This is a genomic window from Kitasatospora sp. NBC_01246, assembly GCF_036226505.1.
GTDB lineage: Bacteria > Actinomycetota > Actinomycetes > Streptomycetales > Streptomycetaceae > Kitasatospora.
Genome location: NZ_CP108484.1, coordinates 8093668 through 8209010 on the forward strand (window position 1 = coordinate 8093668; position 115343 = coordinate 8209010).

Sequence of the window (115343 nt, forward strand, 5' to 3'; positions counted from 1 at the left end):
TCGGCGTGCCGCCAGTGGGTGGCGGCGGCCCGGCCGTCGAGCAGACCGGCCGCGGCGAGCACGAAGGTGGCGATGCAGATCCCGGCGATCCGTGCGTCGGGGCGCAGCAGCGCCAGTGCCTCGGCGACGCGCGGCGGCAGGGAGTCCCGGTCGACGATGCCGGCGAACTCCTCGGAGGCCGGGATCACCAGCGTGTCGGCGCCGGCGAGCGCGCTGCGGTCGTGTTCGACGCTGATGGAGAAGTCGGCGGAGGTACGGACGGGCCGGCCGTCGAGCGAGCAGGTGACCACCTCGTAGAGGGGCCGGCCCTCGGTGTCCGTGGCGGCTCCGAAGAGCCGGGAGGCGAGGCTCAGCTCGAACGGGATGACTCCGTCCAGGGCCAGGACGACGATGCGGTGCATGGCCCAATTCTTGCACAGCATGACCTTCGGGCCGCTATCCGCGCTGGTCGGGGCCGGAGCATCCTGGATGCATGAGCACCATGAAAGCCATCACCCAGTACACCTACGGCGGCAGTGACGTCCTGCGCGAGGTCGAGACCGAGCGCCCGGAGCCCGGTCCGTCGGAGGTCCTCGTCCGCGTCCGGGCCGCGGGCATGAACCCCACCGACTGGAAGCACCGCCAGAACCCCGGTTTCCTCGACCGCCTCCCGCTGGTCCTCGGCTGGGACGTCTCCGGCGTCGTCGAGGCGGTCGGCCCGGGCGTGACGATCCACCGCCCCGGCGACGAGGTCTTCGGGATGCTGCCCTACCCCTACGGCGTCGGCGCGTTCGCCGAGTACGCGGTGGCCCCGGCCCGCGCGCTGGTCCGCAAGCCGGCCGGGGTCGACCACGTCCAGGCGGGCGCGATCCCGCTGGCGGCGCTGACCGCCTGGCAGGTGCTGGTCGACGCGGCGGGCGTCCGGCCCGGCGAGCGCGTCCTGATCCACGCGGCGGCGGGCGGTGTCGGCCACCTCGCCGTGCAGATCGCCAAGACCCGCGGCGCGTACGTGATCGGCACGGCCAGCGCCCCCAAGCACGCGCTGCTGCGCGAACTGGGCGCCGACGAGCTGATCGACTACCGCACGGAGGACTTCACCCGGATCGCCCCGGTCGACCTCGTCCTGGACACCATCGGCGGCGACACCGCGATCCGCTCGCTGGACACCCTGAAGCCGGGCGGCCGGCTGATCAGCATCGCGCTCGGAGCGCTGCCCGCCGACCTCGCCGAGCAGGCCGCGGCCCGGGGCGTCGAGGCCGTCCCGCTGCTGGTCGAGGCCGACCAGGCCGGTATGCGGGCGATCGCCGGGCTGGTCGAGGCGGGTGAGCTGCGGGCCGTCGTGGAGGCCGTCTTCCCGCTCGCCGACGCCGCCAAGGGGCACGACCTGGGTGACACCGGCCGGGTCACCGGGAAGGTCGTGCTGACCGTCGGCGAGTAGCGCCCGTACGCACCGCCGGCCGTACGCACCGCCGCCCGGCCCGCCCCGACGTGTCGGGGCGGGCCGGGCCGGGCCATCGCGCCGCCTCGCCGCCGGTGAGGCGCCCCTGTGAGAGGCTCGCCCCATGGAACAGCGTGTACTCGGCCGCACCGGCCGACCCGTCTCCGTCGTGGGGCTCGGTACCTGGCAGCTCGGCGCGGACTGGGGTGACGTCCGCGAGGAGGACGCGCTCGACGTCCTGAACACCTCCGTCGAGGCCGGCGTCACCCTCTTCGACACCGCCGACGTCTACGGCGACGGCCGCAGCGAGCAGCTGATCGGCCACTACCTGAAGGGCCGCCCGGACGCCGGGGTCTTCGTCGCCACCAAGTTCGGCCGCCGGGCCGAGCAGCGCCCGGAGCACTACAACCTCGCCAACTTCCGTGCCTGGTCCGACCGTTCCCGCTCCAACCTGGGCGTGGACCGGCTCGACCTGGTGCAGCTGCACTGCCCGCCGACGCCGGTCTACTCCGACGACGAGGTGTACGACGCCCTGGACACCCTGGTCGCCGAGGAGCGGATCGCCGCCTACGGCGTCAGCGTGGAGACCTGCGCGCAGGCCCTGACCGCGATCGCCCGGCCCGGTGTCGCGAGCGTCCAGATCATCCTGAACGCCTTCCGGCTGAAGCCGCTGGAGCTGGTCCTTCCCGCCGCCGCGGCCGCCGGGGTGGGCATCCTGGCCCGCGTGCCGCTCGCCTCGGGGCTGCTCTCCGGCCGCTACACCGCGCGGACCGCGTTCGCCGCGGACGACCACCGCACCTACAACCGGCACGGCGAGGCCTTCGACCAGGGAGAGACCTTCTCCGGCGTGGACTTCACGACCGGCGTCGAGGCGGCGGCGGAGTTCGCCGCACTCGCGCCCGGGGAGGCGAGCCCGGCGCAGACCGCACTGCGCTGGATCATCCAGCAGCCGGGCGTCACGGCGGTGATCCCCGGTGCGCGCAACCCCGAGCAGGCCCGGGCGAACGCCGCCGCGGCCGCCCTCCCGCCGCTGCCCGGGGCGACCCTCGCCGCCGTCCGGGACCTCTACGACCGCCGGATCCGCGCCCAGGTCCACGAGCGCTGGTGACCTCCCGCCGATGAGGCGTGTGCCACCCGACCGGGCGGCACACGCCTGCGCGGGAGCCGCGCCTCAGCGGGCCTCCAGGCCCTCCAGCATCGCCGGCAGCTCCCGGCTGTGCACGACCCCGAGGCTCTTCGTCGCGCGGGTGAGGGCGACATAGAGGTCGTTCCCGCCGCGGGAGTGCGCCGCGAGGATCTCGTCGGGCTCCACGACGAGGACGGCGTCGAACTCCAGCCCCTTGGACTGCGCCGCCGTCATCAGGACGACCGGCGAGTCCAGCGACGCCGGGCCGTCGGCACGCGCCACACCGGCCAGCCCGGCCAGCTCGTCGACCAGCTCGACCGGGAAGCCGGGGGCGTGCAGGATCGCCATCCGGCGGCCGTCCAGCTCCGCGATCTGCCGCTCGACGACGGCGCGCAGGGCCGCGCCCCGGTTCTCCTCGGGGATCCGCAGGCTCCACGGAACGGTCCCGCCCCCGCGCACCGCGGTCGGGGCGGTGAGCGCCGGGTCGACCGCCCGCAGGACGCCCTCGGTGACCCGCATGATCTCGGCCGGGGTCCGGTAGTTGATGGTGAGTTCCACCGTGCGCCAGCGCCCGGCGGTGTACTCGTCGAGCGCCTCGCCCCAGGAGTTCAGCCCGGCCGGGGCGCCGGTCTGGGCCAGGTCGCCCACGATCGTCATGGACCGGCCGGGGCAGCGGCGGGTCAGCAGCCGCCAGGCCATCGGGGAGAGCTCCTGCGCCTCGTCCACGATGATGTGCCCGAAGCCCCAGGTCCGGTCCTCGGCCGCGCGCTCGGAGAGCGGCCGGAACTCGCCCTCGCCCTGGTACTGGCGCGTCAGCAGCTCCGCGTCGATCTCGGCCAGCCCCGCGCCGAAGTCCTCCAGGACGACCTTGGCGAACTCCAGCCGCTCGGCCTCGGCGGCGGCGTCGGCCCGGCGGGTGACGGCGCTGCCCGGCAGCGGGCCGAGGAGTTCGGCGGCCTCGTCGAGCAGCGGCACGTCGTCGGTGGTCCAGGGAGCGGCCAGCTCGTCCGGACCGGGCCGCTCGCGCAGCAGGGCGGCGCGCTCGGCCTCGGAGAAGTCCGGCATGGCGTCCGCGAGCAGCTGCGGGGAGGCGAACAGCGCGGTGAGCAGTTGCTCCGGACCGAGCAGCGGCCACAGCTTCTCGGCCAGGGCCTGGAAGTCGCGCTCGACGACGAGCGCGTCGGCGAGGTCCACCACGTCGTCCAGCGCCATCTCACCGCCCCGGTCCCTGGCGATCCGCAGGGCCAGCTCGGAGGAGAGCCGCTCCACCAGGGCGGCCCGGGCCGCGTTGTGGGGCTCGCCGGTCCGGTGCGCGGCGGCGTGCGCCCGCTCGCAGAGCGCCCGGCCGATCACGAGCTCCTCCTGGTGCGGCGAGCTGCGGCCGACGGTGATGGTCCAGGGCTCCTCTTCCTCCGGGAGCTGCCGCAGGCCCTCCAGCGCGGTGGCGAGCACCCGCGCCATCCGGGCGTCGCCCTTCACGGCGGCGGCCTCCGGCGTCTCGGTGTCCGTCCCGGTCACGCCCGGGTAGAGGGCGCCGATGCTGCTCAGCACGACCTCGCTCTCGCCGAGCGCGGGGAGCACCTGGTCGATGTAGCGCAGGAACGTCCTGTTCGGCCCGATGACCAGCACACCGCGCTTGGCCAGGCGGTCGCGGTGGGTGTAGAGGAGGTACGCGGCGCGGTGCAGGGCGACCACGGTCTTGCCGGTGCCCGGGCCGCCCTGGACGACCAGCACGCCGCTCAGCTCGGAGCGGATCACCCGGTCCTGCTCGGCCTGGATGGTCGAGACGATGTCCCCCATCCGGCCGGTCCGGGCCGCGGTCAGCGAGGCGAGCAGGGCGCTCTCCCCGCTGAGGCCGGAGCCGTCCCGGCTCTCCAGGTCACCCATGGCGAAGGCGTCGTCGTCGAAGTCGACGACGGTCCGCCCCTTGGTCCGCAGGTGCCGTCGCCCCGTCACCCCGCCGGGCGCGGCCGGCGTCGCGCGGTAGAACGGCTCCGCGGCCGACGCCCGCCAGTCGGTGAGCAGCGGCTCGTGGTCGTCGTCCGCGAGGGCGATCCGGCCGATGTACTGCCGCTCGCCGTCGGCGGTGTCGAGCCGGCCGAAGCAGAGCCCGTACTCCGCGGCGTACAGCTCCGCCAGCCGGCGGGTGTGGTGGAGCTCCATGGTGTCGCGCTCCAGGCGGGACTGGAGCGTGCCGCCCTGCTCCTGGCGGTGGACCGCGCGCAGCCGGGCCGTCGCGAGTTCGCGCCGGCTCTCCAGCCGGTCGTAGAGCCGGCCGACGTAGGCGTTCTCCGCCCGCAGCTCCCGGGCCCGCCAGTCGTCGGAGGGCAGGGCGGCGCCCGGTCCCGCCCCGGTCCCGGCTCCGGCATCGACACCGGCGGGACGTTCGGACGAGGACGACGACGTGGGGACCATGGCCAGCTCCATTGACTCAGGGGTCCTCGACCGACCGGGCGACCGAGGGTGGCGGTGCGAGGACCGCCGTGTGCGACACGGGAAGGCCCGGGGCCGGGGCCTGCGCTCGGCCGGCGGCCCGGGACGGGGACACTCAGGATAATGATCTTGGGAAACGGCGGACCCGGAAGCCGGCGCCGCCGAGCGCCGCGGGGGCGCGAATCCGGGCCGCTGCGCCTCCATATCCGCAGGTCCCGGCCTCGGCGGACAATTCTGCGGTACGACGGGGGCCTTGCCGCAAGCCCCCCGGTGCGCTATAAGTTGGGAGTGGAAAGGAGTGGGTCGACCTCCTTCCCGTTCATCGTCCGCAGTGGTCGGACACCCCCGTACGAAGCCCGGTGAGCCCGCGTCCCGCCGTGCCCTCCGTTGCCGCCGCGCCGGTGCCGCGGCCATTCGGACGGGTCGGTCGGGGGCATGCCGGAGTCCCCGGAGCCTCTCACACTCCGCGGCGCGGGTGGGTGGCCCCGGCCTGCCGCCGGGCATCGCGGGCGGCCCCGGGCAGCGGCCGGTGCGGCGGAGCCCGGTACCAGAGACCTCCGCGCCCCGCCCATAGGTTGGCTCTATGAGGTCATAGCTCCGGGCCCCCTACAGCAGTGCAGACTGCAGAGGTTTGCTACGAACGTCCGTCTGCCGCTCGCCCGTCCGGAGGAACGCCCGCCATGTCCCGCCCGATCCGCATCGCGATCGTCGGAGCCGGCCCCGCCGGCATCTACGCCGCAGACGCCCTGCTCAAGTCCGACGCCGCCCAGGCCCCGGGTGTCTCCATCGACCTGTTCGAGCGGATGCCCGCGCCGTTCGGCCTGATCCGCTACGGCGTCGCCCCCGACCACCCCCGGATCAAGGGCATCGTCACCGCGCTGCACCAGGTCCTGGAGAAGCCCGGCATACGCCTGTTCGGCAACGTCGACTACCCGAACGACCTCACCCTGGACGACCTGCACCGCTTCTACGACGCGGCGGTCTTCGCCACCGGTGCGACGGCCGACCGGGCACTCGACATCCCCGGTGTCGGCCTGGACGGCTCCTACGGCGCCGCCGACTTCGTCTCCTGGTACGACGGGCACCCCGACGTCCCCCGGACGTGGCCGCTGGAGGCCCGCAAGGTCGCCGTGCTCGGCGCGGGCAACGTGGCGCTCGACGTGGCCCGCATCCTCGCCAAGACCGCCGACGAACTGCTCTCCACCGAGATCCCGCCGAACGTCCACGCCGGCCTGACGGCCAACCAGGCGCTGGAGGTGCACGTCTTCGGCCGACGCGGCCCGGCCCAGGCCAAGTTCAGCCCCATGGAGCTGCGGGAGCTCGACCACTCCCCGACCATCGAGGTCGTCGTGGACCCCGAGGACATCGAGTACGACGACGGCTCGATCGCCGAGCGCCGCGCCAGCAAGCACGCCGACATGGTCGCCTCCACCATCGAGAACTGGGCCATCCGCGATGTCGGCGACCGCCCGCACCGCGTCCACCTGCACTTCTTCGAGTCGCCCGTCGAGGTGATCGGCGAGGACGGCCGGGTGAGCGGCCTGCGCACCGAGCGCACCGAACTCGACGGCACCGGCAACGTCCGGGGCACCGGCCGGTTCACCGACTGGGACGTCCAGGCCGTCTACCGCGCCATCGGCTACTACTCCGACGAACTGCCGAAGGTGCCCTTCGACCCGATCAGCGGCACCGTCCCCAACGAGGCCGGCCGCGTCCTGACCGCCGACGGCTCCCACCTCGCCGCCACCTACGTGACCGGCTGGATCAAGCGCGGCCCCGTCGGTCTGATCGGCCACACCAAGGGCGACGCCAACGAGACCGTCGCCTGCCTGCTGGCCGACCACGCCGCCGGTCGCCTCCCCGGCGCCGTCGCGCCCGAGCCCGACGCGGTGGTGGCCCACCTGCGCGGCCAGGGCGTCCGCTTCACCACCTGGGACGGCTGGAAGGAACTCGACGCGCACGAGCGCGCCCTCGGCGCGGCCGAGGGCCGCGACCGCGTCAAGGTCGTCGACCGTGAGGAGATGCTCCGCCACAGCGGCGCCTGACGCCCCGCCCGGGGCCGGCATGCCTCGGCGTGCCGGCCCCGGCGCACGTTCCTGCCCCCGGCGGACCGCCGGACCGCTGGACTCGACGGCGGCGGGACCGCGGGCGGCTGCGGCGCCGCGCAAGCGTCGGCCTTCGGGCCGGGCGGCGGGACCCGGCACCCGGGTCAGCCGGTCGGGGTGGAGAGCGCGGCCGTGAAATGGGCGGGCAGGCTGCCGGCGGTGAGGGCGGCGGCCAGGTCCTTGGCCTCGTCCTCGGTGAAGGTGCCGCTGATCACGGCCGATCCGCCGGTGATCGCCTCGGCGACGTAGGGGGCAGAGAGGACCGTGCCGTCCACCGTGACGGCCATCTGGTTGGTGGGCTCCGGCTGCGGGGCGATCCTGCCGGTGAGGGCGGCGAAGGCGGTGCCGCCCTGTGGGGTGAAGTCCACCTGGACCTGCCAGCGGCCCACGGTCTGGCTGTCGAGCACTGCCGAGGCCTTCGTGACGTCGGTGCCCTGGAGGGCGGCCGGGGCCAGCGCGTACTTCATCACCACCGGGGCCGCCTTGGTGGCGGTGCCGCAGATCGCCACGGGAGAGCCCGGATCGACGGCGGCGGGGAGGGCGGCGGCCGGTGCGCCGCAGCTCAGCGCGGCGAACCCGGCGGCGAGTTCGGGCGGCACCGTGCCGGTCGGGGCGACCTCCGCCGCGCCGGGGGACGGGGTACCGGCTACCGCCACGGCCAGGACCGGGCGGAAGTCCAGCGCGGCCCGGCGGCCGAGCGCCGCGAGGCGGTCCCCGGCGACCTGTCCGGCGACCGAGAGCCGCAGCGCGGCGGCCGCCGGCTCGACCCGGGCGTCCGGCAGGCCGCGCGCCTCGGCGCGCTTGCGCAGCAGTTCGGCCGCCTGCTTCAGCTGCCCCTCGTCCAACGGGTGGTCGGGGGTGTAGACGGCGACGGTCCGGCCGGTGGGTGTGGCGGTCGACGGGGCGGGCGGCGGACCGGGCCGGGAGTCGCCGCCGGAGGAGCACGCGGTGACGGCCGCCCCGGCGAGCAGGAGCGCGGCCGCCGAGAGGAACGCGCGGGGGCGGTGCCGGACCGTCGCGGAGGTGGTTGCCATGGCGTCAGTCTGCCAGCACGGCCGGCGCGCTGGGGGCGAACGGCCGGGCGGGCAAAGGGCGTTCCGCTCCGCCGTGCCCGACCGCCGGTCGCGCCGGACCTCCGGGACCCCTGTCGGCCCCGGTCAGCCCGTGCGGTAGGAGAGCACGAAGTCGTCGAAGGCGTGCCGGCCGGGGCGGGCGGCCGCCTCATCCAGGGCGCGCCGGATGTCGTGGAGCTGGGCGACCGTCATCTGCAGCGGGGGCTCGTCGGGTTGGTAGGTGTACCGGATCGGGTAGTCCACCCCCGGCCGGTCGGTCATCTCGATGTGGCAGCCGAGCACGTGGCTGACCGGGTGGTCGGCGGCGAAGGCGATCAGCCGGTCGATCGTCGCGACGTAGGCGTCCCAGTCGGCGATGTAGAGCCGCCCCGGGTAGACGGTGTCGCCGGTGAGCAGGAAGCCGGTGAACGGGTCGTAGTAGGTGATGGCGGCCTCGTGGTGGCCGGGACTGGTCAGACAGGTCAGCGTCCGCCCGCCGAGGTCGAGCCGGGCCGGGAGGCCGGGATCGTCGCCCAGCCCGAGGAACGCCCGGACGGTGTCGGCGGCCGCGTCCACCACGACGGTGTCGGGCCGGTCGGCGAACTGCGCGTCCCCCGCCACGTGGTCGCCGTGGCCGTGACTGTGCAGGACGAGCAGCCGGTAGCCGGTGCGGGGGTGGCGGGCGAGCCACCGCGCGACCAGCTCGTCGACCACGCGGCGGAGCGGGAAGAGCTCGGGGGACGCGGTGGCGCCGGTGTCGATCAGTACCGCCCGCTCGCTGCCGAAGAGCAGGAAGAGGAACGGCGCCTCGTAGTTCACGGCCATGTTCTGCCGGAGGATCACGGTGTGCTCGTCGTAGTGGTGGACCTGGAGCTCCGGGTCGGTGTTGTGCTTCGCCGACTCCGAGCCGTGGATCCAGCGCACGTCCAGGGAGCGCCCGGCGGCGTGCTCGGCCACGTTTGAGAAGTCGATCGGGGCCGAGAAGTCGATCGGGGCCGGAGAGCCGACCGGGGCCGGGGGGCCGGCCGGGTCCGTGCAGGCGGTCGGGTGCGGGCCGGAGGTCATGCGGTCTCCCGTCGGTGTCGTTCGCATCGGCCGGGTGCGTCACCCGCCCCCGTCCGGCGTCGGCTCGACCGGGAGCCGCCCTCGCGAACCTAGCAGCCGCCCCCGGCCCCGGGAGCCGGGCGGGCCCGGTCAGAAATCGTCGGCGCCGTTGCGCAGCTCGTACGTCCAGTAGCCGGTGGCCCAGGCCGCCGGGTCGACGGCGATGCCGCCGTTGCCGGGGGCCTTGACGGTGGCCGGGCCGCTGCCGCCGTCGAGGGCGACGGAGAAGGCGGTCACCGGCTCGTTGTTCTCGTGCACGCCGCCGTCGGACAGCTTCACGAGGGCGTAGGCCGGGGCGCCGGCGGTGAGGACGACGGGCGCGGCGGGCCTGCTCTTGGCCACGGCGGGCACGTTCTCGCGGTGGCTCTCCAGGAACCGGATCCGGGGGTACTCGCTGAGTCGGCAGCTGTGGCCGGAGGTGTTCTTCGCGGTCAGGACGAGGTGCGTGTAGGGCGGGCCGTCCTGGAGGGCGGCGCTGATGGCGACATCCTTGACGGCGCAGAGCGGCGCGGACGCCGCCGCCGGATCGGCGGGCGCCTGCGTGGCACCGGTCGGCCGCGCGGAGGGGGTGCTCGTCCCGGCACCGGCGCCGGCGCCGGTCTTGGCGCCGGAGGGGGCGGCGGTGTTCGGCGCGGTGCCGGCGGAGGTGGTGGCCCCGGTGGCGGCGGGCGTGGACTGCGCGGCCGTCGTGGGAGCCGGTGCGGCGGCGGAGGCGGTCCCGCTGTCCGCGGGGTTCCCGCCGCAGGCGGTGAGGACGAGGGCGAGCGCGGCGGTGCCCGTCGCGGCCAGGGCGGTGGTGCGTCGGCGGTGAGTGGTGCGCATGGGAGGCCCCCGGTGTCTGTGGTGCGGTGCGGAACCCGGTTTGCCGGGTCTGGGCTCGACCTTGGCCTGGGGGTCGTTCCGGCCGCCAGGGCCTGCCGCTGATTCGGGACGCTGGAACGTTCTTCGGCCTCTGACCTGCGCGAACGCGGCGGCCTGGAACGGCCGCGCGGAACGGCCGGGTCGGGCGGAGCGGCTCGGGCGGGGTGGGGGGAGGATCGGCGCCGGCCGGGAGAAATACCCCCTCGGGTATATTCGGGAGGGCGGCCGGTCCGGCCGCCCCGAAGAAGAAGGAGGGCGTCATGTGTCGACGCGTCGTCTGTCGGTCCTGCGGAAAGCCGGGCTACGCCGGGTGCGGCATGCACGTGGACCAGGTGCTGGCCGGGGTACCCCGGGCCGACCGCTGCGCATGCGGGAAGGACGGCGGCCGGGCCGCCGGAGGTTGGCTGGGCAAGCTGTTCGGCCGCCGCTGACCGGCCCGGCGGGGCGCGGCCGAAGGGGCGAGGCTCGGCCGCGACCGGTGGGGCCGTGGGGTGCGGTGGGGAGTCGCGGTCAGGGGGTGCGGAGCGGGAGGGTGCGGAGGTGGCCGCCGAGGGTCCCGTCGTCGGTGCCGAGCACGGTGTCGGTGGTGTCGGGCAGGCACTCCACGCCCCGACCTTGCGCCCCGGGAAGGCCGCCAGGACGGTCGGCGAGGTGCACCGGCGCGGCGGGCGTCGCCGCGCTCCTCGCCGGGTAGGGGAGTCCGGGGGTGAGTCCATGCGGGGTGCGGCGGGGGCGTCGTTCGTGGTGGTGTCGGGGGTCTGCTGGCTGGTGCCCGCGGTGCTGAGCGCCTGGGGGATCCTCGAACTGCGGGACCACGGCCCGGCGCTGGTGGCCGCGGGCTGCTTCGCGGCGGTCGTGCTGGGCTGCGTGGCCGCCGTGGTCCGGTTGGCCACGGGGAACGCGGAGCGGACGGCGGCCGCCCTGTTCGGCCTGCTGGCCTCCTGGATCGGCCTCCTCGTCTGCGGGTTCGGCATGCAGGAGCAGCAGCTGCTGCACGACCGGGGGGTCACCTCCGAGGCCGAAGTGGTCCGGACGGTCGCCGGCTCGGACCCGATGGCCGGTCAGGGGCCGTCCGTGACCGGGGCCGACGTGCGGCTGGCCGACGGGACCGAGGTCACCGGCATCGGGACCGGGGGCAGGCGCGTCGCGCTCGGTGACCGGCTCCAGGTGACCGTGGACCCGCGAGGCGCCGTCGACCCCCGCCTCGGCCCGCGCCCCGATCCGGCGGACCGCACGGTGGCCGTCGTCCTGCTGGTCGTGATGGCCGGGCTCGCCCTCTTCGGGGGTGCCTCGATGGCCGACGAGCTCTGAGCCGACGCGCTCTGGGCCGACGCGCTCTGGGCCGACGAGCTCTGAGCCGACCGGGTCGGCCCGGGGGGATCGGCGGAATCAGCGGGGGGCCGGCCCGATCTCGGTCGACCCGCCGGCGCACGGGGGAGCGGCGCGCCGGCACTCCCGGGGCGGGCAGTCCGCGACGGGTGCGGCGGCCGGCTCGTGGCGGGTGAGCAGGGACCAGAGCACCCAGCCGGTGACCCCGGTGCGGGTGACCGCGACCTGGCCCCAGCGGGTGCCGAGCGGGGAGGTCCAGGTGTCCAGGACCTCGACCCGGTCGCCGCAGTGCGTCAGGCCGAGCACCGTGTCGTTGACCGAGTGGTCGCGGCGGACGTTGGCGGCGCCCGCCGCGACCTCCCAGCCGGTGCGGCCGTTCTCGGGCGGCCGGGGCACGGGGTCCGGGTCGGCCGGCCGGTCGCCGCCGGCGGCCACCGCCGGGAGGACCAGGATCGTCAGGGACAGGACCGCCGAAGCGGTCCGTCCGATCAGGCGCACCGGGACCTCGGTGGATCGGTCTGTGTGGGCATGTACGGCAGAACGAGCGGGCGATGCGTGTGCGGACCGTTTCCGCCGCGCGCCACCCGGACGGCGGCTGCCGACTCGGTCGATCGGGTGGCGTCCGGTGTCCCGGCCCGGCGGGGGTCCGGGGGCGCGCAGCAGGCCTGGTGGGCCGGGGTGCCGGGGGCCGGTCAGCCCCGCGGTCGCCGGCCGACCCGCAGGGCCCACAGGATCAGCGGCACCTGGAGCGGCAGCCGGGCCACGGCGAGGGCCGGCAGCGGGGCCGGCCGGTGCCGCCAGTCGTAGGCCATCTTCACGTTGGCCGGGAACACGGCGGCGAAGAGGCCCGCCGCGGCCAGGGCGCCGACCCGCCGGGTGCGCGGTACGGCGACCGCCGCGCCGATGGCGAGTTCGGCGACGCCGCTCGCGTACGTCCAGCCCCGCCGGCTGCCCGGGAGCCGCTCGGGCACGGTCGCCTCGAACGGGCGGGGCGCGGCGAAGTGCAGCACCCCGGCGCCGAGCAGCAGACCGCTCAGGAGCCGGGTGGAGAGTCTCGATCGCTTCACGGTCACTCCTCGGACGATGTGGTGCCCCGGACGCGGTCGGCGGGGCGTGCCGGGGGCCGCGCCCGGCCATGGTTACCGAACAGTAGCGTCCCGTCGTCCGGGCGGGAAGGCGTCCCCGGGACCGCCGGTGTGCCACGCGCCGTCCGGGAGGAGGGTCATTGACAGGCGGTGCCGTGGCTCGGTGTAATCCGGAGCGCAGGATGACGGGCGGTGCTGGTTCGGCCACCTGCCGGGCCCTCGGGGAAGGCGGGACGTCGTGGACGCGGACACCGGAGCGGCCCCGGCCGGGGAGTCGGCGATCGACGCGCTGTACGCCCGGGACCGGGCCTGCCACGCGCTGGGCATCGTCCTCGACGAGGTGTCCGCCGGACGGGCGCTGATGCGCATGCGGGTCGGCCCGGACATGGTGAACGGCCACGGGACGGCGCACGGCGGCTTCCTGTTCCTGTTCGCCGACGCGGCGTTCTCCTACGCGTGCAACAGCCACGGCCCGGTGACCGTGGCCCAGGCCGCGCAGGTGACCTTCCTGGCCCCGGCCGAGGCCGGCGACGAACTGGTCGCGGAGGCGGTGGAGCGGGCCCGCGCCGGGCGGCAGGGGATCTACGACGTGACCGTCCGGCAGGCGACGGGCAAGGTCGTCGCGGAGTTCCGCGGGCAGAGCGTCGTCATCGCCGGCCGGCCGCCGGCGGGCTGACCGGCCCGTCCGGCGGCCCACCAGCGACAGACCGGCGGCCCCGCCCGCGGCGCTCAGTCCCGCGGCCGCCCGTGCTGCTCAGTCCCGGGGCCGCTCGTCCACCACCTGACGGAGCTTGCCCGTCCGGGGGTTGGTCGCCAGCTCGGCGCGGGGCACCCACTCGACGGCGAGGTGGTGGATCGCGCCGGACGCCACCTCGGCCGGGTAGAGCGGCACGGCCGCGTACACGGCCGCGACCAGCCGTTCGCCGAGCCCGCCCGGCGCCGCCGGCGGCGGCCCGGTGTACCCGAGGCGCAGCACGAGGCCGTCCCGGCCGTCCCAGCGGCGCTGCACCAGCTGCAGGCCCGAGATGACCCGGTCGGGGTCGGCGGCGAGCAGCACCGCGCGGATCTCCTCGGTCGGCAGGGCCACCGTGCCCACCCGGGCGCCCTCGTTGGACCGGCCGACCAGCCGGAACGTCCCGCGCTCCGGGTCGACCCACTCGGCGCGGTCCCCGGTCGGGTACCGGAGGATCGGCATCAGGGTGCGGAACAGATTGGTGACCACGACCCGGCCGGGCACGCCCGCGGCCGTGACCGGCTCGCCGGTCACCTCGTCGACCAGCTCCACCACCGTGCGGTCCGGGAAGGCCTCGTGGACGCGGACGTCGTCGCCCGGCACCGGCGCGCCGACCAGGCCGGCGTCGTTCGAGGCGTAGCCGACCGAGGAGACGGCCGCCTTCGGGAAGGCCTGGGACAGGATCGGCCGCAGGTCGGCGAAGAGCAGGTCGCCGCCGAAGAGCAGCAGTTCCACGGAGTCGGCGCTGCGCCCGCGCCGGACCAGGCACTCGGCCACCGCGCTGAGCTTCATCGGCTCGCCCGCGAGGACGTGCACGCCGAAGCCGGTGATCAGGTCGACCACGTAGTCGTCCGGCGCGGCGCAGCCGACCGGCAGGCGGACGTTCTCCACCGGCGCGTGGTGCAGCGCGTTCTCGATGTAGAGGAAGCCGCCGTAGAGTTCGCCCGCGCAGAAGAGGTTGGCCACCCGGTGGCCGGGTTTCAGACCGGCCCGGACCATGCCCGCGCCGAAGGCGGTGACGGAGTCGGCGTGCTCGGTGCGCGACCAGGGGGAGAACTTCGGGACGCCGGTGGTGCCCCCGGTCTTGTAGACGCCGGCGTCGGTGAGCGGGCCGGTCAGCAGCCGGTTGTCCGGCCAGGTGTTGGCGGCCCAGAACGCGGTCTGGTCGATGAGGGGAAGTTCGGTGAGGTGCGAGATCATCCGGGGGACGTCGCGGTACGCCTCCGCGTAGAACGGCGAGTGGCCGCGGGCGAAGTCGACCAGCTCCTGAAGCGGTTTCGCGGGCACTGCTCCTCCTGTCGATCGGTGGGCCGGAAATGTGCTGATGGGCCGTCAATTTGGTATCAGGCCGGGAGGTGCGGGTGCCCGATCCAGCTGTGGGCGAGGCGCTGCACGGTCGAGCCGTCCCGGTCGGCGAGCTTGTGGTCCAGGTGGGCGGCGGACCACGCGTTGGTGGGGACGCGGAAGGCCGGACGCTCGGCGAGCAGGGTCCGGACGACCACCTCGGCCACCTCCCGGGCGGGCTGGCCGGCGGCGTCCCAGCCCTGGGCGCCGAGCCGGTCGAGGTAGTCGGCGAAGGTGCCCGCGTACGGGCCGGAGGCGGCCAGCAGGGTCGAGCGGTCGATGTCCGGGAACACGCCGAACGCGGTGTCCGGGACGAAGCCCGGTACGACCACCGACACCCGCACACCGTGCGCCGCGGCGACCGGGGCCAGGCTCTCCATGAACCCCTCGACGGCGAACTTCGCCGCGCAGTAGGCCTCGTTGAACGGCTGGCCGACGACGCCGTGCACGCTGCCGATCGTGACCAGGCGTCCGCGGGCGGCCCGCAGCAGCGGCATCGCGGCCCGGCTGACCGCGACGACGCCGAAGAAGTTCACCTCCAGGTTGGCCCGCAGCGCGGCAGTGGTCGACATCTCCAGGGTGGGATCGGAGTTGGAGACACCGGCGTTGTTGACCACCGCGTCCAGCCGGCCGTACGCCCCCCGCACCTCGTCGAGGCAGGTGGTCACGGAGTCGGCGTCGGTCACGTCGAGGCGGCGGACGTCCACCGCGACGCCGGCGCGGTCGGCGGCCGTGCGCAGGGCGTCGGCCCGGCCGGGCTCGCGTACGGTCGCGACCGTGCGGAATCCGGCCCCGGCCGCGGTGACGGCGGTGGCCAGCCCGATGCCCGAGGATGCCCCGGTGACCAGCAGGACACCCCGGTCCGGCGTCATGAGGTCTGCTCCGCCGGGGCGGGCGGGGTGGCGGTGGCCGGTCCGGCGTCGGCGGGCGGCTCCTGCGCCCCTTCCCGCTCGGTCGCGTCGAGCAGCGGCTGGATGCCGAGTGCCGGCAGGAAGGAGAGCGCCGCCAGCAGGGTGCCGCCGGCCATCACCGTCCGGGCCGCGTCCAGGATCCCCAGCGGACCGGTCAGCAGCGAGACGGCCAGCCCGCCGGCCAGGGCGGCGAGCGGGATCACCCCCCAGGTGACGGTCCGGAAGGCGGCGTGCATCACCCCCTGGTGCCGCGCCGACATCCGGGACTGCCGGGTGGGGGCGCTGCAGACGTTGATGCAGGACATGAAGAAGCCGTAGCAGCCCATCGTCACGGCGATCACCGGTCCGGCCGGCAGCGCGGGCGCGGCGAGCACCCCGAGGCCGACCAGGCAGTGCAGCAGCAGCGACCAGGCCAGCGTGCGCCCCAGGCCGAGGCGTTCACTGATCCTCGGGGCGACCACCGCGCCGGCCAGCGCGCCCACCGCGGCGACCGACATGGCCGCGCCGAAGACGCCGACCGAGACGTCGAGGCCCCGGTAGGCGAGCACGGGCAGCACCGTGACGAAGATCGGCCCGCCGCAGTTGAGGGTCACCGCGGCCGCCACCACCCGGCGCAGCACCGGGTCGGCCCGGTTGAGCCGGAAGCCCGCCGTCAGCCGTTCCCGCACGGAGCCGGTGGCGACCGTCCGTTCGCCCCAGGCCGGCATCCGGCGGAAGCAGGCGGCGGAGACCAGGTAGCTGGCCGCATCGACGAGCAGGGCGGCGACGCCCAGCGCGCTGTAGAGGCCGGCCGCGATCGAGGGCCCGGCCACCTCCGACACCGAGCCGCTGCCCTCCAGCCTGGAGTAGGCGCGGACGAGTTGGTCCTTCGGCGCGACGGCGGGGACGGCGACGAGGTAGCCGACGTTGAAGAAGATCGTCGCGCCGCTGATCACCGCCACGCAGCCCACCAGCAGTGGTGTGGAGAGCGCGTCCAGCCAGTACGCCAGCGGGACGGCCGCGACGGCGACCAGTCGGACGAGGTCGCAGACCAGCATCGTCCGGCGTTTGTCCCAGCGGTCGACCAGCACGCCGGCGACCGGGCCGAGCAGCGGGATGCCCAGGTACTGGGCCATCGCCACGACGCCGACCTGGAGGGCGCTCGCGTGCAGCACGAAGATCATCAGGGTCGGGACGACGAACACGGTGACCCGGTCGCCGACCGTGCTGACCGTCTGGCCGGCCCAGAACAGGTTGAACCCGCGCCCGAGCGAGACGGGCCTGCGCCGCTTCACGGGCCCTTCCGGCTTCACGGACCCTCCCGGTTTCACGAGCCCTTCCGGCTTCACGGGCTTCCGCGGCTTCACGAGCCCTCCCGGACGACGAGGCCGGCCGTCTTGCCCGTCCGGCCGTTGCTGACCAGCTCGTCCACCCGGCGCACCCGGAAGGACTCCGGATCGTGCTGGAAGGCGGTGCTGAGCGTGAAGGTCGCGGACAGCACGGCCCTGCGCAGCCGCTCGGTGTCGGGCGGTCCGCCCGGGCCGGCGAGCAGCAGCAGCTCGACCGTGGCGGCCCGGCCGTGCTCCTCGGTGATCACCACCTGGGCCCGGGACACCCCCGGCTCCCGCTCCGCCCGTGCGATGACCTCGTCCACGTGCAGTCCCAGCCCGCGGACCTGCACCACGCTGTCCCGGCGGCCCAGGACCCGCATCGCGGAGCCCGGCCGGCCGCACGGACAGGCCAGCAGCGTCCCCGCGTCGCCGGTGCGGTAGCGCAGCACCGGGTTGAGCACCGTCGGGTCGAGCGTGGTGAAGTCCAGCAGCTCCGCCGCGCCGACGTGCACCAGCTGCTCGGGCAGCGGGTGGAAGGTGTCGGCCGGACAGTCCGGGGTGTTGGTCCCGACCACCCAGGTCTCCGTACTGCCGAACATGCCCCACCGGCGCGCCCGCGGGGCGACCGCGGCCAGGTCCGCCTCCAGCTGCGGCTGCCACGCCTCGCCGAGCCAGAGCACCTTGCGCAGCGCCGGCAACTCCAGCCCGGCGTCCCGCGCGCGGGCGAACCAGAGCCGGAGCACGCTGGGTGTCCCGCCGATCGCGGTGACCCGGGCGGTCGCGAAGAACCGCAGCCAGTCGGCGTACTCGTCGGTGGCGACCGAGCCCACCGCGAGGATCCGGCACCCGGCGAGGTCGGCCAGCGCGGCGGCGAGGAAGTGCGCGCCCCACATCCGGCCGGCGCCCCAGGCGTTGACGAAGACGTCGTCGCGCTCCAGCGGCCGCCACCGCGCGTGCACCCCGGCCATGTAGAAGCCGGTGGGGGCGTGGCCGACCTTGGGCGCTCCGGTGCTGCCGCCGCTCTGGAAGAGCCAGGTCGCCCCGGCGCCCGGGGCGGCCCGGGGTTCGAGGTGCGCGAGGGCGGCGTTCAGGCCGTCCTTGTCCAGCGGCGGCAGCGCGGCGAGCCCGTCGAGCGTGCGCGGGGCCGCGCAGTCCGCGTAGCGTTGCGTCAACTCCGGTACACCGCACAGACGTTCGAGGGTGCGCCGGGCGACGTGCAGCCGCGGCTCGGCCGCGTCCGGGGGGAGTGAGAACAGCTCGCTCATCGCGTCCGGGTCTCCGTTTCCGAGGTGGGCGTGGCCGGTTCGCCGCCGCGGCGGGACAGCCAGGCGGCGTGGGCGTTCCGGTAGGCGGTGAACCGGGCGCGGGTGATGTCCCGTTGCAGGGTGCGCTGCGGGTCGTCCAGGTCCGGGGCGATCACCCCGTCCGGTTCGAGCTCGGAGAACCAGTACCGTTCCCCGTCGAAGAGGAAGTCGACGCAGAAGAACGGCATCGGCAGCCGCTCGGCGAAGTAGGCGGTGGCTGCGGCGAGTTCGGCCGGGACGGGCGGGAACTCCATGGCGCCGCCCCGGCTGGCGTTGGCCACCGGCGAGCCCGGCTCCGGGATCCGCTTCATCACGGCGTACGGCTCGCCGTCGACCACGTACACCCGGTAGTCGACCGTCCCGTCGCCGAGGTAGGGCTGGACCACGAGCGTGGTGTCCCCGCCCTGCGCCAGGCTGGCCAGGCCCCGGAGGTCCTCGGCGCTGCGGGCCAGGTTGATCCCGCCACCACCGCACCAGCCGGCCGGCTTCACGATGGCCGGGTAGGTCATACCGCCCAGCGCCACCTCGTACTGGTGCTTGGCGATGTCGCGGCCGGTGCCGATCCGCACGGTCGGGACCGGGGGGACGGGGGAATCGGCGAGGTGCAGCAGGGTGGCCAGCTTGTCGTTGCCGATGAGCGACATCAGCGGGGGGAACGGCAGGTAGAACCCGGCCTGTTCGAGCACGGCGTAGAGCGCGTACTGGTTGAAGACGTCCATCGACTGGTACGGCAGCGAGTAGAGGGCGGTGACGAAGAGGGTGTCCTGTGGTGAGACCGCCTCGTCGTCCACGTAGACCACCGGCCGCCCGCGTACGGTGCCGTCGACGGTGACCGCGTCGGGGGCGTGCCTGGTCCAGCTCATCCCCAGGCTCTCGGCGACCTCCGCGTAGAGGTCCCAGAAGAAGGGGTGCCAGGTCGCCGCCATCCTGGTCGACTCCCGGTCGGGGAAGATCCAGCACATCCGGCGCAGCTGCCCGGCGCCGGGCGCGGTCGGGGGTGGGGTCACGGCGTGTCCTTCCGAGGGGGTGCGGACGAGGGGGCGCCGGGCTGCTCGGACCACCAGCGGCGGCCCGGCTCCGGGAGGGTGTCCACCGGGTCGTAGTACAGGTGGCGCCGGTCGAGCACGGCGTCGAGGTCGGTGCTCTCGCGGGCCTCCGGCGCGGTGCGGTAGTCCTTCGTCCAGGAGGAGATGCCGCGTTCGCGGTCGTAGGCGACCGCCTGGTGCACCCAGCGCTTGCCGAGCTGGGGGACGTCGCAGACGATCCGCGGGGTGGCGTAGCCGGGCAGGTAGCCCATGATCGCCTCCTGGAGCCGCTGGGCCCGGTGCACCGGAGTGCGCCAGTGCTCGGCGCCCGGGATCATGTCGCAGAGGTAGAAGTAGTAGGGGAGGATGTTCGCCTCGCCCTGGAGGGCGAAGCAGAGGTCCAGCAGGTCCTCGGGGGTGGCGTTGACCCCGCGCATCAGCACGCCCTGGTTGCGCACGTCCCGCACGCCCGCGTCCAGCAGCGCCCGGGCCGCCTCGGCGACCAGCGGCGTCACCGACTGCACGTGGTTGGCGTGGGTGTGCACGGCGAGGCTGACCGACCGGCGGGCCGCGACGGCGGCCACCCGGCCCAGCCCCTCGACGATCCGCGGCTGGAGCCAGTGCTGCGGCAGGCCGACCACCGCCTTGCTGGCCAGCCGGATGTCGCGCACCGACTCCAGCTCCAGCAGCCGCAGCAGGAACGTCTCCAACTGCGGCCAGGGCACGTTGGCGAGGTCCCCGCCGGAGACCACCACGTCGCGCACCGACGGGGTGCGCTTGAGGTGGTCGAGGATCTGCTCCTGACGGTCCACCGGCCGCAGCGCCAGCCTGGTCTTGGTGACCTGGGGGGTGGAGTTGCCGACCAGGTCCATCCGGGTGCAGTGCCCGCAGTACTGCGGGCAGGTGGCGGTCAGTTCGGCCAGCACCTTGGTGGGGTAGCGGTGGGTGAGCCCCTCCACCACCCACATCTCGGCCTCGTGCAGGGAGTCGCGTTCGGCCTTGGGGTGGCTCGGCCAGCGCGGGTGGCGGTCCGCCCGGACGGGCAGCATGTAGCGGCGGACCGGATCGGCCAGGAAGGCCTCGGTGAACGCCTGCGGCACGGTCGGTGCGTGCGGCGCCATGGTGTTCAGCATCTGCGGCGGCAGCAGCATCGACATGGTGGCGAACCCGGCCTGGTCGGCGGCGAGTTCGTCGTAGAAGCGGTCGGTGAGCAGCGCTCCGACGACGCCCCGCAGCTGCCGGGCGCTGCGCACGCAGTGCGCCCGCTGCCACTGGGCGTCCCGCCACTGCGCCGCGGTGACGTGGCGCCAGCCCGGCAGCCGGCGCCAGTCCGGCTCGGCCAGCGCGGTCCGGACGTACTGGTAGGGCTGCCGGGTGGGTTGGCGGTCCATCGGGCGCTACTGGCCGGTGAAGCGGGTGGCGAAGCGGGTCCGCAGTTCGCGCTTGAGCACCTTGCCGGTCGGCCCGAGCGGGAAGTCCTCCGGTGTCCGGGCGATGCTCACCGCGGCGAGCGTGGCCAGTCCGGCGCCGGCGAGCGCCTTGTTGGCGGCCTCCTGGACCTCCTCGGCGGTCGCCGCTGCGGCCTCGGTCTGCAACCGGACGACGCCGAGCGGCCGTTGCCCCTCGCCCGGCGCCCCGGGCACGCCGATCACCGAGCAGTCCTGGACGAGCTCGCCGCAGTCGGCCAGCAGCACCTCCTCGATCGGCAGGCTGTAGACCGGGCCGGCCGCGGTGTCGATGACGTCCACCGTCCGGTCGAGGTGGTAGAAGTTGCCCTCGGCGTCGCGGCGCGCCACGTCGCCGGTGAGCCAGTGGCCGGCCAGCTCGAAGCTCGCGGTGAGCCGGGGGTCGTTCCAGTACCCCGGGGTCCGCGAGGGGGAGACGACACCGAGCAACCCGACCGTGCCGTCCGGGAGTTCCTCGCCGTCCTCGCTGAGGATCGAGGCCCGCTGGACGACCTCCAGCGGCTTGCCGACGCAGCGGTCGTCGCGGGCGCTCTCCGGTGTGGTCACCTGGCCGAACAGCGCCATGCCCATCTCGGACGAGCCCAGGCCGTCGATGAACTGCGAACCGGGCAGGTCGGGTTGTTCGGCCCGCTGCCGGGGCAGCAGCCACGGCCGGATCAGCCCGGCCGGCCGCCGCCCGAGCCGCACCAGCCGCCGGATGTGCCCGTAGTGCGCGCTGTCCCCGGTGTTGAACCAGGAGTGCACCTCGGCCGCGCCCCTGGTGGGCGGTTCGCCGGTGGCCAGCTCGACGAAGGTGCGCGGGAAGGAGGCGACCATGGTGGGCCGGAAGGCCTCCATCACCGGCTCCACGACCGCCCGCCGCCAGTCGGACATCACCACGGTCGGCAGACCGAGCAGGGTGGCGGTGAGGAAGTAGCTGAGGCCGCCCGCGTGGGTGTGCGGCATCATCGACATCAGCCGGTCGTACGGCTCCGCGGGGAAGCGCACCATCCGCGGCTGCTTGCCGTCCCAGAACTGACGGTGTGCCAGCATCGTGGACTTCGGCGTGCCGGTGGTGCCCGAGGAGTGGATCAGGGCGACCACGTCGGCGTCGGCGTGCCGGTACGGGTAGACCTCGGGGAGCCGGGCCGCGCCGGCGTCGAAGGCCCGGATCTCGGCGGCCGGCACGATGAACCGGGGGCGGCGGCTCGGGGCCTCGCGGTAGGCCGAGGCGAGGCGGGTGGGATCGTCCGCCACGATGCCGACCACGCCCACGTGGTCGAGGTAGCGGACCATGACGTCGTGCCGCATGGCGTCGTTGACCAGCGCGGGGACGGCGCCGAGGGCGGTCAGCGCGAGGAAGTGCAGCAGTGGTTCCAGGCCCTCGCCGACGACGATGCCGACCGGCTCGCCGGGGCGCACGCCGTTGGCCCAGTACCAGCTGGCGTAGCAGTCGCGCAGGGCGGCGAGGTCGAGCAGGCTGTGGCCGCGCAGGACGACCGCGCCGCGGTGGTCGGTGTGGTGGCTGTAGGCGAACGGGACCGCGCGGTTCGGGTTGACCGCGAGGGCGTGGTCCAGGAAGTTGCCCGCGCCGAGGGCGGGTTCGGTCATCAGCCGTTCCCGGGCGGCGAGGGGCGCGAGGGGACTCCGGTCGCTCATGGCGGTCTCCTGGGGGGAGTGGCCCGGCGGGGTCCTTGTGGAACCGGGCCGGGCGACGGTGGGGGGCCGGCCCGCGCTGCGGCGTGGACCGGTTGGTGCGGGCGTGCGGGTACGACGGGGCGCCGGGTGGCGGTGCCCCGGGGCGGGGACGGCTGCCGGTGCGCCTTCGTGAACGGCCCGGCCGGGGCGGGGCCGCGGTGGGTGCCGGGCTGGGCACCCGGCTGGGTGCCGGGGTCAGTCCCGGGCGAGGATCTCGGCGACGACCCGGTGGCCGGAGCGGACGGCGCCCTCCATCAGCCCGAAGTACTCGGTGCTGGTCTCGGTGCCGGCCCAGTGCACCCGCCCGTGCGGTGCGGTCAGCGTCGGCCCGTACCGGAGCCAGTCGCCGGGCCCCCGCAGCGCCGCGTAGCAGCCCTGGCTGTACGGCTCGTCGACCCAGTCGGTGATGTGCAGGCCGGTCGGCGGCGGGAGCATCGGGAAGATCCGGGCGGCCTGCTCCACCACGGCCGCGCGCTGTCGCCGCGGGCTCAGCGCGCCGAACCGCCGGGCCTCGGCCCCGGTGACGAAGCCGGTCAGGACGCCGACCCCGCCGTCGGCCGGTGAGTCGTCCACCGTCGACAGCAGCGGGCCCTCGGCGTTGACCGACCAGCCGGAGAGGCCGTGCGCGCGCCAGAGCGGCGCGGGGTAGACCAGGGTCGCCTTCACGGCGCAGCCCCGCGCCGTCCGGTCGCCCGCCCGGGGCACCGCCGGCGCCGGCCGGTGCTCGACGGCGTCGGCGAGCAGCGGCGGCAGCGCCAGCACCGCGACATCCGCCCGGTGGGCGCCGGCCGTCGCGTGGACGGTGACCCCGGCGTCGTCCTGGTGGACCGCGCGGACGGCCTCGCCGAGCCGGACCCGGCTGCCCAGCCGGCCGGCCAGCCGCTCGCACACCTGGTGGGCGCCGCCGGTGATCCGGTCCTGCTGGGCGCCGCCCTCGAAGGCGTTGAGGTAGCGGACGCCACCGCCCGAGCGGAGGTAGAACGCCATGTGCAGCACGGAGACGTCGGCCGGGTCGGCGGCCATCATCTCGCCGAGGAACAGCGGGAAGAAGAGCCGGGCGTCCGGGTGGGTCAGCCGCCGGTCGGCCCATTCGGCGGCGGTGAGGGTGTCCAGCCGCTCGGCGTCCGGAGTGAGCCACGGCGCGTCGGGGCGGACGGCCGCGGTGAGTTCGTCCAGCAGGTCGAAGAGCTCGCCGAGTGCCACGGCGTTGAGCGGCGGGAACCGGCCGTCCCGGGTGGTGCCCTCGGGGCCGAGGACGAACCGGCTGGCGCCCCGCATCGTGGTCGGCGTGGTGTCCAGGCCCAGTTCCTTGACCAGGGCGAGGAGTTCGGTGTGCCGCTCGCCCAGGTAGGCGGCTCCGGCGTCGACCTGGCAGCCGGGCGCGACCGGCAGGCCGCGGGTGCGCCCGCCGACCCGGGTGCGGGCCTCCAGCACGGTGACGTCGATGCCCCGGGCCGCCAGCCCGGTGGCGGCGGTGAGGCCGGCGAGCCCGGCGCCGACCACGACGGCGGTCCTGACCCGGCCGGGCTCCCGAGGTGTGGGTGCCGCCGCGGCGTCGTCGGGGTCGGTCATCTGCCGGCCGCGATCTTCTCGGCGAGCGCCCGGGGCGTCGGCGCGAGCAGGAAGTCGTCGAAGGACAGCTCCACGCCGTGGTCGCGGGCGATCGCGCTGAGCACCCGGGTGGCGATCAGCGAGTCGCCGCCGAGCTGGAAGAAGTCGGAGTCGGCCGCGACCTCGGGTGTCTCCAGCACCCGGCGGAAGAGGGCCACCAGGCCGTCGACCCCGGCGGCGGAACGCTCCGCGGCGGCTGCCGGTATGCCGTGGACGGCGGTGGAGAGGGTGGTGTCAACGTTCATCGAAGGTCTCCTTTGACCTGTTCGGGGGCCGCGTACCGCCGGTGCGAGCCGGCCCGGTCGACCTTTCCGCTCGTGGTGCGCACCAGTTCGGGCACCACGGTGATCCGGCTGGGCACGAGATGGCCGGGGACCTCCGCGCGCAGGTACGCCAGGACGTCGGCGTGCAGCGTTCCTCCCGTCGCGTCCGCCCGCGCCACCACATAGGCGACCAGGGCGGACCGGCCGGCGAGCGTCGCCGCGGCCACCGCCACCGCGTGCACCCCGGGGTGGCCCGCGATGTGCGCCTCCACCTCCGCCGGGTCCACCCGGATGCCCCGGACCTTGACCTCGCCGTCCAGCCGGCCGCGGTGGGTGAGGAGGCCGTCCGGGGACCCGCTCACGAGATCGCCGGTGCGGAAGCAGCGGACGCCGTCGACGACGGTGAACCTGGCGCCGGTGGCCTCGGGCAGGCCGTGGTAGCCCAACGCCACGGACGGCCCCCCGATCAGCAACTCGCCCTGTTCGCTGATCAGTTGAACGACATGGCGGAGCGGGCGGCCGATCGGCGCCCGGGCGCCGCCGGGCCAGTCCCAGCCGCTCGGGGGCGCCTGCGGGCCGTGCAGGTCGACGGCGTGGGTGATCAGCGTCGTCTCGGTGCAGCCGTAGGTGTTGACCAGGCGGATCCGCCCGGTGTCCAGCGCGGTCCAGTCGGCCAGCCGGGCGGGGCTCGCCGGCTCGCCCCCGATCACCAGCACCCGTACGCAGCCGGGCAGGGGTGCGCCCTCCTGGGCCAGGTGGAGCACCAGCTCGTGCCAGAAGGCGGTCGGCAGGTCGAGGACGGTGATCCGCTCGCGCTCGACCATCCGCAGGAACCGCGGGAAGGACCCGCGGTGCGCCTCGTCGTCGAACACCAGGGTGGCGCCCGCGGTGAGCGTCGGCAGGATCTCCTCGAAGCAGGTGTCCCAGTTGAGGGAGGCGAACTGCAGCACGCGGTCGTCGGGGGTGAGGCCGAAGAGCTCGCGCAGTGAGGGCACCACGGCGGCGAGGGCCCGGCGGGGGGTGAGGACGGGTTTCGGCTGTCCGGTGGAGCCGGAGGTGAAGAGGAGGTAGGCCGGTTCCCCGCCGGTGGTCCCGCTCCGGCTCCCGGCGCCGTCGCGGGCGTCGCTGTGGCCGGTGTCCGCGTTCCGGCCGGCGTCCGCGCTCCGGCCCGGCTCCGCCGGAGGCGGGCGAAGGGTGTCCGGTGCGGTGCCGGGAACGGCGTCCGGCGCGGTGCCGGGCGAATTCGGAACGCCCGCCCGGGCCGTTCTCCCCGGGTTTGCGGAGAATTCCGGCAGGGGGGCCGGGGCGATCCAATCGAGGCCGAGTCGGTGTGCCGATCCGGGATCGGCCGCGACCATTGTGCGACAGCCGACCGCCGAGAGCATCGTCTGCGACCGGTGGGCCGGGAATGCCGGATCGGTGGGGCAGTAGACCCCACCCGCGGCGAGGATGCCGAGCAGCCCGACAACCGTTTCCGGAATGTGGTGCGCCTGCACGGCGACCACCCCCGGGTCGGGCCCGAGGCGCCTGGCCAGGTCGCTCACCGCCGCGTGCAGACGGGCGTAACCGATGGCCCGGCCGTGCCGGACAATCGCCGGGCGCTCCGGAAAGCGGCCAACGGTTTCCGTGAACGCGTCAAGTAAGTCGGAAGGAACTCCAGTGGTGCTGTTGTCATGTGACATGCCCGCCCCAAAGAATTGCCCGCAAGCGCTCATCGCGCTCGGCGGACCGGGACTCTACCTTCGAACATGCGGTGTCACAATGGCTGTTGAGGATATTGCGGCGCCGTGGTGTGGCCGAATGGTGAACGAAGCCGCGCTGCCGAAGAATGTCCGCCGTCGCCGGATTGACGTCGGTGGCGGTGGGAAAGAATGGCGCCGAGCCATGTCCCGGTGAACGTCCGCCGGCCGTTCGTGCCGGGTCCGACGGAGCCTCATGAGTGGGGTCCGCCGCCGGCGCGGCCGGGCGCGGGCGCACCGCCGGCCCGGGCGGCGGCGCCGCCCAGGAGGTCGCGGTGAGGCGCGGGTGAGACCGCTGCGGTGTTCGGGGCTATGCCGCCGGTCGCGGGCCTCTCCCGGGCGGTGACGGCGCGATCGCGACCGGTGCCGTCGCCCTGCCCGGTCCCGGTCGGCCGCCGCCACCGTGCGTCGGCCGGGATCCTCTGGGGTCGGCCCGTTCCGGCCGTGGCGCGGGGTGCCGCCGCCTGGCCGGCGGTCGCGCCGCGCCCTGACCGGCCGGTGGTGACCGGTTCCTGCCACGGTGGGCCGGCGCAGGCCTGGCTGCGCGCCGACGGGGCAGACGGGCCCGCGGAGTTGCCCCGGGCACCCGGGTCGGGCCCGGTTGCCGATCACCAAGGAGGAGTCGCCGTGAGTGATGCCGTACCGCCCTCGCCCTCGCTGTCCGTTGCCGAACTGTCCTCGGAGGCGGCCGAGTTGCTCAGCGCCGCGGTGCGCAGCGGTGCACCCGGGGGAGCGCCCGGCCTGGTGCTCCCGGGGGACGCGGTCGAGGCCGTCGCCGCGCTGGCCGGGGTGACCGCCCGGCTGCCCGAACTCCTGGACCAGCTCGCCTCGTTCCTCAGCAGTGAGCAGGCGGCCGGGCGCGTCGGTCCGGCCCGCGGCGAGGGGCTCGACGGGGAGCGGGCCCACGAGGCCCTGCGGGCCGCGCGCGACGCCCGCGAGCACCTCTACGAGGCGGCCCGCACCGCGGCGCTGGTCGCCGAGGCGGTGACGGCGGCCGCGACCGTGCTGGCTCCGCTCGGCACGGCCCATCCGGCGGGTCGACCGGTCGAGCCGCACGCCTGAGGGTCACGGCCGGGCCGACGCGCCACTGCGTTCCGTGCACTCCGGGGGCGCCCGCCCAGTCGGCTCGGCCGGCGGAGTCCGGAGACCGGCCCTACGGGAGGATCGGACCGATCGAGACCTGGGTGGTGTAGACCCGGCTGTTGCCGCAGTTGGCGGTCGCGGTGCCGTCGCCGAGCCGCAGGCCGCTGGTGACGGTGAGGCCGGACATGCACTTGGCCGAGACGGACCAGGCCCGGCGGGGTTCGAGGCCGGAACAGACGCCGACGCCGAACGGGCCCGAGGGGTAGGCGACGCACGAGCCGGTGGTCGGGTTGTCGGCGCCGGCCCGCGCCTCGGCGGCGGTCGGGGCGGCCAGCGCGGCGGCGGAGGCGAGCAGGGAGGTCAGCAGCAGGGCGGTGGTGCGGCGCATGGGGAGTCCTTCCGGGAGTGGCGGCGGCGCGCGAGGGCTGCACGGGCCCGATGGGGTCCGACGGTTTCCGCTCGGCTCCGACGGGTCGGTGAGGTGCCGTCAGTTGTGTGGGGCGGGTGAAATCCTGAGGGGGATGTGTGATGACTGTCAACGGCGTGTGACATGAGCAGGCGACTTCGCGCCACCGGGTGAGACTGCTCGACGGTCCGCCCCGGGGCGCCCCCGACTCTCGTGGGCCACGTGTCGGTCAGGCGGCCGACCTGCTGGAAATGACGGGTGACAGACACCCGGGGCTGGTCCGGGCTCTACCGCGCGCTCGCGGACCCGACCGGGCGCCAGATCCTGGAGGCCCTCCGCGCCGACGGCCTCGCGAGCAGCTGAGGCCGGAGCGCCGCCCGGCCCCGGGGCCCCTTTCGGGGCCGCCCCGGCCGAGGGGCGCGTGGCGGATTCCCGCGCCCCTTCGCGCCACCGCGCGCCGCAGGGCGGTCGGTTCCGGCTCTGGGCGGCGGCGGACGGCTCTGGGACCGTGGCGGGACACACCGCACACGAGGTCAGGGGGGCCGTCATGGCACGACGTTGGCTGGTCACGGGTTGTTCGTCCGGGCTCGGACTGGCACTGGCGAGAGCGGTGGCGGCCGCCGGGGACACCGTGGTGGCGACCGCCCGCAAGCCGGTGGCGCTGGACGGCCTGGTCGGCGAGCACCGGGGCCGGGTCGTCCCGGTCGCCCTGGACGTCCGCGACCCCGGGCAGTGCGCGGAGGCCGTCGCGGTGGCGGTCGACCGCCTCGGCGGCCTGGACGTCCTGGTCAACAACGCGGGCTGCGGGCTCTTCGGAGCGGTCGAGGAGGTGGGCGACGACGAACTCCGGGACCAGCTGGAGATCCTGGTGGTGGGCCCGTGGCGGCTGGCCCGCCTGGCGCTGCCCGTGATGCGCGCGCAGCGCGGCGGACACATCCTCAACGTCTCCTCGCTGGCCGGCCGGACGGCCTTCCCCGGCCTGGCCGCGTACGTCACCGGCAAGCACGCCCTGGAGGGCATGACCCAGGCGCTGGCGGCCGAGGCGGCCCCGTTCGGCATCCGGGTCGCCGCGCTGGAGCCCGGCGGCTACGCCACCCGGTACGGCTCCTCGCTCGCCGACGCGGCCGGCCGCTCGCCGGACTACGCGGAGTTCACCGGCCCGATGCGCAGTGCGCTCGGTGCGCTGGCCGAGGTGCCCGGGGTCGGCCGGCCCGAGGACTTCGCCCGGCAGGTGCTCCGGATCGTCGAAGCCTCCGGACCGCTCCCGGTGCGGATACCGGTCGGGCCCGGCAGCGCCGAGCACCTGACGGCGGTCGAGGAGGCGGCCCGCGCCGAGATCGCCGCCGCCCGGGCCCTGTTGGCGCCGCCGCGGACCTGAGCCGGCGACCGGCCCGGCCGCGCCGGACACCGCAACCGCCCTCCCGGGCGGCCCCCTCCGTCGTAGCCTGGCCCGCGGGGACCCCGCTACGGCGACCGGCCGGCGGGGTGGCGGGCAACGGTGCGAGCCGGGGGGCGGCATGCGGACGGGCCCTGGAGTGGTTCCGGGACGCCGCCAACGCCCAGGACGCGCTGGGCGAGGTGATGGTTCCTGGACCACCTCGCCGAGGCGCTGGAGCGGGCCGGGCACCCGGCGGAGGCCGTCCGGGCACGGCGGGCCGCACTCGACGCCGCCCGCCGTACGGGCCGGCCGGTCCGCTGGCCCTTCCTGCGGCTCGCCGTGACGCTCAGGGCGGCAGGCCGCGCCGACGAGGCGGTCGACGTCCTCGACGAGGCTGCCGCGGTCTTCGCGGACTCGGGGGACCCGAAGGGCCAGGCCGCGGAGCTGACCGCGCGCGCCGCGGTGCTCGGTGAGCTCGGGCGGCTCGACGAGGCCGTCGCGGCCGGCACCCGGGCCGCCGAGCTGCAGCGGGCCTGCGGCGAGGGCGAGGGCGAGGCCTCGGCGCTCTACAACCTGGGCACCATGCTGGTGCGGGCGGAGCGGCTCCGGCCGGCCGAGGACGCGCTCGGCCGGGCCGCCGAGGTCTTCCGGGCCATCGACGACGACCACGGGCGCGGGGAGTCGCTGAACAACCTGGCCTACGTGCTGATGCTGCTGGGCCGCTTCGGCCGGGCCGCCGCCGCGCAGGCCGAGGCGGCGGAGCTGTTCCACCGCAGCGACGACCATGCCTCGGAGGCGATCGCGGTCGAGGGCCTGGCCGCCCTGCGGGCCGTCCGCCCGGGCGCTGGCCTCGACCCGCCGGTTCACCGCACCGCCGTGCGCGCGCTGACGCCGCGTGCTGCTGCCTGCCTGCCGCCGCCTGCGTGCCGACCGACGGGCTGTCGCGCCGCGCCGGGCGCTGGGCCGTTCGCCGGGGCGGCTCACCCGACCGGGGCACGTCTGTCACCCGTTCGTACCGCTCGGGTGGCGAAAAGGGCGACTTGCCCGCGTTCGTGTGCAAACGTTTCGCGGGTGCCCCTCACCGGGCGCCTCTGGGGCCCGTTCCGGGCCCGGCCCGTTCGTGAGGGCGGGTGGCAGAGCAGTGATGACCTTGGAAGGCGTGAGATGTCCGTGCGTGGAAACCTTGGCAAGTTCGTCGTCACCGCGGTTCTGGCGGCCGCGGCCGTAGTGGCCGTGCCGACCGCGGCGCTGGCGCACAGCGAGCCCCAGCCGTCGTCGTCGTCCGGTCTGGCGGCGGGCGCGGCCTCGGTCGGCCTCTTCGGCCCGAAGCTCAGCTGGCTGGAGGCGTTCAGCAAGAGCAACGGCTGACCGACGGCTTCCCGACACCCGGGCGCCCCGGCCGCATCGAGCGGCCGGGGCGCCCGGCGTCGTGCCGGTGCCTACGGGTGCGCGCCGTCCGGCTGGGCGGGGGCGGTCTGCTCGCCGGGGTCGGACTGCTCGCCCGGGCCGAGCTCCTCGGCGAGGGGCTCACCGGCGCTCCCGGTCGGCAGGACGAGGGAGGCGACGGCGCCGCCGTCCGGGTGGTTGGCGAAGGTCAGTTCCGCGCCGATCACCCGGGCGTGGCCCTGGGCGATGGTCAGGCCGAGACCGTGTCCGCGCCCGCGCTCGCGCACGCTGGTGCGGAAGCGCTGCGGTCCGTGCCGCAGCAGGTCGTCGGGGTAGCCGGGGCCGTGGTCGCGGACGGTGATCCGCAGCCCGTCGACGCTCAGCAGCACCGGGCCCCGGCCGTGCCGGTCCGCGTTCACCAGCAGGTTGGCCAGGATCCGGTCCAGCCGGCGCAGGTCGGTGCGCACCACCGGTCCGTCGGCACCGGGTGCCGGGTCGGTCGGGGTGTCGCCCTCCGCCCGCACGGACAGGCCGACGGTCAGGCCGGTGATCGTGACCGTCCGCCGGACGGCCCGGCCGAGCGGCACGGGGGACAGGTACGGCGTCTCCGCGTCCGCGTCCAGCCGGGATACCTCCAGCAGGTCCTCCACCAGGGAGCGCAGCGCCTGGACGCGGTTGCGGACCAGCTGGGTGGGTCGCCCCGGCGGGAGCAGTTCGGCGGCGGTGACCAGACCGGTGAGCGGGGTGCGCAGCTCGTGCGCGACGTCCGCGGTGAACCGCTGCTCGTCCTCCAGCCGGCGGTGCAGCGCCTGGGACATCGAGTCGACGGCGGCGGCGAGGTCGGCGACCTCGTCCCGGCCGTCGCCCAGTTCGCCCATCCGGGTGTCCGTCCGCCCGGCGGCGATCTCGCGGGCGGCCGTCGCGGCGGTGCGCAGCCGGCGGCTGATCCGGTCGGCGACGAGCACGCCCGCCAGGACGGTGGTGAAGACCGAGGCGGTGACGGTGATCAGGATGATCCGGTCGAGGTCGCCGATGGCGCCGCGGTCCGCGGTGAAGTCCACCCGGACGGACAGCACCGCGCCGTCGACGGGCGCGGCCGCCCACATCGCCTCGCCCTGCGGGCCGGTGGCCAGGACGGAGCCCTGGCGGCCGTCCGCCGCGAGCGCGCGCAGCCGGGGCGGCAGCGCCGGATCGTCCAGCGTGACGCCCGGGCGGGCGGGTTCGCCGTTGCGGCCGTAGGCGGTGAGGGCGGAGTCCAGTGCGCCGAGCGCGGACCGGCGGGCCTGGTCGACGTGCTGACGCACCATCGCCTGGTGGACCAGCAGACCGACGCTCAGCGCGACCAGGACGGAGATCGTGGCGACGGCGGTGGCGATCTGACGGCGCAGGGTCATGCCGGGCGCCGCAGCTTGTAGCCGAAGCCGCGGACGGTCTCGATCCGACCCGAGCCGATCTTGGCTCGCAGCCGCTGGACATGGACGTCGACCACCCTGGTGTCGGCCCCCCAGTCGTAGTCCCAGACCCGTTCGAGCAGACCGGAGCGTTCCAGCACGGTGCCCGGCGCGGCGGTGAACTCCAGCAGCAGCCGCAGTTCGGTGGGGGTGAGCGGGACGAGGCGGCCGTCCACCCGCACCTCCATGCTGTCGGTGTCCACCTCCAGTCCGTCGATGGCGCGCACCGTGCGGGCCGCCGGTGCCGGTTCGGCGTCGGCGGGCGCGGAGGCGGGTGTCGCGGTGGGCGTGGCGGTGGGCGTGGCGGGTCCGGCGGGTGTCCCGGCCGGCGCTCCGGTGCCGGCCGCCGGTTCGGGCGCGGGTGCCGCTCCGGCCGGCGCCACCGGGACCCGGCGCAGCACCGTGCGGATCCGGGCCACCAGCACCGCGCTCTCGAACGGCTTGACGACGTAGTCGTCCGCCCCGGCCTCCAGCCCCGACACCACGTCGACGGGGTCGGTGCGCGCCGACATCATCAGGATCGGCAGCTGGCTCTCCTCGCGGATGCGCCGGCAGAGGCCGACCCCGTCGAGGAGCGGCAGCATCACGTCGAGCAGGATCAGGTCGGGGCGGGCGGTGTGGAACGCCTCCAGCCCCTCCAGCCCGTCGGCGGCCGTGCTGACGGGGAATCCGTAGCGTTCCAGGGCCATCCGGGTGGCCTCGCGAATCACCTCGTCGTCCTCGACGATCAGGATGTGCGGGTGGACGGGGGCGGGAGTCATCGCTTCGCTTCCGGGGCGGCCGGGGTCGGGGGAGCCGGGGTCGGCACTGCCGTGCCCGGGCGGGGGGCGGGGACCGGGACCGCCTGGTCGGGGCGGCGGGGCTGGCTCACCCCGCTGGAGGGCGAGACCGCGGGCTTGGCGGAGAACGGCGCGGCACTCGGCTGGGCGGCTCCGGCCGGCTCGGAGGGCCGGTCGGCGGGGGTGGGGCCGTGGCCGGGCGCCGTGACCGGACCGATCGCCTCGACCCGCTGCTCCAGCAGGACGAGCCGGGTGCCGTTCCAGCCGTAGTGGCTGATGGTGCGGGAGGAGGGGGTGGTCGCCTCGTTCAGCCAGAGGTCGGCGGCAAGGGTCTCGGCGCTGAACGCCCGGAGCACCGCCACCCGGAGGACGGGCACGACCCCGCCGCCGCCCAGGGTGTAGACGTGCAGGACGACCGAGCCGCCGGTGGCGACCGCGGCGATCAGCTCGGGGCGGCCGTCACCGGTGAGATCGCGGAACTCGGGGTCGCGGACCGCGCAGTCCGGACAGCCGGTCAGGGCGCGCCGCTCCTCCGCGGACAGGGCCGGGTCCTTGGACAGCAGGGCGCCCAGGTCCACCGAGGTGAGGTCCGGGCCGGGCACGGCGACACCCGGCACCGGTACCGGTGGTGGCTCGGCGGGGCCCGTCTCGGACGCGGCGGGGGAGGTCGGCGACGGCGCCGCGGCCAGCGTCGGCCAGAGCGGCTGCGGCTTGGGGGACGGCGTCACGGGCCGGGCGGCCCCCGCGTCCCGCAGTTCCCCGGGGGTCGCGCACCCGGCCAGCGCCACGAGCAGGCCGAGGACGGCGACGGCGGATCCGCGCGCCGCCGCCCGGGGCCCTCGGCGGGGTGGCTGTGCTGCTGCCACGGTGGTCGTCCTCTTCCTGGTCTGCGGTGAGGCGTCGGTTCGCCCACGGTGATAGGTCGCCCGAACGCTACCGGGTGGTTCCGCCCGCCCGGGCACCGCCCACCTGCGGGGAGACCCCGGCGGCCGGGTGCCGCGGCCGTCACGCGGGCGCGACGGCCTCGGCACCCGGCCGGGGCCGGTCGGTTCGCCCGGTCCCTTGGTCGGGTCGGGCCGGTCGGCCGGCCGGTTCGCCCGGTCAGCTCGCCGGGGCGCCCGGGGGGACCAGGTCGGCCAGGACGATGATGTTGTCCGTCCAGTGGCCGTCCGAACCGATCCGCCCCCCGCAGGTGATCAGCCGGAGCTCCGGCGCGCTGGTGTTGCCGTAGACCGTCTCGGTCGGGAACCGGTCCTTGTCGGCCTGGAGCAGGGAGCGGACCCTGAACTCCACGGTGCTGCCGTCGGCGCGCCGCACCTGGACGAGGTCGCCCGCGCGGAGCTTCGGCAGACCGGCGAAGACCGCCGGGCCGTGCACGGTGTCGTAGTGGCCGATCAGGACGGCCGGGCCGGTCTCCCCGGGGGTCGGTCCGTTGCGGTACCAGCCGACCTCGTCGGCCCGGTCGGCGGACGGGACTTCGACCGTGCCGTCCGGGTTCAGACCCAGCCCGGAGACCGGCGCGTCCACCCCGGCCGAGGGGACGACCAGCCGGGTCGGAGCCGACGCGGCGAAGGGCCGCGGCGCCGGGGTGGCCGCCCCGCTCGCCGCGGCCGGTCCGTCGGCCGGCCCGCCCGCCCGGTCGGCGGCCGGGACGGCGGGGTCCGCCCGGTTCACGGAGGGCTGGATGCGCACCACCGGGGTCTGCGTGCCCGACAGCGCGACGGAGGCGCCGAGGACGAGGCAGAGCACGCCGCCCGCGCCGAGCGCGGCCCGGCGAACGCCGACCGACCCGGAACAGCCGGTCCGCCGGGGCCGCCGGCCGCCGGACCACCGGGTCGCGTTGCGCCGGGCCCGGCGGGTGGTCGGCCCGGTGTCCGAGCCGTTGCCCGGGCCGTTGCCCGGGCCGCTGCCCGGCGCCCGCTCCCGGCCCGGGTCGGGGGCCGGCTGCGCCTGGTGATCGGTTCCGGGCCCGGCTCCGGCCCGGCCGGGACCGTCGCCCGGCCCGCGTACGTCGCCGTACGCGGGCCGGGCGACGGGGGACCCGTCGGGAGCGGCTGCCGCCGCGGAGCCGTCGGAGTGCCCGGAACCGTCGTCAGCCGCGCGCACCGGACCGGCGGCGCAGCAGCGCGAAGCCCAGCGCGCCCGCACCGACGGCGGCCGCGGCGCTGCCGCCGACCAGCTTGGTGCCGGCGTCGTCGAGGGCCCCGCTGCCGTCGCCGGCCTGGGCGGCGCCCTGGGGCACCGACCTGACCTGCGGCTGGTCGGTGCGGGAGTTGTCCTGCGGGACGGGGCCGCGGCTGGGCTGCGCCGCGCCGCTGGGGGTGACGGTCGGCGCGGCGGGGGCGGCCGGGGCGGGCTGGGCGCCCTTGGCGGACGGCGCGGCCGGGGCGGGCTGGGCGGCACCGTTGGCGGCCGCCGGCTGGGAGACGGCCGGGGCGGGACGCGCGGGCTGGCTGGGCTTGGCGGCGGGTGCCGAGGGCGCCGCGGCGGGCTGGTCGGGGTGGTCGACGGCCGGGGCGGTGGGGGACGGGGTCCGGACCCCGTCGGCCCAGGCCTGGCCGCCGGAGACGGTGGCGAACAGGGCCGCCCCCGCGATGGTGCAGCCCGCCAGGGCCCGACGGGCGGTCGAGTTGGTGGTGCGGGTGGAGCGGTGCTTCGACATACGGGCGTCTCTCCTTGTCGCGTTGCGCCGACCGTGCGGTCGGCGCGTCCCGACCGACAGTAGGAGGGCCTTGTCGCGGTCCCCGGGAGGTCGTGTCACGGCTGTCCATCGGCTGGGTAACAGCCGGCCGTGACTGTTGCACGGCGTGGTGCGCGCAAGGGTCGCGGACGGCGGGCGGAGCTCCGGCGGGGTGGGTACGGGTCCTACCGAGGAGGTTCCGGGGTGCCCCGGCGGGCCGGTGGCGCCGCTGGCGCCCAGTGTCGCTCCCGGTCCGGCCCGGTAACGACCCAGGCCCTGTCGCCCCTGCGGCGCCCGGGAGTTCAGGGCTGGAGCAGCATGCCGAGCCGGGGGCCGCCCCGGCGGTGGAGCCGGCGCAGGAAGGAGAGCACACCGCTGGTGCCGACCGCCCAGGCGGCGGACTCGACGGTGGGATCGGTGGCCGGGAACACCGGTCGGCCCGCGCGGCCGCCGCTGCGGGCCAGGACCAGCCCGGCGATCTCCTCGGCGGCCTCCCAGTGCCGCTCGTCCCCGGTGGCCAGCGCCAGGTCGATCAGCAACTCCCCGGCGCCCGCGAGCCCGCAGCACTGGACGACGGGTGCCGTCCTCGGGGCCGACTCGCGACAGGCTCGCGCGGCGTCGGCGGCCCGGGTGAGGAACTCGTCCGCGCAGTAGTACCGGCCCGCCTGGACGAGCGTCGTGCCGATGCCGGCCAGACCCCGGCACCAGGACCCGTACCGGCGGGTGGCCCCGGGCCGGCCGGCGGCCACCACGAGCCGGGGGACGTCCTCGGCGAGCGCGTCCACCAGACGGCGCGCCGCCGCCGCGGCCGCCTCGGTGTCTTCGGCGCTGTGGGCGAGGCCGCCGCGGCCGGCCGGAGCCGCGGTTGTGGCAGCGGTGGCGGACGCGGCGGACAGGCCGAGCAGGAAGTGGGCGACTCCGGCGCGCCCGTGCGCGAAGCCCTCCTCGAGTGCGGCGGTACCCGGGTTCGGCGTCTCCCGGGGCCCGTCGGCCCGGCCGTCGGTGAGCAGCCGGGCGCAGGCCCGGGCCGTCGCGAGGTGCTGCTCGGCCTCGGCTTCGCGACCCGCGGCGCGTGCTCGCCCGGCCAGCAGCAGCCGGCCGGTTCCGAGGCCGGCCGCGCCGGAGATCTGGTCCGTGGAGCGGACGTCACCCGGACCGGGATCGGCGCCGAGCGGCTCCTCGGTGCCCAGCACGTCGGCCGCCCGGGCGAGGAAGAGGTCGACCCCGGTGCGGCCCTCGTACAGGCCGGGGCCGAGCCGGTCGATCGCGGGGTGTGCCGCCGTCCACCGGGCCAGCGCGGTGGCGGCCGCCCGGGCGTCGGGGCGGTCGGCGTGCTGCAGCAGTTCGAGACCGAGCCCGGCGCTGCCGTCGTAGAAGGAGAGCAGGGCGCGCGGCTCCCTGCTCCGCGCATCGGCGGTGACCAGCTCGCCGGCCAGCCGCACGCAGGTGGTGACGGTGTGGTCGACGACCTCGCCGAGCAGTTCGGCGGTCACCCGGGGCGGACGCGGCGGCGCGGGAACGCGCCGAGCGCGGTCGCTGCGCTCGCCCACGGTGCCCGCAAGGCCCGTGCCGGGCGGCGCGGCGTGGTGGCGCAGGGCGTCCGCGGCCGCCGCTCGCTCCGCCGGGTCGAAGCCGAGCAGGCCCGCGACCAGCGCGACCGCCGGGTGCTGCGGGTCGGGCAGCGCACCGGCCAGGCAGGCCAGCGTGCGGTCGCGGTTGGTGGCCCGGCCCGGGTCGATCACCACCGGGTCGAGACCGGTGGCCGCGTAGTGCAGCGTCGTCCCCAACGCGTAGTAGTCGTCGCTGGGGTGGGCGGTCGTGGTCGCCGGGCCGGGCAGTCCGTACCCCCGGGTCGTCCCGGGCGGCCGTTCGCCGTCGAGGGCGCTGATGCCGAAGTCGACCAGCGCGCACCCGCCCGCCGCGTCGAGCACCACGTTGGCCGGCTTCAGATCGCACATCACCACGCCGCGCGCGTGCACCGCGTCCAGTGCCCGGAGCAGTCCGCGCGCCAGCGACCACCAGTCGCGGCCCGGCCCGTGCGTGCCGCCGGGCCCGGCGGCACGGGCCTCGTAGGGGCCGCCTTCGAGCACGTCGCGACGCAGGTCGCGCCGGCCGCAGGCGCTGCTCACCAGGTACTCGTCCTCGCCGTGCCGGACGTAGTCGACCAGGCGCGGTACTCCGCCCACGCCCGCCAGTGCGGTCAGGACCCGTCGCTCGTGCCGGAGCCTGCCCCGCGCGTCGATGCCGGCGGCGTCCTCGGCGACGAAGGCGCGGGCCTGCTTCACCACCACCTCGCGGCCGGTGACCACGTCGACCGCCCGGTACACATGGCCGCCCGGTGCGCGGGTGATGCCGGCGGTGATCCGGTAGCGGCCGCCGTCGCCGATCCGGTTGCTCGTCGGTCGCGGGGCGGTGCGCGGTGCGAACGGGTCGCTCACCCAGGGTGGTTGGCGATAGTGGGGGGCGGCCGGGGCGGGAAAGGTCTCGCCGGCCGGGCCGGTCATGAGGAGCGTCGAGTCCTCGGCGGCGACCCGGAACAGGCCGTACCGGTAGTAGACCGGGGCGTCGGCCCGCAGCTGTCGGTCACTGGGCACCCGGGGGCCGGTCCAGCCCGTCAGCGCGTTCGCCAACTCGTCCGCGAGGGCGGCCTCTTCGCCCGGGCACGGGTAGACCGTGACGGCCTTGCCCACGGCGGCCGGGTCGCGCAGTCCGGTGTTCAGCTCGCGCAGCACGGCGGTGCTGGCGGCGAACTTGGCGTCGCAGGTGCGCCGCAGCAGGATCGGGACCACCACGTCCAGCAGGTGCGGGAACCGGTCGGGGCGGGCCGACACATGGAGCTTCCAGCCGTGCGGGAGCGCCGGCATGTCGGGGTCGTGCAGATACAACCAGTCGTCAGCGAAGTGCAGTTGGCGGCGCGAGCCCGGGGCGGCCGCGACCAGGGCGGCGATCCGGGCCCGCAGAGCCCCGGCGGCGCCGGGGTCCGGCCGCGCGCCGGTGGGTGCTGCTGCTGACGGCACGAGTCCACCACGTCCCGGGGTCCGGTCGCACGGGTACCCCGCCGGGTGTCGGCGGGCAGGTGCGAGAAGGTACGGCGTGCGAGCCGGTGCGGTGGCCTGCGGGCTTGCGGCGCACGGCGGTTCGGGCGGCGCCCGCCCGCAGGCCGGGTGTCCGGCGAGGGTCAGGCGTCCACCGCGCAGTCGAAGCGGGTGGGGACGTAGGTGACGAACGGGTCGGCGAGACAGGCCGCCGGGGCGAGGTCGGCGTCGAACTCGTCCTCGAACGCGATCACCTCGTCGTCGATGTCCAGTAGGCCGGCGTCGCGGATGTCCAGTACCAGTGCACTCACGGGTGGTTCCTCCCATTCACCTTGGCTGATTCCCGTGCGGGCCGCCCATGCTAGCCATTCGTTCGGGCCCGCCATAGAGGTGCGACAGCGCAGATGTTCGACCCTTTCGGACCGTCGGGCCGCGCTGCTTCGCACCCGTCCCAGTGGCACCACCGGCACCCCGGGTACCCGCCGGTTCGGCACGGCGGGGGCGAGGTCGGGGGCGGTTCGCGCACACGGTCCCGGCCCGTCGCCCCGCCCCGGGGCGCCCGCCCCGGTGTACTCCGCCGTGCGACGGAGTGCACCGGGCCGGGTCTCGGACAGCTGTGCCGGGCAGGGGGCCGACGGGCGTCGGTGCGGCACTGGCGTCAGGTCAGAACTTGACGTCGGTGCAGGAGTAGAACGAGTTGTTGGTGTCGGCGATCTCCCAGACCGCCACGACGACCTGGTGGCCGGTGCGGCCGCTGGGAAGGGTCCCGGTGTGGGTGGTCGTGGCGGCGGGCTGGCGCCCGTTGTAGTTGACGGTCAGGAACGGGGTCAGGTCCAGGTTGGCCCGGGTGATCTTCTGGGTCGCGTCGTAACCGGGCTTGGTGAGGTAGTACTTGAACGTGGTGGTGGCGTGCCGGGCCTCGATGTTCCAGGTGAAGGTGAGCTGCTGGCCCGCCGTCACGTTGGTGGTCGGCCAGTTGCCGTTGCGCGGGGCGTCGAGCGGCGCCCAGCGCGGGTCGGCGCCGGCGCAGATGGTGCCGTCGGCCGGTCCGCGGCTGGGGAAGCCCTTCGGGCCCTCGACGCTCTGCGGCTCCCACTGGATGTCGCCGCAGTTGGTGACGACGCCCGCGCCGCACAGGGCCGCCCGGCTGGGCGGCAGGTTGATGAAGCCGTGCGACTGCGCCGGCAGGGCCAGCGTGAGCGGCAGCGCGACCGCGGCCGCGGCCACGACGGCGAGATGACGTTTGCGCATGGTGCTCCTCCGTGGGGGTGGATGGAGTGTGCGCCCGACGCAGGGCGCGCGCGTGGGGGTGCGGCGGCCGTCGATCTCTTGGCATGCCTGCGCCAGGTCGGTGTGGTCCCCACCGTAGGAGTTGTGGCCCCGGGCCGTCAATGGTCTGAACCATTCGCCGTCATGAACGCCCTTTCCCCAGAGGGACGTTCGTCATTCCTGCGCGGCGACAGGGTGGCCGGCCGGTATGTTCGGGAGCGGTCCGGCGGGAGCGCAGTGTGGTCCTCAGCCGTCGCCGGCGGTCTCCGCCAGGGCCCGGCGGAGGGCGGTGGGGGTCCACTGCGCGTCGGCCCCCGGGCGGGTGCCGAGGTACTCGGCGATCCGTCCGAGGTCCCAGCCGTGGGCCTGGACCAGTCCGGCGGCGATGGTGCGCAGATAGGCGGCGCGGGGTGCCCGCAGGTCGGCGTCGGCCAGGCCGCCGGAGGCGGTGAGGGTCAGCACGGGGGTGTGGTCGAGGGAGCCGGGGCACACCAGCGTCCCGTAGCGGCCCGGCCAGAGCCGGTCCCGCCCGGTGCGCAGGGCGGTGGCCGGCGAGAGGTCGGCCCCCGGCTGCCGGTGCCTCTCCTGGGCGGCGATGTCGCTGAACTGCCCGGTGGTCAGCAGATAGGCGCGCGCGGGCACCATACCGGTCCGGTCCGGGTCGTAGAAGGCCGTGCCACCGCCCCAGACCGTCGACTGCAGCGCGAAGTACAGCTGCCCGGGGAGCGTCACCGGCACGGCCCGCTCCGGCGGCCGCCCGTCGCGGCAGCCGGGGTACGTCCGGGCGGCACCCGCCGGCCGGCCGCCGCGAAGGTAGCAGGCCAGCCGCTCGGCGCACATGTTCGAGCCGTAGGCGGCGTACCAGACGCGATCGGGTTCGGCGCCAGCCGCTGCGGCGCCCGCCGGGCGGAGCCGCCACCGTGCCACGATGTCGCGGATCCCGGCCGCGCGCCCGGCGGCGACCGGCCGGAAACCGGGCTGGGGCAGGCCCGGGGTGGCGCTGTCGGGTCGGCCTACTCGGTCCGCCACTTGAGCTCGACCTCAAGCTCGATCTGCCCGTCCTCGACCTCGACCTCGATCTCGATCTGGAGTTCGTCGGGGACGCGCACGGTCAGTGTGCCGGGGCCGAGGTCCAGCTCGGCGCTGGCGCCGTGCCGCAGCGCGTCGGCGAGCGCGGTGAGCCGGTCGGCCGCTTCGAGCCGCGTCAGCGAGGCCTTCTGCTCGAACTTGAGTTCACTCACGGAGGCCTCCAAACCCGGGGGACGGCGGATACGTCCAGTGTGACCCCGCCGCCCGGCCGCCGCCCGGGCAGTCCGGTCACGGCCGGTCACGGCCGGTCGCCACCGGTCGCTCTCCGCGGTCCCGTGCCTCCCGGCCGTGACCCCGGACCGCCCGCGATCGGCCCGCCCGGACCGGCCACCCGGGCCGCTCACACCCCGGCGGGTCCGGGTTGCGGCGGGGGCGCCGGATCCGGGTCGGGGAACGGTGGGACGGGCGGCGGCACGGGGACGGGTTCCTCGCCGGGGTGGCGCGGCCCGGGGGCCGGGTGCGGGAACGGCTCGGTGTCCGGGTTCGGGGGTGTCGGTCTGGTCATCACGGCCACCTCTCGCTTCGGGGGTGCGGCGGGGTGCGGCGGGTCTCGTTCCGGGTGTGCGGCGGGTGGCGTCAGCGGTCGAGCGCGTGCTCCAGCTCCCGCTTGTTCATCTTCGAACGGCCCTTGATGTTGCGGTGCTTGGCCTCGTTGTACAGCTGGTCGTAGGTGCGGCCCCCGGCGCCCTCGTGGGACCGCAGTCCGCCCCGCCGGCCGGAGGAGATGTCGTGGGTGGAACTCCGGCTGGCGGTCCGCGCCTCGCCGTGTCTGGCCCGCTCCTTGTTGACCGTCCGGGCGGCGATCTCCTCCGCCAGGTCCTCGCTCTCACCGCGCTCCAGCACGCTCTCCTTGATGTGCTCGTACTGGCGCTCCCGCTTGGGGCTCGATCCTCGGGGCATCGCAGTTCTCCTCTCCTCTCGGCGCGCGCCTACCCGGTCGCCGCTCGGCGAATCGGCGGAAGCCGCAGGAGTTCCCGCCGGCCCGTACCGCGCGTCGGGCGGGGCTACTCCTGCGGGTCGGCCAGCAGGCCCTCCGGCAGGTAGCCGGAGCGGGTCTCCAGCTGCCAGCCGTGCGCCCGGACGGCGAGGGCGGCCAGGGCGACGGTCTCGGCCGGCAGCAGGGTCCTCGGCTCCGGGTCCGGTCCTACGCCGTCCCGGTGGAGGCGGAGACGCTCGGTCAGGGCGTGCTCGAAGGCGGCCCGGTCGTCGTCCAGGAGCACGCGAAGCAGCCGCTGGTCCGGGGTGAGGGCGCCGGCCGCGTCCAGCCGCCGGGCGGCCTCGGCGCGGGCCTGCGCGTCGGGCTTGGTGATCGGCTCCGGGGCGACCCGCGTCGCGGGCCAGGTGCCGACCATGTCGGCGAGGTACCCGCACAGCGCGTCCATCGCGGCGAGGTCGCCGGGGTCCGACACCGACTCCAGCGGCGAGTACGGCACCCCGTCGCGGATCGCGGCCGCGTAGTCCTTGAGCAGGGGGCCGACCACCCGCTCCGGCCGGTGGAGCAGGTCCGTGGTCACGCAGAGCGCGAAGGTGTCGAGCCAGGTGCGCGCCGTGGACACGTCGTCCACCGCGTCGCCGAAGGCGAAGTCCCCGCTGTCGAGGGTCTGGTCGTTGAGCGGGAAGTAGACCTCGAAGTCGCCGTTCGGGAAGCTGCCCAGCGCCAGTACCCCGAGTGCGCACTCGGCGGCCGCCCGCAGGACGTCGCGGCCGGACGGACCGGTCAGCGCGGGGTCGCTCAGGGTGCGGGCGCCGACGTGGTCGAGGAGTTCGCCCTGCAGCCGCACCAGGCCCCCGATGGACAAGGAGCCGTAGCGAAGCGAGTGCCAGCGGTTGAACGACTGTCCACCGATGTCGTCGAGGGCCCGGGCGATGCGGTCCTCGTCGACCTTGTGGCACGTCACTTCCTGCACGGCTACTGCCTTTCCTGTGATCATTTTGGCTGGCCGCCCGACGCTACCAGGGCGGTTGCCGCCCGGCCGACCCGCCCCGGACGGCCCGGACCCACCGGGGCGGGGAGCGTCACCGCCCCCGCCGCGGGGCCGGTTCACCGCCGGATCCGCCCGCGCCGCACCCCGTCGCGGGACGGTCGCGCGGGGCCGCCCCGGCCGTCGGTGGGCGGGCGGGCACCGGGCGGGCCCCGGGACTGGCAGACTGGTGATCGTGACCGCCGACTTGCGCCCTTTGTGGCAGCCCTTCTCCGAGCCTTCCGCGACCGTTCCCGTCCAGACGGACCGCCACCACCTGCAGCCCGTGGAGCGCGCGCCGTTCCTGGAACCCGCCGGGGTGGCCGACCACGAGGAGCAGTTCCCCGAGGCCTGAGGCCGCCCGCACGACTCCCGGCGGCCGAACCCCGCTCCCACCCTCACCGCGACCGCGATTCCTGCCGTCGCTCCATCCGTCGTCGCTCCATCCGTCGTCGCTCCGCCCCGTGGCGCTTCGCCCCGGTGCGGGTCGACTCATACGGCGGGCCACCGTCGCACGCCACCGCCCTGCGGATCCTGCCGGGCGGCCGGCGCCGGTGCGCGGCCACCCGCCGTCGCACCGGCGCCCTGCGCGGGCGTCGCGGGGACGCCGGCCCTGAGATGGATGATGCCGCCGTCCTCCAGCGCGCGCAGCGCGGCGGTCAGCCGCGCGGCCAGGTGCCGGGGCAGCTGCCGCACCGCCTCCCCCGGATCGAGCCAGGAGGCGGCGCGGACCTCCCCGTCGGCGAACCGCAGCGCGCCCGCCTGCGCGGCCGTGAGCGGCGCCGCGTCGTACAGGAAGCAGGTGACGGCCCGGCCGTGCCCGGTGGCCGTCGCGGGCGCGGTGTCCACCACCAGGAGCCGCCCGACCGGGAGGTCCAGCGCCAGCTCCTCCCGCAGTTCGCGGGCGGCGGCCTGCTCGGGGGACTCGCAGGCCTCGACCATGCCGCCCGGCAGCTCGGCCTCCGGCTTGTAGGACGGATCGAGCACCAGCACCCGGCCGGCGGTGTCGCGCACCAGTACGGTGGCCGCCGCCATCGGCGCCGGCAGCTGGGCGAAGTGGTCGCGCGGCGGCATCGGCGGGCGGTGCCCGTCGCGCAGCAGCGCCGTGTGCGCGCCGCGTTCGGCGGCCGCCGCGGCGGCGAACCGCCGGGCCACCGTCGGCGCGAGCAGCGTCAGCGCCTCCCGCTCCGGTACGAACTTCGCGGCGCGGATCTCGCCGGGCTGCAGCACCAGCGCGGCCGCTTCCACCGCCGCCCTCGGGCGGGCGGCGTAGACGAGGGAGATGATCGCCCGGCCCCACAGTTCGGCCGGGGCGGTGTCGACGGCGAGCAGGCGGCCGATCTCGGCGTCGAGGCCGAGCTCCTCCTGGAGCTCGCGCACCAGGGCGGGTTCGGGCTCCTCGTCCTCCAGCATGCCGCCGGGCAGGTCCCAGCCCGGCTTGTAGTCGGGGTCCACGATGAGCACCCGGCCGAGGTGGTCGCGGATCAGGGCGTCGGCGCAGGCGGCCGGTGCGGGGTGCGCGACGAGGTAGCGGGCCAGCTCGGGGTCGGGCATGGGGGTTGGGTTCACGGCTCTCCTGACGGGGCCCTGCCGGCGAACGGTCCGGACGCGGCGGTGCGCCGACAGGGCGGACGGGGGGTGGACGCGGGCCGCGCCGGTGGTGGGCGGCTCCGGGACCGGTCGGACCGGCGGTCGTCACCGGAGCGGCGTGCCGGGGACCGGCGGGGCAGCGGGCCGTCAGGCCTGCCCGGGGATCGCGGTGACGCGCCCGGCGCCGTCCCGGGCGCGGACCCCGGGGCGGCGAAGTCGGCCGACCGGCAGCCCGGTTCGGGCCGTGCTCGGGCGGGACGCGCCGGAGCACGACGGCAGCGGGGCGGCAGGGGGACTGGCGGTGGTGCGGACGCGCACGGTGCTCTCCCGGTCACATCGGAGTTCGTCGGTCCACCGATGATGGCCGCGCGGCCCGCCGGGCCGGTGGCGTTTCCGGACCGCGCCACTCGAAGGTGTGGTCCCGGCCCGGCCGCCGCCCGGCCGGACCTCCCGACGGGCGCGACGGGCCGAGCGCGCCGGGCCCGCACCGCCTCCTCGACAGGGGTGTGGGCCGGCCCGGAGGCCGGCCCACACCCGAGCGGGGCGGAGAGGAGCTAGTCGGCCTGCCAGTCGGAGGACCAGCAGCTGATGATCGGGCAGATCCAGTCCGGCGAGACCCTGGCAGGGCCGGTGACGCCGGGTCGACCCGGTCGTCGGTGGCGACGGCGTCCCGCAGCCGCGGCGACGGCCGGCCGGGAGGCGGGTGGTGGCCGGAGGGTCGACGTCCACCATCCCGACAGCGAGGTTAGCCTTCCCTAACGCTTGCCCGAGCTGGAGGCTGTCGCGGGCCACGGCCACGGCTGGTGGGGCGTCGTCCTCAAGCCGAGGCGGGGCAGGGACTTCGCGTTGACGGTTACCGGCGTCGAGGACGTCACCGAGAACTGCCGCCGGGTGCGCTTCGCGGACGGCGGGCTGCTCGCGGCTGCCGGTGTCCGTCCGACCATGGGGGTGCGGGTCTGGTTGCCCGGCGCCGGCCCAGTTCGCCCGCCGGGAACTCGCCGTCGCAAAGGGGCGGTTGCCCGCGCTCGGCTACTGGCGCCCGTGACCGCGCCGCCGCGGTGGAGCGTCCGGGCGGACCGTGCTCCGGGCGCCCCGGTTTCGCACGGGCGGGCGACGTTCGTACGGGATGGTGACGGGAAGGGTGAAGAAATGTAAGGTTACCCTTGCCTAAGTGGTTCTGGAGCGACCGAACCGCACTCCCTCCGGCACTCGCGAAGCCGGGTGGCGGGGTGGAGGGGAGCGAACGCCGCACATCCCGGTGCGGGCATCCTGAGTGCAGGGGGATCGGTGGAGAACGGCCTGGCCGGGCGCGCACGTCGCGCCGGGGTTGCTGGAACTTCGCGCACGGGTGGCCCCCTCGCGGCGCTGCCGTGGCTGGAGCGGTTCCGCGGCAAGATCGTCGTGATCAAGTTCGGCGGGAACGCGATGGTGGACGAGGGCCTCAAGGCGGCCTTCGCCCAGGACGTCGTGCTGCTCCGCTACGCGGGTGTCCGGCCGGTGGTGGTGCACGGCGGCGGTCCGCAGATCAGCGCCCAGCTGGGGCGCCTCGGGATCAAGTCGCACTTCACCAACGGCCTGCGGGTCACCACGCCGGAGGCGATGGACGTCGTCCGGATGGTGCTGGCCGGTCAGGTGCAGCGCGAGCTGGTCGGCCTGGTGAACCGCCACGGCCCCTTCGCGGTCGGCATGACCGGCGAGGACGCCCACACCATGACGGCCGTCCGGCGGCACGCCGTCGTGGACGGCGAGCGGGTGGACATCGGGCAGGTGGGTGACATCGCGTCCGTCGACCCCTCGATGGTGCGCACGCTGCTGGCGGACGGCAGGGTCCCGGTCATCTCCCCGGTCGCGCGCGGCGTGGGCGGTGACGTCTACAACGTCAACGCGGACACCGCCGCCGCCGCGGTGGCCGCCGCGCTGGGCGCGGAGCTGCTGGTGATGCTCACCGACGTGGCGGGGCTCTATCGCGACTGGCCGCGCTCGCAGGAGGTGGTCCCCTCGCTGACCGCCACCCAACTCGCCGAACTGCTGCCGAACTTGGCGAGTGGCATGGTCCCGAAGATGGAGGGCTGCCTGCGGGCCGTCCGGGCCGGCGTCGGCAGTGCGCGGGTGCTGGACGGGCGGGTCCGCCACGGGGTGCTGGCGGCCTTCGGTGGTCCGCCGGTGGGTACCGAGGTGGTGCCCGACGCGCCGCTGGTGCGCCGAGGCGAGGCGCCCGGCGCGGAAGGTCGGCAGGTCGCGATGGTCGGTTCGGGCACGATCCGAATTTGACTCACCCGATCAAGTGGTAGAACTTAGGTAAGCCTTACCTATGGCGAGTGGGCGAGTGACGGACGGCCGCCGCGGCGGTCGACCGGACACCGGCGGGGCCGAGAAGCAAGAAGCAACGGAAGGATCGATCATGTCGAGCGAGAACGGCGCAATCGACCGAGGCGAGGGCGCCGACGACCTGGTCGGCATAGGCTTCGGTCCTGCCAACCTGGCCCTGGCCATCGCCGTCGACGAGCACAACCGCCGGGACCCTCAGCAGGCCCTCAAGGTCGGCTTCCTGGAGAAGCAGGCGACGTTCGGCTGGCACCGCGGGATGCTGCTGGAGGGGGCGACCATGCAGGTCTCCTTCCTCAAGGACCTCGTGACGATGCGGGACCCCCGCAGCCGCTTCACCTTCCTGACCTACCTCCAGGAGCGCGGCCGGCTCGCGGACTTCATCAACCAGAAGTCCTTCTACCCGACCCGCCTGGAGTTCCACGACTACTTCGAGTGGTGCGCCGCCGAGTTCGCCGGTCGGACGGCCTACGGCCGCGAGGTCACCGCGGTCCGCCCGGTGACCACCCCGGACGGCCGGGTCGAGGTCGTCGAGGTGGAGTCCCGGTCGGTCACCGACCCGGCCGACCGCGAGGTCCGGCTGGCCCGCAACATCGCGGTGGGCACCGGCCTGAAGCCGCGGATGCCCCAGGGCGTCACCGCCGGGGACCGCGTCATCCACACCCGCGACCTGCTGTTCCGCGCCCCCGACCTGATCGAGCGGCGCGCGGAGCTGCGCCACCGCCGCTTCACGGTGGTCGGCGCCGGCCAGTCGGCCGCCGAGGCCGTCGAGTTCCTGCACCGGACCTTCCCCGAGGCGGAGATCTGCGCCGTCCTCACCCGTTACGGCTACAGCCCGGCCGACGACAGCCCGTTCGCCAACCGGATCTTCGACCCGTCCGCCGTGGACGAGTTCTACGCCGCGCCGGACGAGGCCAAGCGGACCCTGCTCGACTACCACGCGAACACCAACTACTCGGTGGTCGACGGGGATCTGATCGAGCAGCTCTACCGGACGGTCTACCAGGAGAAGGTGGCCGGCCGGGAGCGGCTGCGGATCCTCAACGCCACCCGGCTCACCGGCGTCGGGCAGCTGGCCGACGGCGCCGTCGCCGAGGTCCGCTCGCTGACCACCGGCGAGACGACGGCCCTGGAGTCGGACGCGGTGGTGCTCGCCACCGGCTACGAGCACGTCGACCCCCGGGACCTCCTCGGCGACCTCGGCGCGACCTGCCGCACCGACCAGCTCGGCCGCCTCCGGGTCGACCGCGACCACCGGGTGCTGACCGACGACCACATCGAGGTGGGGATCTACCTCCAGGGCGGCACCGAGCACACCCACGGAATCACCTCGTCGCTGCTCTCCACCCTGGCGGTGCGCTCCGGCGAGATCTGCGACTCGCTGCTGCTGCGCCACACCGGCCGCCAGCTGCGGGCCGAGGACGGCCGCCTCGGCGTCACCGGCTGACGGTCCGCCGGCCTGCCGGGCCGCACCGGCGAACTCCCCCTCGACCTGGAAGCGAAGAACCACGCCATGACCGACACCAGCCCGTCCGGGTCCGCCCCCGTCCTGGACATCGAGAGCGTCCGCGCCGACATCGCCGAACTCCTCGGCGAGGAGCCGGCGGCGGTCGGTGACGACGACGACCTCCGGGACCTCGGGCTCGACTCGATGCGCCTGATGCACCTGGTGGAGAAGTGGCGCGCCCGGGGCGCCCGGGTGGACTTCGCCGACCTGGCCGACCTCGGCGCCCCGACCGTCCGGGTGTGGTCCGCCCACCTCTCGGCAAGCTGACCCCGCGGGCGGCCGCGCAGCTCACCCTCCCCGCCCGCCCGCCGCATGCCCAGCGCCCCCGCGCACGCCACGCAGTACCCCCAAGGAGAACGATGAACACCCGTGCCCTGCCGTCCCGTGGTCTGAGAATCGCCGCCGTCGCCGGTGTCGCCGCCCTCGGCCTCACCGCCTGCGGCTCGAACGGCGACAGCAGGAGCGAGGCGGCCTCCGGTGCGTCCGGCGGCGCCAAGGCCGCCCAGGTGATCGAGGCGACCAACGGCAAGGTCACCGTCCCGGCCGGGGTCAAGCGGATCGTCTCCGTCTCCTATGCCACCGGCGCGCTGCTCGACCTCGGCGTCCAGCCGGTCGGCACCAGCACCATCGACGACAACAACCCGATGGAGCTGCTGCCCTCGCAGACCGAGGCCGCCAAGAAGATCGAGGCCATCGGCTCGGGCATCGAGATCAACGTCGAGAAGGTCGCCTCCCTCAAGCCCGACCTGATCGTGGTCGAGGGCGCCACCGCCTTCGACTGGGGCGTCAGCAAGCTCGAAGGCATCGCGCCGACCCTCTACTTCGGCATCGACAAGCCGGTCGACCTGTTCACCGCCCAGGAGAAGATCGCCACGGCCGTGGGCAAGGAGGCCGAGTTCAAGAAGCTGAAGTCGGACTACGACACCAAGGCCGCCAAGATCAAGGCTGACTACGCCGGCAAGCTCAACACCGTCAAGTGGACCATCGCGTCCTCCTACGGCGGCGGCGAGTTCCTCGTCGACACCAGCAGCTCCTGGGTCGGCCGGGTGCTGAGCGACGTGGGCGCCACCTTCTCCCAGGCGTCCGGCGACACCAAGGAGCACGAGGTCACCTACTCGACCGAGAAGCTCGACGTGCTCGCCGACGCCGACATCATCCTGGTCCCTCGGACGGCCGCCACCGGCGAGGTCCCGCAGGACACCAAGGACCTCGACAAGCAGCCGTCCTGGAAGAACCTCAAGGCCGTCCAGGCGAACAAGGTCATCCCGGTCACCTACGCGACCAGCGACCGGTACGGCACCTCGATCGACGTGCTCGGCCAGATCGAGACCATCCTCAAGGGCCTCTAGGCCCCGGCCGGCCGGCCCGCCGGGCACCTCCCCGGCGGGCCGCCCCGCGCCCCAGCACCGCGCACACCAGAGCGCACCACCACGCACCAGCACGCACCACCACGCACCACAGCGCACCAGCGAGCGCCCCGGGCTTGCATCGTCGGCGGGGCCGCACCGAACCGGGAAGGGCCGACCATGCCTCAGGCGGGCACCAACACCACGCAGGTCGAGCCGGCCGCAGTCCTCCAGGAGCTGACGGCGGCACAGGCAGGGGTACTCGCCGCACAGCGGATCGACCCGGACAACCCGGCCTACAACGTCGGCCAGTACGTCGAGATCACCGGGCCGTTCGACCCCGCGCTGCTGGAGCGGGCGCTGCGCCGGACCCTCGCCGAGGCCGACGGCCTGCACGTCCGGCTCGCCGAGCACGAGGGCCGCACCGTCCAGCTGCCCACCGCCTTCGACGCCGAGGCCTGGCAGCTGCCCCGGCTCGACACCAGCTCCGCCGCCGACCCGGTGGCCGCCGCCACCGCGCTCGTCCGGGCCCAACTCGCCGTCCCGACCCCGCTGGAGGGCCTCGAGGCCGGCCCGCTGCACGGCGCGCTGCTGGTCCGGGTCGGCGAGCAGCGCCACCTCTGGTTCCAGTGGTTCCACCACCTGGTCGTCGACGGCTACAGCGTCGCGCTCCTCACCCGCCGGGTCGCCGAGGTGTACACCGCCCTCGCCGCCGGCACCGACGTGCCCGACAGCCCGCTGCGCCCGCTCGCCGTCCTGCTGGTGGCCGAGCGCGAGTACCTCGCCGGCCCCGCCGCCGCCGAGGGCCGGGAGTACTGGAACACCCGATTCGCGGACCGCCCCGCCGTCGTCGGCCTCACCGAGGCGACCGCCCAGGCCGCGCCCGCCGCCCGGTACCACCGCGCCGAACTGACCGCCGAGGACTCGGCCGCCGTGCTCGCCTCGGCCCGGGCGGCCCGCGCGACCTGGGCCGAGGCGGCCGCCGCCGCCCTCGCCGGCTACCTGCACCTGATGACCGGGACGCCGGACGTCGTGCTCGGCATGCACTTCATGGCCCGCACCGCCCCCGGCACCCTGCGGGTGCCCGGCATGGCCGTCAACATCCTGCCCGTACGGATCGCCGTCGCCGGGACGGACAGCCACACCGGGCTGATGCGCCGCGCCGCCGCCGAGCTCACCGCGACCCGCCGCCACCAGCGCCACCGGGGCGAGGAGATCCGCCGCGACCTCGGCCTGGTCGGCACCGACCACCGGCTCCACGGGCCGCTGCTCAACATCAAGCCCTTCGACCTCGCGCTGGACTTCGCGGGCAGCCCCGGACAGACCGTCACCCTGGCCTCCGGCCCGGTCGACGACCTCTCGCTGTCCGTCACCAAGACCCCGGACGACCGGCTGGTGCTGGAGTTCGGGGCCAACCCGGAGCTCTACACCCAGGCCGCGCTGGAACTGCACGCCGACCGCTGCGCCGGCCTGCTCGCCCGGCTCGCCGCCGATCCGGAGCGGCCGATCGGCGACCAGCCGCTGCTCGCCGACGCCGAGCGGGCCGCCGTGCTGCACGACTGGAACGCCACCGCCCGGGAGGTCCGCGAGGGCACCCTGGTCAGCCGGATCGCCGAGCGCGCCGCCGCCACGCCGCAGGCCCCCGCCGTCGTCTTCGAGGGCGAGACGCTCAGCTACGCCACGCTCGCCGAGCGCTCCGACGCGCTGGCCCGCTCGCTGGCCGCCGCCGGCGCCGGCCCGGAGACCGTCGTCGCCGTGGCCGTGCCGCGCTCCGCCGACCTGATGGTCGCCCTGCTCGCCGTCCTCAGGTCCGGCGCCGCCTACCTGCCGCTGGACGCCGGCTACCCGGCCGACAGGCTCGCCCACATGATCGAGGACGCCCGCCCGGTCCGCGTCGTCACCGTCCCCGAGGTGCTGGACCGGCTGCCGGAGAGCGCCCGCGCCGCCGCCGTCCTGATCGGCCCCGGCCACACCCCCGCCGGCGCCACCACGACCGCCCTGCCCGCCGTGGACCCCGACTCCGCGGCCTACGTCATCTACACCTCCGGCTCCACCGGCCGCCCCAAGGGCGTCGTGGTCCCGCACCGCGCCATCGTCAACCGGCTGGCCTGGATGCAGCACGCCTACCGCCTCACCCCCGAGGACCGCGTCCTGCAGAAGACCCCCGCCAGCTTCGACGTCTCGGTCTGGGAGTTCTTCTGGGCGCTCTGCGAGGGCGCCGCCGTCGTCCTGGCCCGCCCCGAGGGCCACAAGGACCCGGCCTACCTCGCCGCCCTGATCGCCGACACGGGCGTCACCACCCTGCACTTCGTGCCGTCCATGCTCCGCGCCTTCCTGGAGGAGCCGACCGCCGCAGCCGGCTGCGGCGGATTGCGGCGCGCCTTCTGCTCCGGTGAGGCCCTGCCCGGCGACGTCGTCGAGCGCTGGTACGCCGCGCTGCCCGACGTCCCGCTGCACAACCTCTACGGGCCCACCGAAGCGGCCGTCGACGTCACCCACCACCCCACCGAGCCCGGCGCCGGCGTCGTCCCGATCGGACGCCCCGTCTGGAACACCCGCCTGTACGTGCTGGACGCCCGGCTGCGCCCCGCCCCGGTCGGCGCGCCCGGTGAGCTGTACCTGGCCGGCGTCCAGCTGGCCCGCGGCTACCTGGGCCGCCCCGGCCTGACGGCCGAGCGGTTCGTCGCCTCCCCGTTCGCCGACGGCGAGCGCCTCTACCGCACCGGCGACCTCGTCCGCTGGGCCCCCGACGGCACCGTCGAGTACCTCGGCCGCACCGACGACCAGGTCAAGGTCCGCGGCTTCCGGATCGAACTCGGCGAGATCGAGGCCGCCCTGGAGGCGCTGCCCGGGGTCGCCCAGGCCGCCGTCACCGCCCGCGAGCTCACCCCCGGCGGCGCCCGCCAACTGGTCGGCTACGTCGCCCCGGCCCCCGCCGACCCGGACGACCTGCTGGCCGCCCTGGCCGCCACCCTGCCCGAGCACATGGTCCCGGCCGTCCTGCTCGGCCTCGACGCGCTCCCGCTGAGCCTCAACGGCAAGCTCGACCGCAAGGCGCTGCCGGCCCCCCGGCAGGCCGCTGACGGCGCCGTCCGCGCCCCGCGCACCGAGACCGAGCGGATCCTCACCGACCTCGTCGCCGAGGTCCTCGGCCTGGACACGGTCGGCGTCGACGACAACTTCTTCTCCCTCGGCGGCGACAGCATCTCCGCCATCCAGCTCGGCAGCCGGGCCCGCCGGGCCGGCCTCGCCCTCACCCCCCGGGTGGTCTTCGAACGGCGCACCGTCGCCCGGATCGCCGCCGTCGCCGAGCAGACCGCCCCGGCGGTCCGCCGGGCCGGCGTCGAGGGCACCGGCCCGCTGCCCGCCACCGCGATCAGCTCCTGGCTGCGCGAGCGCGGCGGCCCGGTCACCCGGTTCAGCCAGCACACCGTGGTCACCGTCCCGGCCGGCCTCGACCGCGCCCGGCTCACCGCCGCCCTGGACACCCTGACCGACCACCACGACGCCCTGCGGCTGCGCCTGGACATCGCCGCCGACGGCACCTGGACCCAGCAGATCCGGCCCGCCGGCAGCGCCCCCGCCGCCGAGCGGCTGCGCCACCTCACCGTCGCCCCGGCCGAGCTGTCCGCCGCCGCCGCGATCGAGCGCGAGGCCGCCGTCGACCGGCTCGACCCCGAACAGGGCGTCGTGCTGCAGGCCGTCCACCTGGACGCCGGCCCGGACACCGACGGCCTGCTCGTCCTCGCCGCCCACCACCTGGCCGTGGACGGCGTCTCCTGGCGCATCCTGCTCCCCGACCTGCACGCCGCCTACGAGGGCCGCCCGCTCGACCCGGTCGCCACCTCGCCGCGCGGCTGGGCCCTCGGCCTCGCCGAGGCGGCCACCGGTGACCGGATCCGCGCCGAACTGCCCGGCTGGCAGGCCGTGCTGGCCGACGGCGCCGGCCCGCTCCTCGGCGACCGCCCGCTCGACCCGGCCCGCGACACCGCCGCCACCACCCGCCGGCTGCGCCTCACGCTGCCCGCCGCCCGCACCGCCCCGCTGCTCACCGCGGTACCCGCCACCCACCGGGCCGGCGTGGACCACACCCTGCTCGCCGGTCTCGCGCTCGCCCTGCTCGGCCGGCGCCGCGACCGGCACGGCGCCGGCGCCCGCGCCGACCTGCTGCTGCGGCTGGAGGGCCACGGCCGCGAGGACCAGCTCGTCCCCGGCGCCGACACCACCCGCACCGTGGGCTGGCTGACCACCGAGTTCCCGGCCCGCCTCGACCTGGCCGGCCTGGACCTCGACGAGGCGCTGACCGGTGGCGCCGCCGCCGGCCGCGCCCTGGCCCTGGTCAAGGAGCAGCTACGGGCCCTGCCCAACGCCGGCGCCGGCTACGGCCTGCTCCGCCACCTGGACCCGGTCTCCGGCCCCGCCCTGGCCGACGCCGACCAGCCGCAGCTGCTCTTCAACTACCTCGGCCGCTTCACCGCGGACGGCGCGCACTGGACCGTCGCCCGCGAGGCCGGCGACGCCGTCGCGGCCGGCGCCGACCCCGCGCTGCCCACCGCCCACGCCCTGGAGGTCGGCGCCTTCGTCCACGACGGCCCCGACGGCGCCGAACTCGCCGTCACCCTCTCCTGGCCGCACGGCGTCCTGACCGAGGAGGCCGTCCGCGACATCGCCGAGCGCTGGTTCGCCGCGCTGGACGCCCTCGCCGCGTACGCCGCCCGGCCGGACGCCGGCGGGCTCACCCCCAGCGACGTCCCGCTGGCCGCCGTCAGCCAGCCGCTGCTGGACCGGATCGCGGCCGAACACCCCGGCACCGTCGACGTCCTGCCGCTCTCCCCGCTCCAGGAGGGCCTGCTCTTCCACGCCCTCTACCAGCGCGAGGAGGGCACCGACGACCTCTACACCTCGCTCACCTCGCTGGACCTGCGCGGCCCGCTGGAGCGGCCGGCCCTGCGCCGCGCCGTGGACGCCGTGGTCAACCGGCACTCCGCGCTGCGCTCCGGCTTCACCGCGATCGGCGAGCACCCGCTCCAGCTGGTGGCGGACACCGTCACGGTGCCCTGGACCGAGCACGACCTCACCGCCCTGCCCGCCGACCGGCGCGACGCCGCGGTCGCCGGGATCGAGGACGAGGAGGCCTCCCGCCGGTTCGACCTCGCCCGGCCGCCGCTGGTGCGCTGCGCGCTCGTCACCCTCGGCGCGGACCACCACCGCCTGGTGCTGACCCGCCACCACATCGTGATGGACGGCTGGTCCACCCCGGTCCTGCTGCGCGAGCTGGTCACCGCCTACGGCGACGGCGGCGCGAGCGCCGCGCTGCCCGCCACCACCCCGTACGCCGACCACCTCGGCTGGCTGGCCGCCCGGGACGCCGGCGCCGACACGCTCGCCTGGCGCGAGGCGCTGGCCGGCCTGGAGGCGCCGACCCTGCTCGCCGACACCCTGGGCCGCCCGGCCGACGGCCCGGCCGCCGCCGGCGCCGAGATCCACCTGCCGCTGTCCGCCGAGCTCGCGGCGGCGCTCACCGGCACCGCCCGGGCGCACGGACTCACCCTCAACACCCTGGTCCAGGGCGCCTGGGCGATCCTGCTCGGCCGTCTCACCGGCCGCGCGGACGTGGTCTTCGGCGCCACCGTCTCCGGCCGTCCCGGCGACCTGCCCGGCGTGGAGTCCATGGTCGGCCTGTTCAGCAACACCGTGCCGGTCCGCTTCCGCCCCGAGGAGGACGAGCCCGCCGTCGAGGCGCTCACCCGGCTGCAGGCCCAGCAGTCCGCGCTGCTCGACCACCAGTACCTCGGCCTGGCCGACATCCAGGCGCTCGCCGGGCACGGCACCCTCTTCGACACCCTGCTGGTCTTCGAGAACTACCCGGTCGACCCCGACCGGCTGACCGCCCGCGGCCTGCGGGTCGCCGGCATCGGCAACCGGGGCGCCACCCACTACCCGCTGACCGTGCTCACCCTCCCCGGCGAGGCGCCGCGGCTCACCGTCGAGTACCGCGCCGACGTGTTCACCGCCGAGCAGGCCGCCGCCGTCGGCGCCCGCCTGCTGCGGGTGCTGGAGACCGTCGCCACCCGGCCCGGGACGCCCGTCGGCGAGCTGGAGGTCCTGGACGGGCGGGAGCGCGACACGCTGCTGCGCGGCTGGAACGCCACCGGCCGCGAGGTCCCCGCCGGGACGGTCGTCGACGCCTTCGAGGCCCGCGCCGCCGCCACCCCCGACGACACCGCCGTGGTCTTCGGCGACCGGCGCCTCAGCTACGCCGAGCTGGCCGGGCGGGTCGAGCTGACCGCCCGCCACCTCGCCGCGCTCGGCGCCCGCCCCGGCCGGGTGGTCGCGCTGGCGCTGCCCCGCTCGGCCGAGCTGGTGGCCGCCCTGCTCGGGGTGCTGAAGTCGGGCGCCGCGTACCTGCCGGTCGACCTCGACCACCCGGACGAGCGGATCGCGCTGATGCTCGCCGACGCCGAACCGCTGGTCACCCTGACCACCGACGAGGTCGCCCGCACCCGCCCGGTCCTCGCCGGGCACGGCCTGGGCACCCTGACCACCGGCCGGCTCGGCGCGCTGGACGCCGACCCCGTCCGCCCCGACCCCGACGACCTCGCCTACGTCATCCACACCTCCGGCTCCACCGGCCGCCCCAAGGGCGTCCAGGTGCCGCACCGCGGCCTGGCCAACATGCTGGAGCACCACGGCGGGACGGTCTTCGCCCGGGCCGAGCGGGCCGCCGGCGGCCGCCGGCTGCGGGCCGCGCACACCGCGTCGTTCTCCTTCGACTCCTCCTGGGAGCAGCTGCTCTGGCTGATCCGCGGCCACGAGCTGCACGTCTACGGCGAGGACCTGCGCCGCGACCCGCAGGCCCTGGTCGCCCGGCTGCTCGCCGACCGGATCGACACCCTGGACGTCACCCCGTCGTTCGGCCGGCAGCTGGTCGAATGGGGCCTGCTCGACTCGGCGGAGCACCGCCCGCTGCTCTTCCTGGTCGGCGGCGAGGCCGTCGGCGACGCCCTGTGGAGCCGGATCCGCGACACCGAGGGCGTGCTCGGCCACAACTTCTACGGCCCGACCGAGTACACCGTCGACACCCTGGGCGCGGCCCTGGACGAGAGCCCCACCCCGTGCGTCGGCCGGCCGATCGGCAACACCCGGGTCTACGTGCTGGACGCCCGGCTGCGGCCCGTCCCGGCCGGGGTCCCCGGCGAGCTGTACATCGCCGGCGAGGGCCTGGCCCGCGGCTACGGCAACCGCCCCGGCCTGACCGCCGGCCGCTTCGTCGCCTGCCCGTTCGGCGACGGCGAGCGGATGTACCGCACCGGCGACGTGGTCCGCTGGCGCGGCGACGGCACGCTGGACTACCTGGGCCGCGACGACGACCAGGTGAAGATCCGCGGGTTCCGGATCGAGCCCGGCGAGGTCGAGGCCGCGCTGGCCGCCCTGCCCGGCGTGGCCCAGGCCGCCGTGCTGGCCCGCGCCACCGCCACCGGCGTCAAGCGGCTGATCGGCTACGTCGTGCCCGCCCCCGGCGGCGAGGCCGACCCGGCCGCCCTGCGCCGGACGCTGGCCGGGTCGCTGCCCGAGTACATGGTCCCGGCCGCGATCGTGCCGCTGCCGGCGCTGCCGCTGAACGTCAACGGCAAGCTGGACCGGCACGCCCTGCCCGAGCCGGAGGCGAGCGCCTTCGCGGCGCCCGCCGGCCGCGCCCCGCGCGACGAGCGCGAGGCCGTGGTCTGCGGCGTCTTCGCCGAGGTGCTCGGCCTGCCGCAGGCCGGGGTCGAGGACGACTTCTTCGACCTCGGCGGCCACTCCCTGCTCGCCACCCGCGTGGTCGGCCGGCTCCGCGCCGCGCTGCGGGTCGAGGTCGCCGTGCGGGACCTCTTCGAGAGCCGCACCGCCGCGGCCCTGGCCGCCCGGCTGGCCACCGCCGCCACCGGCCGCCCCGCCCCGGCCGCGCGGCCCCGCCCCGAGCCGCTGCCGCTCTCCGCCGCGCAGGCCCGGCTCTGGTTCCTGTACCGGCTGGAGGGCCCCAGCACCGCGTACACCATCCCGTGCGCGCTGCGGATCGACGGCGCCGTCGACACCGACGCGCTGCGCGCCGCCTTCGCGGACGTCCTGGCCCGGCACGAGGCGCTGCGGACGGTCTTCCCCGACCGGGACGGCCGGCCCCACCAGCGGATCCTGACCCCCGAGCAGGCCGGCGTGCCCTTCACCGTGGAGGAGGTCGCGGCGGGCCGGCTCGACCGGGCGGTCGCCGCCGCCGGCGCCTACGCCTTCGAGCTCGCCGAGGAGGTCCCGGTCCGCGCCACCCTGCTCCGCGCCGGGCCGCAGCGGTCGGTGCTGAGCGTCGCGCTGCACCACATCGCGGGCGACGAGTGGTCCGAGGGGGTGCTGCTGCGCGACCTCGACCACGCCTACGCCGCCCGCCTGGCCGGCACGGCGCCGGTCTTCGAGCCGCTGCCGCTCCAGTACGCGGACCACGCGCTCTGGCAGGCCGACCTGCTCGCCGACCAGGACGGCAGCGCCGCCACCCAGGCCCGCTACTGGACGCGGCGGCTGGCCGACCTGCCGGCCGAACTCGCCCTGCCGACCGACCGGCCGAGGCCCGCCGAGGCCACCGGCCGGGGCGGCGCGGTACGGCTGCGGCTGCCCGATGCCCTCCACCGGGCGCTGCGCGGCTACGCCCAGCGCAGCGGCGCGACCCCGTTCATGGTCACCCAGGCGGCCGCCGCGCTGCTGCTCGGCGGGCTCGCCGGCACCACCGACGTGGCGCTCGGCACCCCGGTCGCCGGGCGCGCCGACGAGGTGCTGGAGCCGGTCGTCGGCTTCTTCGTCAACACGCTCGTGCTGCGTCACGACCTCTCCGGCGAGCCGACCTTCGACGACCTGGTGGCCCGCGCCCGGGAGACCGTGCTGGGCGCGCTCGCCCACCAGGACCTGCCGTTCGACCGGCTGGTCGAGATCGTCAACCCGGAGCGCTCGCTCGGCCGCCACCCGCTGTTCCAGGTGATGGTCCAGCACCGCAAGGAGGCCGGCGGCCTGGACCGCCTGCTGGGCGCCCGCACCGCGCTGCTGCCCGACCCGGTGCACGCGGCCCGCTTCGACCTGGCCTTCACCTTCGTGGAGTCCGCCGACGGCGACCACACCGACCTGACCGTCATCTACGCCGACGACCTCTTCCACCGCTCCACCGGCCGGCTCTTCGGCGCCCGCCTGCTGCGGGTGCTGGAGCAGGCGCTGGCCGCGCCGGACCGCCCGGCCGCCCGGGTCGAGCTGACCGGCGCCCAGGAGCGGCGCGGCCTCGCGGGGGAGTGGAACGCCACCGACCGCGAGGTGGCGCCGGGCACCCTGGTGACCCGGATCGCCGAGCGGGTCGCCGCCACGCCCGACGCGGTCGCGGTGTCCTTCGAGGGCGCGGAGGTGACCTACCGCGGCCTGGACGAGCGGGCCGGCCGGCTGGCCCGCGTCCTCGCCGCGCACGGCGCCGGACCGGACCGGATCGTCGCGGTCGCCGTGCCGCGCTCGGTCGAGCTGATGGTCGCCCTGCTCGCGGTGCTCAAGTCCGGCGCCGCCTACCTGCCGCTGGACACCGAGTACCCGGCGGACCGGCTGGCCGCGATGGTCGAGGACGCCGCCCCGGTCTGCGTGCTCACCCTGCCCGGCACGGCCGGCGCGCTGCCGGTCGTCCCCGGCGTGCCGGTGCTCGGCGTCGACGCCGAGGGGCCGCAGGCCGAGCCGGTCGCCCCGGAGCCGGAACACCCCGCCTACGTGATCTTCACCTCCGGCTCGACCGGCCGCCCCAAGGGCGTCGTCGTCCCGCACCGGGCGATCGTCAACCGGCTCGACTGGATGCGCGAGGTCTACAGCGTCACCCCGCAGGACCGGATCCTGCAGAAGACCCCGGCCGGCTTCGACGTCTCGGTCTGGGAGTTCTTCCTGCCGCTGGTCAGCGGCGCCCGGGCGGTCCTGGCCAGGCCCGGCGGCCACCGGGAGCCGGAGTACCTGGCCGCGCTCGCCGCCGGCGCGGGCATCTCCACCGCGCACTTCGTGCCCTCGATGCTCACCGCCTTCACCGCGGTGGCCGAGGCCGACCGCACCGTCCGGGACCGCTTCGCCGGGGTGCGCCGGGTGTTCTGCTCCGGCGAGGCGCTGCCGCCCGCGGCGGTCGAGCGCTTCGCGGCCCTCTGGCCGCAGATCGAGCTGCACAACCTCTACGGGCCCACCGAGGCCGCCGTGGACGTCACCTACCACCGCGCCTGGGCCGGCTCCGGCGTCGTCCCGATCGGACGCCCCGTCTGGAACACCCGCCTGTACGTGCTGGACGCCCGGCTGCGGCCGGTCCCGGTCGGCGTGCCCGGCGAGCTGTACCTGGGCGGGGTCCAGCTGGCCCGCGGCTACCTGGGCCGCCCCGGCCTGAGCGCCGGCCGGTTCGTCGCCGACCCGTTCGCCCGGGGCGAGCGCATGTACCGCACCGGCGACCTGGTCCGGCGGCTGGTCGACGGCGAGGTCGAGTACCTCGGCCGCACCGACGACCAGGTGAAGATCCGCGGCTTCCGGATCGAACTCGGCGAGGTGGAGGCCGCGCTGGCCGCCGCACCGGGCGTGGCCCAGGCGGCCGTCGCCGCCCGCGCCGTCACCGAGGGCGGCGCCCGCCAGCTGTTCGGCTACGTCGTCCCGCAGCCGGGCGCCTCGGTCGGCGGCGACGCCGTCCGCGCCGCGGTGGCCGCGGTGCTGCCCGAGCACATGGTCCCGGCCGCCGTCACCGTGCTGGACACGCTGCCGCTGAGCGTCAACGGCAAGCTCGACCGCAAGGCGCTGCCCGACCCGGCCCGCCGCCCGGCCGCCGCCCCCGCGGCGGCCGGGCAGACCCCGGGCCGCTCGCTGGCCAGGGTCTTCGCCGAGGTGCTGGGCCTGCCCGAGGTCGGCGAGGAGGAGAACTTCTTCGCCCTCGGCGGCGACAGCATCGTCTCCATCCAACTGGTCAGCCGGGCCCGCGCGGCCGGCTTCCCGATCGCCGCCAAGGACGTCTTCCAGCACCCGACCCCGGCCGCGCTCGCCGCCGCCAAGGGCCTGGGCACGCCCGCCGCACCCGCCCCCGCCGGCCCGTCGGCCGTCGCGCCGCCCGCCGACGGCGAGCTGCCCGCCCTGCCGGTGGTGCACTGGCTGCGCGAACGCGGCGGCCCGATCGACCGGTTCAACCAGTCCGTCCTGCTGACCGTCCCGGCCGGGCTGCGGGAGCAGCCCCTGCGGGACGCGCTGGCGGCCCTCGCCACCCGCCACCCGGCGCTGCGGCTGCGGTTGGACCGCACCGACGGCCTCTGGACCCAGGAGGTCCTGGCCGCCGACGCGGCCCCCGCCCTGACCGACCCGCGCACCCTGCGCCCGGTCGACGCCCGGGGCGCGCGGGAGGCGGGACCCGCCGGGTGGACCGCCCTGCTGACCCGCGAGGCGGACGCGGCCGCGGCGGCGCTCGACCCCGGCACCGGCCGGGTCCTTGGCGCCGTCTGGTTCGACGCCGGCCCGGACACCGACGGCCGGCTGCTGCTGACCGTCCACCACCTCGCCGTGGACGGGGTCTCCTGGCGCACCCTGCTGCCCGGCCTGCGCACCGCCTACGAGGCACTGGCGGCCGGCGGCCGCCCGGCCCTCGAACCGGAGGCCCACAGCCTGCGGGCCTGGTCCGAGCAGCTGCTCGCGCACGCCCACGAGCGCGGCCGGATCGCCGAGGCCCGGCAGTGGCGGGAGGTCCTCGACGGTCCGGCCGGGCCACTCGGCGGCCTCACCGCCGACCCGGCCCGGGACACCGTCGCCACCCTGCGCACGCTGCGCCGCACCCTGCCCGCCGACCGCACCGAGCCGCTGCTGACCGCCCTGCCGCAGTCCTTCGGCGCCGGCGTGGACGACGTGCTGCTGGCCGGCCTCGCCCTCGGCGTGGCCGCCGCCCGCCCGGGCGCCGCACCGGCCGTCCGGGTCGACCTGGAGGGCCACGGCCGGGGCGGCAGCGAGGCGGCCGGACTCACCCCGGACCTCGCCCGCACCGTCGGCTGGTTCACCACCGTGCACCCCGTCCGGCTCGACCTGACCGGCCTGGACCCGGCCGAGGCGATGACCGGCGGCGCGCTCACCGGCCAGGCGCTCAAGCAGGTCAAGGAGCAGCTGCGGGCCGCCCCCGACCGGGGCCTGGGCTTCGGCCTGCTGCGCCACCTCAACGCGCAGACCGCGCCGCTGCTGGCCGCGGTGCCCCGCTCCGAGGTGCTGTTCAACTACCGCGGCCGGACGGACACCGGCGCCGGACCGCAGGGCGGCTGGGCGTTCGCCCCGCAGGACGAGCGCACCGCCGTCGCCGCCGCGGCCGGCCCCGACCGGCTGATGCCGGCCGGCTACCCGCTGGAGATCGACGCGGTCGTCGCCGCCGGCCCCGACGGCCGCCCGGAGCTGACGGTCGAGTGGAGCTGGCCGGGCGCGCTGTTCGGCGAGGACGAGGTGGCGGCGCTGGCCGACTCCTGGTTCGCCGCGCTCGACGCGCTCGCCCGGCACGCCGCCGGCGGCGACGCGGGCGGGGTGACGCCGTCCGACCTCGACCTCGTCCGGCTCAAGCAGACCCAGATCGACCGGCTGGAGTCGCGGCTGCGCAGGCGCCGCCGATGAGCCGCGAACCGGGCGGCGCCGCCGCCCCCGACCCCACCGACCGCCACCCCACCCCCAGGACCGAGAACCCCGTGACGAACGACTCCACCGCACCGATCGACGACTCGCAGGCCCAGGCCCCGGCCGCGTCGGCCCTGGAGGACGTCTACCCGCTCTCCTCCCTGCAGGAGGGGCTGCTCTTCCACGCGCTCTACGACGACGAGGCGCGCGACGTCTACGTCGTGCAGTCGCACCTCGACCTGGCCGGCCCGGTCGACGGCGCCCGGCTGGCCGCCGCCGTCGACGCGCTGCTGGTGCGGCACGCCAACCTGCGCGCCGGGTTCTGGTACGAGGACCCGGAGGCGGTCGTCCAGTTCGTCCAGCGCGAGGTGGAGACCCCGCTGCGGGTGGTCGACCTGACCGCCCCGGCCGGGGCGGAGCAGGACGCCGCGGTACTGGCCGCGATGGACGAGGACTGGCACCACCGGTTCGAGCTGGACGCCCCGCCGCTGCTGCGGCTGGCCCTGCTCCGGCTGGGGCCGGACCGCTCCCGGCTCGTCATCACCTGCCACCACCTGCTGCTCGACGGCTGGTCGATGCCGATCCTGGTGCGCGAGCTGCTGGCGCTCTACGGGTCGGCCGGCGACCTCGCCGCGCTGCCCGCCGTCCGCCCCTACAAGGACCACCTGGCGCTGCTCGCCACCCGCGACACCGCCGCCGCCGAGGCCGCCTGGGGCGCCGCGCTGGCCGGTTTCGCCCAGACCCACCCGGTCGCGCCGGGCGCCGGCGTCGCCACCGCCGTCGAACCGGCCGTGGTCACCCTGCACGCCGAGCGCGAGCTCTCCGCCGCCGTCGCCGAGGCCGCCCGAGGCCGGGGCCTGACCCTCGGCAACCTCGCCCACACCCTCTGGGGCGTCCTGCTCGGCTCGCTCACCGGCACCGCCGACGTGGTCTTCGGCACCACCGTCTCCGGCCGCCCCGACGACCTGCCCGGCGCCGACACCATGGTCGGCCTCTTCATCAACACCGTGCCGGTGCGCGTGCGGCTCGCCCCCGGCGCCACCCTGGCCGGCGCCGCCGCCGCCGTCCAGCGCGAGCAGGCCGAGCTGATCGCCCACCAGCACCTCGGCCTCGGCACCATCCAGCGGCTCGCCGACGTCGAGGGCGCGCTGTTCGACACCCTGCTCGTGGTCGAGAACTACCAGGGCGGCGGCGACGCGCTCCGCACGAGCCTGGGCACCGTCGAGGGCCTGGCCGTCACCGCGCTCGGCGCCCGCGACGCCACCCACTACCCGCTGGGCCTGACCGTGCTGCCCGGCGAGCGGCTGCGCCTGGAGCTGGAGTACCGGCCCGAGCTGTTCACCGAGGCCGAGGCCGGCCGGATCGCCGACCGCTTCCTGCGCCTGCTCGCCGCGTTCGCCGCCGACCCGGACACCCCGCTCGCCCGGCTGGACCTGCTCGACGCCGCCGAGCGCGCCGCGCTGCCCGCCACCGTCTCCGGCGGCGAGCACCGCGTCCCGGACGCCACCGCCGCCGACCTGTTCGCCGACCGGGCCGCCCGCACCCCGGACGTCCGGGCCCTGGTCGGCCCCGGCCTGACCGGCGGCCCGGCCCCCGTCCAGCTCTCCTTCGCCGAACTGGACGCCGCCGCCGACCGGCTGGCCCGACTGCTGCGCGCCCACGGCCTGCGCGCCGACGACATCGCCGCCCTCGCGCTGCCGCGCTCCGCCGAGTCGGTCACCGCGCTGCTCGCCGTCCTGCGGGCCGGCGCCGCCTACCTGCCGATCGACCTCGACCACCCGGACGAGCGGCTCGCCCTGCTCCTGGCGGACGCCCGCCCCGCCGTCGTCCTGACCACCGCCCAGGTCGCCGCCCGGCTGCCCGAGGTGCCCGGCGCCGCCGTCCTGCTGCTGGACGACCCGCGGACCGCCGCCGACCTCGCCGCGCTGCCCGCCGGCCCGCTCACCGACGCCGAGCGCGGCGGTCCCGTCCACCCCGACGCCGCCGCGTACGTCATCCACACCTCCGGCTCCACCGGCCGGCCCAAGGGCGTGGTGATCCCGCACCGCGGCCTCGGCAACCTGATCCACGACCACCTGGCCACCACCTTCGCCGACGCGCTGCGCGCCACCGGCCGGGCCCGGCTGCGCGCCCTGCACACCGCGTCGTTCTCCTTCGACTCCTCCTGGGAGCAGCTGATCTGGCTGATCGGCGGCCACGAGCTGCACGTCCTCGGCGAGGACGACCGCCGGGACGCCGAGGCGGTGGTCGGCTACACCCGCGCCCACCGCGTCGACGCCCTCGACGTCACCCCCTCGTACGCCCAGCAGCTGCTCGACAGCGGCCTGCTGGCCGGCGAGCACCGCCCGGCGGTGCTGCTGCTCGGCGGCGAGGCGCTGCCCGAGCCGCTCTGGACCAGGCTGCGCGGCGAGGCGGGCGTCACCGCCGTCAACTACTACGGCCCGACCGAGTTCACCGTCGACGCCCTGGTCGCCGACCTCGCGGACAGCGCCGCCCCGGTCATCGGCCGCCCGCTGCGCGGGACCCGCGCCCACGTGCTGGACGGCCTGCTGCGGCCGGTCCCGGCCGGGGTGCCCGGTGAGCTGTACCTGGCCGGTCCGCAGCTGGCCCGCGGCTACCTGGACCGGCCCGGCCTGACCGCCGGCCGGTTCGTCGCCGACCCGTTCGCCCCGGGTGAGCGCATGTACCGCACCGGCGACCTGGTCCGCCGGCGGGCCGACGGCGAGGTCGAGTACCTCGGCCGCACCGACGACCAGGTGAAGATCCGCGGCTACCGGATCGAACTCGGCGAGATCGAGGCCGCGCTGGCCGGGCAGCCGGGCGTGGCCCAGGCCGCCGTGCTGGTCCGGCCCGGCGCCGTCCGGCGCATCGTCGCCTACGTCGTCCCCGCCCGGGACGCCCTGCTCGACACCGAGGAACTCCACCGGGCGCTCGCCGCCCGGCTGCCGGAGTACATGGTGCCGTCCGCCTTCGCCGTGCTGGACGCGCTGCCGCTGACCGTCAACGGCAAGCTCGACCGGGCCGCACTGCCCGACGAGGCGCTCGCCTACACCGGCCTGGCGGCCGGCCGGGACGCCGGCTCCGAGACCGAGCAGTTGCTCTGCGACCTGTACGCGGAGGTCCTCGGCCTGCCGCGGGCCGGCGTCGAGGACGACTTCTTCCGCCTCGGCGGCGACAGCATCTCCTCGATCCGGCTGATCGGCGCCGCCCGCGCCGAGGGGCTCTCGCTCAGCCCGCGCGACGTGTTCGAGCGCCGCACCCCGGCCGCCCTCGCCGAGCTGGCCGACCGCCGCGACGCGGCCGGCGCCGCCCCGGAGCTGCCCGAGCTGCCCCCGGCGACCGAGGCCGAACTGGCCCTCGTCCGCGCCGCCGTGCCCAAGCTGGAGATCGAGGACGTCTGGCCGGTCTCCCCGCTCCAGGAGGGCCTGCTCTTCGAGGCCGGGTACGACGAGCAGGCGCTGGACGTCCACACCTCGCGCGACGTGCTCTCGCTGACCGCCCGGATCCCGCTGGAGGTGCTGCGCGCCGCCGTGGCCGCCGTGCTGGACGGCCATCCCAACCTGCGGGCCGGCTTCCTCCAGGACGGCCTGGAGCGACCGGTTCAGTTCCTGCCGCGCGCCGTCGACGTCCCGCTCACCGAGGTCGACCTGTCGGCGCTCGGCACGGACGACTTCGAGGCCGAACTGCGCCTCCTCAAGGAGCGCGAGGCGTTCACCCGCTTCGACCTCGCCGCGCCGCCGCTGCTGCGGCTGGTCTCGGTGCTCACCCCCGACGGCGGCCAGCGCGTCCTGATCACCAACCACGCGCTGCTCTGGGACGGCTGGTCCTCCGGGCTCTTCCTCCAGGAGGTGCTGACCCGCTGCGCCGGCGAGCGCCCGCCGGCCGCCGGTCTGCCCTACCGGGACTTCCTGCGCTGGCTGGCCGGCCAGGACCAGGAGGCCGGCCGGGCCGCCTGGCGCTCCGCGCTGGAGGGCCTGGCCGAGCCGACGCTGCTCGCCCCGCAGGCCCGCGAGCGGGCCGCGCTGCTGCCGGAGGAGGTCGTCGTCGAGGCCCCCGCCGGGCTCGGCGAGCGGCTGGCCGCCTTCGGCCGGGAGCACGGCCTGACCCTCAACACCGTGCTCTCCGGCGCCTGGGGCCTGCTGCTGGCCGGTCTGACGGCCCGCGAGGACGTGGTGTTCGGCGCCACCGTCTCCGGCCGCCCGGCCGAGCTGCCCGGCATCGACGCCACCATCGGCATGTTCCTCAACACGGTGCCGGTCCGGGCCCGGCTGGACGGCGAGGAGGGCGTCGCCGCCTTCCTCACCCGATTCCAGGACGAGCAGAGCGCCCTGCTGGCGCACCACCAGACCGGGCTGGGCGAGATCCAGCGCGGCACCGGCTTCGGCCGGCTGTTCGACACCCTCCAGGTGCTCCGCAACACCCCGGCCGACGAGGGCCTGCGGGACCGCCTGCGCGAGCGCCTCGGCCTGCGCCAGGTGACGGACGTCGACGCGACGCACTTCCCGCTGATCTTCATCACCAACCCCGGCGAGCACCTCACCTTCGAGTGGAAGTACCGCCCGGACGTCTTCGAGCGGGCCGTCGTCGAGGAGCACGCCGAGCGGCTGCTGGCCCTGCTGGAGCAGATCCTGGAGCGCCCCGACCGCCCGGTCCGCACCCTGGATGTGTTGACGGTGCGTGAGCGGGGTCTGGTGTTGGGGGAGTGGGTGGCGACGGGTCGTGGGTTGCCGGGGGCGACGGTGGCGGATCTGTTGGCGGAGCGTGCGGTGGCGGTGCCGGGTGAGACGGCGCTGGTGTTCGGTGGGGTGTCGTGGTCGTATGCGGAGTTGGATGCCCGGGTGAACCGGTTGGCGCGGTTGTTCGTGGCGCGGGGGGCGGGGCCGGAGAGGGTGGTGGCGCTGGGGTTGCCGCGTTCGTTGGAGATGGTGGCGGCGTTGTTCGCGGTGCTGCGGACGGGTGCGGCGTATCTGCCGTTGGAGCTGGACTACCCGGTGGACCGGTTGGCGTTCATGGTGGAGGACACCGCTCCGGTCTGTCTGGTGACGGACTCGGCGGCCGCGGATCGGATGCCGGCTTTCGAGGGTGTGCTGCTGTTGGACTCGCCGGAGGTGATGGCCGAGTTGGCGGCGTTGCCGGAGGGTCCGTTGGGTGTGGTGGTGGATCAGGACAGTCCGGCGTATGTGATCTTCACCTCGGGGTCGACGGGTCGGCCGAAGGGTGTGGTGACGCCGTACCGGGGTCTGACGAACATGCAGTTGAACCATCGTGAGGCGATCTTCGATCCGGTGGTCGAGTCCGCGGGCGGTCGCCGGCTGCGGATCGCGCACACCGTCTCGTTCTCCTTCGACATGTCCTGGGAGGAACTGCTCTGGCTGGTCGAGGGCCACGAGGTCCACGTCCTGGACGAGGCCCTGCGCCGCGACGCCCAGGGTCTGGCCGACTACCTGGACGTCCACGGGATCGATGTCATCAACGTGACGCCCTCGTACGCGCAGGCGCTGGTGGAGGCCGGTCTGCTGGACGAGGACCGGCACCGTCCGGTGCTGGTGCTGCTGGGTGGTGAGGCGGTGGCGGAGACGCTCTGGACCAGGCTGCGCGAGACGCCGGGCGTCATGGGCTACAACCTGTACGGGCCGACCGAGTACACCATCAACACCCTCGGTGGCGGGACGCGGGACTCGGCGACCGCGACGGTGGGCCGGCCGATCTGGAACACCCGGGCGTACGTCCTGGACGCCTGTCTGCGGCCGGTTCCGGTGGGTGTGGCGGGCGAGCTGTACGTGTCGGGTGTGGGTCTGGCGCGGGGTTACCTCAACCGGGCGGGGCTGACGGCGGAGCGTTTCGTCGCGGACCCGTTCGGCGAGCCGGGGGCCCGGATGTACCGCACCGGTGATGTGGTGCGCTGGCGTCAGGACGGTCTGCTGGACTTCCTCGGCCGTGCCGACGACCAGGTGAAGATCCGCGGTTACCGGGTCGAGCCCGGCGAGATCGAGGACGCCATCGCCCTGGACCCGGCCGTGGCCCAGGCCGCCGTGCTGGTCCGCGAGGACACCCCCGGCGTCAAGCGCCTGGCCGCCTACCTCGTCCCCGCCGCGACGGCCGTGGACCTCGCCGCCGTCCGCAACGAACTCGCCGCCCGGCTCCCCGAGTACATGGTGCCGTCGGCGTTCGTGGTGCTCGACGAGCTGCCGCTGACCGTCAACGGCAAGCTCGACCGCAAGGCCCTCCCCGCGCCGGCCGGCACCGGGACCGGCCCCGGCCGCGCCCCGCGCGACGCCCGGGAGGAGATCCTCTGCGGCGCCTTCGCCGAGGTGCTCGGCCTCGCCGAGGTCGGCCCCGAGGACCACTTCTTCGACCTCGGCGGCCACTCCCTGCTGGCCACCCGGCTGATCGGCCGGGTCCGCGCGCTGCCCGGCGGCGCCGGGCTCACCGTCCGCGACCTCTTCGAGGCACCCACCCCGGCCGGCCTCGCCCACCGGGCCGGCGCCGGCGACGACCCGCGCCCCGCCCTGGGCCGCCGCGAGCGCCCGGCCGACCTGCCGCTCTCGCACGCCCAGCGCCGGATGTGGTTCCTGCAGAACCTCGACGACTCGGGCGCCACCTACAACGTGCCCCTGGTGGTACGGGTCACCGGCCCGCTGGACCGGGCCGCCCTCGGCGCCGCCGTCCGCTCGGTGACGCAGCGGCACGAGAGCCTGCGCACCGTCTTCACCGAGCGCGACGGCGACGTCCACCAGCGGATCCTGGAGGCCCCGGCGGCCGAGGCGGCCGTGCACCTGGTCCGCTCCTCCGAGTCGACGCTGGACGCCGACCTCCGGAGCGCCGTCCGGTACGGCTTCGACCTCTCCGCCGAACTGCCGCTGCGCGTCAGCCTGCTGGAGCTCGGCCCGGAGGACCACGTGGTGGTGGTGCTCTTCCACCACATCGCGGGCGACGAGTGGTCGATGCTCCCCTTCATCGAGGACCTCACCGGCGCCTACGCGGCGCACACCGACGGCCGCACCCCCGACTGGGCGCCGCTGCCGGTCCAGTACGCCGACTACACGCTCTGGCAGCAGGAGCTGCTCGGCTCGCCCGAGGACGAGCGGAGCCTGCACGCCCGTCAGGCCGGGTACTGGAAGCAGGCACTCGCCGGGCTGCCGGAGGAGCTGCCGCTGCCGACCGACCACCCGCGCCGTCCGGTGGCCGGCTACCGCGGCGACACCGTGCGCGGCCAGGTCCCCCCGGCCGTCTACCGCGGTCTGCGCGAAGCCGCCCGGGCGACCGGCACCACCACCTTCATGGTGCTCCAGGCGGCGGTGGCCACCCTGCTGCACCGCCTGGGCGCCGGCACGGACATCCCCCTCGGGGCGCCCGTCGCCGGGCGTTCCGACAGCGCGCTGGACGGGCTGGTCGGCTTCTTCGTCAACACGCTGGTCCTGCGCAACGACCTGTCCGGCGACCCGACCTTCGCCGAGCTGCTGACCCGCACCCGGGACACCGACCTGGCGGCCTTCGCCCACCAGGACCTGCCGTTCGACCGGCTGGTCGAGGCGGTCAACCCGCCGCGCGTGCCCGGCCGGCACCCGCTGTTCCAGGTGATGCTCGGCTACCAGCACAACGACGGCCAGGCCGGGCGCCTGCTCGGCCTGGAGAGCCGGATCCTGCCCTTCGAGCTGGGCGCCGCGAAGTTCGAACTCGACTTCAACTTCGAGGAGACCTCCGCCACGGAGGAGATCGACATCGCCCTCGAGTACGCGGCCGACCTCTACGACCGCACCACCGCCGAGGCCCTGGTCGGGCGGCTGCTGGCTCTGCTGGAGCAGGTCGCGGCCGACCCGCGGCGCCGGATCGGCGCCCTGGATGTGTTGACGGGGCGTGAGCGGGGTCTGGTGTTGGGGGAGTGGGTGGCGACGGGTCGTGGGTTGCCGGGGGCGACGGTGGCGGATCTGTTGGCGGAGCGTGCGGTGGCGGTGCCGGGTGAGACGGCGCTGGTGTTCGGTGGGGTGTCGTGGTCGTATGCGGAGTTGGATGCCCGGGTGAACCGGTTGGCGCGGTTGTTCGTGGCGCGGGGGGCGGGGCCGGAGAGGGTGGTGGCGCTGGGGTTGCCGCGTTCGTTGGAGATGGTGGCGGCGTTGTTCGCGGTGCTGCGGACGGGTGCGGCGTATCTGCCGTTGGAGCTGGACTACCCGGTGGACCGGTTGGCGTTCATGGTGGAGGACACCGCTCCGGTCTGTCTGGTGACGGACTCGGCGGCCGCGGATCGGATGCCGGCTTTCGAGGGTGTGCTGTTGCTGGACTCGCCGGAGGTGGTGGCCGAGTTGGCGGCGTTGCCGGAGGGTCCGTTGGGTGTGGTGGTGGATCAGGACAGTCCGGCGTATGTGATCTTCACCTCGGGGTCGACGGGTCGGCCGAAGGGTGTGGTGACGCCGTACCGGGGTCTGACGAACATGCAGTTGAACCATCGTGAGGCGATCTTCGATCCGGTGGTCGAGTCCGCGGGTGGCCGCCGGCTGCGGATCGCGCACACCGTCTCGTTCTCCTTCGACATGTCCTGGGAGGAACTGCTCTGGCTGGTCGAGGGCCACGAGGTCCACGTCCTGGACGAGGCCCTGCGCCGCGACGCCCAGGGTCTGGCCGACTACCTGGACGTCCACGGGATCGATGTCATCAACGTGACGCCCTCGTACGCGCAGGCGCTGGTGGAGGCCGGTCTGCTGGACGAGGACCGGCACCGTCCGGTGCTGGTGCTGCTGGGTGGTGAGGCGGTGGCGGAGACGCTCTGGACCAGGCTGCGCGAGACGCCGGGCGTCATGGGCTACAACCTGTACGGGCCGACCGAGTACACCATCAACACCCTCGGTGGCGGGACGCGGGACTCGGCGACCGCGACGGTGGGCCGGCCGATCTGGAACACCCGGGCGTACGTCCTGGACGCCTGTCTGCGGCCGGTTCCGGTGGGTGTGGCGGGCGAGCTGTATGTGTCGGGTGTGGGTCTGGCGCGGGGTTACCTCAACCGGGCGGGGCTGACGGCGGAGCGTTTCGTGGCGGACCCGTTCGGCGAGCCGGGGGCCCGGATGTACCGCACCGGTGATGTGGTGCGCTGGCGTCAGGACGGTCTGCTGGACTTCCTCGGCCGTGCCGACGACCAGGTGAAGATCCGCGGTTACCGGGTCGAGCCCGGCGAGATCGAGGACGCCATCGCCCTGGACCCGGCCGTGGCCCAGGCCGCCGTGCTGGTCCGTGAGGACACCCCCGGCGTCAAGCGCCTGGTCGCCTACCTGGTGCCGGGTGAGGGTACCCTTATCGAGGCCGCCGCGGTCCGGCGTATGCTGGCCGCCCGGCTGCCCGAGTACATGGTGCCGTCGGCGTTCGTGGTGCTCGACGAGCTGCCGCTGACCGTCAACGGCAAGCTCGACCGCAAGGCCCTCCCCGCGCCCAGCGCCACCGACTTCACCGCGTCGGGACCGCTGCGCGGACCGAGGTACCCGACCGAGAAGGCCGTGCACGCGGCGTTCACCGACGTGCTGGGCCTGCCCGCACTCGGGATCGACGAGAACTTCTTCGACCTCGGCGGCCACTCGCTGCTCGCGATGTCGCTGCTCCAGCGGATCCGGGCGGAGTTCGCCGGTGACTTCGGCCTCGCCGACCTGCTGGCCCGGCCGACCGTGGCGGCGCTCGCCGAGTTCCTCGTCGACCGTCTCGTCACGGCCTCGCTCGGCGAGGAGCCTGAGAGCACGCCGGCTTGTTCCGGCTGACCGCCCGTCCACCGACCACTACCCCCCAAGGAGACGACATGAGCGCCACCAACCCGTTCGAGGACGACGACGCCCGTTACTTCGTGCTCGTCAACGCGGAGAACCAGCACTCCCTCTGGCCCGCCTTCGCCGAGATCCCGGCCGGCTGGACGGTCGTGCACGGCGAGGACAGCCGTGAGGCGTGCACCGCCTACGTGGACGCCAACTGGACGGACATGCGCCCGGCCGGCCTGGTCGCCCGTACGGCCGCCGCCGGCGTCTGACCCACCACAGGGGGGACGGCCCGACCGGCCGTCCCCCCGCCCCGTATTCGAATCAGTGACCAGACGGGCGAGCGATCGAGTGAGCGATGTGAGCAACCGACAGACGGAACCCGCCGCGGGGCCCCAGGACGGCCTGACGGCCGAGGAACTCGCGGACGAGGACCTGGCGCCCGGAGCACTCTCCCCGGAGCGCCGCCGTCGGGCCCGCGCCCTGCTGCGAAGCTCCCTGCGGCCCCACCGGGCCACGGTGGCCGCGGCGATGGTGGCGGCGGCGATCCGCCAGATCGCCCTCCTGGCCGTGCCGTGGTGCGTCAGCCAGGCCCTGGACGAGGGCATCAAGCCCGGCGACGGCGGGGCCCTGCTGCTCTGGTCCGGCGCCGCCGCCGGCGCCGCCGCGGTCCAGTTCGTCGGCCTCTACGGCTGGCAGTACTGGGCCGGCTACGCCGATGCCAAGGTGGGCGCCGACCTGAGGGGCCGACTGCTGCGCCACCTCTCCGGCCTGGACCGGGCCGCGCTCGCCTCGCGCGGGCACGGCGACCTCGCCATGCGCGCGACCCGCGACACCGACCTGGTCCGCGAGTGGGTGCACGGCCTGGCCGTCTGGGTGGTGCTGGCCACCACCTTCGTGGTCCTGCTGCCCGCCCTCGCCGCCCTCGACCTGACCCTGCTGCTGGTCACCCTGGCGACCCTGCCGTTCCTGGTCTGGGTCAACCTCCACTTCCCCAAGCGGTTCGCCGCCGCCAGCGGTGAGCTCTCCCGGGCCCACAGCGAACGCGCCGACGCCGTCGCCGACCTGCTCCAGGTGGGCACCGGCCTGCGCGGCACCGGCGGCCACCGGCCCCTGGTCGACCGCCACCACACCGCCAGCGCCGACGTCACCGATCGGACCGTCGTCGCCGCCCGGGTGGAGGCCGGCTGGGCGGCCGTGGCGCCGTTCGTCCCCCGGCTCGCCGTCGCGGCCGGCGTCGGCATCGGCGGCCTGGCCGTCCTCGACGAGCGGCTCTCCATCGGCGACCTGGTCGCCTACACCTCCTGGATGGCGATCATCACCCTCGCCACCCGGGTCCTGGTGGACCGTCTGCTGGAGCGCGGTCAGGCCGACGTCGCGGCCGCCCGGATCGACGAGGCCCTGTGCATCCGCCCGGTGGTCGCCGAACCCGCCTCCGACCGGGCGGTGGACCTGCCCGCCTCCGGCACCCTGGTGCTGGCCGGCGCCACCGCCGTCCGGGACGGCCGGACCGTGCTCGGCCCGGTCGACCTGGCGGTCGGGGACGGCGAGTTCGTCGCCCTGGAAGGCGCCACCGGCTCCGGCAAGAGCACCCTGCTGCGCCTCGCCGTCCGCCTCGACGACCCGGACGCCGGAACCGTCTCCTACGGCGGCGTCGACCTGCGCGACGTCCGGCTGGACGAGGTCCGCTCGCGGATCGCCTACGTGTCCCAGCGGCCGGTCCTGCTCTCCGGCACCGTCGCCGACAACCTCCGGCTCGGCCGCGAGTTCGACGACGCGGCGCTGCACGAGGCCTGCCGGACCGCCGGCATCCACGACCAGCTCACCGCGATGCCCGACGGCTACCTGACCGAGCTGGGCGAGGGCGGAACCGCCCTCTCCGGCGGCCAGGTCCAGCGGCTGGCCATCGCCCGCGCCCTGCTCGGCGACCCCCGGGTGCTGCTGCTGGACGACTCGACCTCCGCGCTGGACACCACGACCGAGAAGCTCGTGCTGGAACGGCTGCGCGGCTGGTCCGCCGGCCGCACGGTCGTCTTCGCCTCGCACCGCGGCGCCGTCCTGGAGGCCGCCGACCGGGTGGTCCGGCTGCGCTCCCAGGCGTCCGACGACACCGCCACGACGACCCCCGGCACCCCCGGAGCCGACCCGACCGGAAGGCCCGAGAGCGCCATGACTGCGACCACCGCGGAGGCGGCCCATGGCTGAGCAGCCCCTGCTCCAGGACGAGGCGGACCACCGGGGGGTGCTGCGCCGGGCGGCGCCGTACCTGCGCCCGCACCGGGCCCGGCTCGTCGTCGCGCTGCTGGTCGGCCTCGCCGACTCCGCCGCGCTGGTCGCCGTCGCCCCGCTGGTCGGCGTGGCCGCCTACGCGCTCGACCACGAGGACCGCGGCGGCCTCGGCCTGGCCGTCCTGCTGCTCGCCGTGTTCGCGGTCGGCCAGCTGGTGCTGGCCCGGGTCGGCGAACTGCTGCTGATCCAGGGCGGCGAGCAGGTCGTCCGCACCCTGCGCGAGCAGTGCGTGGAGAACCTGGCGACCGCGCCGCTGCGCTTCCTGGAGACCCACCGCAGCGGCGAGCTGCTGCGGCGCTCGACCGGTGAGGTCGCCGCGCTGGCCGCGTTCGTCCGGCTGCACCTGCGCAGCCTGGTCGCCTCGGTGGCGACCCTGGTCTTCACCCTGGTGATGCTGGCCTGGTACTCCTGGGTGCTGCTCCTCGTCCAGCTGGTCGTCTTCGTCCCGCTGACCCTGCTGGTCACCCGCTGGTTCCAGCGCGACGCCGGCGCGGCCTTCGGCGCCAAGGCCGGCGCGGAGGCCACCGTCGCGGCCACCTTCTCCGAGACCCTGACCGCCCGTGAGGCCCTCCAGACCTCGCGCGGCCTGGCCGGGTGGACGCGCCGCTTCGACGGCGAGAACACCCGGGCGGTGCACGCCGCCCGCCGGGCGCTGCGGGTGGAGAACCGGATCGACCTGGTGAGCCTGATCGAGGGTCTGGCCCTCGTGGTGCTGCTGCTGGTCGGCGGCTGGCTGGTCGTGCGGGGCACCCTGACCATCGACGCCGTGGTCGTCTTCGTGCTCGCCAGCCGCAACCTCTTCGACTCCTTCGCCGACCTCTCGCAGCTGGTCGGCGAGGTGCAGACGGCGCGCACCGGCCTGGCCCGGCTGCTGGACCTGCTGGCGGCGACCGCCCCCGCGGACCGCCCGAAGACGGCCGCCACCGCCCTGCCGGCCCGGGGCGACCTGCGCTGTGAGGGCGTCGAGTACGCCTACCGGGCGGACGGCCGCACCCTGCACGGGATCAGCCTGGACTTCCCCGAGGGGAGCCGCACCGGGGTCGTCGGCGAGACCGGCTCCGGGAAGACCACGCTGTCCAAGCTGCTCTGCGGCCTCTACCACCCGGACTCCGGCACCGTCAGCTTCGCCGGCACCGACCTCGCGGCCGTGCCCGAGGCGGAGCTGCGCCGCCGGATCGTGCTGGTGCCGCAGGAGGTGCGGATGGTCACCGGCACGGTGGCCGAGAACCTGGCCCTGGTCCAGGGAGCACCGGACCGCGCGGCCATCGAGCGGACGGTCGACCAGCTGGGCCTGCGGGCCTGGCTCGCCGAACTGCCGGGCGGTCTGGACGCGGAGGTCGGGCTGCGCGGCGGCAACCTGTCGGCGGGGGAGCGGCAGATCCTCGGCCTGGTCCGCGCGGTGCTGGCCGACCCGGCCGTCCTGGTCCTCGACGAGGCGACGGCCGACATCGACCCGGCCACCGCGGCCCGGCTGGAGCACGCCCTGGACGAGCTGCGGGCGGACTGCACGCTGATCGTGATCGCGCACCGGCCGGCCACCATCGCGCGGCTGCCCCGCGTCGTCCGGCTGGACGGCGGCCACCTGGTCGGTGACGAACCGGCAGGTGGGCGGTCGATCGGGGCGACGCGACTGGTCTGACAATACGAGGTTAGGCTAACCTAATCGGAAGTGGGTGCTGGTGCCGCTCCCCGTTCACCGGGGGGCGGCTCCCGCGCCTCCCGGCCTGCGCACACCTCCCACCGGATTGGGCTGACCGATGACCACCGAAACCGCGCCGCCGCGCATGCGGATCGTTCGCCACCCGCTGAAGTACCGCCTGCTGGAAGTCCGGCGGGTCACCCGGGTCACGCCCGGCACGGTGCGGGTCACCTTCGGCGGTCCCGACCTCGAAGGTTTCTGCGAGCAGGCCCCGACCGACCACGTGAAGCTCTGCTTCGCCGAGGACGGGGCCGCCCTGCCGGTCGCGCCGGTGGTCGAGAACGACACCTGGATGGACGCCCCGGTCGAGCCGATCACCCGCGACTACACCGTGCGCCACTACCGGCGGGCCGAGCAGGAGCTCGACATCGACATGGTGCTGCACGGCAGCGGCGTCGGCTCCAGCTGGGCCGAGGCCGCCGAACCCGGCATGCGGCTGGGCGTCCTGGGCCCGCGCGGGTCGGAGGAGATCCCCTTCGTCCACGACTGGTACCTGCTCGCGGCCGAGGAGACCGCCATCCCGGCGCTCGGCCGCTGGCTGGAGATGCTCCCCGCCGGCGTCAAGGTGATCGCCTTCGCCGAGGTGCCCGGGCCCGAGCACGAGCAGGTCTTCGAGACCGCCGCCGACGCGACCGTCACCTGGCTGCACCGCGGCGACGCCCCGGCCGGCAGCACCGACCTGCTGGAGCGGGCCGTCCGCGCGGCCCAGCTGCCGCCCGGCCTGGGCTTCGCCTGGGTCGCGGGTGAGGCCAACGCCCTCAAGCCGATCCGCCGTCACCTGCGGGCGGAGCGCGGCCTGGACCGCCACCAGGTCGACGTGGACGGCTACTGGAAGCGTGGCGTCGCCAACCACGACCACCACGAGGGCGAGCACGAGCACGCATGACGACCGCCACTGCGCCGCGCGCCGCGGCTCCCGCCGCGGCCGGGGCGAAGACCACCCCGCCCGGGCGGATCGGCACCGGCCGGCGGCTGGCCTGGCTCCTCGGAGCACTGGTGCTGCTGGCCCTGCTCGCCCTCGCGGGCATCGCGATCGGCGCCCGTTACATCCCGCCCGGCCAGGTCCTGCACGTCCTGTTCCACCACGAGCCCACGTCCGAGGACTGGATCGTGGTGCACCACGCGCGGATCCCGCGCACGCTGCTCGGCATCGCCGTCGGCGCCGCCCTCGGGGTCGCCGGCGCGATGATGCAGGCGCTCACCCGCAACCCGCTGGCCGACCCCGGCCTGCTCGGCGTCAACGGCGGCGCCGCCGCGGCCGTCGCGGCCGGGACGGCCCTGTTCGACCTGCGGAGCTTCCACTCCTACGTCTGGTTCGCCCTGGCGGGCGCCGCCGTCGCGGCCCTGGTGGTGCAGATCCTCGGCGGCGGCGGCCGGGCCTCGGCGACCCCCGCGCGCCTCGCGCTGGCCGGAACCGCCGTCACCGCCGTGCTGACCGCCTTCGTCAACGGCCTGATCCTGCTCGACCCGCTGACCCTCAACCGGTTCCGGTTCTGGCAGGTCGGCACGCTGGCCGGCGTCGACTCCGCGGTGCTCGGCCAGGTGCTGCCGTTCCTGGCGGCCGGCGCAGCGCTCGCCCTGCTGCTCGGCCGTCCGCTGAACGCCCTCGCCCTCGGCGACGACGCCGGGCACGCGCTGGGCGCCCACCCGGCCCGCACCCGGGCGTTCAGCCTGGTCGCCGTCACGCTGCTGTGCGGCGCCGCCACCGCGGCGGTCGGCCCGATCGCCTTCGTCGGCCTGGCCGTTCCGCACCTCGCCCGCCACGTCTGCGGCCCGGACCAGCGCTGGATCATGCTGCTCTCGGCGGTCCTGGCCCCGGTGCTGCTGGTCGGCGCGGACATCCTCGGCCGGGTGCTCCTGCACCCGGCGGAGCTCCAGGCCGGCGTGGTCACCGCCTTCATCGGCGCGCCGCTCTTCATCGCCCTCGTCCGCGGCCGAAGGATCGCCCGATTGTGAACAGCCCCCTGACGGTCCCCCGGCCCGCCCCACCCGTCGTGACCGGGCCGGACGGGCCCGCCGCCCGGCCCCCCGTCCCGCTGCGCGCGCTGCGGCTGCCCGGCGGGCGCTCGCTGCGCTGGCACCGGCGGGCGACGGTGGTCGGCGGGCTGCTGGTGCTCGCGCTGCTCGGCGTCTGCGCCTGGCTGCTGACGGCCGGTGACTACCCGCTGCCGGTCTCCGACGTGATCGACGTGCTCACCGGCGGCGGCGTCCGCGCGGACCGCTACATCGTCATGGAGGTGCGGCTGCCGCGGCTGCTGACCGCCCTGCTGGTGGGCGCCGCGCTCGGCCTGGCCGGCGCGCTCTTCCAGACGCTCGCCCGCAACCCGCTGGGCAGCCCGGACGTCATCGGCTTCACGGTCGGCTCGGCCACCGGGGCGCTGGCGGTCATCCTGGTGATCGGCGGCAGCGCCGCCACCGTCGCCTTCGGCGCCGTGGTGGGCGGGCTGGTCACCGCGTTCCTGGTCTACCTGCTGGCCCGGCGCGGCGGCACCCAGGGCTACCGGCTGGTGCTGGTCGGCATCGGGGTCAGCTCGCTGCTCTCCTCGCTCAACGCCTACCTGATCGCCCGGGCCTCGTTCAGCGACGCGCAGAGCGCGGCGGTCTGGCTGACCGGCAGCCTCAACGCCCGGGGCTGGGAGCACTGCGGGCTGATGGCGCTCGCGCTGGCCGCCCTGCTGCCGGCGGCGGTGCTGCTCGGCCGCCCGCTGCGGATGCTGGAGATGGGCGACGACGCGGCCTCCTCGCTCGGGGTGCGCACCGAGCGGGTGCGGATCTGGCTGGTGCTGATCGGCGTCGCGCTGACGGCCGCCGCCACCGCCGCGGCCGGCCCAATCCCGTTCGTGGCGCTGATCGCCCCGCAGGCCGTCCGCCGGCTGACCCGGGCCACCGGCCCCAACCTGGTGGGCTCCGCGCTGCTGGGCGCGGTGCTGCTGGCCGTCAGCGACCTGGCGGCGCAGCGCCTGCTCGCCCCCACCCAGCTGCCGGTCGGTGTGTTCACCGGCGTGGTGGGCGGCTGCTACCTGGTCTGGCTGATCGCCGGTCAGTGGCGGGCCTCGCGCGGCTGACCCCGTACAGCCGAAGTCCCCGGGTCCGATCACGGGCCCGGGGACTTCGGCTGTACGGCGGCGGTCTCAGCCCTCCAGCGTCCTGAGGAAGACCAGGGAGCGGCGGGCCGGGTCCAGCCGGTCGGCCCAGGCCCGCGGCGCGAGCACGGCCGGGATCTCCTCGAAGCCGTAACGGCGGAAGAGCGCTCCGCCGCCGGTGCTGGCGGTGACGAGGGTGCGCACCCCGTGCCGCCCGGCCTCGTCCAGCAGGGCGTCCAGGAGCTGCGAGCCGAGGCCCGCGCCGCGCAGGCCCTCGCGGACGCAGAAGTTGTGCACCAGCCCCGGGGCGGGGTGGGCCGGGAGCTCGGGGGCGAGCAGTCGCAGTGCCACGCAGCCGTCCGGTCCGGACGGGCCGTCGACCAGGAGGAAGCGGTCCTCCGGCGAGCGGTAGTCGGCCGGCCGGCGGCGGCGCAGCTCACCCGAGACCATGGACGGCTCGGAGAGCGCGAAGAGCGCCGCCGCGTCGGCCGCCGTCGCCCGCCGTACCGGCAGGGTTCCGGTACCGGTGCGGCTCACCTGGTCCTCGACCGGTGTCCGGGTGCCATCGGGACCACCAGCGGGGTACCGGTCTGCGGGTCCTCGATCACCTGGCAGGGCAGGTCGAAGACCTTCTCGACCAGTTCGGCGGTGACGATCTCGCCGGGCGGGCCCTGCGCCACCACCGCGCCGTCCCGCATGGCGATCAGGTGACTGGCGTAGCGGGCGGCCTGGTTGAGGTCGTGGAGCACCGCGACGAGGGTGCGGTTCTGCTCCTCGTGCAGCCGGGCGCACAGGTCGAGGACCTCGACCTGGTGGGCGATGTCGAGGAAGGTGGTCGGCTCGTCGAGCAGCAGCAGCGGGGTCTGCTGGGCGATGGCCATCGCCAGCCAGACCCGCTGGCGCTGGCCGCCGGAGAGCTCGTCGACGAAGCGGGCGGCGAGGGTGTCGACGTTGGTGGCGGCCATCGACTCCGCGACCACCCGGTCGTCCTCCCTGGACCACTGCCGGAACAGCCCCTGGTGCGGGTAGCGCCCGCGGGAGACCAGGTCGGCCACGGTGATGCCGTCGGGCGCGGTGGAGCTCTGCGGGAGCAGGCCCAGCCGGCGGGCGAGTTCCTTCGAGGGCAGCGCGCTGATCTGCTCGCCGTCCAGCAGGACCCGGCCGGCGGCCGGCTTGAGCAGCCTGGCGAACGCCCGCAGCAGGGTGGACTTGCCGCAGGCGTTGGGGCCGACGATGACGGTGAAGGAGCCGTCCGGCACGCCGATCGACAGGTCGGTCGCGATGGCGCGGTCGCCGTAGCGCAGCGTCACGTGGTCGGCGTAGAGCCGCCCGGACTCCTCGGGCGCGGTCACGAGGCCTCCAGGAGCTGGTCGGTGGTCAGCACGACGGCGCACTTCTCGGCGGCCCAGCGCAGGCCCTCCAGGTGCTTCTCGGCGGAGAAGTCGGCGGTGGCGTCGGCCACCACGAAGGCCTGGATGTCGCGGCTCCAGGCGTCGGCCGCCGTCATCAGCACGCCGATGTGGGCGTAGACGCCGACCAGCACCAGTTGGTCGCGGCCGGACCGGGCCAGGATGTCGGCCAGTTCGGTGCGGGCGAAGGCGCTGTACTTCCACTTGAGCAGCAGGGTGTCGCCCTCGGCCGGGGCGACCGCCTCCGGGACGGCCTGCGCCCACGCGTCGGCGGGCAACCCGGGCCCCCAGAAGTCCAGTTGGAGGCCGCGCTGCTCGGGGGTCTGCCCACCGCGCTGGTGCGAGTAGACGACGGGCACGCCGTTCCCGCGGGCGTACTCCAGGACCTGGGCGGTCCGGGCGAGGGCCGGGGCCAGCGGCGGGCCCTCGGCGGGGAACGCGGACAGGAAGTAGTTCTGCAGGTCGTGGACGAGCAGGACGGCCCGGGCGGGGTCGACCCGCCACGGGACCTTGGGCGCGGGGAGCTGGTCGACCCGCGGGGGATCGTACGGGGCGATGGTGGGCAGAGCCATGGTGTCTGGACTTGCTCTCTTCCGGGGCGGAGCGTCAGGAGGTGGTGGTGCGGAGGTCCTTCTTGCTGACCTTGCCGATGCCGGTCTGCGGGAACTCGGTCACGAACTCGACCAGGTCGGGCACCTTGTAGTCGGCCAGGCCGCGGGCGCGCACGAAGGCCTTCAGCTCGACGACGCGCGGGCGGGGCGCCTCGGGGCGCAGGATCACGTAGGCCCGGCTGCGTTCGCCGAGGTGCTCGTCGGGCACGGCGACCACGGACACGTCGTGGACGGCCGGGTGGGCGAGCAGCACGTTCTCGACCTCCTCGGCGGCGACCTTCTCGCCGCCCCGGTTGATCTGGTCCTTGGCCCGGCCCTCGACCACCAGGTGGCCGGTGGCGGTCCGGCGGACCAGGTCGCCGGTGCGGTAGAAGCCGTCCCCGGTAAAGGCGGTGGCGTTGTGCTCGGGCGCGTTCCAGTAGCCGCGGATGGTGTACGGGCCGCGGGTGAGCAGGTGGCCGGTGGCGCCGTCGGGCAGGTCGCGGTCCTCGTCGTCGACCACCCGCACCTCGTCGGCGGGGGAGATCGGACGGCCCTGGGTGGTCAGCACGGTGTCCTGCGGGTCCTCGGGCCGGGTGTAGTTCACCAGGCCCTCGGCCATGCCGAAGACCTGCTGGAGGGCGCAGCCGAGCGCGGGACCGAGCCGGCGGGCGGCCTCCTCGCTGAGCTTGGCCCCGCCCACCTGGAGCAGGCGCAGACTGGAGAGGTCCCGGCCGGCGCCGGGCGCCGCGTTGGCCCAGGCGAGGGCGAGCGGCGGGACGACGCCGGTCAGCGTGACCCGCTCGCTCTCGATCAGCGCCAGCGCGGTGGCCGGGCTGGGCTCGGGGGCGAGGACCACCCTGCCGCCGGCGTGGAAGACACCGAGGCTGCCGGGGGAGCTGAGCGGGAAGTTGTGCGCGGCGGGCAGCGCGCAGAGGTAGACGGTCTCCGCGCTCAGCTCGCAGATCGCGGCGGACTCGCGGACGCTGTACAGGTAGTCGAAGTGGTAGCGGGGGATCAGCTTGGGCAGGCCGGTGCTGCCGCCGGAGAGCTGGAGGAAGGCCAGGTCGGTGGCGGCGGGAGGGTCCTGGACCGGGGCGGGCTCGTCGGCGCGCAGGTCGTCCAGCGAGGTGTAGGACCCCGGGTCGCCGGCCACGAAGACCTCGGCGAGGGCGGGCACCGCGGCGGTGACCCGGCCGGCCATCTCCCGGTAGTCGAAGCCGGCGTGCCGGTCGGCCACGATCAGCGCGCGGGCCCCGGCGAACTCGCAGAAGTAGGAGATCTCGGCGTGCCGGTGGGCGGGCAGCGCCATCACCGGCACCACCCCGGCGCGCAGCGCGCCGATGAACACCTCGTAGAACTCGGCCACGTTGGGGAGCTGGAGGACGATCCGCTCGCCCCGGCGGATGCCCCGGGCCAGCAGCCCGGTGGCCATCCGGTCGGCCCGCCGGTCGAGTTCGGCGTAGCTCCACCGACGCTCCCCGTCGACGACCGCGATCTGCCCCGGCCGCTCGGCGGCGTGCCGGCGGACCATCTCGTCGAGCAGTTCGTCGGTCCAGTAGCCGGCCGCCCGGTAGCGGCGGACGTACTCCTCGGGCCAGTCGGTCACTTGTCGTCTCCCAGTCCGGCGGCGTGGAGAAAGGTGCGGAACTTCGCGCTGGTCTCCGCGAGTTCGTGCTCCGGCACGGAGCCCGAGACGACGCCGGCGCCGGCGAACAGCCGCAGGCCGTCCCCGTCGGCCTCCGCGCAGCGGAGCGTGACGACCCATTCGCCGTCGCCGTCGGCGTCCCCCCAGCCGACCACCCCGGTGTAGAACCCGCGGTCGAAGGGCTCCAGCGTACCGATCAGCGCGCGGGCCCGGTCGGTCGGCGTCCCGCAGACCGCCGGCGTGGGGTGCAGGTCGAGCGCGAGGTCGAGCGCGCTGGTGGCGGGGTCGCGCAGGGTGCCGGTGACGACCGTGGACAGGTGCCACATCGCGGCGGTGCGGATCACCGACGGCCGCTCGGGCACGACCAGGTCGTAGCAGTGGGGTTCGAGCGCGCGCCGGACGGCGTCCACCACGAAGGCGTGCTCCGCGAGGTCCTTCGGGGACTCCAGCAGGGCGGCGGCGCGCCGCCGGTCCTCGACCGGGTCGTCGCTGCGCGCGGCCGAGCCGGCCAGCGGGTTGGAGGTGACGGCGGTGCCGCGCCGGGAGACCAGCAGCTCGGGGCTGGCACCGACCAGGGTCGCGCTGCCCTGGCCGGGGACGGCGAAGGTGTAGCCGTGCGGGTCACGGTGGATCAGCCGGCGGAGCATGGCCGGGAGGTCGGCGCCGCCGGGGGTGGACAGCTCCAGGGTCCGGGCGAGGACGACCTTGCTGAGTTCGCCGTCTGCGGCGAGGATCCGGACGGCGTCGGCGACGGCGTCCCGGTAGCCCTCGGGGGCCGGGACGGCACGGCTGGTCCAGACCGGGCCGGTGCGGTCCTCGGGCGCGAGCCGCAGCAGCGGGTCGTCGTGGACCGGCTGGGCCCACTGGGTCCGGCCGGGTATGAAGAGCGCGGCCGGGCGGCCGGGGGCGAAGGGGACGGCGCCGACCACGAGCGGGTCGGGCCGCTCCGGGGTGCGCGCCTCCCGCAGCAGGCGGGTGGCCTCGGCGGGATCGGTGACGGCCGCCCGGCTGCCCGTGGCGAGCAGCGTCCCTCTCGGACCGGCGAAGAACGCCCGGTCGGGCCCCGGGCGGTAGGCGGCCAGCAGGGCACCGCCGACGCGGTGGTCCGCGGTGGTGCCGCCGGTCTCGTTCACTGTGGTCATGCTGCTCCGTTCGGAAAGGCGGGATCGGCTCTGCCCGGTGGATCGTCCGACCGGTGGATCGAGTGCGGGGAGGAGGACGGCTCAGGCGCGCAGGGTGGCGCCGCCGTCGACGTAGAGGTCCTGCATGGTGATGTGCCGGGCCCGGTCGCCGGCCAGGAACACCACGGCCTCGGCGATGTCCTCTGGGTCGGCGATCCGGCCGAGGGGTATCCCGACCCGGTAGCTGGCCGGGTCGCCGTCGACGACGCGCTGTTCGGCGGCGTCGTCGCGCCACAGGGAGCGCTGCATCTCGGTGTCGGTCGAGCCGGGGGAGACCAGGTTGCAGCGGACGCCCGACCGGGCGAGCTCCAGGCCGAGGCAGCGGACGAACATCGCGGTGGCGGCCTTGGAGGCGGCGTAGGCGGCCATCGTGGTGCGCGGCACCCCGGCGGCGTTGGAGCCGACGGTGACGATGCTGCCGGCGCCGCGCCCGGCCATCCGGCGTCCGACCGCCCGGCAGGTGTGGAACACCCCCGTGGTGTTGACGGCGAAGGTGGCCGCCCAGTCCTCGTCGGTGGTCTCCACGGCGAGGGCCGGGCGCAGGATCCCGGCGACGTTGACCAGGATGTCGATCGGGCCGACCGTGCGCTCCACGCGCTCGACCTCGGCGTCGACGGCGGCGGCGTCGGTGACGTCCAGCAGGCCGAGCCCGGGGCCGTCGGCCCGCCGGTCGGTGGCCACGACGTGGGCGCCGCGCTCGGTGAGCAGGCGGGCGACCGCGGCGCCGATGCCCTGGGCCGCGCCGGTGACGAGCGCGACGCGCCCGTCGAACCCCGCGGTGCGGTCGGGGCCGGCCGAGGCCCGGACTCCCGTGTCGGTGGCGGGCGGAGCGGGGACGTCCACGGGGGAAGTCGGCATGAGAGATCTCCGGGAGCGGGCAGGTCGGTCGAATGGGCTGAGCGCAACAGTTCGGTAAGGCTAGCCTAACCATGTTTCCCGGGGGCGACCAGGGTGGGTGTGCCCCGGAATACGAGCGGTGCCGGGGTGCGGCTCGGGGTGCCTCGCCGGGCGCGGCCTGCGCAGGTCGTGGTGCGGGGCTCGCCGGCCTGGATCGGATCACCTTCGGCGCCCGCTCGGGTGATGGGGCCTCAGTTAAGGCTTTGGGAAAGGGAATTGCTTCGCTCGCGGCGTTGGCAGTGGGGTGAGGCCGCGTCAGCGAGCGGTGGAACCACCTCTCCGGCGCGAAGGTCGTCGGCGACATCACGCGGGAGACGGCCGGGATCCAGCGGCGCTGCGTTCTCGGCGCCGCGATCAGGGAGTCCCCGCCGCCGGCCGACGGGCTGGTGCCCGGCCCTGACTCTCCCCCCGGGCTCGCTGTCCCGGATTCCCCCGATACTCCCCCGATCGCCGAGGGATCCTTGACGTGACTTCATAAGTTAGGCGAGGCTAACCTTATGTCGATCGATCCCGGGTCACGGGCCGGCCGGGGTGGCCGAGGCCCTTCCCGCGCCCCCGTGCGGACGCGCGCACGCCGACCGGCTGCTCCCCGGCGGCGGGGTCCACGACCCGCCGGCCGTGGCCGACCTCCCGGCCGGCGGCGGCTCCGCCCCGCATGTGCAACGGCTCCCGCCCGGGCCCGTGTCCCGGTGAAGATTGGCTGACCGGATGAATCCCTCCGCACCAGGGCTGCTGACACTGAGCAGCTTTCTCATGTCCCGCACCGGCCAGGCCGCCCGTCGACGCCTCGCGACCCAGGCGGACCGCCGCGGGCTCCGGCTCTGGCACGTGATGGTGCTCTGCGCACTGGAGGAGGAGGGCAGCCACTCCAAGGGCGAGCTGGCCGCCCGGCTGGAGATCGGCTCCAGTGACGTGATCAAGGTGGTCGACGACCTGGTCGTCGCCGGGTACGTCACGTGCACCCGCTCCTCGGCCGACCGCCGGCGGGTGCACGTCGACCTCACCGCGCCGGGCCGGTCGGCGGCGGCCGGGATCAACGCGGACCTGGCCGCCGCCGACGACGAAGTCCTCGCCCCGCTGTCCGGCGAGGAGCGCCTCCGGCTGTTCGACATGCTGAACCGGCTGAACGGCCACCTGGGGCAGGCCGAGGCCGGGCCCGACCGGCCCGCGCCCCGGCCCGACCCTCGGCCGGTCCGCGGGCACGGCCGGTGAGGTGCCGGCCCGTCAGCAGCTGCACCCCCACTCGGGTGCCCGGGGCGTGTCGGGAAGCGCGGTGGCGCGAAGCGCCCCGGCGGGCGCGGGGTGGACGGTGCGGCCGGCCTTGATGGTCTCGACGACGGTGATGTCCTTGATCTCCTCGGGGTCGACGGCCAGCGGGCTGGCGCTGAGGATCACCAGGTCCGCGAGCTTGCCGACCTCGATGGTGCCCTTGCGGTCCTCCTCGAAGTACTGGCGGGCCGCGTTGACGGTGATCGCGCGCACGGCGTCCAGGGCGTCGACGCACTGCTCGGGGCCGACCACCACGCCCTCGGTCCGGCTGCGCCGGGTCACCTGGCTGGACAGGATGGCGATCGAGTTGGGCAGCGCCACCGGGGCGTCGTGGTGCGAGGTGTAGGCGAGGCCCTCGTCCAGCGCCCAGCGGGCCGGCGAGATGGTCGCGGCCCGCTCCTCCCCGAGGACGGTGCCCCGGTACCAGTCGCCCCAGTAGTAGGTGTGCATGGAGAAGAAGGACGGGATGACGCCCAGCCGGGCGAACTCCCGGACCTGGTCCCGGCGGGCGGTCTGCGCGTGAATCGCCACCGTCCGCCGGTCGGCGGGGCCGGTCAGCTCGGTGGCGCCCTCGACCGCCTTGAGGAACTGGTCGATCGCGGCGTCCCCGTTGACGTGGGCGAGGACCTGCCAGCCCCGGGCGTAGGCGGTGCCGACCTGCTTCAGGACGGTGCTGTCGTCCTCGATCGCGGGGTAGCCGCGGTAGTCGTCGGGCAGTCCGGCCGGCGGGGTCAGGTACGGCTCGGTGAGCCAGGCGGTGCGGCCCTGCGGCGAGCCGTCCAGGACCAGCTTCACACCGGCCGCGCGCACCCCGTCGACGTACTCCCGGCTCGCGCCGACCGGGTCGTCCTCCGGGGCGTCGGCGAGCAGGTCGGCCTTGACGTAGGCGACCACGTCGATCTTGAACGGCACGGCGGCGGCGGTGTCCCGCAGCGCCTTGAGGTTGGCCGGGCTGGTACCGCCCTCCTGCACGGTGGTGAAGCCGAACCGGGCCGCCGACTCCGCGCCCTCGATGAACAGGGCCAGCAGCGCGGCCTCGGGCAGGCCCGCCATCGCCAGCTCCGAGGCGGGATTGAAGGCCTTCTCCTCCAGCACCCCGTCGGGCTCGCCGTAGGAGGGCGGTACCGCGAGCTCCCGGCGGCGGATGACCCCGCCCTCCGGGTCCGGCGTGGCGGCGCCGTACCCCAGCCGCTCCAGGCCCAGGCTGTTCACCGCGCCCAGGTGGAAGGACTGGTGGATGGCCAGCACCGGGCGGCTGAGGGAGACTTCGTCGAGGTCGTCACGGGTCGGGTGGACGCCCTCGGCGAGCATCGCGTCGTCGTAGCCGAAGCCGATGATCCAGTCGGAGTCCCGGCCCACCGGGCCCTCCGCCCAGGCCTGCAGCTTCTCCTTCAGCGTGGCGAGGTCGGCGACGTCCCCGTCGGGCGCGGCCAGCAGGTCGGCGATGGTCGCCTGCAGCCCGATCCCGCCGAGGTGCCCGTGCGCGTCGACGAACCCCGGCAGCAGCGCCCGTCCCGCGAGGTCGCGCAGCCGCGTCCGAGGCCCCCGCCAGCCGTCGACCGCTTCGTCGAGGCCGCCGACGAAGACGATGAGCCCGTCCTTGACCGCGACGGCCTCCGGCGCCGGCCCTTCGGCGACGGTCACGATGTCGCCGCCGTGGAAGATGAGGTCGGCCTGCTCGGCCATGCTGCTGCCCCTTGGGTGGGATGCGAATGGTGACCGGGCCACTACCCCACGTGATCGTTCGTCAACCCTCCACCGGACCGCGCCCCTGCGGCGAGCCGCCCGCCTCCGGCACGATCGCCCCGTGCCGGGCGGGGAACGGCCGATCGCGCACCTCGCGGTCCGGGCCGGCCACGCGGTCTGCCGGGCCCTTCGGCACGGGGAAGCCCGGGTGCCGCCCCGCCCGCCCGGAGGCGCTCTTGTCAGGAACCGGGGAACGGCGTAGACGGGAGGCCCGCACCGTCGAGTCCTGAGCCACGGGCGGCCCGGTCGGTGGCCGCCCCACCAGCCGCCCGCCGCTTCGTCCGCTGCCCGGGCCGCCCGGGCCGCCCGGGGTGCCGGGCGCCCGGCATGTGCGCGGACCCGCGGCGCACTGGCATGATCGCCGCATGGCAGAACGCATCATCGGCGCTTGTGACGGCGCTTCGAAGGGCAACCCCGGTCCGGCCGCCTGGGCCTGGGTCATCGCAGACGCCGACGGTCGGCCGCAGCGCTGGGAGGCCGGACCGCTCGGCCGCGCGACCAACAACGTCGCCGAACTGACCGCGCTGAAGGAGCTGCTGGGCGCGGTCCGGCCGGGAGTGCCGCTGGAGGTCCGGATGGACTCCCAGTACGCGATGAAGGCGGTCACCCAGTGGCTGCCCGGCTGGCGCCGGAAGGGCTGGAAGACCGCCGCCGGGACACCGGTCGCCAACAAGGACCTGATCGTGGCGATCGACGCGCTGCTGGCCGGGCGCGACGTCGAGTTCGTCTACGTCCCCGCGCACCAGGTCGACGGCGATCCGCTGAACGCCGTCGCCGACCGGGCGGCGAGCGACGCGGCGGTGGCCCAGCAGCCGGCGAGCGGCACCTCCGTCGACGCGCCGCTGCCCGCCCCCCGCGCGGACGCCGCACCGTCGGCCGGGTCCCGGCAGGCCGGGGCCCCGGCCGCCAAGCGGACCGGCGGCCGGGCGGGCGCCAAGTCCGCCGGGGGCCGGACCAAGGCCAAATTCCCCGGCTCCTGCCGCTGCGGCCGCCCGTACGCCGTCGGCGACCCGATCGCCAAGAACCCGGACGGCTGGGGCCACCCCGACTGCGCCCAGGCCGCCGAGGCCGGCACCCGCTCCACCTGAGCCGTCCCGGTCCGCCCGGCCTGCCCGAGCCGTCCCGCTCCACCTGAGCCGTCCCGGTCCGCCCGGCCTGCCCGGGTGGACCGCCGGCCCGGCGGTCAGCCCCGGTCCGACCCCTTGCGGGAGTTCAGCAGCAGCGGTAGCAGCGAGAGCACCACGACGCCGCCCACCAGCAGCCACAGGTAGCTCTCGATCCCGGGGACGGCGGCGCCCAGCCAGTACCCCAGCAGTACCAGGCTCTGCGACCAGAGCACACCGCCGACGATCTGCCACACGGTGAAGGTTCGGGTGGGCACGTCCAGCATGCCCGCCAGCGGACTGAGCACCGTCCGGACCAGCGGCACGAAGCGGCCCAGGACGATCGCCTTCCGGTACCCGTAGCGGCGCAGCAGCGCCTCCCCCCGGGCTGCCGCCGACTTCAGCCGTCCGCTGCGGCTGCGGGCCAGCGCCGGCCGGCCGCCGTGGCGACCGAGCAGGAAGCCCACCTGGGCCCCGGCCACCGCCCCCACCGCGGCGCAGAGCATCACCTGCCAGAGCGACAGGTGGGGCCCGGAGCGGCTGCCGGCGGCGCAGAGCACCCCGGCGGGCAGCAGCAGGGTGTCACCGGGGAGGAAGAACCCCACCACCAGCAGTCCCGACTCGGCGAACACCACCACCAGCACGGCCAGCGCGCCGAAGGCGGCGAGCAGGGAGTCCCCGCTCGTCGGGTCGACGGCCAGCGGCACGCCGCTCACCCGGCCCCGGCCGCGGCCGTCCGACGGTCCGGGTGTCGTCCTGCGGGAGAACTGGGCACGTGGTGAACCGTACTCGCGCGCCCGCGCCACCCGCCACAGCACGTGGTGCGCGGCCCGGCGGGGCCCGCCGTCCGGCCGCCGCCGGCGAGGGTGAGTTGCCCGCCCGTGCACCGGGCCGACACGCGCGGGACGCCCGGAGGTCACGCGGATCGAGTGGGATCGGCCCGGCTCTCCCGTTCCCGAGCGACCCCTGGACCCCCCCATGCGACGCACCCTCACCTCCACCGTGGCGCTGGCCGCTTCCGCGCTGCTGTCCCTGGCCGTGGCCGTCCCCGCCCAGGCGCACGGCGGCCCGGCGGCGGGCCCGGCCTTCGGTACGCCGGCCGGCGCCACCACCAAGGCGCCCTACCGGCCGCTGCAGAGCGTCCGGAGCCTGCAGCAGGCACCGGACGGCTACACCGCGGTCTTCACCCAGACCGTCTCCCGGCACGGCGCCCGCGCGCTCAGCGACAGCGAGGACGGCGACCTCCTGGTGAAGCTCTGGCAGCAGGCCGCCGACGAGGGTGCGCTGACCCGGGTGGGCAAGGGCTTCGGCCCGGACGTGCGGGCGCTGCTGGACGCCAACGCGAAGGTGGGCTACGGGGCGCTGACCGGGCAGGGCCGGCGGGCGCTCCAGGACACGGCCGAGCGGATGGAGCAGCGGCTCCCCGGCCTCTTCCGGCGGATCGCCGCCGGGGCCGACGACCCTGCGGGCCCGGACCGGATCGACGTGGTCAGCTCCGGCCAGCCCCGGGCGGTCGACTCGGGCACCGAGTTCACCAAGGGCCTGCTGGCGGGCGAGCCGGCGCTGGCGAAGGCCGTCGACCCGGCCCGGACCGACACCGACCTGCTCTACTTCCACAAGTCCGCCGTGAACAAGGACTACACCGACTACGTCAAGAAGGACCCGCGGCTGGCGGCCACCCTCGCGGCGGTCCGGGACCAGCCGCGCAGCCACCGGGCGGCCCGGAAGGTGCTGGAGCGGATCTTCACCGGGCCGTTCCTCGACCGCCTCGCGGCCGGCGGCTACCCCTTCGCCGGGAACGAGGTCGACGCGGCCCAGGCCGTCTTCAACCTGTACAGCGTCACCGCCGACCTCACCGACGAGGGCGACTGGCACCTGGGCCGCTACATCGGCTCCGAGGAGGCCGCCTGGTTCGGCTACCTCGACAACGCCGAGGAGTTCTACACCAAGGGCCCGGGCTTCGCCGGTCAGGACATCACCTACAAGATGGCCGGAGTGCTCCTCGACGACCTGTTCCGCAAGGCCGAGAACCGCCGGGCGGGCACCGGCGGTCCGGCCGCCGAGCTGCGCTTCACCCACGCCGAGGAGATCATCCCGCTCGCCGCGCTGATGCGGCTGCCCGGCAGCACGACCCAGGTCACCGAGGCGTCCCCGTACACCTACGCGAGCAACGCCTGGCGCGGCGCGACGGTGGCCCCGATGGGCGCGAACATCCAGTGGGACCTCTTCCGCAAGGGCGACGACTACCTGGTCCGGATGCTCTACAACGAGCAGCAGACCGCCTTCCGGCCGGGCTGCGCGCCGGTCTCGAAGGGCAGCTACTTCTACGACCTGGACGAGCTGGAGCGCTGCTTCGGCCGGACCGCGTAGCGGACGGGCACCGGGCGGGCGGTGGCCGCGGGCCCGGTGGCACGGAGGGTCAGCCCCGTGTGCTGTACTACGCGTTCACCGATTCCCCACAGCCCCTCAGGAGTGACCCGCCGGATGAGTGCCACCTGCCCGCAGTGCGAGGCGTCCGACCGGTCCGTCCCGGTGTCGCGGGCCCTCGCGGACACCACGGAGCCGCTTGAGGAGCCGGTTCGCGCGCTGCTCGCCCCACCGCCCGAGCCGAAGCCGGCCCGGGAGCTGAGCGGCGGCGCGATCGCGCTGTCCGCCCTGGCGGCGATCTTCGCCGTGGTCGGGATCCTCTCGCTGGTCCGCGACCGGGAGGACCTCTCCGGGTACGACGCGGCCTACCGGGCGGGCTACCTGGCCGGTCCGTTCATCCTCCCGCTGATCCTGCTGGCGGCCGCCGCGATCGTGGAGCTCGTCGCGCGCTCCCGCCGCCGGCCCGGCTCCGGGTCGCCCGAGGAGGCGGCGCACCGGCAACTGCACGCCCGGGTGTGGCAGGCCGGGTGGCTGTGCCGGCGGTGCCGGGTCGCGTTCTTCCCCGAGGCGTCGATCCGCCCGGGATTCCCCGCCTCGCCGGCGATCCCGCTGGAGCAGTTCCCGCACTGGGTGATGACCGCCGCCGAGCGGGCCTTCGGCGCGCAGGCCCGGCCCGTGGCCGGCTGACACCGTCCGGGCGGGTCCTCCGCCGGCGCCCGGTACGGCCGGTGGCGGCGCCGGGGCCGGGGGAGGAGGATGGCCACGCCGAGGAGGTGTGGCCGAGTGGCGGACGAACAGGGCATCCCTACGGGCGCGGTGAGCGACGCGGTGGGGTCCGGCGACGGCCCGGCGCTGCGCCTGGAGGAGGTCGCGCGGGAGGGGCCGGGCACCCGGCAACCCGCGCTGACCGTGGCCGACGCCCGTACCGGGCGCAGCACCGGGATCCCGCCCGGGCGGCGGATGCTGCTGCGGGTCGGGGTCCGGCTGGGCTGCGCCGGCGGCCGGATCGGGGCGGGGGACCTGCGGGCCGCGCTGGTCGGTGACGTCCTGCAGAGGGTCGCCGAGATCGAGGGCCTCCAGGTGGTGCGGGTCCTCGCTGTGGCGGAGGGCGCCGCCGCCGACTTCGGGCGTGCCGCCGCCGCTCTCGGTGTCCACCCGCCGGTCGCCGTCGTCGCCTCCGGTGATCCGGACGGTCCGCTGGGCGGCCCGCCGGACGTCCAGGTCCTGGCGGCGGACGCCGAGCGGGCGGGCGCGGCGGGCGTCTGGCTCGGGGTCGGCCCCGCCCGGCCGGACCGGGGCGGCGAGCTGGCGGCCGGTCTCGGCTCCGGCGCCGTCGACGCCTCCGCGCTGCGGCTGGCCCTGCTCGCCCGCCCGTACGGCGAGCCGGTCGTGGCGGGTCCGCGTGAGCTGGCCGAGGCGGCGGGCACGCTGCGGGACTGGCGGCGGCAGGTCGCCGACTGGGCCTGGGGGCCCTCGAAGCCCGTGCCGGACGAGATCCGGCGGGAGGCCGCGGCCGCGTTCACCGGGGACCTGGACACCCCTGCGGTGCTCGCCCTGCTGCACCGCGTCGGGGCGGCCTCGGGGCTCGCGGACGGGGCCCGCTTCGAGACCTTCGCCGCCCTGGACCGGGTGCTGGGGCTGGAACTCACCCGCGACGTCGGCCGCCGCTGACCGGTCCGCCCTCCCGCCACCGACGCGCCGCCAGCCCCCTTGAGCCCTGGGTGCGGCGGACGGCGGCGGCCTCGCCCGGGCAGGCACCGGCGCCGCCGCCGCCGACGCCCTCGGCCGTGGACGCCGCCCGGCCGGGGATCAGGCCTGCGGCCGGGGCGTGACCAGGGTGCCGTTGATGACGGTGCGCAGGATCCAGGCCAGCCGCTGCTCGGGCGTGCCGGAGAGGAGGTCCGCGCCGAGCGCGGTGATGCGCGGGTGGTCGGCCGCGGTGGTCGCCCGGAGCGCGTCGGCCAGCGCGCCCTGCTCCGCCTCGGCGCGGGCGTCCTGGTCGCGGCCGGCCTGCTCGGCGGCGATCGCGGTGGCCGCCAGGAGGAGGACGTCGACGCCCCAGGCGGCCTGGCCGTCGGGGACGTCCCCTTCGTGCAGCAGGGCGAGGACGGCCTCGACGAGCGCGAGGTAGTTCGACCCCGAGGGGCGGGCCAGCAGGGCCGAGTGCGCCAGGCTGGGGTGCTGGAACAGGACGTGCGTGTACGAGTCGAGGATGGCGGCGAGCCGCTCGCGCCAGTCGCCCGGCGCGCTCAGCGGCCCGAGGTCGACGGCGCCCAGCAGCTCCTCCAGGATCGCCGCGTGGAGCTCGGCGGTGTTGGCCAGGTAGACGTACAGCGACGCCGGGCCGGTGTCGAGCTCCTGGGCGAGCCGGCGCATGGTGACGCGTGGAAGGCCTTCGGCCCGCATGATCCGGACGGCCGTGTCGACGATGCCCTCGTAGGTGAGCGCGGGCTTGGCGGGCCGCTCGCGGCGGCTACGAGGGGCGGGGGAGCGTGACGTCACGCCACCGAGCCTAATGATCGCGTTCGGGACGAACAAGTTCGGCGCCTCGACGAACGTGTTCGTTAAGACCTTGTTCCTGACGAACATGTTCGTTATGTTGGGGAAGGAGGGCGCGCCGCCCGCTCGTCCCGAGCCGCCGGCCCGACCGCCCCCACCCGCGACCCCACGCCCGTACCCGCCCGAGGAGCACGCCATGACCACCACCCACCACCCCCTCGCGATCGTCGGCGCCGGCCTCGGCGGTCTGACCCTGGCCCGCGTCCTCCAGGTGCACGGCATCGCCGCGACCGTCTTCGACCTGGAGCCCTCCCGGGAGGCCCGCACGCAGGGCGGCATGCTGGACATCCACGGCGACACGGGCCAGCGTGCGCTCCGCGCGGCCGGCCTGCACGAGCCCTTCCTCGGCCTCGTCCACCCGGGCGGCCAGGCCATGCGGATCGTCGCCCCGGACGGCGCCGTCCGCCACAGCGAGGAGGACGACGGCAGCGGCGACCGCCCCGAGGTGGACCGCGGCCGGCTGCGCGACCTGCTGCTCGACTCGCTCGTGCCCGGTACCGTCCACTGGGGGCGGAAGGCGACCGGCGCCCGCCCGCTCGGCGACGGCCGTCACGAACTGCGCTTCCAGGACGGTTCGGCCGTCACCACCGACCTGCTGGTCGGTGCGGACGGCGCCTGGTCCCGGATCCGCCCGCTGCTCTCCGCGGCGACGCCGGCCTACACCGGCGTCTCCTTCGTCGAGGCCGACCTGCACGAGGCGGACACCCGTCACCCGGCCGCGGCGGCCCTGATCGGCGGGGGCTTCTTCTTCTCCCTCGGGGAGGGCAGGGGCTTCCTGGCCCACCGGGAGGGCGACGGCAGTCTGCACGTCTACACCGCCCTCAAGGTCGCCGAGGAGTGGCTGGACGGCATCGACCTGGCCGACACCGCCGCCGCCAAGGGCGCCGTCCTGGCCCACTTCGACGGCTGGCACGAGAGCCTGCGGGCGCTGGTGGGGGAGGCCGACGGCGCGCTGGTCGGGCGGCGCATCCACGCCCTGCCGATCGGCCACCGCTGGGAGCGGACCCCCGGTGTGACCCTGCTGGGCGACGCCGCGCACCTGATGTCCCCGTTCGCGGGGGAGGGTGCCAACCTCGCGATGCTCGACGGGGCCGAACTCGGCCTGGCCCTCGCCGCCCACCCGGGCGACGTCGAGGCCGCCCTGCGGGCCTACGAGGAACCGATGTTCCCGCGCGGCGCGGCCTCGGCCGCCGAGTCCGCCGCGAGCCTGGCGCAGATGTTCGGCGAGCGCGCGCTGGAGGGCCTGCTGGAGCGGTTCGCCGCCACCGGCTGATCGACCGCCGGTCCGGGCTCCTCGCGCTCGCGGCCCTACGCGGGGGCGACGGCCCGTTCCAGCAGGCCGTGCAGCAGCTGCCTCTCCTGTGCGGTGAGGCTGCCCAGCGGCGAGCCCTCGGTGAGGAGTTCGAGGAGCCGTTCGCGCAGCGCGGTGCCCTCGGCGGTGAGCACGAGCTGCTTGGCGCGGCGGTCGGTGGGGTGCGGGTGCCGCTCGATCAGCTGCTGCTTCTCCAGCTTGTCGACGACGAAGGTGGTGTTGGAGGGCTCGCAGCTCATGCGCTCGGCGAGCTCGCGCATGGTCATCGGCCCGCTCATCTCCCGCAGCGCGGCCGCCTGGGAGGGGGTGAGCCCGAGGGTGGCCGCGCGCACGCGCACGTGCTCGACGATCCGCTGGTTCAGCCCGTTCACCAGGCCGCACAGCTGTCGCACGGCGATGGCCTGCGGCTCGGAGAACGTCGTCATGGCGCCCACTCTAGCAGTTCGTCAAGCCAACATAATTGCAGCTTGAATGATTCGAACTTGATGCTTATGGTGGCGTCGACGGCGCCGGAACCCGGCGCCGAACTGACGACGACACACGGGAGAGAACTCATGGCCGACATGACGGTGGATCAGGGCGAGCGACTGCGCCGGCCGGCGGGGGTCCGCTCGATACGGCTGGGCGACACCACGGTGTCGTACGTGCCGGACGGTGATGTACGGCTGCGCCCCCTGGACGGGCTCCCGGACAGCACCGGCGAGGTGTGGGCCGCGCACCCGGAGTACCTGGACGCCGGGGGCCACCTGGTCGGGAGCGTCGGCAGCCTGCTGGTGGAGCACGGCGACCGCGCGCTGCTGATCGACGCGGGCTTCGGCCCCCGGTCGCACGCCGCGCCGGCCGGGCCCCTCGCCACGATCCGCGGCGGCGCGCTCCCGGACGGCCTGGCCCGGCTCGGCCGCGCCCCCGAGGACATCGAGGCGGTGGCCTTCACCCACCTCCACGCCGACCACCTCGGCTGGGCCGCCCTCCCCGCCCCCGGCGGGGACCAGCCGCTGTTCGCCCACGCCGACTACCTGGTCTCCGCGCCGGAGTGGGAGCAACGGGACCTAGCGGACGAGCAGGTCGCGGCCCTGGCCCCGCGCGTCCGGACGATCACGGACGGGCAGGAGGTCTTCCCGGGTGTCCGCGTGCGGATCCTCCCCGGGCACACCCCCGGGCACGCCGAGTACGTCATCACCGGGGGCGGCCGGCGGCTGATCGCCTTCGGCGACACCGCGCACTCGCCGATCCAGATCGACCACCCGGACTGGTCCTCGGGCTTCGACCACGACCTGACCCGGACCGCCGAGCACCGCCGCCGACTGGTCGCCGAGCTGGCGGAGCCCGGCACGATCGGCTTCGGCGTGCACTTCGCCGACGTGGTGTTCGGCCACGTCCGGCGGGGTGGGTCCGGTCCGGCCTGGCAGCCGCTGGACGCCTGACCCGACGGCCCGGTCAGCCGGCCTGCCAGCCGTGTTCGAGGAGGTCGAAGGCGGCGTCCAGGGCCCGCGCCGGGTCCGCCGAGTCGCGGGCGAGCGCCGAGGCTCCGAGGGTGAACCGGGCCAGCGCGGCGCAGCGCGGGTCGTCGGGCTCGGCGCCGGTCGCGTCGGCGACGGCGCGGGCCAGGGCCTCCTGGTGGCGCGTCCACATCCGGCGGGCGTACTCGCTCAGCGCGGGGGTGTCGCGGACGAGGTCCGTGACCGGCGGCGACACCGGCTACGTCAACCGGCCCCTGTACGCGCTGCCGGTGCCGCACAGCTGGCCGCACACCCCTGGACCACCCGACCGTCGACGGCGCCGTCACCGCGTACGAGCGTGTCCTGCTGCCCCGTTCCGCCGCGGCCGCCGCGGCCGCCGCCGACGCGGCGGAGGGCATCGAGGGCGCCTTCGCCCCCGACAGCGCCGAGCAGCTCCTGGCCCATTGGGGGGACCACCAATGACGGCCGGTACGTCGCGGGAAGGCCCGCCCGCCCCCGGATCCGGCGACGGCCGCCGTTCGTGGGGCGGGCCCGACGGCCCGGTGAACCGGATCAGCGGGGCACCCCGCGCGGTGTCCGCCGCCACCGGTTCGGGGGAGGCCGCCGAACGTGACATCGTGTGCGTGAAGCCGTCTACCGGCAGCACCCTTCCAGGAGGTCCCGTATGAGCAGCGAATCAACGTCGTCCGACCACGCCGAGAACACCGAGAAGGCCACGGGCGCGGAGGCCGACCAGGCCACCGCGGCGCCCGCCACGCAGGACGACGTCAAGGCCCGGTTCCTGGCCGCGCTGGAGCGCAAGCACGGCACCAAGGGCGGCGCCGCGTCCGGCGGCCCGAACGGCGACTCGAAGATCCACGGCGCCCACGCCGCGGCCGGCGGCAAGCGCAACTTCCGCCGCAAGAGCGGTGGCTGAGCACTCGACCGCTCGGGCGGCGCCGGATCCGGCGCCGCCCGGTCCACCTGGCGTCTCCGCCGCCCGGTCCCTCGCGGGGCGGGCGGCGGAGACGTTCACCCCGGCCACGGTCCGCGGGCCGGTCGGGCCGGTCGGGCCGGTCGGGTCGGCCCGACCGGTCAGGCGGGCAGGGAGGCCAGCCAGTCGGTCAGGAGCCGGTTGACCTCGTCCGGTCGTTCCTGCTGGATCCAGTGCCCGCAGCCGTCGAGGACGTGGCAGGAGAGCAGACCGGGAAGCGTGACGGGGTAGGCCGCGATCGCCTCGGCCAGCCAGGTGGTGGAGGCGTCCAGGCCACCGCCGGCGAACAGCGAGGGCTGGGTGATCGGGGCGCCGTCGAAGCGGGCGAGGTCCTCCCAGTCCCGGTCCATGCTGCGGTACCGGGCCAGCGCCCCGCGCAGGCCGGTCCGCTCGAACTCACCGGCGTAGAAGTCGAGGTCCTCCGCACTGAGCCAGCCGGGCAGCCGGCCGGCGGGGAACCGGTCGCGCAGCGTCCCGCCCGGGCCGACGAAGTGCGGATCGGGTGCGCCCGGGGCCGGCATGGTGTCGGCGGACAGCGCCGCGTAGAAGCCCGCGAGCCAGCCGCGCACATCGGGTTCGATCTCGGCCTCGGCGCGGCCCGGCTCCTGGAAGTAGGCGACGTAGAACTCCTCGTCGCCGCCCATCCCCGCGAAGACCTCGCTGGGGCGCGGACCGCCGCGCGGCAGGTACGGGACGCTCAGCAGTCCCACCGCACGGAACACGTCCGGCCTGACCAGGGCGGAGTCGGCGGCGATGGTCGCCCCCCAGTCGTGGCCGACGATCACCGCGGACCGTTCGCCCAGGGCGTGCACCACCGCGACGTTGTCCTCGACGAGGTCGAGCATCCGGTACGCGGCCGGGTCCTCGGGTGCGGTGGAGCGCCCGTACCCCCGGACGTCGACGGCGACCGCGCGGTACCCGGCCGCGGCCAGCGCGGGCAACTGGCGGCGCCAGGAGTACCAGGACTCCGGGAACCCGTGCACCAGCAGGACCAGCGGCCCGCTGCCCTGTTCCACCAGGTGGATCCGGCCGGCGGGGGTGGGGACCAGTCGGTGGGTGGCGCCCGCGAGGTGGGGTGACATGCGTCCTCCTGACGATTCGGTCGGCCGGGCGCGGGGTGGCGCTCCGGCGCACGCTGTCTCGCCGCCGATCATGGTGCGCCCGGTGGGCTCCGGGCGAGGGCTGTTGCCGGTTCGGCAAACCGCCCGGCCGGCTTCGGCGCCCGCGCTCCCCGCTACCGCGCCGCGAACGGCCGGCCGGGGCCGAAGGCGACGGCGGCGAAGCGCTCGCCGATGCGGCGGTGCGCGGCGGTGTCCGGGTGGAGCGCGTCGGGCAGCGGCAGCTCGGCGAAGTCCGCCTCGCCGTACAGCTCGCGGCCGTCGAGGTGGTGCAGGTTCGGGTCCTGGGCGGAGCGCTGCCGGACGATGCGGGCCAGCTCCTCCCGGATGACGCGCAGGGTGAGCTTCCCGCCCGCCCGCTCCGCCGGGTCGCCGGTGGCCAGGAACCGCAGGCGCCCGGTGGCGAGGGCGGTGAGGTCCGGGGCGCTGGGGCCGGGGGTGTCCTCGTGGATGGGGCAGAGGATGGACGAGACCACCAGCAGCGGCGCGTCCGGGTGCCCCTCGCGGATGGTGTCGAGGAAGCCGTGGACGGCCGGGGTGAAGGCGCGCAGCCGCATCAGGTCGGTGTTGACGAGGTTGATGCCGATCTTGACGCTGATCAGGTCGGCGGGGGTGTCGCGCATGGTCCGGGCGGTGAACGGGTCGAGCAGGGCGCTGCCGCCCAGGCCCAGGTTGACCAGCTCCGCACCGCCGAGCGCGGCGGCGAGCGCCGGCCAGGTCGTGCTGGGGCTCGCGGTGTCGGACCCCTGGCTGATCGAACTCCCGTGGTGCAGCCAGACCTTGCGGCCCCGGTCGGCCGCGTGCTGCTCGACGGGGGCGTCGGTGCGCAGCGCCACCAGTTCGGTGGTCTCGTTGTGCGGCAGCCAGATCTCGACGTCCTTGACGCCCTCGGGCAGTGCGGGGAACCGGGCGGTGCCGACCGGCCCGGGCCGGGGCCGCGCGGACCCGGTGGCCAGGTCGATGGTCAGGGTGTTGCCGGTGGGAACGGTGGACTGCCCGGCCGGGCGGCCGTCGACGAGCAGGTCGTACACGCCGTCCGGGCGGGGCGGTGCGCCCGGGTAGACCCGCTTGGTGGGCAGGGTGTCCAGTTCGATCGCGGTGGCCCGGGTGCGGAAGGCCAGGCGTACGCCGGAGGGCTGGGACTCGGCCATGGCCAGCTGGCCGTCGGTGTTGCGGGCGCGGACCCAGGCGGGCAGCCGGTGCGGGAGCAGACCGTGCTCGGTCCGCTCCAGGTCCAGGGCGCCGCGCAGCAGCTCCGCGGTGACGGGCGTGGTGATCCAGCTGTGCGGGGTGGTGTGCATCGTCTCAACCTTGTGCTTCGGGAAGTGCGGGGGCGTCGGCCCGGACGCGGGCCGGTCGGCCGGTCGGGCGCCGCCCGTGGTGGGCGAGGGGCCCGGGTCAGGGCGCGGGCCAGTTGCGCAGCAGGGCGTCGAGGGCGTCCAGGATCCGTGTCCAGGACTCCTGGGAGTCGGGGGCGCTGTGGCTGAAGGCCTCGGCCAGCTCCAGGCTGACGTAGCCGTGGAAGACGCTCCCCAGCAGGCGGACGGCGTGGGTCTGGTCCGGTTCGGTGAGGTCGTACCCGCGCAGGATCGCCCGCGTCATCTCCGCGTGGCGGCCGCCGGCGCTGGCCGCCGCCGCCTCCGGGGTGAGCGGCTGACGGGTCGCCGCGTAGCGGCCGGGGTGCTGGCGCGCGTAGTCGCGGTAGACGTCGGCCAGCGCCGTCAGGGCGTCCTTGCCCGCCCGCCCGGCCAGCGCGTCGGCGCCGCGGTCGGCGAGCTCCTCCAGGGCGAGCAGGGCGATCCTGGTCTTGAGGTCCTGGGAGCTCTTGACGTGCGAGTACAGGCTCGCGACCTTGACGTCGAACCGCCTGGCGAGTGCCGAGACGGTCACCTGCTCGAAGCCGACCTCGTCGGCCAGCTCGGCGCCCGCCCGTGTCAGGCGCTCGGTGGTCAGCCCTACGCGTCCCATGTCCCGTCCTCTCGTTCGACAGAACCGATGATGCATTTGCCTAATACCTTTAGGCAAATCGACGTGGGATATAGGGAGGATGGCGAGGCGTTCAAGTGATTGACAGCGTTCCGTCATGGGAGTTCACTTCGTGAAGAAAGGTCCCGGCCGGGCTCTCCCACGACCCCTCCAGAGCAAGGCGGTTGCGTATGCCCTCGTCGATCCACCGACAGTCCCTGGCAGCCACGTTCGGGCTGCTGCTGGCCATGGTCGCGACCTTCGCCTGGGGACCGGCCCAGGCCACGGCGGCCCCGACCTCCGTTCAAGCAGTGAACTTCGAGGACAACTTCGACGGCCCCGCCGGGTCGGCGGTCGACGCGGGCAGGTGGCAGACCGAGACCGGCGACAACGTCAACAACCACGAGCGCCAGTACTACACGGCCGGCAACGCGAACGCCGCGCTGGACGGCCAGGGCCACCTGGTGATCACGGCGCGCCGCGAGAACCCGGCCAACTACCAGTGCTGGTACGGAACCTGTCAGTACACCTCGGCCCGGCTGAACACCTCCGGCCGGTTCGCCCAGGCCTACGGGCACGTCGAGACCCGGATGAAGGTCCCGCGCGGCCAGGGCATGTGGCCGGCCTTCTGGATGCTGGGCAACGACATCGGCCAGGTCGGCTGGCCGAACAGCGGCGAGATCGACGTCATGGAGAACGTCGGCTTCGAGCCCGGCACGGTGCACGGGACCATCCACGGCCCCGGCTACTCGGGCAGCGGCGGCATCGGCGCCGGGTACAGCCTCCCGGGCGGCCAGGCCTTCGCGGACGCCTTCCACACCTTCGCCGTCGACTGGGCGCCCGACTCGATCTCCTGGTCCGTGGACGGCACGGTCTACCAGCGCCGCACCCCGGCCGATCTCGGCGGCCGGAGCTGGGCGTTCAACAAGCCCTTCTTCCTCATCCTCAACCTCGCCGTCGGCGGCTACTGGCCCGGTGACCCGGACGCCGGCACCGCCTTCCCGCAGCAACTGGTCGTGGACTACGTGCGGGTGACCACCTCCGGCGGCACCCCCACGGGCGGCACCCTGACCGGGCTGGCGGGCAAGTGCCTGGACGTGGCCGCCGCGGGCACCGCCAACGGCACCCAGGTCCAGCTCTACACCTGCAACGGGACGGCCGCGCAGCGCTGGACGGTCGGCACCGACGGCACGGTGCGCGCGCTCGGCAAGTGCCTGGACGCCAATGCCGCGGGAACCGCGGACGGCACCAAGGTGCAGCTGTGGGACTGCAACGGCACCGGCGCCCAGCGCTGGTCGTACAACGCGGCCACCCGCGACCTGGTCAACGTGCCGGCGAACAAGTGCCTGGACGTGGCCGGCAACAACCCGGCCGATGCCACCGCGACCCAGCTCTGGACCTGCACCGGGGCCGGCAACCAGAAGTGGACGCTGAACCCCTGACGAACAGCGCCGTGCCCCGGTCGCCGGAGGGCGGCCGGGGCACGGCGGTTCGTCAGGGTCGGGTGACCCGCGGTCAGCGCAGGTCGAAGCGGTCGAGCTCGGACACCTTGGTCCAGGCCGCGACGAAGTCCGTCACGAACTTCTCCTTCGCGTCGTCGCTCGCGTAGACCTCGGCGAGCGCCCGCAGCTCCGAGTTGGAGCCGAACACCAGGTCGGCGCGGGTGCCGGTCCAGCGGACCTCGCCGGTGACGGCGTCCCGGGCCTCGAAGGTGTTCGCGTCCGCGGTGGTGGCCTTCCACGTCGTGCCCAGGTCGAGCAGGTTGACGAAGAAGTCGTTGGTCAGCCGGCCGGGGGTGTCGGTCAGGACGCCCAGCGAGGACTGCTGGTAGTTGGCGCCCAGCACGCGCAGGCCGCCGACCAGGACGGTCAGCTCCGGGGCGCTCAGGGTCAGCAGGTTGGCCCGGTCCAGCAGCAGGTACTCGGCCGGCAGCCGGTTGCCCTTGCCCAGGTAGTTGCGGAACCCGTCGGCGGTCGGCTCCAGCGCCGCGAAGGACTCGACGTCGGTCTCGTCCTGGGCGGCGTCCACCCGGCCCGGGGTGAACGGCACCACGACCGGGAAGCCGGCGTCGGCGGCGGCCTTCTCCACACCGGCCGCGCCCGCGAGGACGATCAGGTCGGCGATCGAGATCGCCCTGCCGTCCGTCCGGCCGGCGTTGAACGAGTCGCGCACGCTCTCCAGGGTGCGCAGCACGGTCGCCAGCTCGTCGGGCCCGTTGACCTCCCAGCCGCTCTGCGGTTCCAGCCGGATCCGGGCGCCGTTGGCGCCGCCGCGCAGGTCACTGCCGCGGAACGTGGAGGCCGAGGCCCAGGCGGTGGAGACCAGCTGGGCGACGGTCAGGCCGGAGGCCAGCACCTGCTGCTTGAGGGCGGCGATGTCCGCGGCGTCGACCAGCTCGTGCGTGACGGCGGGCAGCGGGTCCTGCCACAGCAGGGTCTCCGACGGGACCTCGGGGCCGAGGTAGCGCACGACCGGACCCATGTCGCGGTGGGTGAGCTTGAACCAGGCCCGAGCGAAGGCGTCCGCGAAGACCGCGGGCTCGGCCAGGAAGCGCCGGGAGATCTGCTCGTAGACCGGGTCGACCCGCAGCGCGAGGTCGGTGGTCAGCATGGTCGGCGCGTGGGTCTTCGAGCCGTCGTGCGCGTCCGGGACGGTACCGGCGCCGCCGCCGTCCTTGGGCCGCCACTGGTGGGCGCCGGCCGGGCTCTTGAACAGCTCCCACTCGTAGCCGAAGAGGATCTCGAAGAAGGTGTTGTCCCAGGTGGTGGGCGTGGTGGTCCAGATGCCCTCAAGGCCGCTGGTGATCGTGTCGTCGCCCTTGCCGGTGCCGTAGGTGCTCTGCCAGCCCAGGCCCTGCAGCTCCAGCGGGGCGGCCTCGGGGTCGGGGCCGACGTTGTCGGCCGGGCCCGCGCCGTGGGTCTTGCCGAAGGTGTGGCCGCCCGCGATCAGGGCGACGGTCTCCTCGTCGTTCATCGCCATCCGGCGGAAGGTCTCGCGGATGTCGCGGGCCGCGGCCATCGGGTCCGGGGTGCCGTTGGGGCCTTCCGGGTTGACGTAGATCAGGCCCATCTGGACGGCGCCCAGCGGGCTCTCCAGGTCACGGTCGCCGGTGTAGCGCTCGTCGTCGAGCCAGGTCGTCTCGGGGCCCCAGTAGACGTCCTCCTCCGGCTCCCAGACGTCCTCGCGACCGCCGCCGAAGCCGAAGGTCTGGAAGCCCATCGTCTCCAGCGCGACGTTGCCGGCCAGGATCAGCAGGTCGGCCCAGGACAGGCTCTGGCCGTACTTCTTCTTCACCGGCCACAGCAGGCGGCGGGCCTTGTCGAGGTTGGCGTTGTCCGGCCAGCTGTTCAGCGGCGCGAAACGCTGCTGGCCGGCACCGGCGCCGCCGCGGCCGTCGCTGATCCGGTAGGTGCCCGCGCTGTGCCAGGCCATCCGGATGATGAAGGGGCCGTAGTGGCCGAAGTCGGCCGGCCACCAGTCCTGCGAGGTGGTCAGCACCTCGGCGAGGTCGCGCTTGACGGCGGCGAGGTCGAGCGTCTTGAACGCCTCGGCGTAGTCGAAGTCCGCACCGAGCGGGTTGGCCACGGCCGGGTTCTTGGCAAGGATCTTCAGGTTGAGCCGGTCCGGCCACCACTGGCGGTTTCCACCGCCCTGGGTCGGGTGCGCGGCGCGCCCGTGGGCGACGGGGCAGCCTCCTCCCCCCTCCGCCTTCGCATCGGTGACGATCGCGTCGTGGTTCTCAGACATGGGAATCCTTCCGGGCCGGGCGGATCACGTTGTTCAGGAACGATCGAAGGGCGGAGCACCTGGGGGGGTCGTTCAATGAGGAGGACTAGCTCACCCGACGCGGAGGTGCTCACCGCCGTTCCGGAGCCTCACTGCCCCCTAGGCTATCGCCGGAACCGATCCTACGATGGACAGATTCCAAGTCAAGAACCACACCGAGTGACTATCCCGTCGGGGTTCGGAAGGCCACTGCTAGAATCCGGGGTTCCCCCATGAGCCTGAATAGGTGAACCGATATGAGTGACCTGCTGGTACGGCTGAGAGGGCGCGGCTGGCGACTGACCGCCCAGCGGCGCGTCGTCGCGGAGGTCCTCGACGGCGATCACGTCCATCTCACGGCCGACGAGGTGCACGCCCGCGCGGTCCAGCGGCTGCCGGAGATCTCCCGCGCGACCGTCTACAACACCCTCGGCGAACTGGTCGGCCTCGGCGAGGTCATGGAGGTCGCCACCGACGGCCGGGCCCGGCGCTACGACCCCAACGCCCACCGCCCGCACCAGCACCTGGTGTGCTCCGGCTGCGGCACGATCCGCGACGTCCACCCGGCCGGGGACCCGCTGGCCGACCTTCCGGCCGAGCAGCGGTTCGGCTTCGCCGTCGCCACCGCCGAGGTCACCTACCGCGGGATCTGCCCGGACTGCGCCTGACGCCCGGGGCCGACACCTCGCCGACCCGCCGAAGGGGCCGGCCGAACCCAAGGGTTCGGCCGGCCCCTTCGGCTGCGGTGCGGTCGGCGGACGGCCGCTCAAGGTGCTCGAACCGCTGCTGCTCTCGTCGACGACGATGATCGCCCCGCTGGAACTCGACGAACCACCGCCCCGGCCGGCGCCGTCGGTGCCGCCGTCGGCGACGAGGGCGCGGCCGTCGGGGCTGGATGCGTAGGCCGTCGGGGCTGGATGCGTAAAGGGCGGGACAGGGGGTGCACAAGCGTTTACCCTGGGATGGGTGAACGTCTGTGCACCCGTCTGTGGACCAGCGTCTGGAGCACGATGACCCCGGTGACGGCCGAGCCCGGCCCGACCTCCCCCGTCCCGTCCGCCAGGACGCCGCGGGCCGATCTGATCGTGCCCGTCCTCGCCTTCTGCGGCGTCGTGGTCGCCGTCATGCAGACCCTGGTCGTGCCGCTGCTCCCGCACGTGCCCGCGCTGACCGGCAGTTCGCCGGGCGCGGCCGGCTGGCTGGTCACCGTCACCCTGCTGACCGGCGCGGTCTTCACGCCCGTGCTCGGCCGGGTCGGCGACATGTACGGCAAGCGCCGGGTGCTGCTCGCCTCGCTGGGCGTGCTCACCGCCGGGTCCGTGCTGTGCGCCGTGAGCTCGCAGATCGGCGTGCTGATCGCCGGCCGCGCGCTGCAGGGCGCGGCCCTCGCCGTCATCCCGCTCGGCATCAGCATCATCCGCGACGAACTGCCGCCCGAGCGCGTGCTGCCCTCCATCGCCCTGATGAGCTCCACCCTCGGCATCGGCGCCGCGATAGGGCTGCCGGTGGCGGCGCTGGTCGTGGAGAACTTCGACTGGCACACCATGTTCTGGGCCTCCGCCGCGCTCGGCGTGCTGGACATCGCCCTGGTGCTCCGGATCGTGCCGGAGTCGCCGCTGCGCTCCCGTGGGCGCTTCGACCTCCCCGGGACCCTCGGCCTCGGCGCCGTCCTGGTCGGCCTGCTGCTCGCGATCACCCAGGGCGCCGGCTGGGGCTGGACCTCGCCGCGCACGCTCGGCCTGCTCGGCGGCTCGCTGCTGCTCGGGCTGCTCTGGGGCCGGTACGAGCTGCGCACCGCCTCGCCGATGGTCGACCTGCGGGTCTCGGCCCGGCCCGCGGTGCTGCTGACCAACCTGGCCGCGATGCTCATCGGCTTCGCCTTCTACGCGAACTCCCTGGTCACCGCGCAGATGGTGCAGGAGCCCAAGGAGACCGGCTACGGTCTCGGCGCCTCGATCGTGGTGGGCGGGCTCTGCCTGCTGCCGGGCGGCCTGGCGATGGTCGCGCTGTCCCCGCTGTCCGCCCGGATCTCCGCCAAGTACGGCCCCCGGACGACGCTCGCCGTCGCGGCGTCCGTGATGGTGGTCGGCTACCTGGTGCGGTTCTTCACCAGTCACAGCCTCTGGCTGATCGTGGCCGGTGCCACCGTCGTCGCCTCCGGCACCGCCCTCGCGTACTCGGCGCTGCCCGCGCTGGTGATGCGGGCGGTGCCGGTCAGCGAGACGGGTGCGGCGAACGGGCTGAACACGCTGATGCGCTCGGTCGGGCAGGCCTGCTGCAGCGCGGTGGTCACCGCCGTGCTCGCCCACGTCACGTTCACCGTCGCCGGGCGCACCGCCCCCACCCTGCACGCCTATCTGCTGATCTTCCTGATCGCGGCCGGGATGGCCGCCGCCGCGCTGGTCGCGACCCTCTTCCTGCCCGCCGGCCGCACGGCGCGCCCGGGCCCCGCCGCAGCCGGTACGGTCGGGGTGACGACCCCGGCGGCCCCGGCCCAGGAGAGCGCATGACCATCGCCGACGAGACCGGCGCGACCGAACCGGCCACCGGGCCGGTGACCGGGCGGCCCGAACAGCTCGGCGAGGCCGAGCAGGGCACCGGGCGGGACGCGATCCTGCGCGCCGCCCGCCGGGCCTTCGCCCTGCGCCCCTACGCCGACGTCACCATGCGGGGGATAGCGGCCGACGCGGGCGTCAGCCCGTCGCTGATCGTGAAGCGGTTCGGCAGCAAGGAGCACCTGTTCAACACCGTCGCCGACTTCGGGCCGGCGGCGGACGAGCTGTTCGCCGCCGAACCCGGCGCGCTGGGCCGCCACCTGGTGCTCACCGTGGTCCGGATGCGCCGGGAGCAGCGCGGCGACCCCCTGCTGCGCGTGGTCTTCTCGCTCGGCAACGACGACGAGCGGACCCTGCTGCGCGAACGGTTCCGCCGCCAGGTGACGGACCGCCTCGCCGCCTCCCTGCCGGGGCCGGACGCCGAACTGCGCGCCGAACTGATCGCCGGCCAGCTGCTCGGGCTCGGCGCGACGCTCAGCCTGCACCGCCCGGGCGCGGGCGACCGCGCCACCCCCGAGCGGCTGGCCGAGCTGTACGCCCCGGCGCTGCAACGGCTCGTCGACGGGGCCTGAGACCGGCCGGCCCCGTGCGGGCCCCGACCGGTCACGCCGGTCGGGGCCCCGCCGTCAGGCCGGTTCGACCGGCTCCGGGGTGGTGGCGCGGGTGCGGCGCAGCGCGGCGAGGGCGGTGGCGACGGCCAGGAAGGCGGCGACGACCCCGGCGTCGCGTGCGAGTTCGGCGAACCTGATCGGCGGCGCCCAGTAGTAGGGCGGGGCCAGCATGGCGGTCCAGGGGAGGACGGCCAGGGCGGCGCCGGCGGCCCGCAGCCGGTCGGGGCGGGCGGCGGCGAGCTGGACGAGGTAGGCGATCGTCATTACCAGGGCGGGCCAGGCCGTGGAGACGTCGAGGAGGGTCCGCAGGCTGTCGGAGAAGACGGGGTCGGAGAGGTCCCCGGGGCCTGCCCACGGCCAGCGCAGGACGAGCGCGGTCATCGGCAGTGCCACGGCGACGGCGGCGAGCGCCGCCCCGGTGCGGCCGCGCGCGGACCGGTCGACGGCGTCCGGCGGGGCGATCAGGACCGGCCCGGCGAGCAGCAGCCAGAGCGGGAGCAGGAAGACGTACTGGAGGAACGCCCCCGACGGGTACACGAGGAAGGCGGCCGGAGCGCCGGCCCCGGCGAGGACGCCGGCCAGGACCAGCAGCCGGGCGTGGCCCCAGCGCCCGAGCGCGGCGAGGACCAGCGCGAGGAGCCAGGGCGCGGTCTGCACCGCGCCCACCGTGGCGGTGGCCGTGGCGTTCGGGCTGAACAGGTCCACCCGGGGCACCGTGAGGAAGAGGCTCATCACCAGGTGCACGGTGGCCAGGGCCGCGCCGCCGGCGAGGGTGAACGGCGCCGCGCCGGCGAGGACGCGGCCGGCGGGGTCGCGTGAGCTGAGCCGGGTCCGCAGCCGGACGGCGTGCGCGGCGAGGGCCGTCCACTCGCGCAGGACGGTGCGGCGGTCGCCGTCCTGTACGGACTCCGCGAAGACGGCGGCGATCTCCTCGCCGTGCGAGGACCGGTAGGCGGCGGGGTAGAGCCCCAGCAGGGCGAGCCTGGCGGGCGGCGGGGTGGCCTGGGCGTGCGTGCTCATGCGGTGGCTCCGTTCAGTCGGGGCGTGCTGAGGCCGGTCCCGCGGCCGGGGTTCGGCCCGCGGCCGAGGGCGAGCCTGCGGTCGGCCTCGGCGACGCCGGCGCGCAGGCGCTCCGTCTCCTCGCCGAGCACCTGCCGGCCCTCCTCGGTGAGGGCGAAGGTGCGGCGCATCCGGCCCGCGACGGTCTCCTCGTGGTCGATCCGGATCAGCCCCTGCTGGAGGAGGCGGTCCAGTGCCGTGTAAAGGGTGCCGGTGAGGAGCTTGGTCCGGCCGCCGGAGATGGCCAGCACCTCCTGGACGATCGCGTAGCCGTGCCGGGGGGCGTCGGCCAGCGCGGTGAGCACGAGCCTGGTCGGCTCCTGTAGTTGACGGTTAGCCATGGGGGCGAGCATAGCTAAATGATCAGAGTATGTCGATGATTAAGCTATCGGGCCGTCAGAAGATAGCCGACGGCGGCGCCGGGCCCGGGCACCTGGGGTGCCCGGCCCGGCGCCGCCGGATCGTGTCGGCCCGGTCAGAGGCCGGGGGAGCGGTGCGTCGGCCGCCCGTCCGCGACGGTCAACAGGGCCGGAAGTTCGGCCGGTTCGGTACTGGGGACGGTGAGGGGGTCGTCGGCCGGCACGGTCAGGTCGGCCCGGTGGCCGACGGCGAGGCGGCCGGCCGTCCCCTCCTCCCCGGCGGCCCGGGCGGGGTTGACGGTCATGCCCCGGAGGGCTTCCAGCGGGGTGAGCGCCTGCTCGATCCCGTGCGGCGGCTCGGTGAGGTCGCGGCTGGGGCGGCGGTGGCGGGATCCGGCCATCACGCCCAGCGGCGGGTAGGGGGCGATCGGCCAGTCCGAGCCGAGGACGACGGTGGCGCCGGGGCCACCCTGATCGCCGCCGGCCTGACGCGGGGCGCCGCCGGGTGCCGGCACCTCCGGTGAGCGGTCCGGGGTAGCCGGCCGGCTACGTGTCGTGGGTCTCATCGGGGGCCGTGGCCAGTTCGTCCGCGTCCCAATGTGGTGAGATGTGCGCGTCACAGAGTGATGGCGCTGACGGGGGTGCGTGATGAGGAATGGACGGCTGTTCGGGCTCGGGTCGGACACCGATGCGGCGGATCTCGCCGCCGTGGGGCTGATCCGGCTGGCGACCGGCGAACGGCTCGGGGCCGGGGCCCGGCCCTGGCTGTGGCAACTGCGGGCGGCCTCGTTCGCCGACACCTGGCTGGCCTTCGCCGACCCGGCCGCGCCCGGGCTCCGGGTGCCGGCGGGCGCGGCCCTGCACCAGCTAGTCCGCCGGGCGGCGGAGCTGGTCCTGCTGACCCGCGAGGGGGACGGGCCGGCGGCGCTGGAGCTGCTGGGCCGGGAGTCGGCGGAGGCGCACGAGCGGTCGCGGTGCTCCGACACCGCCCATCCGGTCGAGCCCGTCGCGCTCGCCCTGCTCTGGCACGGCGTGCAGGCGGCGACCGCCGACGGCCCCGACGCGGCGGTGGAGCGGGAGTGCCACGACCGCCGCATCGCCGAACGGTCCGAGGCCTACGTCCGCCGCCGGCACCGCCGCCAGGACACGCTCGCGCTCATCCTCGCCTGCGCCCGCTCCGCCGCCACCGCCCTGGCGGAACTGAGCGGCGACGACCCGGGTAGGGCGGCCGCCACGCTGGAGGAGTACGCCATCCGGTCGATGGCCCAGGCCGGTCCGGTGCCGCTCTGGGTGCCGGGGCGGCCCGGGCAGCTCACCTCCTGAGCCTCCGGCCGGCCGGCCCGGCTGCCTCCGTATGCTGGCCCGATGCCTTTGCGGAGCCTGCACGACCGAGCCGCCCTCGAAGCCCGCTTCCGACGGGACCCGGCGTTGCACCTGATGGAACTCGGTGACCTCGACGACCTGCTGTGGCCGCACACCTCCTGGTACGGCGTCGCCCCGGACGGTCCGGTGGCGCTGCTGTACGCGGTCGGCGACACCCCCACCCTGCTGGCCTTCGGCGGGGCCGCCGAGGCACCGGAGGTGGCGGAGCTGGTCCGGGAACTGCTGCCGGTCCTGCCGCGCCGCTTCTTCGGCCACCTGACCGGCGACGCGGCCGGGGTGCTGGCCGAGGCGTACGAGGTGCGCCGCCACGGCACCCTGCTGCGGATGGTGCTGACCGACCCGGAGCGCGCGGCGGCGCACCCCGCCGACCCGTGGGCGCCGGTCCCGCTGGGCCGCGCGGACCTGCCCGAGCTGGTGAAGCTGTTCGCCGAGGCCTACCCGGGGAACTGGTTCGACGACCGGATGCTCGACACCGGCCAGTACGTCGGCGCCCGCCGGGACGGCCGGCTGGTCGCCGTCGCGGGCGTGCACGCCTGGTCGCCCGTCCAGCGGGTGGCCGTGCTCGGCAACGTCACGACGCACCCCGCGGTCCGGCGCCAGGGCGCGGCCGGGGCCTGCGTGGCCGCGCTCTGCCGGCAGCTCGCGGACGGCAGCGACCACATCGGGCTGAACGTCCGCGCGGACAACGCGGCCGCCGTGGAACTGTACCGGCGGCTGGGCTTCACCGAGGTCACCTCCTTCACCGAGGCGACGTTCACCGCACGCTGACCGGTACGGCCGCCGTCCCGGGCGCCCGTGCCCGCCCGCAGGGCGGCCGGAGTTCAGGCGGAGGCCGCGGTCGTCCCGCGCGTCCTCGCCCGCCCCGACGACCACGCGGCCGCACCCCCCACCAGCAGGGCCGCCCCCAGCGCGTAGACCGGCAGCCAGTGGGTCGTCGTCGCCGCCAGGCAGTCGTCGACGACCGCGCGGCTCTGCTCCCGCTGCGCGGACTCCAGTGCGTCGGGGTCCGCCCCGGCCAGGCCCCCCAGGGCGGCCTGGGTCCGCAGGCTCTCGTACCGGCCCGCCTCCGGGCAGGACTGCCGGGTGCCCGGCATCGGGAACAGCCAGTCCCAGCGCTGCAGCGCCGGGGCCAGCGCCAGGGCCACACAGAGGCCCACGACCAGCGCGTACGCCGCCAGGCCGCAGGCATAGCCGACGCGTCGGCCCGGCGTGCGGACCGGCACCCGGCCGAAGGAGAGGACCACCGCGAGCAGCGTCACACCGAGGTAGGTGGAGAACCACTGCCAGGAGCCCTCGGCGAAGGAGAACGCCAGCACCACGGCGAGCGCCGTCCCGAGTACCCCGGGGTCGGCGGACAGGTCCGCACCGCCCACCGCCGCGCGGTCGCGGACACCTCGACGGCTGGGCTCGCTCACGGGCTCTCTCCTGCCTGCCGCCGGCTCCGGAGCTCCAGCCTCCCGCCCCGACCCGTGGTCACCCCCGGCTCCCACACCGCTCCCCGCCCGGCCCCACCCGCTCGGCCCAGCGGCGCGGGCCGGTGGCCGGTCAGCCGCGGGCGGTGTCGGCCGGGCGGCAGAGGTGGAGGCTGTAGGAGGCGCGGCACTCGGTCTGCGCGGGCACCACCCCCGAGCCGCGCACGCCCTGGACCAGGCTGACCAGCACGACGGCGACCAGCGCGGCCTTGACGGCCCCGGTCAGCGCCCCGTCGTACCGGGCCGCCGAGAAGCGCCTGAACGCGTAGACGACTCCGCAGAGCGCGGCGACGATCGCCGAGACGCTGAGGTAGCTGTAGCCGGTGATCTCGCCGTTCTCCCGGACGGTGTTCTCGAAGTGGAAGTCGGCGACCACCGGGAGGAGCGCCAGGAGGGCCGCCGCCCAGCCGATCCTGACGGCCCGGCCGCGGCCACGGAAGTACTCGATCATCGGCGTCCCCCTGGTGTACCGGAGCGGGGCCGCCCGACCCGAGGGACGGCCGCCCCCGCACCCCGGCCGTCCTCGTCGCGGAGGAGGACGCCGGGGGGGCGACGCCCGGTTCCCGTAGGCGAGATGACGCGGCGTCAGCCGAGCGCCGCCGCCTTGCGCAGCAGGACCGACCGCTCGCGGGCGTTGCGGCAGAGCCGGGCGGCGAGTTCCAGCTCCGCCCGCGCCTCCGCGGTGCGGCCGAGCCGGGAGAGCAGCTCGCCGCGCACGCTCGGCAGCAGGTGGGAGCCGGACAGTCGGCCGGCGGCGGCCAGCGTGTCGACCAGGGGAAGCGCCTCCTGCGGCCCCGACGCCATGGCGACGGCGACCGCCCGGTTGAGTTCGACCACGGGGGAGGGCGCGACCCGGCCGAGCGCCTCGTAGAGCAGCACGATCCGGTCCCAGTCGGTCTCCGGGACGGAGGGGGCCGTGGCGTGGCAGGCGGCGATCGCCGCCTGCAGGCCGTACGGCCCGAGGCCGCGCCCGGCGGCCGTCGCCCGGGTGAGCGCGGCCAGGCCGCGGCGGACGGCGGAGCGGTCCCACAACCGGCGGTCCTGGTCCTCCAGCAGCACGGCCTCGCCGTCCGGACCGGTGCGCGCGGGGAAGCGCGCGGCGGTGAGCTCGAAGAGGGCGAGCTGCCCGAACACCTCCGGTTCCGCGGGCAGCAGCGCGGTGAGCGTGCGGGCCAGCCGGATCGCCTCGTAGGCGAGACCGGGGCGCAGCAGCCGGTCGCCGGACGTCGCCGTCGAGCCCTCGGTGAAGATCACGTAGAGCACGCTGAGGACCCCGCCGAGCCGCTCGCGCCGTTCCGTCGCCGGGGGCAGCTCGAAGGGCACCCCGGCCGCGCCGATCGTCTTCTTCGCCCGGGTGATCCGCGCCTGGACGGTCGGCACGGGTACCAGGAAGGCCCGGGCGATCTCCTCGCTGGAGAGGCCGGCCACCACGCGCAGGGTCAGCGCCGTGCGGGCCTCGGGGGACAGCACGGGGTGGCAGGCCACGAAGATCAGCGCGAGGACGTCGTCCTCGATCCGGTCCGGGTCCCAGGGCGGGTCGTCGGACCGGTCCGCGGGCGGCTCGGCGCCCGAGCTCGCCCCGCCCTCACCGAGCCCGCCGGCCAGCGCGGCGTAGCGGTCGTCGAGGGCGGCGCGGCGGCGGAAGTGGTCGATGGCGCGCCGCCGGGCGGTGTTCAGCAGCCAGCCCACCGGGCTGGCCGGCTCGCCGTCGCGCGCCCAGGCGACGAGCGCCTGGGCCAGGGCCTCCTGCGCGACGTCCTCGGCCAGGTCGAAGTCCCCGGTGTACCGGGTGAGCGCGCCGACGATCCGCGCGGACTCGATCCGCCAGAGGGCCTCGACCGCCCGCCGGGCGGCCGCGCCGCCCGGCGGATCGTCCGGTGCCGGAGGTGTCAGAGCTGGCCGGTCCGCTCGCGCCATGCCCGTTCCTTGATGATCCACTCGTTGTCCTGCGGGAACTCGTCGATCCCCGGCACGCGCCGGATCTCGATCTTGGTGCCGGGGAAGGACGGCAGCCGCTTGGCCCACTCGACCGCCTCCTGCTTCGAGGCCACGTCGAGGATGTAGAAGCCGCCGAACAGTTCCTTGGTCTCACCGTACGGGCCGTCGGTGACAACCGGGGTCTCCCCGCTGACGTCGACCACCACGCCCTGCGCCGCGTCGTCCAGGCCCTCGGCCGCGACGAGCACGCCGGCCCGGATCAGCTCGTCGTTGTAGCGGCCCATGGTCGCGAGCATCTCGTCGAACGGCGTCTCCATCATCTTCGCGATCGACTCGTCGCTGCCCCGCATGATCAACATGTACTTCGCCACGACTGCTCTCCTTCGTCCCGGGGACCGTTCTTCGGTCCTCTCTATCCCAGGTCGAACGGGACGGCCGCGGATCGACACGGCGGCGAAGGAATTTCCGGGCCGGGTCCTTCCGGGCTCTTCCGGGCCCGGAAGGACCCGGCCGACCGTTCCCGCCGCCGGGCCGCGGGAACGGTCGGCCGGGGGGTCTACCCGGCGCTCCGGCCGGCCGCCGCCGTCCGGCGGGCGGCCGGGGCCGGGGCGTCCCGGCCGTCGTCGTCGAGGGCGCGCAGGATGTCCTCGACACTCTGCTTGGCGTCGCCGAAGAGCATGGCGGTGTTCTCGCGGAAGAACAGCGGGTTCTGGACCCCGGCGTAGCCGGAGGCCATCGACCGCTTGAACACGATCACCTGCTCCGCCTCCCACACCCGCAGCACCGGCATGCCGGCGATCGGACTGGTCGGGTCGTCGGTGGCGGCCGGATTCACGGTGTCGTTGGCGCCGATGACGAGGACGACGGAGGTGGCGGCGAGGTCGTCGTTGATCTCGTCCATCTCCAGGACGATGTCGTACGGCACCTTCGCCTCGGCGAGCAGCACGTTCATGTGCCCCGGCAGCCGCCCGGCGACGGGGTGGACCCCGAAGCGGACGTCGACGCCGCGCTCGCGCAGCCGGCGGGTGAGCTCGGCGACCGGGTGCTGCGCCTGCGCCACCGCCATCCCGTACCCGGGGGTGATGACGACCGACCGGGCCTGTGCGAGCTGCCGCGCCGCCTCCTCGGCGCGCACCTCGCGGTGCTCGCCCTGCTCCTCCGTCCCGCCGGACGGCGCCTCGATGCCGAAGCCGCCGGCGATGACGGAGATGAAGGAGCGGTTCATCGCCCGGCACATGATGTACGAGAGGTAGGCGCCGGAGGAGCCGACCAGTGCGCCGGTGACGATGAGCAGGTTGTTGTCGAGCAGGAACCCGGCGGCGGCCGCGGCCCAGCCCGAGTAGCTGTTGAGCATCGAGACGACGACGGGCATGTCGCCGCCGCCGATCGAGGCCACCAGGTGCCAGCCCAGCGCGAGGGCGAGCGCGGTCACCGCGATCACCAGGCCGAGGCCCGGGCTGACGGTGAACCAGACCGTCAGTGCGACGAACACGCCCAGCGCGCCGAGGTTCAGCGCGTTCTTGCCGGGCAGCATCAGCGGCCGCGAGGCGATCCGGCCGGACAGCTTGAGGAAGGCGACGACGGAGCCGGTGAAGGTCACCGCGCCGATGAAGATGCCGATCACGACCTCGGCGTGGTGGATCCGCAGCAGGTCGGCGGCGACGGCGACCTGGGCCGAGCCCCGCGACTCGACCTCCAGGTAGCTGTTCCAGCCGACCAGCACCGCGGCGAGGCCGACGAAGCTGTGCAGCACGGCGATCAGTTCCGGCATCTGCGTCATCTCGACCTGCCGGGCCCGCCACAGCCCGATCACGGCGCCCAGCGCCATCGCGAAGACGATCAGGGCGACCGCGCCGGCGGTGATGCTGCGGGACGCCAGCACGACGGTGGCGACCAGGGCGAGCGCCATGCCGGCGATGCCGTAGACGACCCCGGCGCGGGAGGTGCGGTGCTGGGACAGCCCGGCCAGACTGAGGATGAACAACA

Annotated in this window: 88 protein-coding genes and 2 pseudogenes (2 of these 90 only partly in view); 36 read left to right on the plus strand and 54 right to left on the minus strand. The window is 75.4% G+C overall.

Annotated features, from left to right (window positions below; all coding sequences use genetic code 11):
• Positions 1-401, minus strand: the 5' portion of a protein-coding gene (locus tag OG618_RS34015) for a GlxA family transcriptional regulator (protein ID WP_329491476.1). The gene continues 556 nt to the left of window position 1, outside the view; only the first 401 of its 957 coding nucleotides appear in the window; the start codon lies at positions 399-401; its stop codon lies off the left edge, out of view.
• Between the two features lie 80 nt (positions 402-481).
• On the opposite strand from OG618_RS34015, the gene OG618_RS34020 reads away from it, so the two are divergent.
• Both OG618_RS34020 and OG618_RS34025 read left to right on the plus strand, forming a co-directional pair.
• Positions 482-1417, plus strand: coding sequence for an NADP-dependent oxidoreductase (locus OG618_RS34020; protein ID WP_329492382.1), 936 nt, complete (start codon positions 482-484; stop codon positions 1415-1417).
• 124 nt (positions 1418-1541) lie between these two features.
• Positions 1542-2525, plus strand: a complete 984-nt coding sequence (locus OG618_RS34025; RefSeq protein WP_329491477.1) for an aldo/keto reductase — start codon at positions 1542-1544, stop codon at positions 2523-2525.
• Between the two features lie 63 nt (positions 2526-2588).
• Here the strand turns inward: OG618_RS34025 and OG618_RS34030 are convergent, their stop codons facing one another.
• The gene (locus tag OG618_RS34030; RefSeq protein ID WP_329491478.1) at positions 2589-4958 is read right to left on the minus strand and encodes a HelD family protein; all 2370 of its coding nucleotides are present in this window, start codon (positions 4956-4958) and stop codon (positions 2589-2591) included.
• 698 nt (positions 4959-5656) lie between these two features.
• Between OG618_RS34030 and OG618_RS34035 the strand changes: the two genes are divergently transcribed.
• Entirely contained in the window at positions 5657-7021 is a 1365-nt protein-coding gene (locus OG618_RS34035; protein WP_329491479.1) for an FAD-dependent oxidoreductase, read from the plus strand.
• Between the two features lie 164 nt (positions 7022-7185).
• Here OG618_RS34035 and OG618_RS34040 read toward each other — a convergent pair whose 3' ends face one another.
• The 3 genes from OG618_RS34040 to OG618_RS34050 form a co-directional block, all read right to left on the minus strand.
• Positions 7186-8115: a SecDF P1 head subdomain-containing protein gene (locus OG618_RS34040; protein WP_329491480.1), complete on the minus strand. Its 930-nt coding sequence runs from the start codon at positions 8113-8115 to the stop codon at positions 7186-7188.
• Positions 8116-8238: 123 nt separating this feature from the next.
• Positions 8239-9198, minus strand: coding sequence for an MBL fold metallo-hydrolase (locus OG618_RS34045; RefSeq protein ID WP_329491481.1), 960 nt, complete (start codon positions 9196-9198; stop codon positions 8239-8241).
• Positions 9199-9327: 129 nt separating this feature from the next.
• Complete coding sequence (locus OG618_RS34050; protein WP_329491482.1) at positions 9328-10059, minus strand: DUF4232 domain-containing protein; 732 nt, start codon at positions 10057-10059, stop codon at positions 9328-9330.
• A gap of 753 nt (positions 10060-10812) precedes the next feature.
• Between OG618_RS34050 and OG618_RS34055 the strand changes: the two genes are divergently transcribed.
• A complete protein-coding gene (locus OG618_RS34055) occupies positions 10813-11409 on the plus strand; it encodes a hypothetical protein (protein ID WP_329491483.1) in 597 nt (198 codons plus the stop codon).
• A 78-nt stretch (positions 11410-11487) separates the two neighbouring features.
• Here the strand turns inward: OG618_RS34055 and OG618_RS34060 are convergent, their stop codons facing one another.
• Both OG618_RS34060 and OG618_RS34065 read right to left on the minus strand, forming a co-directional pair.
• On the minus strand, positions 11488-11925 hold the full coding sequence (locus OG618_RS34060; protein ID WP_329491484.1) for an SH3 domain-containing protein: 438 nt from the start codon (positions 11923-11925) through the stop codon (positions 11488-11490).
• A 194-nt stretch (positions 11926-12119) separates the two neighbouring features.
• Entirely contained in the window at positions 12120-12494 is a 375-nt protein-coding gene (locus OG618_RS34065; RefSeq protein ID WP_329491485.1) for a DoxX family protein, read from the minus strand.
• A 256-nt stretch (positions 12495-12750) separates the two neighbouring features.
• On the opposite strand from OG618_RS34065, the gene paaI reads away from it, so the two are divergent.
• The gene (paaI, locus tag OG618_RS34070; RefSeq protein ID WP_329491486.1) at positions 12751-13188 is read left to right on the plus strand and encodes a hydroxyphenylacetyl-CoA thioesterase PaaI; all 438 of its coding nucleotides are present in this window, start codon (positions 12751-12753) and stop codon (positions 13186-13188) included.
• A gap of 78 nt (positions 13189-13266) precedes the next feature.
• Here the strand turns inward: paaI and OG618_RS34075 are convergent, their stop codons facing one another.
• From OG618_RS34075 to OG618_RS34120, 10 genes are all read right to left on the minus strand, one after another.
• Positions 13267-14532 (minus strand): phenylacetate--CoA ligase family protein, encoded by a 1266-nt coding sequence (locus OG618_RS34075; RefSeq protein ID WP_329491487.1) that lies wholly within the window; start codon positions 14530-14532, stop codon positions 13267-13269.
• A gap of 56 nt (positions 14533-14588) precedes the next feature.
• Positions 14589-15461 (minus strand): SDR family NAD(P)-dependent oxidoreductase, encoded by an 873-nt coding sequence (locus tag OG618_RS34080; protein ID WP_329491488.1) that lies wholly within the window; start codon positions 15459-15461, stop codon positions 14589-14591.
• A complete protein-coding gene (locus OG618_RS34085) occupies positions 15458-16774 on the minus strand; it encodes an MFS transporter (RefSeq protein WP_329491489.1) in 1317 nt (438 codons plus the stop codon). Before OG618_RS34085 ends, OG618_RS34080 begins: the two co-directional genes overlap by 4 nt.
• Before the next feature lie 68 nt (positions 16775-16842).
• The gene (locus tag OG618_RS34090; RefSeq protein ID WP_329491490.1) at positions 16843-18075 is read right to left on the minus strand and encodes an AMP-binding protein; all 1233 of its coding nucleotides are present in this window, start codon (positions 18073-18075) and stop codon (positions 16843-16845) included.
• Positions 18072-19121, minus strand: a complete 1050-nt coding sequence (locus tag OG618_RS34095) for an ATP-grasp domain-containing protein (RefSeq protein ID WP_329491491.1) — start codon at positions 19119-19121, stop codon at positions 18072-18074. Before OG618_RS34095 ends, OG618_RS34090 begins: the two co-directional genes overlap by 4 nt.
• Positions 19118-20530 carry a KamA family radical SAM protein gene (locus tag OG618_RS34100; RefSeq protein ID WP_329491492.1) on the minus strand — a complete coding sequence of 471 codons (1413 nt, stop codon included), beginning with the start codon at positions 20528-20530 and terminating at the stop codon, positions 19118-19120. Before OG618_RS34100 ends, OG618_RS34095 begins: the two co-directional genes overlap by 4 nt.
• Before the next feature lie 6 nt (positions 20531-20536).
• Complete coding sequence (locus tag OG618_RS34105) at positions 20537-22243, minus strand: class I adenylate-forming enzyme family protein (protein ID WP_329491493.1); 1707 nt, start codon at positions 22241-22243, stop codon at positions 20537-20539.
• Between the two features lie 234 nt (positions 22244-22477).
• Positions 22478-23854: a flavin monoamine oxidase family protein gene (locus tag OG618_RS34110; RefSeq protein WP_329491494.1), complete on the minus strand. Its 1377-nt coding sequence runs from the start codon at positions 23852-23854 to the stop codon at positions 22478-22480.
• Complete coding sequence (locus OG618_RS34115; protein ID WP_329491495.1) at positions 23851-24138, minus strand: acyl carrier protein; 288 nt, start codon at positions 24136-24138, stop codon at positions 23851-23853. Before OG618_RS34115 ends, OG618_RS34110 begins: the two co-directional genes overlap by 4 nt.
• Positions 24135-25871, minus strand: a complete 1737-nt coding sequence (locus OG618_RS34120; protein WP_329491496.1) for an AMP-binding protein — start codon at positions 25869-25871, stop codon at positions 24135-24137. The genes OG618_RS34115 and OG618_RS34120 overlap by 4 nt, the downstream gene beginning before the upstream one ends.
• 651 nt (positions 25872-26522) lie before the next feature.
• Between OG618_RS34120 and OG618_RS34125 the strand changes: the two genes are divergently transcribed.
• On the plus strand, positions 26523-26957 hold the full coding sequence (locus OG618_RS34125) for a hypothetical protein (RefSeq protein ID WP_329491497.1): 435 nt from the start codon (positions 26523-26525) through the stop codon (positions 26955-26957).
• 91 nt (positions 26958-27048) lie between these two features.
• On the opposite strand, the gene OG618_RS34130 is transcribed toward OG618_RS34125, so the two are convergent.
• Complete coding sequence (locus OG618_RS34130) at positions 27049-27366, minus strand: hypothetical protein (protein ID WP_329491498.1); 318 nt, start codon at positions 27364-27366, stop codon at positions 27049-27051.
• Between the two features lie 565 nt (positions 27367-27931).
• Here OG618_RS34130 and OG618_RS34135 point away from each other — a divergent pair.
• Both OG618_RS34135 and OG618_RS34140 read left to right on the plus strand, forming a co-directional pair.
• The gene (locus OG618_RS34135; RefSeq protein WP_329491499.1) at positions 27932-28762 is read left to right on the plus strand and encodes an SDR family oxidoreductase; all 831 of its coding nucleotides are present in this window, start codon (positions 27932-27934) and stop codon (positions 28760-28762) included.
• A gap of 339 nt (positions 28763-29101) precedes the next feature.
• The gene (locus tag OG618_RS34140) at positions 29102-30130 is read left to right on the plus strand and encodes a tetratricopeptide repeat protein (protein WP_329491500.1); all 1029 of its coding nucleotides are present in this window, start codon (positions 29102-29104) and stop codon (positions 30128-30130) included.
• 71 nt (positions 30131-30201) lie between these two features.
• Here the strand turns inward: OG618_RS34140 and OG618_RS34145 are convergent, their stop codons facing one another.
• From OG618_RS34145 to OG618_RS34200, 12 genes are all read right to left on the minus strand, one after another.
• A complete protein-coding gene (locus tag OG618_RS34145) occupies positions 30202-31542 on the minus strand; it encodes a sensor histidine kinase (RefSeq protein ID WP_329491501.1) in 1341 nt (446 codons plus the stop codon).
• On the minus strand, positions 31539-32360 hold the full coding sequence (locus tag OG618_RS34150) for a response regulator transcription factor (RefSeq protein ID WP_329491502.1): 822 nt from the start codon (positions 32358-32360) through the stop codon (positions 31539-31541). The genes OG618_RS34145 and OG618_RS34150 overlap by 4 nt, the downstream gene beginning before the upstream one ends.
• Positions 32357-33244 (minus strand): hypothetical protein, encoded by an 888-nt coding sequence (locus OG618_RS34155; protein WP_329491503.1) that lies wholly within the window; start codon positions 33242-33244, stop codon positions 32357-32359. Before OG618_RS34155 ends, OG618_RS34150 begins: the two co-directional genes overlap by 4 nt.
• 235 nt (positions 33245-33479) lie before the next feature.
• Positions 33480-34484, minus strand: coding sequence for a class F sortase (locus tag OG618_RS34160; protein WP_329491504.1), 1005 nt, complete (start codon positions 34482-34484; stop codon positions 33480-33482).
• Entirely contained in the window at positions 34471-35040 is a 570-nt protein-coding gene (locus tag OG618_RS34165) for a hypothetical protein (protein WP_329491505.1), read from the minus strand. Before OG618_RS34165 ends, OG618_RS34160 begins: the two co-directional genes overlap by 14 nt.
• Before the next feature lie 320 nt (positions 35041-35360).
• On the minus strand, positions 35361-38075 hold the full coding sequence (gene lanL / locus OG618_RS34170) for a class IV lanthionine synthetase LanL (RefSeq protein WP_329491506.1): 2715 nt from the start codon (positions 38073-38075) through the stop codon (positions 35361-35363).
• Between the two features lie 161 nt (positions 38076-38236).
• A complete protein-coding gene (locus tag OG618_RS34175) occupies positions 38237-38404 on the minus strand; it encodes an SflA family class IV lanthipeptide (protein ID WP_329491507.1) in 168 nt (55 codons plus the stop codon).
• 352 nt (positions 38405-38756) lie between these two features.
• The gene (locus OG618_RS34180) at positions 38757-39344 is read right to left on the minus strand and encodes a lytic polysaccharide monooxygenase auxiliary activity family 9 protein (protein WP_329491508.1); all 588 of its coding nucleotides are present in this window, start codon (positions 39342-39344) and stop codon (positions 38757-38759) included.
• A 264-nt stretch (positions 39345-39608) separates the two neighbouring features.
• Positions 39609-40391, minus strand: coding sequence for a histone deacetylase (locus tag OG618_RS34185; protein WP_329491509.1), 783 nt, complete (start codon positions 40389-40391; stop codon positions 39609-39611).
• Positions 40376-40603 (minus strand): amphi-Trp domain-containing protein, encoded by a 228-nt coding sequence (locus OG618_RS34190; protein ID WP_329491510.1) that lies wholly within the window; start codon positions 40601-40603, stop codon positions 40376-40378. Before OG618_RS34190 ends, OG618_RS34185 begins: the two co-directional genes overlap by 16 nt.
• A 424-nt stretch (positions 40604-41027) precedes the next feature.
• Complete coding sequence (locus OG618_RS34195) at positions 41028-41351, minus strand: plasmid stabilization protein (protein ID WP_329491511.1); 324 nt, start codon at positions 41349-41351, stop codon at positions 41028-41030.
• Positions 41352-41455: 104 nt separating this feature from the next.
• On the minus strand, positions 41456-42358 hold the full coding sequence (locus tag OG618_RS34200) for an immunity 49 family protein (RefSeq protein WP_442906905.1): 903 nt from the start codon (positions 42356-42358) through the stop codon (positions 41456-41458).
• Between the two features lie 250 nt (positions 42359-42608).
• Between OG618_RS34200 and OG618_RS34205 the strand changes: the two genes are divergently transcribed.
• Complete coding sequence (locus OG618_RS34205; RefSeq protein WP_329491513.1) at positions 42609-42767, plus strand: hypothetical protein; 159 nt, start codon at positions 42609-42611, stop codon at positions 42765-42767.
• 137 nt (positions 42768-42904) lie between these two features.
• Here OG618_RS34205 and OG618_RS34210 read toward each other — a convergent pair whose 3' ends face one another.
• Positions 42905-43981: an NUDIX hydrolase gene (locus tag OG618_RS34210; RefSeq protein ID WP_329491514.1), complete on the minus strand. Its 1077-nt coding sequence runs from the start codon at positions 43979-43981 to the stop codon at positions 42905-42907.
• A 792-nt stretch (positions 43982-44773) separates the two neighbouring features.
• Here OG618_RS34210 and OG618_RS34215 point away from each other — a divergent pair.
• The 13 genes and pseudogenes from OG618_RS34215 to OG618_RS34275 all read left to right on the plus strand — a co-directional run.
• Positions 44774-44977, plus strand: a pseudogene (locus OG618_RS34215) (siderophore-interacting protein); the annotation flags it as partial.
• Positions 44978-45301: 324 nt separating this feature from the next.
• Positions 45302-46273 (plus strand): acetylglutamate kinase, encoded by a 972-nt coding sequence (argB, locus tag OG618_RS34220; protein ID WP_442906967.1) that lies wholly within the window; start codon positions 45302-45304, stop codon positions 46271-46273.
• Between the two features lie 130 nt (positions 46274-46403).
• A complete protein-coding gene (locus OG618_RS34225; RefSeq protein ID WP_329491515.1) occupies positions 46404-47774 on the plus strand; it encodes a lysine N(6)-hydroxylase/L-ornithine N(5)-oxygenase family protein in 1371 nt (456 codons plus the stop codon).
• A gap of 66 nt (positions 47775-47840) precedes the next feature.
• Positions 47841-48101: a phosphopantetheine-binding protein gene (locus tag OG618_RS34230; RefSeq protein WP_329491516.1), complete on the plus strand. Its 261-nt coding sequence runs from the start codon at positions 47841-47843 to the stop codon at positions 48099-48101.
• Between the two features lie 92 nt (positions 48102-48193).
• Positions 48194-49183 (plus strand): ABC transporter substrate-binding protein, encoded by a 990-nt coding sequence (locus OG618_RS34235; protein ID WP_329491517.1) that lies wholly within the window; start codon positions 48194-48196, stop codon positions 49181-49183.
• A 177-nt stretch (positions 49184-49360) separates the two neighbouring features.
• The gene (locus OG618_RS34240) at positions 49361-61819 is read left to right on the plus strand and encodes a non-ribosomal peptide synthetase (protein WP_329491518.1); all 12459 of its coding nucleotides are present in this window, start codon (positions 49361-49363) and stop codon (positions 61817-61819) included.
• Positions 61816-71556, plus strand: a complete 9741-nt coding sequence (locus tag OG618_RS34245) for a non-ribosomal peptide synthetase (RefSeq protein ID WP_329491519.1) — start codon at positions 61816-61818, stop codon at positions 71554-71556. The genes OG618_RS34240 and OG618_RS34245 overlap by 4 nt, the downstream gene beginning before the upstream one ends.
• A 38-nt stretch (positions 71557-71594) precedes the next feature.
• Positions 71595-71819 (plus strand): MbtH family protein, encoded by a 225-nt coding sequence (locus tag OG618_RS34250; RefSeq protein WP_329491520.1) that lies wholly within the window; start codon positions 71595-71597, stop codon positions 71817-71819.
• Positions 71820-71907: 88 nt separating this feature from the next.
• The gene (locus OG618_RS34255; RefSeq protein WP_329491521.1) at positions 71908-73752 is read left to right on the plus strand and encodes an ABC transporter ATP-binding protein; all 1845 of its coding nucleotides are present in this window, start codon (positions 71908-71910) and stop codon (positions 73750-73752) included.
• Positions 73745-75475, plus strand: coding sequence for an ABC transporter ATP-binding protein (locus OG618_RS34260; RefSeq protein ID WP_329491522.1), 1731 nt, complete (start codon positions 73745-73747; stop codon positions 75473-75475). The genes OG618_RS34255 and OG618_RS34260 overlap by 8 nt, the downstream gene beginning before the upstream one ends.
• A 118-nt stretch (positions 75476-75593) precedes the next feature.
• Complete coding sequence (locus OG618_RS34265; protein ID WP_329491523.1) at positions 75594-76421, plus strand: siderophore-interacting protein; 828 nt, start codon at positions 75594-75596, stop codon at positions 76419-76421.
• Positions 76418-77491, plus strand: a complete 1074-nt coding sequence (locus OG618_RS34270) for a FecCD family ABC transporter permease (protein ID WP_329491524.1) — start codon at positions 76418-76420, stop codon at positions 77489-77491. Before OG618_RS34265 ends, OG618_RS34270 begins: the two co-directional genes overlap by 4 nt.
• Positions 77488-78600, plus strand: coding sequence for a FecCD family ABC transporter permease (locus OG618_RS34275; protein WP_329491525.1), 1113 nt, complete (start codon positions 77488-77490; stop codon positions 78598-78600). Before OG618_RS34270 ends, OG618_RS34275 begins: the two co-directional genes overlap by 4 nt.
• Positions 78601-78666: 66 nt before the next feature.
• Here the strand turns inward: OG618_RS34275 and OG618_RS34280 are convergent, their stop codons facing one another.
• The 6 genes from OG618_RS34280 to dhbA form a co-directional block, all read right to left on the minus strand.
• Positions 78667-79155 (minus strand): GNAT family N-acetyltransferase, encoded by a 489-nt coding sequence (locus OG618_RS34280; RefSeq protein WP_329491526.1) that lies wholly within the window; start codon positions 79153-79155, stop codon positions 78667-78669.
• Positions 79152-79970, minus strand: a complete 819-nt coding sequence (locus OG618_RS34285; RefSeq protein ID WP_329491527.1) for an ABC transporter ATP-binding protein — start codon at positions 79968-79970, stop codon at positions 79152-79154. Before OG618_RS34285 ends, OG618_RS34280 begins: the two co-directional genes overlap by 4 nt.
• The gene (locus tag OG618_RS34290) at positions 79967-80599 is read right to left on the minus strand and encodes an isochorismatase family protein (RefSeq protein ID WP_329491528.1); all 633 of its coding nucleotides are present in this window, start codon (positions 80597-80599) and stop codon (positions 79967-79969) included. The genes OG618_RS34285 and OG618_RS34290 overlap by 4 nt, the downstream gene beginning before the upstream one ends.
• A gap of 34 nt (positions 80600-80633) precedes the next feature.
• The gene (locus OG618_RS34295) at positions 80634-82226 is read right to left on the minus strand and encodes a (2,3-dihydroxybenzoyl)adenylate synthase (RefSeq protein ID WP_329491529.1); all 1593 of its coding nucleotides are present in this window, start codon (positions 82224-82226) and stop codon (positions 80634-80636) included.
• Positions 82223-83407, minus strand: coding sequence for an isochorismate synthase (locus OG618_RS34300; RefSeq protein ID WP_329491530.1), 1185 nt, complete (start codon positions 83405-83407; stop codon positions 82223-82225). Before OG618_RS34300 ends, OG618_RS34295 begins: the two co-directional genes overlap by 4 nt.
• Positions 83408-83488: 81 nt before the next feature.
• Complete coding sequence (gene dhbA / locus OG618_RS34305) at positions 83489-84304, minus strand: 2,3-dihydro-2,3-dihydroxybenzoate dehydrogenase (protein WP_329491531.1); 816 nt, start codon at positions 84302-84304, stop codon at positions 83489-83491.
• Positions 84305-85096: 792 nt separating this feature from the next.
• On the opposite strand from dhbA, the gene OG618_RS34310 reads away from it, so the two are divergent.
• Positions 85097-85555 carry a MarR family winged helix-turn-helix transcriptional regulator gene (locus OG618_RS34310; RefSeq protein ID WP_329491532.1) on the plus strand — a complete coding sequence of 153 codons (459 nt, stop codon included), beginning with the start codon at positions 85097-85099 and terminating at the stop codon, positions 85553-85555.
• Between the two features lie 12 nt (positions 85556-85567).
• Here the strand turns inward: OG618_RS34310 and OG618_RS34315 are convergent, their stop codons facing one another.
• On the minus strand, positions 85568-87298 hold the full coding sequence (locus OG618_RS34315; RefSeq protein WP_329491533.1) for an amidohydrolase: 1731 nt from the start codon (positions 87296-87298) through the stop codon (positions 85568-85570).
• Between the two features lie 425 nt (positions 87299-87723).
• On the opposite strand from OG618_RS34315, the gene OG618_RS34320 reads away from it, so the two are divergent.
• Positions 87724-88446 (plus strand): ribonuclease H family protein, encoded by a 723-nt coding sequence (locus tag OG618_RS34320; protein WP_329491534.1) that lies wholly within the window; start codon positions 87724-87726, stop codon positions 88444-88446.
• Between the two features lie 95 nt (positions 88447-88541).
• On the opposite strand, the gene OG618_RS34325 is transcribed toward OG618_RS34320, so the two are convergent.
• Complete coding sequence (locus OG618_RS34325) at positions 88542-89168, minus strand: DedA family protein (RefSeq protein WP_329491535.1); 627 nt, start codon at positions 89166-89168, stop codon at positions 88542-88544.
• A gap of 271 nt (positions 89169-89439) precedes the next feature.
• Between OG618_RS34325 and OG618_RS34330 the strand changes: the two genes are divergently transcribed.
• From OG618_RS34330 to OG618_RS34340, 3 genes are all read left to right on the plus strand, one after another.
• Positions 89440-90831 carry a histidine-type phosphatase gene (locus OG618_RS34330; protein WP_329491536.1) on the plus strand — a complete coding sequence of 464 codons (1392 nt, stop codon included), beginning with the start codon at positions 89440-89442 and terminating at the stop codon, positions 90829-90831.
• A 114-nt stretch (positions 90832-90945) separates the two neighbouring features.
• Entirely contained in the window at positions 90946-91515 is a 570-nt protein-coding gene (locus OG618_RS34335; protein ID WP_329491537.1) for a hypothetical protein, read from the plus strand.
• Between the two features lie 96 nt (positions 91516-91611).
• Positions 91612-92499, plus strand: coding sequence for a hypothetical protein (locus tag OG618_RS34340; RefSeq protein WP_329491538.1), 888 nt, complete (start codon positions 91612-91614; stop codon positions 92497-92499).
• Positions 92500-92637: 138 nt separating this feature from the next.
• On the opposite strand, the gene OG618_RS34345 is transcribed toward OG618_RS34340, so the two are convergent.
• Entirely contained in the window at positions 92638-93330 is a 693-nt protein-coding gene (locus tag OG618_RS34345) for a TetR/AcrR family transcriptional regulator (RefSeq protein WP_329492384.1), read from the minus strand.
• A gap of 193 nt (positions 93331-93523) precedes the next feature.
• Here OG618_RS34345 and OG618_RS34350 point away from each other — a divergent pair, with 193 nt between their 5' ends.
• Positions 93524-94660, plus strand: a complete 1137-nt coding sequence (locus OG618_RS34350) for an FAD-dependent oxidoreductase (protein WP_329491539.1) — start codon at positions 93524-93526, stop codon at positions 94658-94660.
• Positions 94661-94695: 35 nt separating this feature from the next.
• Here the strand turns inward: OG618_RS34350 and OG618_RS34355 are convergent, their stop codons facing one another.
• Complete coding sequence (locus tag OG618_RS34355; protein WP_329491540.1) at positions 94696-95124, minus strand: MarR family winged helix-turn-helix transcriptional regulator; 429 nt, start codon at positions 95122-95124, stop codon at positions 94696-94698.
• A 129-nt stretch (positions 95125-95253) separates the two neighbouring features.
• On the opposite strand from OG618_RS34355, the gene OG618_RS34360 reads away from it, so the two are divergent.
• Positions 95254-96123 (plus strand): MBL fold metallo-hydrolase, encoded by an 870-nt coding sequence (locus OG618_RS34360; protein WP_329491541.1) that lies wholly within the window; start codon positions 95254-95256, stop codon positions 96121-96123.
• Between the two features lie 13 nt (positions 96124-96136).
• Here the strand turns inward: OG618_RS34360 and OG618_RS34365 are convergent, their stop codons facing one another.
• Positions 96137-96394 carry an acyl-CoA-like ligand-binding transcription factor gene (locus OG618_RS34365; protein WP_329491542.1) on the minus strand — a complete coding sequence of 86 codons (258 nt, stop codon included), beginning with the start codon at positions 96392-96394 and terminating at the stop codon, positions 96137-96139.
• 429 nt (positions 96395-96823) lie between these two features.
• Here OG618_RS34365 and OG618_RS34370 point away from each other — a divergent pair, with 429 nt between their 5' ends.
• Positions 96824-97075, plus strand: coding sequence for a DUF5302 domain-containing protein (locus OG618_RS34370; protein ID WP_329491543.1), 252 nt, complete (start codon positions 96824-96826; stop codon positions 97073-97075).
• A gap of 158 nt (positions 97076-97233) precedes the next feature.
• Here OG618_RS34370 and OG618_RS34375 read toward each other — a convergent pair whose 3' ends face one another.
• From OG618_RS34375 to OG618_RS34385, 3 genes are all read right to left on the minus strand, one after another.
• On the minus strand, positions 97234-98214 hold the full coding sequence (locus OG618_RS34375; protein ID WP_329491544.1) for an alpha/beta fold hydrolase: 981 nt from the start codon (positions 98212-98214) through the stop codon (positions 97234-97236).
• Between the two features lie 152 nt (positions 98215-98366).
• The gene (locus OG618_RS34380; RefSeq protein ID WP_329491545.1) at positions 98367-99551 is read right to left on the minus strand and encodes a GDSL-type esterase/lipase family protein; all 1185 of its coding nucleotides are present in this window, start codon (positions 99549-99551) and stop codon (positions 98367-98369) included.
• A gap of 97 nt (positions 99552-99648) precedes the next feature.
• Entirely contained in the window at positions 99649-100218 is a 570-nt protein-coding gene (locus OG618_RS34385; RefSeq protein WP_329491546.1) for a TetR/AcrR family transcriptional regulator, read from the minus strand.
• Positions 100219-100406: 188 nt separating this feature from the next.
• On the opposite strand from OG618_RS34385, the gene OG618_RS34390 reads away from it, so the two are divergent.
• Positions 100407-101657 carry a ricin-type beta-trefoil lectin domain protein gene (locus tag OG618_RS34390; RefSeq protein ID WP_442906906.1) on the plus strand — a complete coding sequence of 417 codons (1251 nt, stop codon included), beginning with the start codon at positions 100407-100409 and terminating at the stop codon, positions 101655-101657.
• 73 nt (positions 101658-101730) lie between these two features.
• Here the strand turns inward: OG618_RS34390 and katG are convergent, their stop codons facing one another.
• Positions 101731-103962, minus strand: coding sequence for a catalase/peroxidase HPI (katG, locus tag OG618_RS34395; protein ID WP_329491547.1), 2232 nt, complete (start codon positions 103960-103962; stop codon positions 101731-101733).
• 275 nt (positions 103963-104237) lie between these two features.
• On the opposite strand from katG, the gene OG618_RS34400 reads away from it, so the two are divergent.
• The 3 genes from OG618_RS34400 (at position 104238) to OG618_RS34410 (ending at position 107107) form a co-directional block, all read left to right on the plus strand.
• On the plus strand, positions 104238-104648 hold the full coding sequence (locus OG618_RS34400) for a Fur family transcriptional regulator (RefSeq protein WP_329491548.1): 411 nt from the start codon (positions 104238-104240) through the stop codon (positions 104646-104648).
• 342 nt (positions 104649-104990) lie between these two features.
• Positions 104991-106490, plus strand: a complete 1500-nt coding sequence (locus OG618_RS34405; RefSeq protein ID WP_442906968.1) for an MFS transporter — start codon at positions 104991-104993, stop codon at positions 106488-106490.
• On the plus strand, positions 106487-107107 hold the full coding sequence (locus tag OG618_RS34410) for a TetR/AcrR family transcriptional regulator (protein WP_329491550.1): 621 nt from the start codon (positions 106487-106489) through the stop codon (positions 107105-107107). Before OG618_RS34405 ends, OG618_RS34410 begins: the two co-directional genes overlap by 4 nt.
• A gap of 54 nt (positions 107108-107161) precedes the next feature.
• Here the strand turns inward: OG618_RS34410 and OG618_RS34415 are convergent, their stop codons facing one another.
• The 3 genes and pseudogenes from OG618_RS34415 to OG618_RS34425 all read right to left on the minus strand — a co-directional run.
• The gene (locus OG618_RS34415) at positions 107162-108166 is read right to left on the minus strand and encodes a hypothetical protein (protein ID WP_329491551.1); all 1005 of its coding nucleotides are present in this window, start codon (positions 108164-108166) and stop codon (positions 107162-107164) included.
• A complete protein-coding gene (locus OG618_RS34420; RefSeq protein WP_329491552.1) occupies positions 108163-108546 on the minus strand; it encodes a PadR family transcriptional regulator in 384 nt (127 codons plus the stop codon). Before OG618_RS34420 ends, OG618_RS34415 begins: the two co-directional genes overlap by 4 nt.
• 134 nt (positions 108547-108680) lie before the next feature.
• Positions 108681-109025 (minus strand): annotated as a pseudogene (locus OG618_RS34425) (amidohydrolase family protein); the annotation flags it as partial.
• Positions 109026-109212: 187 nt separating this feature from the next.
• Here OG618_RS34425 and OG618_RS34430 point away from each other — a divergent pair.
• Together OG618_RS34430 and OG618_RS34435 are read left to right on the plus strand one after the other, a co-directional pair.
• On the plus strand, positions 109213-109887 hold the full coding sequence (locus tag OG618_RS34430) for a hypothetical protein (RefSeq protein ID WP_329491553.1): 675 nt from the start codon (positions 109213-109215) through the stop codon (positions 109885-109887).
• A 42-nt stretch (positions 109888-109929) separates the two neighbouring features.
• Positions 109930-110715: a GNAT family N-acetyltransferase gene (locus tag OG618_RS34435; RefSeq protein ID WP_329491554.1), complete on the plus strand. Its 786-nt coding sequence runs from the start codon at positions 109930-109932 to the stop codon at positions 110713-110715.
• A 53-nt stretch (positions 110716-110768) separates the two neighbouring features.
• On the opposite strand, the gene OG618_RS34440 is transcribed toward OG618_RS34435, so the two are convergent.
• The 5 genes from OG618_RS34440 to pntB form a co-directional block, all read right to left on the minus strand.
• Positions 110769-111362, minus strand: a complete 594-nt coding sequence (locus OG618_RS34440; RefSeq protein ID WP_329491555.1) for a hypothetical protein — start codon at positions 111360-111362, stop codon at positions 110769-110771.
• Between the two features lie 130 nt (positions 111363-111492).
• On the minus strand, positions 111493-111870 hold the full coding sequence (locus tag OG618_RS34445; protein WP_329491556.1) for a hypothetical protein: 378 nt from the start codon (positions 111868-111870) through the stop codon (positions 111493-111495).
• Positions 111871-112004: 134 nt separating this feature from the next.
• Complete coding sequence (locus tag OG618_RS34450; RefSeq protein ID WP_329491557.1) at positions 112005-113336, minus strand: RNA polymerase sigma factor; 1332 nt, start codon at positions 113334-113336, stop codon at positions 112005-112007.
• Positions 113309-113728, minus strand: coding sequence for a YciI family protein (locus OG618_RS34455; RefSeq protein WP_329491558.1), 420 nt, complete (start codon positions 113726-113728; stop codon positions 113309-113311). The genes OG618_RS34450 and OG618_RS34455 overlap by 28 nt, the downstream gene beginning before the upstream one ends.
• A gap of 185 nt (positions 113729-113913) precedes the next feature.
• Positions 113914-115343, minus strand: the 3' portion of a protein-coding gene (gene pntB, locus OG618_RS34460; RefSeq protein WP_329491559.1) for a Re/Si-specific NAD(P)(+) transhydrogenase subunit beta. The gene runs 46 nt beyond the window's last position; the window shows 1430 of its 1476 coding nt (coding positions 47-1476); the start codon falls outside the window, past its right edge; it ends in the stop codon at positions 113914-113916.

Coding starts and splice junctions, on each gene's coding strand:
- OG618_RS34020 (WP_329492382.1), top strand. CDS start 482: ATGAAAGCCATCACCCAGTACACCTACGGCGGCAGTGACGTCCTGCGC.
- OG618_RS34025 (WP_329491477.1), top strand. CDS start 1,542: ATGGAACAGCGTGTACTCGGCCGCACCGGCCGACCCGTCTCCGTCGTG.
- OG618_RS34030 (WP_329491478.1), bottom strand. CDS start 4,958: ATGGTCCCCACGTCGTCGTCCTCGTCCGAACGTCCCGCCGGTGTCGAT.
- OG618_RS34035 (WP_329491479.1), top strand. CDS start 5,657: ATGTCCCGCCCGATCCGCATCGCGATCGTCGGAGCCGGCCCCGCCGGC.
- OG618_RS34040 (WP_329491480.1), bottom strand. CDS start 8,115: ATGGCAACCACCTCCGCGACGGTCCGGCACCGCCCCCGCGCGTTCCTC.
- OG618_RS34045 (WP_329491481.1), bottom strand. CDS start 9,198: ATGACCTCCGGCCCGCACCCGACCGCCTGCACGGACCCGGCCGGCCCC.
- OG618_RS34050 (WP_329491482.1), bottom strand. CDS start 10,059: ATGCGCACCACTCACCGCCGACGCACCACCGCCCTGGCCGCGACGGGC.
- OG618_RS34055 (WP_329491483.1), top strand. CDS start 10,813: ATGCGGGGTGCGGCGGGGGCGTCGTTCGTGGTGGTGTCGGGGGTCTGC.
- OG618_RS34080 (WP_329491488.1), bottom strand. CDS start 15,461: ATGACGCCGGACCGGGGTGTCCTGCTGGTCACCGGGGCATCCTCGGGC.
- OG618_RS34090 (WP_329491490.1), bottom strand. CDS start 18,075: ATGAGCGAGCTGTTCTCACTCCCCCCGGACGCGGCCGAGCCGCGGCTG.
- OG618_RS34100 (WP_329491492.1), bottom strand. CDS start 20,530: ATGGACCGCCAACCCACCCGGCAGCCCTACCAGTACGTCCGGACCGCG.
- OG618_RS34105 (WP_329491493.1), bottom strand. CDS start 22,243: ATGAGCGACCGGAGTCCCCTCGCGCCCCTCGCCGCCCGGGAACGGCTG.
- OG618_RS34110 (WP_329491494.1), bottom strand. CDS start 23,854: ATGACCGACCCCGACGACGCCGCGGCGGCACCCACACCTCGGGAGCCC.
- OG618_RS34115 (WP_329491495.1), bottom strand. CDS start 24,138: ATGAACGTTGACACCACCCTCTCCACCGCCGTCCACGGCATACCGGCA.
- OG618_RS34120 (WP_329491496.1), bottom strand. CDS start 25,871: ATGAGCGCTTGCGGGCAATTCTTTGGGGCGGGCATGTCACATGACAAC.
- OG618_RS34130 (WP_329491498.1), bottom strand. CDS start 27,366: ATGCGCCGCACCACCGCCCTGCTGCTGACCTCCCTGCTCGCCTCCGCC.
- OG618_RS34135 (WP_329491499.1), top strand. CDS start 27,932: ATGGCACGACGTTGGCTGGTCACGGGTTGTTCGTCCGGGCTCGGACTG.
- OG618_RS34145 (WP_329491501.1), bottom strand. CDS start 31,542: ATGACCCTGCGCCGTCAGATCGCCACCGCCGTCGCCACGATCTCCGTC.
- OG618_RS34150 (WP_329491502.1), bottom strand. CDS start 32,360: ATGACTCCCGCCCCCGTCCACCCGCACATCCTGATCGTCGAGGACGAC.
- OG618_RS34165 (WP_329491505.1), bottom strand. CDS start 35,040: ATGTCGAAGCACCGCTCCACCCGCACCACCAACTCGACCGCCCGTCGG.
- OG618_RS34180 (WP_329491508.1), bottom strand. CDS start 39,344: ATGCGCAAACGTCATCTCGCCGTCGTGGCCGCGGCCGCGGTCGCGCTG.
- OG618_RS34195 (WP_329491511.1), bottom strand. CDS start 41,351: ATGCCCCGAGGATCGAGCCCCAAGCGGGAGCGCCAGTACGAGCACATC.
- OG618_RS34225 (WP_329491515.1), top strand. CDS start 46,404: ATGTCGAGCGAGAACGGCGCAATCGACCGAGGCGAGGGCGCCGACGAC.
- OG618_RS34230 (WP_329491516.1), top strand. CDS start 47,841: ATGACCGACACCAGCCCGTCCGGGTCCGCCCCCGTCCTGGACATCGAG.
- OG618_RS34235 (WP_329491517.1), top strand. CDS start 48,194: ATGAACACCCGTGCCCTGCCGTCCCGTGGTCTGAGAATCGCCGCCGTC.
- OG618_RS34240 (WP_329491518.1), top strand. CDS start 49,361: ATGCCTCAGGCGGGCACCAACACCACGCAGGTCGAGCCGGCCGCAGTC.
- OG618_RS34245 (WP_329491519.1), top strand. CDS start 61,816: ATGAGCCGCGAACCGGGCGGCGCCGCCGCCCCCGACCCCACCGACCGC.
- OG618_RS34250 (WP_329491520.1), top strand. CDS start 71,595: ATGAGCGCCACCAACCCGTTCGAGGACGACGACGCCCGTTACTTCGTG.
- OG618_RS34260 (WP_329491522.1), top strand. CDS start 73,745: ATGGCTGAGCAGCCCCTGCTCCAGGACGAGGCGGACCACCGGGGGGTG.
- OG618_RS34265 (WP_329491523.1), top strand. CDS start 75,594: ATGACCACCGAAACCGCGCCGCCGCGCATGCGGATCGTTCGCCACCCG.
- OG618_RS34270 (WP_329491524.1), top strand. CDS start 76,418: ATGACGACCGCCACTGCGCCGCGCGCCGCGGCTCCCGCCGCGGCCGGG.
- OG618_RS34290 (WP_329491528.1), bottom strand. CDS start 80,599: ATGGCTCTGCCCACCATCGCCCCGTACGATCCCCCGCGGGTCGACCAG.
- OG618_RS34300 (WP_329491530.1), bottom strand. CDS start 83,407: ATGACCACAGTGAACGAGACCGGCGGCACCACCGCGGACCACCGCGTC.
- dhbA (WP_329491531.1), bottom strand. CDS start 84,304: ATGCCGACTTCCCCCGTGGACGTCCCCGCTCCGCCCGCCACCGACACG.
- OG618_RS34310 (WP_329491532.1), top strand. CDS start 85,097: ATGTCCCGCACCGGCCAGGCCGCCCGTCGACGCCTCGCGACCCAGGCG.
- OG618_RS34315 (WP_329491533.1), bottom strand. CDS start 87,298: ATGGCCGAGCAGGCCGACCTCATCTTCCACGGCGGCGACATCGTGACC.
- OG618_RS34320 (WP_329491534.1), top strand. CDS start 87,724: ATGGCAGAACGCATCATCGGCGCTTGTGACGGCGCTTCGAAGGGCAAC.
- OG618_RS34330 (WP_329491536.1), top strand. CDS start 89,440: ATGCGACGCACCCTCACCTCCACCGTGGCGCTGGCCGCTTCCGCGCTG.
- OG618_RS34335 (WP_329491537.1), top strand. CDS start 90,946: ATGAGTGCCACCTGCCCGCAGTGCGAGGCGTCCGACCGGTCCGTCCCG.
- OG618_RS34350 (WP_329491539.1), top strand. CDS start 93,524: ATGACCACCACCCACCACCCCCTCGCGATCGTCGGCGCCGGCCTCGGC.
- OG618_RS34355 (WP_329491540.1), bottom strand. CDS start 95,124: ATGACGACGTTCTCCGAGCCGCAGGCCATCGCCGTGCGACAGCTGTGC.
- OG618_RS34360 (WP_329491541.1), top strand. CDS start 95,254: ATGGCCGACATGACGGTGGATCAGGGCGAGCGACTGCGCCGGCCGGCG.
- OG618_RS34370 (WP_329491543.1), top strand. CDS start 96,824: ATGAGCAGCGAATCAACGTCGTCCGACCACGCCGAGAACACCGAGAAG.
- OG618_RS34375 (WP_329491544.1), bottom strand. CDS start 98,214: ATGTCACCCCACCTCGCGGGCGCCACCCACCGACTGGTCCCCACCCCC.
- OG618_RS34380 (WP_329491545.1), bottom strand. CDS start 99,551: ATGCACACCACCCCGCACAGCTGGATCACCACGCCCGTCACCGCGGAG.
- OG618_RS34385 (WP_329491546.1), bottom strand. CDS start 100,218: ATGGGACGCGTAGGGCTGACCACCGAGCGCCTGACACGGGCGGGCGCC.
- OG618_RS34390 (WP_442906906.1), top strand. CDS start 100,407: ATGCCCTCGTCGATCCACCGACAGTCCCTGGCAGCCACGTTCGGGCTG.
- katG (WP_329491547.1), bottom strand. CDS start 103,962: ATGTCTGAGAACCACGACGCGATCGTCACCGATGCGAAGGCGGAGGGG.
- OG618_RS34400 (WP_329491548.1), top strand. CDS start 104,238: ATGAGTGACCTGCTGGTACGGCTGAGAGGGCGCGGCTGGCGACTGACC.
- OG618_RS34405 (WP_442906968.1), top strand. CDS start 104,991: ATGACCCCGGTGACGGCCGAGCCCGGCCCGACCTCCCCCGTCCCGTCC.
- OG618_RS34410 (WP_329491550.1), top strand. CDS start 106,487: ATGACCATCGCCGACGAGACCGGCGCGACCGAACCGGCCACCGGGCCG.
- OG618_RS34415 (WP_329491551.1), bottom strand. CDS start 108,166: ATGAGCACGCACGCCCAGGCCACCCCGCCGCCCGCCAGGCTCGCCCTG.
- OG618_RS34420 (WP_329491552.1), bottom strand. CDS start 108,546: ATGGCTAACCGTCAACTACAGGAGCCGACCAGGCTCGTGCTCACCGCG.
- OG618_RS34430 (WP_329491553.1), top strand. CDS start 109,213: ATGAGGAATGGACGGCTGTTCGGGCTCGGGTCGGACACCGATGCGGCG.
- OG618_RS34435 (WP_329491554.1), top strand. CDS start 109,930: ATGCCTTTGCGGAGCCTGCACGACCGAGCCGCCCTCGAAGCCCGCTTC.
- OG618_RS34445 (WP_329491556.1), bottom strand. CDS start 111,870: ATGATCGAGTACTTCCGTGGCCGCGGCCGGGCCGTCAGGATCGGCTGG.
- OG618_RS34450 (WP_329491557.1), bottom strand. CDS start 113,336: ATGGCGCGAGCGGACCGGCCAGCTCTGACACCTCCGGCACCGGACGAT.